Source organism: Pseudooceanicola aestuarii (assembly GCF_010614805.1).
Taxonomy (GTDB): domain Bacteria; phylum Pseudomonadota; class Alphaproteobacteria; order Rhodobacterales; family Rhodobacteraceae; genus Pseudooceanicola; species Pseudooceanicola aestuarii.
In genome coordinates this window covers 1-112,866 of the sequence record NZ_JAAFZC010000002.1, presented here as the reverse complement: position 1 = coordinate 112,866, position 112,866 = coordinate 1, and the positions used below count along the sequence as shown (strand labels likewise).

The following is a 112,866-nucleotide window of genomic DNA, read 5'->3' as shown; positions in this document are numbered from 1 at the left end:
TACCAGGACGACCGCGGCAACAAGGACCGTTCGATCACCAACCCCTCCGGCGCCGGCACCGCCTCCGCGACGGGGCCCGCCACCGGCTCCACCCGTCCGGTGCATTCCGGCAATGCCTTCCTGATCGGGGACACCATGTCGGGTGGCTATGGCAAGGGGCCGAACATCCTGCATGGTTGCACCATCGCCGTCGATCCCGGCGAAATCGCTGTGATCGTCGGCCCCAACGGCGCCGGTAAATCCACCGCGATGAAGGCCGTCTTTGGCATGCTGGACTTGCGCGGCGGATCCGTGCGCCTGGACGGAGAGGACATCTCCGCCCTGTCGCCGCAGGACCGGGTGCGCAAGGGGATGGGGTTCGTGCCGCAGGTGAACAACATCTTCCCCTCGATGAGTGTTGAGGAAAACCTGGAGATGGGGGCCTTCATCCGCCGCGACGAGTTCCGCGCCACGATGGAACAGGTCTACGACCTGTTTCCCATCCTGCGCGACAAGCGGCGCCAGGCGGCGGGCGAATTGTCCGGCGGGCAGCGCCAGCAGGTCGCCGTGGGCCGCGCGCTGATGACCCAACCCAAGGTGCTGATGCTGGACGAGCCGACCGCCGGGGTCAGCCCCATCGTCATGGACGAACTCTTTGACCGCATCATCGAGGTGGCGCGCACCGGCATCCCGATCCTGATGGTCGAGCAGAACGCCCGTCAGGCGCTGGAGATCGCCGACAAGGGCTATGTGCTGGTTCAGGGCGCCAACGCCCATACCGGCAGCGGCAAGGATCTGCTGGCCGACCCCGAGGTCCGCCGCAGTTTTCTGGGGGGCTGAGGTCATGGCCCGCCCTGCCCGTCCGGCCCTTGCCAAGCGCCTCCGCATGGCCAGCCCCCTCCGCTTCGTCAGGCCTCTCCGCTTGGTCAGACTGATGTGCCCTGCGCGGCATGGCCGCCACTCGGATCTTGTCCGCCGCCTGGCCGGGATTGCCGCATGCCCCGCCACTTTCCTGCCACGCGCACCGATGCAGGTGGCGCTGCTGATGACCTTGATGCCCGCGACCCTGGCCATGGTCCGGCCCGCCGCAGCCGAGGGCGCGCGCCTGCTGGCCGAATGCCGCATCACCACCACCTGCGCCGAGACCGGCGCCTGCCGGCCCGGGTTCGGCGCGCCGGTCTTCGAGATCGCACCGCAGGATACGGACGCCACCGGCGCGGGCCGCTATACCCTGCAACTGGATGACGGGGCGAAGGTCACGGCACAGGGGCTGTCCCTGACCGGCCCGTTCGTCTGGTCGCCCGACACCGGCCACCGCGACAGCCTGTCCCTGACCGGCGAGGGCACGGCCCTGTGGCTGCGGCAGACCCTGCCCGGCCCCGATGATGTCGAGACCAATGCCGACATCCACTTCCTGACCTGCCAGATCACGGGATAGCCCATGGATTTTCTCAACGCCGTCGTGGCGCTTTCCAATTTCGTCATCATTCCCGCGCTGGCCTATGGCAGCCAATTGGCCCTCGGCGCGCTTGGGGTCACGCTGATCTACGGCATCCTGCGGTTCTCCAACTTCGCGCATGGCGACACCATGGCCTTTGGCACCGCGATCGTGGTGCTGGCGACCTGGTGGTTGCAATCCCTGGGCGTGTCCCTTGGCCCCTTTCCCACCGCGCTGTTGGCGTTGCCCATCGGAATCGCGGGCTGCGCGGCTCTGGTGCTGGGCACCGACCGGGTCGTCTACCGGTTCTACCGCACGCAAAAGGCCAAACCGGTGATTCTGGTCATCGTTTCCATGGGGGTGATGTTCGTGATGAACGGGCTGGTGCGGTTCATCATCGGCCCGGATGACCAGCGCTTTGCCGATGGCGAACGGTTCATCATCTCCGCCCGGGAGTTCAAGGCCTGGTCCGGCCTGGACGAGGGGCTGGCGCTGAAATCCACCCAGGCGCTGACGCTGGTCACGGCGGTGGTCGTGGTGGCGGCGCTGTTCTGGTTCCTGAACCGCACCCGCACCGGCAAGTCCATGCGCGCCTATTCCGACAACGAGGATCTGGCCCTGCTGTCGGGCATCAATCCCGAACGCGTCGTGACCGTCACCTGGATCATCGTCGCCGCACTGGCGACCATCGCCGGGACGCTTTACGGGCTGGACAAAAGCTTCAAGCCGTTCACCTATTTCCAACTGCTGCTGCCCATCTTCGCGGCCGCCATCGTCGGCGGCCTGGGCTCGCCTCTCGGGGCGATCGCGGGCGGGTTCGTCATCTCCTTCTCCGAGGTGACCATCACCTATGCCTGGAAGAAAGTGCTGGGCTACCTGGCGCCCGAGGGGCTGGAACCCTCGGGCCTGGTGCAGCTGCTGTCGACGGATTACAAGTTCGCCGTCAGTTTCATGATCCTTCTCGTGGTGCTGCTGTTCCGGCCCACGGGACTATTCCGGGGGAAATCGGTATGAACGACAGCCTGCGCGCCACCCTTCTGTTCGCGCTGGTCGCGATGCTGATCCTCGGCACCGGTCTGATGCAAAGCTGGAACTCCGCCCTGCTGATCCTGAACATGGGCCTTGTCTCCGCCGTGATGGCCCTGGGGGTGAACCTGCAATGGGGCTTTGCCGGGCTGTTCAACGTCGGCGTCATGGGCTTTGTCGCCCTTGGCGGGCTGGCCACCGTTCTGGTCGCACAGCCGCCCGTGGCGGAGGCCTGGGCCACAGGCGGGCTGCGCGTGATCGCCGGGCTGATCGCAGGCGCCGCCACCGTGGCGCTGGCCATCGTCGCCTGGGGCCGCATGGCGCGCGGACGGGCGCGGGGCCTGGTCACGACGGCGATCCTTGTCGTGGGCTTCTTTGTCTTCCGCTGGATCTTCGACGGCGGGGTCGCGGGTGTCGAGGCGGTGAACCCGGCCTCCACCGGCTATCTTGGCGGGCTGGGCCTGCCGGTGCTGCTCGCCTGGCCGGTGGGCGGCGTGATGGCCGCCGGCGCTGCCTGGTTGATCGGCAAGACCGCCCTGGGCCTGCGGTCGGATTACCTGGCCATCGCCACGCTGGGCATCGCGGAGATCATCATCGCCGTGCTCAAGAACGAGGACTGGCTGTCGCGCGGCGTGAAGAACGTGATCGGCCTGCCGCGCCCTGTCCCCTTCGAGATCGAGTTGCAGCAGACCCCCGCCTTTGTCGAACGGGCGCAGGGGCTGGGTCTGGATCCGGTCACCGCCTCCACCCTGTGGGTGAAGGGGCTATATGCCGTGCTGTTCGCCATCGTGCTGGTAGTGCTGCTGTGGCTGGCGCAACGGGCGTTGAAATCGCCCTGGGGCCGCATGATGCGCGCCATCCGCGACAACGAGACGGCCGCCGAGGCCATGGGCAAGGACGTCACCGGGCGCCATCTTCAGGTGTTCATCCTCGGCTCGGCCATCTGCGGGATCGCCGGCGCCATGATGACCACGCTGGACGGTCAGTTGACGCCCGGCACCTACCAGCCGTTGCGCTTTACCTTCCTGGTCTGGGTGATGGTGATCGTGGGCGGGTCGGGCAACAACCTGGGCGCCGTTCTGGGCGGGTTCCTCATCTGGTTCCTCTGGGTGCAGGTCGAACCGCTGGGCCGGGGCCTGGTGGACCTGATCACCGCCGGCATGGATGCCGATAGCCCCATCCGCGCCCACCTGGTGGAAAGCGCCGCGCATATGCGCCTGCTGACCATGGGGGTGCTGATGCTGGTCACCTTGAGATTCGCGCCACGCGGGCTGCTTCCCGAACGTTGAGGGCAGGCATTCGGCCCCAGCCGCAGATGCCGTGCGACGCGGACGCCGGCGCGGGCCAGGCCCACGGGGGCGGGCGCAGGCCGCCGACGCAACAACCGGGATCGCGAATTCGCCTCCCGGGTGGCCCCGGCCAGGCCGCAACGCCATGGGGTTTCACGAAAATTCGGTGGAACATCCCTGCCGCGGGGCAGCTTAACTGCCGCGTCCCGCGATTGTCCTGCGTGTGCCCTGCGATACGCCCCCGCTTCGGGGCTTACGCCAGTTGTAGGACAAAATAACCCGACGATGGTGCAAAGGCGCAATGCCCCCGCGCCATCGTCGGGCTGTTTTGAAATATGGATGGTAACTGAAAACGTAGTGTTCTTAAGTCTTCCTGCAAACAAGGATAGTGTTGTCGGTTCGTGACTTGTATACAAACAGCTCTTCGTGAATTTGGAGTTATGTTCGTGAAATATGACGCTAAAGGGCCTCACGATGCGTGAAATCATTTGGCGACCGCCGGGCGACAAGAAGGTCTATGTCTTCTTTGCTGCGTTGCTTTTGCTGACCATTCTGGGCCCGTTCGGGACCTGGAGCCGGATGTCGCTGATTGAACGGCTGGTGTTCTGGAGCGTGTCGCTAACTGGCGTCGGTCTGTTCATGCATTTCGCCATCTCCTTTTGTCTGCGCGCCCGCTACATGGAGCGTCTGCCCCGCACGCTATGCGTCTGCGTCGGAGCTGCGTTGGCGGCGGCACCGGGAGCGGCGGTCGTGGTGTTCACCCATGGGGTCATGGCGCCGCCGATTCTGGAGGAACGCTATTTCCTGCTGATCTACGGACAGGTGGCGCTGTTGGGATGCGTCATCGGCGGGGTGCAGTTCCTTGAATGGCGCAAAACGACGCCTGCCGATCGCGCAACCCCGGACCGGACCTCCCTTCCCCCCGACGACGCGGCGCCCCTGACCGATGGCGTCCCGGCGCCAGACGCCGATCCGAACCGCCCTGCGCAGCCCCTGATCACCGCGTTGCACCGTCGCCTGCCGCCAGAGTTGGGGCAGGATCTGGTCTCCATCTCCATGCAGGATCACTATGCTGAGCTGACGACCACGCGCGGCGCCCATCTGGTGCTGCTGCGCCTGTCGGATGCGCTGGCGGAGGCGGCGGGCCTGCCCGGTCAGCGGCTCCACCGATCCCATTGGGCGGTGACCGCGCATCTGGTGATGCTGCGCCGGAACCAGGGGCGCTATTGGGTGGATCTGTCGGACGGGCGTAGCCTGCCGGTCAGCCAGACTTATCTGGAACAGGTCCGCGCCTGCGTGCCCGAAGAATAGGCATGTCCCGGCACACCGGAACCGACGATGCCCTTGGCCCCGGACCACGCGCGACGCCATGCCCCACCCGGCCCCTTACCGCGCCTTGAACAACCCGCCCAGAATGCCACGCACGATGCGGCGGCCGGTGGTGCCTTTCAGTTCCTTGATCACGGCGGTCTGGATGGCCGAGCCGAAGGTATCCGTGCTGCGCCGCGCCCGCGAGGTGGAGCGCCCGACCCGCGTACCGCTGTAGCGACGCCCGGCGTTGTATTCGCGATCGGCGGGGCGCATGTCGTCTTCCTGCTCCTCGGCGGCCTCGGCGGCGCGGGCGGCGTCCTCGGCGCGCTGGCGCAGGATCTCGTAGGCGCTTTCGCGATCGATGCGCCGGTCGTACTTGCCCTTGATCGCAGAGGCCTCGATAACCGCGCTCCGGGCCTGCGCCTCCAGCGGGCCCAATTGCGAGGATGGCGGGCGGATCAGGGTGCGCTCCACCACGCCGGGGATGCCCTTCTTCTCAAGAAAAGACGTGACCGCCTCCCCCACGCCGACCTCTCGGATCGCCTCCTCGGTGGAGAAGCGGGGATTGTCGCGATAGGTCTCCGCCGCCATGCGCAATTCCTTGCGGTCGCGCGCGGTGAAGGCGCGCAGCGCATGCTGCACCCGGTTGCCCAGCTGGCCCAGAATATCCTCCGGCACGTCGCCGGGCGACTGGGTGCAGAAATAGACGCCAACGCCCTTGGACCGGATCAGCCGGGCGACCTGCTCGACCTTGTCCACCAGGGCCTTGGGCGCGTCATCGAACAGCAGGTGGGCCTCGTCGAAGAAAAACACCAGCTTGGGCTTGTCCGGGTCTCCGACCTCCGGCAGGCTTTCGAACAGCTCCGACAGAAGCCACAACAGGAAGGTCGCGTAAAGGCGCGGAGCCGCCATCAGCCGGTCGGCGGCCAGGATGGAGATCACGCCCCGTCCATCCGCATCGCGGCGCATCAGATCCGACAATTCCAGCGCGGGTTCGCCAAAGATCTCCGCTGCGCCCTGGTTCTCCAGCACCAGCAACCGCCGCTGGATCGCGCCGATCGACTGGACCGAGATATTGCCGTAACGCAGCGACAGTTCGCCCCGGTTTTCGCCGACCCAGACCAGCAGCGCCTGCAAGTCCTTCAGGTCCAGCAACGGCAGCCCCTGTTCATCGGCCAGCCGGAAGGCGATGTTCAGGATGCCCTCCTGCGCCTCCGTCAGCTCCATCAGACGCGACAGCAGCAGCGGCCCCATCTCGGCGACGGTGGTGCGGATCGGGTGGCCGGCCTTGCCGAACAGATCCCAGAACAGCACCGGAAAGGCGTCATAGGTATAATCCTCGAACCCGATGGTGGCGGCGCGGGATTGGAACGCTTCGTGCAGCTTGGCTTCCGCGCGGCCGGCGGCGGCCAGGCCGGACAGGTCGCCCTTGATGTCCGACACGAAAACCGGCACCCCGGCGGCAGAGAACCCCTCGGCCAGGATCTGGAGGGTGACGGTCTTGCCAGTGCCGGTCGCGCCGGCGATCAGGCCGTGGCGGTTGGCATAACCCAGTCGAAGCGTCTGGCGGGTGGCGTAATCCTTGCCCCCACCGCCGATGAAAACCTTGCCGACCAGATCCACGCCGCGCTCCCCGAAACTTTTGCCTCCTCCCGCAATACTAAGTTAACCCTTTCATGTCACACCTATTCCGACCGGTGCTGAAATGTCCTCTGTGTGCCGGTCTTTACCTCCCTGTCAGACTGGCCGCGTCTTCGGACGCGGTCCTTTTTCCTTCCCACTTCGCGGCAACGGGCAGGATCAAATGCATGTATCCAGCATCTATTTCTGAATGATTTCAGGAGGAAACCGGCCGCATCCTCACAAAATCGTGGTTGACGTCGTTAATCAAACGACATAGCGTCCAGTCAACGACAAGTCGGCCAGTCCGACAGGGAGAGAAATGGAAAAGAGGCCCCGAGTGGCCTCTTTTTCTTTTGTCCGGGCCGCGCCGCATTGAACCGGCGCCTGCCGCAATTGGCGGCAGCTCGCCGCGGGCTCCGGAAATCGGGCCTGACATCGTTTTCCGGGCGTGATACTTCCAACTCAAACACTCAGATAATCATGGGACCGTCATGACCATTTCCAACACCATCGGCGCCGCGCTGGCCGCTCTCCTCCTGACGACGGCAGCCGTCTCCGCGCAAGACGCCGCCGCCACCGAAACCGCCCCCCAGGCCGACAGCGGCGCCGCCGCGGGCACCGGCCCGGCCCTGACCATGGGCGAAGATCCCGATGCCGATCCCACATTGGGCCAGCCCTATGTCAAGGAAGAGATCGGCGATTGGCAATTGCAATGCATCCGCACAGAAGAGGGTGAAGACCCGTGCCAGCTGTACCAGTTGCTTCAGGACGAAGACGGCAATTCCGTCGCCGAATTCAGTCTGTTCCGCGTGCCCGAAGGCAGTCAGGCAACCGCCGGCGCCACCGTCATCGTGCCGCTTGAAACACTTCTGACCGCCGACCTGTCGCTGGGCGTGGATGGCTCCAAGGGCAAGAAATACCGCTTTGCCTTCTGCAACCAGATCGGCTGCTTTGCCCGCATCGGCCTGACGGCGGATGACATTGCCTCCTTCCGCAATGGCAAGGAAGCGAACCTGACAATCGTGCCCGTCGCCGCCCCCGACGTGAAGGTGCGTCTGAACCTGTCGCTGATCGGGTTCACCGCCGGGTTCGAGAAAGTGTCCGTCGTCGCGCAATAAGCCGCATCACCGATACGTGCTGTTTCACGCCGCTCCCCATCCGGGGGCGGCGTTTTTCATGGGCAGCTGCGCCAGACGCATCGGGAATGCTGCAAAGGTGCCGCGCGGAACTTCTATTTTTCATGGGATATCAAAATATTGAGCGCCGAACCGCAGGTCCGGCGCGTCATGTTTTGCCCGGCTCAGACCCCGCGCAGGGCCAGCACCGCATTCAGCCCGCCAAAGGAGAATGCATTGGAAATCGCCACGTCGATCCTGGCCTCGCGGGCCTCGTTCGGGACCACGTCCAGCGCGCATTCCGGGTCGGGCTCCTCGTAGCCGATGGTCGGCGCAATCACGCCATCCCGCACCGCCATGATGCAGGCCAGCAGCTCAACCGCGCCGGTACCGCCGATCAGGTGGCCATGCATCGACTTGGTGGAGGAGATCATCAGATCGTCCGCATGTTTGCCAAACACATCCGCCACGGCGGCGCATTCCGTCTTGTCATTGGCGGCGGTGCCGGTGCCATGCGCATTGATATAGCCGACCTGTTCGGGATTGATGCCAGCGTCGTTCATCGCCCCCTTCATCGCGCGGGCGGCCCCCTGTTTGGAGGGCATGACAATATCCGACGCATCGGAGGTCATGGCGAAGCCGACGATTTCGGCAAGGATGTCGGCGCCACGTGCGCGGGCATGGTCCATCTCCTCGAAGACGAAGACCCCGGCCCCCTCCCCCTGCACCATGCCGTTGCGGTTGGCGCTGAACGGGCGGCAGGCGTCCTTGGACATCACCCGCAGCCCTTCCCAGGCCTTCACCCCACCAAAGCACAGCATGGATTCGGACCCGCCCGACACCATTGCAGGCGTCATGCCCGACCGCACCATCTGGAAGGCCTGGGCCATGGCGTGATTGGATGACGCGCAAGCGGAGGCCACGGTAAAGCTGGGCCCCTTCAGGTTGAATTCCATCGACACATGCGAGGCAGCGGCATTGTTCATCAGCTTGGGCACCACGAAGGGATGCACGCGATTCTTGCCGTCCTCGTAGACATGGCGGTAATTCTCGTCCAGCGTGGTCATCCCGCCGCCGGAATTGCCCAGAACGACGCCGGCCTTGGCGGCCAGTTCCCCTTCGAAGACCAGGCCGGATTGGGCAATGGCCTCGCGCGCGGCCACCAGGGTGAACTGGGTGAACCGGTCGTAGAGCGCCATTTGCTGGCGGTTGAACAGCCCCTCCGAGGAGAAGCCGCGCACCTGTCCACCGATACGGATCGCCAGACGTTCGACATCGCGCACGTCCAGCTCTCCGATGCCGCAACGCCCCTCGCGAAACGCCGCCAGCGTTTCCGCAACATCATGGCCAAGCGCGTTGATCGTTCCCGCGCCGGTAATGACAACCCGTTTCACGCGCGTTGTTCCGCCACCAGCTTTTCGACGCCTGCGATGATGGCGCGAACGTTGGAGATATCAAAATCGCTTTGCTCAGGCTCGTTCGCGTTGAACGGCACCTGGATGTCAAAGGCTTCCTCGATCGCGAAGATCGATTCGACCAGCCCGAGGCTGTCGATGCCCAGATCCTCCAACGTGCTGTCCATGGTCACGTCCGACGGCTCCAGCACGGCCTGTTCGGCGATGATGTCGATGACCTTGTCCTTGACCTCTGCCATGGGCACCCCTTCCGATACTCGGGCGGTATTTAGTCTTTCTCACCCGACTTGAAAACCGCTTTCTGCAACTCTGCCACCTGCGCGAAAAGACGCGGCAACCGGCGCAGCGCCTTGTAGCCGTCCAGATGGGTTTCCATCTTCGTCGCCGGGTACCCAAGGATCACCCGGCCCGCCGGCACCTTGGACAGAATGACCGAGGCCCCGCCCGCGACGACGCCGTCGCCCACGGTGGTGTTGTCGGTCACGCCGACCTGGCCGCCAAACACGACATTGTTGCCGATGGTGGTCGACCCGGCGATGCCGACCATGGCGGCGAACAGGCAATCATTGCCAACGATGCAATTGTGCGCGACATGGCACAGGTTGTCGATCTTGGTGCCATTGCCGATCCGCGTGGGCCGGATCGTGCCGGCATCGACACAGGAATTGCACCCGATCTCGACGTCGTCACCGATCACCACGGCGCCCAGCGAATGGATGCGGACCCAGGCCTGGGCCTTGCTGTCGCCGGCATGGCCCAACGTGGCGCGGGCCTGCTCCACCGCGTTTTCCTCGGGGGTGACAAAGGAAAACCCATCCTGCCCGATGGCCGCGCCGGCATGGGCGGCAAAGCGGTCGCCGATCCGCACACGCGGGCCGATGCGCACCCCCGCATGCAGCGTGGCCCCCGCGCCGATCACCGCGTCCGGTCCGATATAGCATTGCGGTCCGATGACCGATCCGGCGCCGATCCGCGCCCCGGCCGCGATGATGGTGAAGGGGCCGACATGCACATCGGCGCCCAGATCCGCACCGGGATCGACGATGGCCTGGGGGTGGATCCCCGTTCCATAGCCCGGCCCGGCATCCATCATCCGTGTGATCCCCGCCATGGCCATGCGCGGACGCGGCACCAGGATGGCGGCCTCCAGCCCCAGGTCCTGCCAATCGGCATCCTGCCAGACCATCGCGGCACGGGCGGCACCCTGCCCCAGCCTTTCGGCGAATTCCGGCTTCATCGCCAGCGCCAGCTGGGTGGCGGCGGCGTCGGCCGGCTCGGCCACGCTGTCCATGGCCAGAGACACATCGCCCCGGGCTTCGCAGCCCAGGGCATCGGCAATCTGTTGAACGCTATAGGTCATGTGGTCCCCGCTGAAACGTGCGGGCAGGCTTATCCGCGAATGGCGTGCAGCGAAACCCCCGCTGCGTCCAGCGCCTCCCAGATCTGAGCGTCACGGCCATAGATGTCGGCGCGGAAATTGGTGCGGCCCTGCGCATCGGTAAAGGCGGTGCGATAGATCAGGTGCACCTGGATCGGCGTGTCCAGGTCGACCTTGGTTTCGCGGCCGGTGTTCAGGATCGACTGGAACAGCCCCTTGGGATCGTCCTCCTGCACGGCCAGCAGCGCATAGGCGAAATCGAACGGATCGGCCAGGCGGATGCACCCGTGGGAGAAGGCGCGGACCTCACGCTGGAACAGGCTCTTGGCCGGGGTGTCGTGCAGGTAGATGTTGTTCGAATTGGGGAACATGAACTTCACCAGCCCCAGGGCATTGGTGTTCGAAGGCGGCTGTTTCAGGTCAAAGGGGAAGTTGCGGGCGTTATAGCCGGCGAAGTTGACCGCGCCGCGCGGCACCGTCCGGCCGCGACTGTCGACGACGCGCAGGTGGCTGACCGCATGGGGGTTCTGGCGCAGCAGCGGCAGGTATTCCTTGACGGTGATGGAACGCGGAACATTCCACGTCGGGTTGATGATCATATGCTCCATCACGTCGGAGAATTCCGGCGTGCGACGGCCCGATTGCTTGGACCCGATGACGGCGCGGGTCTGGAAGGTCACACGGTCGAAATCGACGATCCGGGCGGAGAAATCGGTGAGGTTCACCAGCACGTGGCGATCACCGCGCGTACGGTTCAGCCAGCGTTCCCGCTCCATCGCGACGGTGATGGACTTCAGGCGCTGTTCCAGCGGGGTGTTGATTTCCCGCATCGTGGCACCGCCCGCCACACCGTCATCGGCAAGGCCATGGTCGATCTGGAACGCCTGCACCGCCTTTTGCAGCGCGCCGTCATATTCGGCAGAGGCGCTGCGCCCCATGTAGCCCATCGTGTGCAGCCGGTCGCGCAGGGCGACAACGGCGCGGCCCCGGTCGCCGGGTTCCAGCGCCTTGGCGGGCACCGCCGGGCCATAGCCGCCCATGTCCAGTGCGCGCTGCATCTCCATCCGGGTTTTCACCAGCCGCACGTATTCGGCGTTCGCCGGCGGAAGGGCACGGACGAACCCCACCGGATCGGCAGAGGTGATTCCGTGCAGATACTGGCTTTTGTCGCGCAACGGCACCTTGCGCACGATCTCGGAATTCACCTTGGACGGGGTCAGGATGCCGGTTTGCACATCCACCGCGAAATCCAGGTAAAGCCGCGTCAGCTCGACATCCAGAAAGCCCATTTCCCGTGGATTGGCCGCGCCGGATTTCAGCAAGGCCATCAGGCGGTTGGCATTGTATTGGCCCGCGGGAAGCGCATGGGCGGGGGCCATTTCCATGGCCGCCAACAGGGCGCGGCGGCGGGCCAGCCCCTCTTCGCCCTCGGCGGTGAAGATCGGGGCGAAATCCCGTTCCCGGTAGAAAGCCGCCAACTGCCGGTCGCGCGACGCGGCTTCGGCAACCGCCTGTTTCAGGGCCGTGACCTGAGCCTGCGCCGGGCTGGCCGTGCCCAGCGTGACCGCGACGGCCCCCGCCTGACAGAGAAGCGTCATCGCCCTGGCGGAAAACAGCTTGGAAATCATGCGTGGCGTCCTCTTGATCGCGAATTTGTGACCCCCAATGTGATGGTACCCGCATCCCTCTGTCCAGACACAAAAAGGTCAGGATGGTGGATGCCGCCGCTGCGGTGCAGGGCCGCGACAAGGCCTCTGCAAGGCCCCGCAAGCGCCATGAACAAACCGCGATCGCAGTGGAGATTGGCGAAAAACATCCTGCATCTAAGCGGGTTTCTGCCGAAAATCACAGGTTCGTTACAATACGAACCAATCGCGTCTTGGAGGAGCGGGCCGTGCGTGCAATAAAAACCGGGCATCTGGGGATAGATAGCAAAAGCTGCGTAACATCGCGGCAACACAGGTAAGCGACGGGACAGCGCTCTCAATGACTGACTCAAGAACAGCGAACTATTCGCGCCGCGCCCTGTTGGGCGCTTTCGCAGCAACCGCCGTGACGGCGGCGCCGACTTTCTCAAAGGCGGCAGGCTTCTTGCGCAACTCCGGCGATATTCGCCGCCTGCGCATGTATTCGGCCCGCACCGGTGAACGGCTCGACATGATCTACTGGATCGAGGGCGAGTATATTGCCGACGCGGTCAAGGAAGTGACCCACTTCATGCGCGACTGGCGCACGGACGAACTGATCAATATCGACATGCGAACGATGGACATCATGGCCGCCTCCCACAATCTGCTGAATGTGACGGAACCGTTCATGCTTTTGTCGGGCTACCGCAGCCCGAAGACCAACGCGATGCTTCGCGCCCGGTCCAGCGGCGTGGCCAAGAACTCGCTCCACATGAAAGGACAGGCGGCCGACCTGCGCCTGTCCTCCCGATCCGTCGGACAAGTGGCCAAGGCCGCATCGGCCTGTGCGGCGGGTGGCGTCGGGCGCTACTCCCGGTCGAACTTCGTGCACATGGATTGCGGACCCGTCCGCACCTGGGGCGCCTGAGCGCTTCGGCCTCCGGCCCCTGCCGCCAGGCAGGTCCGGTGCCGGATCACAGGTCCGTTTGAAAAGGCCGTAGCCGGGAGGCTGCGGCTTTTTCCGTTGGGGGATATGGCGGTCGTGCATCGTCATCGCCGGACCAACCCGCCACTCCCCGCGAAGTTCCCGAAATCCCGTGACTTTTTCTCAAATCCCTGCCCTGGCGCGCTCCCGCGCCACCGCGCCGGATAATTCCGATCAAAACACTCGGCCTTAAATCCCTGACAATAACACTCAACCATTTGATTTTGTACAATTTTTTCTTGACCTCGGCTGGAGGTGCCGCTATCCAGATCTCAGATAGCAAGCCAGCCACCGCCAGCCAGCCATCCAAACCTCTCCGGTATCTGCATAATGCGTCGACGTGCCCCCACCGGGGCCTCCGCTTCGTGCTGCCCCCCCCCCCGACCGTTGCGTCCCGCGCCCTTGCTCAGGGCCGGAACCTAGATGGGCCGGGGTTGTTGATCCTTTGAAGAACAGAGGATCGCACATGAACATCGAACTCACCGTGAATGGCGACACGCATCAGCTGGACCTGGATCCGCGTGTGACGCTTCTGGACGCGCTGCGTGACCACCTGCGACTGACCGGCTCGAAGAAAGGCTGTGACCACGGCCAATGCGGCGCCTGCACGGTGATCGCCGGTGGACGCCGGATCAATGCCTGCCTCAGCCTGGCCGTCACCCATGACGGGGGCGCCGTCACGACTGTCGAGGGTCTGGGGCAGGATGAACTGTCGCCGCTGCAACGGGCCTTTGTCGAACATGACGGGATGCAATGCGGCTATTGCACCCCCGGACAATTGTGTTCCGCCACCGCCATGCTCACCGAGCTTGACCAGGGCTGGCCCAGCCATGTCAGCGCGGAGCTGGACGGCCCCTATGACCTGACAGAGGCAGAGCTGGCCGAACGGATGAGCGGCAATCTGTGCCGCTGCTCATGTTATCCCGGCATCAACGCGGCAATCCGCCAGGCGCGGGAGACGGCGGAATGAGGCCCTTTGACTATCACCGCCCCGATGCTCCCGACGCCGCCTGCCACGCCGCCGCCGAAGCCGGGGCAAAATTCCTCGCGGGCGGCACCAATCTTGTCGACCTGATGAAGCTGGAGGTGATGGCCCCCACCGCATTGGTCGATCTGTCGCGCCTTGGCCTTGACCGGATCGAGGAAGACGGCGAGGGTCTTCGCCTGGGTGCCACCGTCACCAATTCCGACCTGGCCGCCGATCCGCGCATCCGCAGCCAATGGCCGGTGTTGTCGCGCGCCCTGCTGGCCGGCGCTTCCGGCCAGCTGCGCAACAAGGCGACGACCGGCGGCAATCTGCTGCAACGCACCCGCTGCCCCTATTTTTACGACACCTCCGCCGACTGCAACAAGCGCGATCCCGGTGCGGGATGCGCGGCCCTCGGCGGGGTGCAGCGGAACCATGCGATCCTGGGCACCTCGGATCATTGCGTGGCGCTGCATCCCAGCGATATGGCCGTCGCCTTGCGGGCCCTGGATGCGCGCGTTGCCCTGCGGGACGGCGATGGCCTGACGCGGGTGATCGCGATGGATGACCTCTACCGTCTGCCCGGCGACCGGCCTGACCTGGAAACGACACTGGCCCCGGCGGAGCTGATCACCGCCGTTCACCTGCCTGCGCCCCACGGCGACCGGCAGGTTTACCGCAAGGTGCGTGACCGCGCCTCCTATGCGTTTGCGCTGGTGTCGATGGGCGCGGTGCTGGCGATGGACGCGGGGCGGATCACCCATGCGGCGCTGGCCTATGGCGGGCTGGCGCCCCGGCCCTGGCGCGACACCGAAGCCGAAAGCCTGCTGATCGGCGAGCGCCCGTCCGAGGCGCTGTTCGCTGCGGTGGCGGACCGGCTCTTGCGGGATGCTCACCCGCATGAGGGCACGGAATTCAAGGTACCGCTGGCCCGGCGCGTCGTCGCCGCAGTGCTGAGGGAGGCAACGCAATGACCCTGGATCTGAAACTGGACGACCCCCATCCCGCGCACCGCGCCGACGACATGGCGCAGGGTGTTCTGGGTCGGGAGCAGGACCGCCCCGATGGTTGGGTCAAGGTCACAGGCACCGCTCCCTATGCGGCCGAACCGCAGCCTGCCGGGATGCTCCACGGGATGCTGGTCCGGGCGCCGGGGCTGGGCCGGGTGCGGCTGACCAATGCCGAGGCGGTGCGCGCCATGGCGGGTGTGCAACTGGTCCTTCAGGACGCGCGCCTGATCCGCAACGCCGCTCAGGGCACGGCGAACGAAGCCCCGATCCAAGGGGTGGAGGAGGCCGAGTACATCGGCCAGCCCATCGCCCTGGTCGTCGCGGAAACCTTCGAACAGGCGCGCCATGCCGCGCAGGCCGTGCAGGTCGATTGCGCCGGGGCCGACCACCCCGTACGGCCCCGGGACACCACCCCCGAGACGCCGGAGGACAAGCAATTTGCCCGGGGCGATCTGGACCAAGCGATGCGGGAGGCCGCCTTCCGGGTGGAGGCGACCTATACCACCCCCTCGATGATCTCCGCCGCGATGGAGCCGCATGCCGCGCTGGCCGAATGGGACGGCGCGGTGCTGACCCTGCGCGGCGCGTTGCAGATGCTGCGCTTCAACCGGAACGAACTGGCCGATTCCGTCGGCCTGCCTGCCGCTCAGGTGCGCGTCCTGGCGCCCTATGTCGGCGGCGGCTTCGGGTCCAAGCTGGGGATTTCGCCCGATTGTGTCGCCGCCGCACTGGCCGCGATGGAGCTGGGTCGCCCGGTCCGCGTGGTGCAGCACCGCCGCCAGGTGTTCGAGGTCAACACCCGCCGTTCTGAAACACGGCAGCGCATTCGCCTGGCCGCCGATGCGCAGGGTCGCCTGATCGGGCTTGGCCACGAGGCGCTGGTGTCGAACCTGCGTGGCGAGGCCTTCGCCGAACCGGTGTTGCAGGCCAGCCATTTCGCCTATGGCGCCGAAAACCGCGCCCTGCGAATGCAGATCGCGCGGATCAACCGCCCCGCTGCCGGCTCGGTGCGCGCCCCGGGGGAAGCCGTTGGCGTCACCGCCTTCGAAGTGGCGATGGACGAGCTGGCCTGCGCGGCCGGGCTGGACCCGGTGGAGCTGCGCCGCCGCAACATCCCGTCCCGGGATCCTGAACGGGACGTGCCGTTTTCCTCGCACCGGCTGGCTGCGGTGCTGGACGATGGCGCGCGCCGCTTTGGTTGGTCCGATCGCCCGCCGGCCCCGCGTCAGCGGCAGGACGGGGAATGGTGGATCGGCAGCGGCATGGCGGCAGCGTTCCGCGTCAATGCCGTTATGGAGGCCGAAGCCGCGATCACCCTGACCACCGAGGGTGCGCAGGTTCGCAGCGACATGACCGATATCGGCACCGGCAGCTACGCGATCTTTCAGCAGATCGCGGCCGAAGTGCTGGGCCTGCCCCTGGGCCAGGTGGAGGTACTGCTGGGCGATACCGATCTGCCGCCCGGCTCCGGCTCCGGCGGGTCGGTCGGGGCGGCGTCCACCGGGACGGCCGTCTGGCTGGCCGCGATGGAGATCCGCCGCCAGATTGCCAACCGCCTGGAATGCGAGGAGGCGACGTTGACCCTGAAGGATGGCGCGGTGGTGCAGGGCAACACCCGTCGTGCGCTGGCGGAGATTCTGCAAGGCGACCGGCTGGAAGGCCACGGCCACCTGACCCCTGGCGCTGCGGCGAAAAAGGTGCGGCAGGCGACTTTTGGCGCGCATTTCGCCGAAGTCGCGGTCAGCGATGTTACCGGTGAGGTCCGCGTGCGGCGCATGTTGGGCAGCTTTGCCGCCGGGCGCATCCTGAACCTGCGCACCGCCCGATCGCAATGCCATGGCGGCATGACCTGGGGCATCGGCATGGCCCTGACCGAAGCGCTGGAACATGATCCGCGCGACGGTCAGGTGGTCAATCGCGATTTCGCCGCCTACCACGTGCCCACCAATGCCGATGTACCGCCGCTGGAGGTTCATTTCATCAAGGAGCGCGACGATTGGGCCGGCCCCTTGCAGGCCAAGGGCATCGGAGAACTGGGGATCTGCGGCGCCGGTGCCGCGATCCTGAACGCGGTGCACCATGCCTGCGGGGTGCGCCTTCGCGATTTCCCCGCCACGCCGGACCGCGTGCTGGCCGGGCTGGGATAAGATGTCGGGCCTGGTCCGGGTCGAAAGCTCGGGCCGGGTCGTCCTTGCGGCCGGTCATTCCTGGGACGGGGCCGACCTGCGGGCCGCCAACCTTGCTGGCCGGCGTTTCAAAGGGCCCGTTTCCGTCCGGCAAGACTGCTTTGAAAAGAACCACAAAGGGGGGGGCGCCGGATTTGGCGCCCCCCTTCGGGATTCAATTGATGGCCGGGGGGTGCACACGCTGGCCTGAGGTTCGCCAGGGCCGCGCACAAACGGTCGGTCAGTCGTTTACCGGCTGATCGAGCCCGCCAGGCGGTACGCTCAGTTACGGGTGGTGAACTCCCCGCAGGCAATCCGATCGCCCGCGTCACCGGCCGGTTGGCTTTGGTAATCGTCGCTGCCGGAATGCATGACGAAGGCGGCGCCGTCCTCGTCGAGAAGATGGGCTTCAACGGAAAAATCGGGCAGGAAGACCTGCGCCTCGCCGATACCATCGGATTTCACGGTCAGGTTGGGCATGTCGCCCGGATGCGGGCCGTTGGCCGACAAGACCCCGTGATCGGCATCACCTGCGATATGGCCGCCGGCGGATGTGAAATCGTCCGCCGAACAATCGCCGGTCTCGTGCAGGTGGATGCCGTGCAGCCCATCCGGCAGATTGGTCAGGGTCAGCGTCACCAGGGCCGTGCCGCTTTCGGTATCGGCGACGGTCACTCCGCCAAGGGATGTGCCCTCGCGGTCCTGAACCTGGGCTGCGACTTCGGCGGCGTGAACGGCGCCCGAGGCCCCAAGCGCAAGCAGCGTGGCGGCGGTTGCGGTGGCGAATAGGCGGGTCATGCGGATCTCCCTCTTCAGCGGTCTGGGTGCTTTGGTAGCGGTCCGGCCACCCGCGCGGCGACCGGGTCTGACAAACCAACGAAGGGTCCGCCCCCCTGTTCCATCGCGTCCCGGCGCCTAGTCGGTTTCCGCCGGTTCCGGGGTCGTTTGCGGCGCCGGGCGGGCGGCGTAATGGGCGGCAAGGGCCTCGATCTGGGCAGGGGCCAGATCGCGGGCGGCGGCGGACATCAGCGGATCGTGGTCCAGCGCCCCCGACGCCCAGAGCCGCAATTGCGCCGCCAGGTATTGCCTGCCCTGCCCGGCCAGCACCGGTCCACGGTCGCCGCCTCGGGCCGCGCCGCTTTGCGGCCGCGCGGCATCGGCACCGTGGCAGGCGTCGCAGGCAGGCACATCGCGGGTGCCGGAGGCAGCCAGTGTCGCGCCGCGCGCCGCCAGTTCGGAATCCGCCAGCGGATCGCCGGGCGCAGGGCCGCGCAGGGCGGGATCGACAGCCCTGCGGGACAGGTGGCGCGCCAGTTCCGGGATCTCTCTGGCCGGGATCACGCTCATCGCCTGGGCCATGATGCCGGAAGGACGCCGCCCTGAAAGATAGGCACGCATCTGTTCCTCAAGATAGGGCGCGTTCTGGATGTCCAGCCGGGGCACCGGATCGCCCGCCTCGAGGTGGCAGCTCGCGCAGTAGCCCGCCGCGGGCGGGTGCGGCAACTGCGCGGATCGGTCGGGTTGGGATGCCTCTCCTGCGGGGAAGCCGGGGGCCGTGCCGGATTTCACCGCCTCCAGATAGGCCACTACGGACCAGATTTCGTCGCCGCGTCCGGCCACGGGCCAGGCGGGCATGCCGGACATCTTGATCCCGTTCTCGATGATCCAGTGCAGTTCCTGCGGCTGCCAATCGGTGATTGCCTCCGTGATCGGCGGCGGCGCCGGAACCATGGCGCGCATCGTGGCACTGCGCGGCGCGTCGGGTCGGGCGTGGCAGGTCGCGCAGGCACTGGCGTAATGGTGTGCGCCCAGGGCGATCAGGTCGGGATCCTCCAGCGGTGGAACCGCGCTTTTGTCCGGGGCGCGCAAGGCGACGGAATTGCGGAACGTGGTGTGCAGCACCCAGGACACGCCTGGCAGATGCCCCGCCTGGGCGGACACGTTGTAAAGGCCCATGCCCACCACCGCCGCGCCTCCGGCGGCGCCCAACCCGGCCAATACGGCGAGTGTGAGTGCGATCGTCCTCATGCCATCCCCCTGTCTTGCAGCGCCTGGCCGGTCAGCATCAGCCCGGCCACCAGGTAGACCGGCGTGCCGATTGCCAGCATCAGCATCCCGCCCACCTGTTGCCCGGCCAGGTCCGGCGCGGTGCCGCAGATCGCGGCATAAAGATCGCGCGGCGCCAGCACGATCAGCGCGCCCAGCAACGTCATGTGCATCGAGGTCAGCAACAGGCCCCCCGCCCCGGCCAGCGGCCGGTCGGGGCGCAGGCAGCCAGCCCAGACCAGCAGCCCCACCGCCAGGAACGACGCCTGTTCCGCCGCGAACCCCGACGCCTCGGTGCGGCCCAGCCCATGCGCCTGCGGCAGGTGCCAGCCCCAGACCACGACGAATTCCACCGCCGCCGCCAGCAAGGGCGGTACCGGCACATGGCGCAGCAGCGCGGGCCAGCCCAGCACGATCAACGGCGCGGCCAGCGCCACCAGCGTCATGTGGCGCAGCATATGGGCGGCGAACAGCGGCATCAGGCTGTTCAGCGGGACCAGCCAGATCGCCGCCAGCAGGGCCAGACCGGGCAGGAGGAACAGCGCCTTCATTGGCAGCCCTCGATCAGGATCAGCGGCAGGGAGACGAAGACCACCCCGATGAACGAGATCACCGCCAGCAGAAACGCGGCATGTCCCAGAAAATGATGCCGGTCCTCGGCCCGGCCGCGCCGGTTGACGAAATCGCCGGTGCGCCGGACGTCCCATTGCCGCAGCGCGCGCCAGCCGATCCAGGCGATCAGCAGCAGCACGGCGGCGCTGAACAGGCCCAGGCCCTGGCGCACCTCGGTGATTGGCCAGCCCTTGGCGCAGGACATGGCGACCAGCCCGTAGCAGATGACGAAATGCGCGGCCCAGGCCACCGGCGCAAGGGTGATCCGCCACAGGCTGGCGGATTCCTCGGCGAATTCGGCTTCCTCTTCGTCCGGGCGGGGCTGGTGCTCTTCGGTCATGCGACCCCCGGCACCAGGATCATGACCGCCCCGGCGACAGCCACCGACAGCGCGTGGAAATGCCAGAACAGAGAGATGTTCCACAGATCCGCGTCATAGCGCGGCGTCAGTTTGCCGAAGATGGATCCGGCCAGGCAATAGAGCTGCATGATCGTGCCCAGCCCGGCATGGACGATGATCCAGACCGCCAGCGCGCACAGGATGGCGGGATAGACATGGGTGGTCGGCTCCAACGCCGTGACCGCACCCAGCATCGCGGCGATGCCCAGGCTGCCGAGCACCGCACCGGTGCCCAGACAGATCCGGGCGCCGGTCACGGCTCCGCGCCGGTTGGACCGACGGGCGAACAGCGTCAAGGCCCAGGACAGCAGCAGCGCGCCACAGGACAGCGCCACCAGAACCGCATCGGCATGAAGCGCACCCTCGGGCGGGAAATCGGGCCGCGCGGTCCAATAGAAGAACACCCCGAAGATGACAGAGGCAAAGGCCGTCGCATCCCCCAGCATGGTGATCCACATCGCCCACCACCCCGTCGAGGCCGGGCCAGAGGCATAGGTGGGGAGGTTGAGGCCCAGCCCCACATCCTTGCGCGTGTCTTCCGGCGCGGGCGGGCGCGCTGTCGCCGTCCAGAGCCACCAGATGATCGTGCAGACCGCCAGCGCGCCGCTGATGATCGCGGGGGTATAGAGGCTGAAGGTCGGCAGGATGAAGGCTCCTCCGGTAAAGGCCGCCGCCAGATGCGTGATCCAGGTCGGACCGGTGACGCGCTGCACCTGGATCGGTTCGGCATCGATGACGGAGGTGATCAGCGTCTCGCGGCGTCCCTCCTGCGCATCAGGCAGGTAATAGCGGCCCTGATCCATGCGCGCGACCATCTCCGGCTGATCCCAAAGCGGGTAGCGCGTGGTGACATGCGGGATCGACCGCACGCCCCAGGCCTGTTCGGGCACGTCGTGGGTCCATTCCAGGGTGCCCGCCTGCCAGGGGTTGCGCGCGATACGGGGCTGGCCACCCTTGGGCCGGAACAGATCCCAGACAAAGACGGCGAAACCCGCCGCGATCACCACCGACCCGGCCGAGGACACCAGGTTCAGCGTGCTCCACCCCAGGTCGTCGGGATAGGTATAGACGCGGCGCGGCATCCCGCGCAGCCCGGTCAGGTGCATCGGCAGGAATGTCAGGTTGAACCCGATGAAGATCAGCCAGAAGGCCCAGCGGCCCAGGACCTCGGACAGCATCCGTTTGCGGATGAACGGGAAGAAGTAATAGACCCCCGCCATAACCGGAAAGACCATGCCACCGAACAGCGTGTAATGCAGGTGCGCGACCACGAAATAGGTGTCATGCGCCTGGAAATCGAATGGCGCCAGCGCCAGCATCACGCCGGTCAGCCCCCCCATGATGAAGATCGCCAGCGCCCCCGCGATCCACAGCATCGGCAGGTTCAGGCGCACCCGCCCGGCCATCAGCGTGGCAAGGAATGCAAACAATTGGATGCCCGTCGGGATCACCACCGCCTCCGACGCGGCAGAGAAGAAGCCCAGCGATATCGACGGCAGCCCGGTGGTGAACATGTGATGCACCCACAGCCCGAAGGACAGGAACCCGGTGCCCACCGCTGACAGAACGATCCAGGAATAGCCCACGATCGGCCGCCGCGCGACGGTGGGGATCACCATGGCGGCGATGGCGACGGAAGGCAGGAAGATGATGTAGACCTCGGGATGGCCGAAGATCCAGAACAGGTGCTGCCACAACATCGGATCGCCACCGCGCGTCGGATCGAAGAACGGCCAGTCGAAGGAGCGTTCCAGCTCGAACAGGAAATCGCCCGCGATCAGTGGCGGAAAGGCGAACAGGATCATCCCGCCAACCACCAGCACATACCAGGCATAAAGCGGCATCAGGTTCACCCGCATCCCCGGCGGGCGGCATTTCAGCGTCCCCACGATCAGCTCCACCGCCGCCGCGATGGAGGCGATCTCGATGAAGCTGAGGCCGAGCAGCCAGATATCGCTGCCCGGTCCGGGATCCTGCGTGGCCAACGGCGGATACATGAACCATCCCGCCCGCGGCGCGCTGTCAAAGGCCAACGAACCGATGACAAAGATGCCGCCGATCAGGAAACACCAGTAGCCAAAGGCCGACAGGCGCGGAAACGGCATGTCCCGCGCACCCAGCATCCCCGGCAGGATCAGGATGGAGATCGCCTCGAACATGGGGACGGCGAACAGGAACATCATGGCAGAGCCATGCATGGTGAACAGCTGGTTGAACCGGTCGGCGGAGATCAGGTCATTCTCCGGCACCGCCAGCTGCGCCCGGATCAGCAGCGCCATGACCCCGGCCATCAGCATGAAGATCAGCGCCGTGGTGGAATACCATTTGCCGACTTCCGTATTGTTCACCGCCGTGGGATAGCGCCAGCCGCGTGGCGTCGCCCAGGCCCGGCGCAGACGCTCCGCCTGGGCGCGCTGCGTCTCCTCGGAGACCGGTGTTTCCAATGACTCGCAGGTCGGCGGATAGGGCCCGGTGGCCACCGGCAACGGGTCGGGACGCGGATCGCTGTCGGTCATTTCAGCCCTTTCAGATAGCGCGCCAGATCATCAAGTTGGGCGTCGGACAGATGGGAATAGGCGGGCATCCGGACTTCAGGCTTCAGGGCGCCGGTATGTTCGACCCACATACGGTAATCGTCCAGCGTCGCACCCAGCCGCCCGGCGCCCAGCGACAGCCGGCTGCCGACATGGGTCAGGTCCGGTCCCACCTGCCCCACGGCGGCTGTGCCGCGCACGGTGTGGCAGGCGCCGCAGCCCTCCGACCGGAACAGCGCGGCGCCTCGCCGCGCGGCGGCGCTTTCGGCCGGCACGGCCGGTCGCGCCTCGGCGCGCAGCCAGTCGTCAAAGGCCTCGGGCGGCATCACGACGGCCTCGAACGCCATCCAGGCATGGCTTGCACCGCAGAATTCCGCACATTGACCACGATAGGTGCCGGGCTTTTCCGGGCGCAACGACAGGAATGTCTCCCGCCCCGGAAACATGTCCATCTTGCCGCCCAGGGCAGGGATCCAGAAGGAATGGATGACGCGATCACTATCGAGCAGGAACTCCGTTCGTTCGCCGGCGGGGAGGCGAATCTCGTTGGCGGAGACGATCGGCTGGTCTGCCCCCTCGGGCCAGTATTCGACGCGCCACCACCATTGTTCGCCTGTGACGCGGACCCGCAAGCCGTCGCCGGGCTGGCGCTGATCGGGCAGCAGGCCCAGCCCCCAGACCAGCAATCCGGCCAGCAGAGCGGTGGGAAAGACGATGCCGCCGCCGATCAGCAGCGGTCGGGTCCAGGCTTCGGGAAACCGGCCCTTGGCGATCCGCGACAGGTAGAAGAAGGCTCCGTTCATCGCCAGCCACAACACGACGGCGCCGATCAGCAACACCCACCACAGCTGCGCGATGGCAGCGGCGTCCTCGCCCGCGGCGTTCAGTGCGGATTGACGCCCCGCGCAGCCCGCCAACACCAGCGGCAGCAGAAATGCCCCGACCCGCCGGGCACCAAGCCCGGCCCCCGATCCAGACAAACTGACGCGCGACCTCACCACCATGTGATGGTAACGCCGCCGGAGGTCGGGCGTTCCCTGACCGTGCGGATATTTTCTGCGCTGCGTCACGGCCCCTGTCGGCCGGGCACTATGCCGGCACCGGGGCGCGCCCGATCGCTCAGTCAGGACGCGGGGAAAACGGGCTGACGGTGTCACCTTGTTGGCGCGAATTGCGCGCGGACGATCGGCAATCGGGACAGATCGCGTAGCTTCTGGCGAAATACCGTTCATCCGGTCGGGCAAAAGTATCCACCCAGTTTTCCCCGATCAGGAAGGCGCAGCAGATGGAGCAGCGGCTGTGGTCATAATGATCTGCGAAGGCCGCAACGGCCCCGCTGAGGAATTTCTGCCGGGTCAGGACCACCCTGTGATCCAGCCGCAGTGCGCCGTCCAGCTCGGGCGTGATGGTCAGACGGAACAGGCGTTTGACCGTTGGTGCGTCGCATCGGTACAGCATCTGGAACGGCTGCATGTCCATGCGACAGGCGAAGAAGATGTCACTAAGGAAAAGCTGCGTCTGGTACTCCGTCACGAAGGCCCAGAGACGTTGCCCCAACACCAGTTCGGACCGTGCGCCCGGCGCGTTGTTCTTCGTCGCGAAAGCGTCCCAATGCGGCCCGACGGACAGGATGATATCCTCTCCGCTCAGCCTGTAGGAATTATCCGCATCCATAGCCGCGCCAATACATCCACCAAACCCGCAACAGCGACCTTGCGCAAATAATAGGATCGAAAGGGCCGAATGGGCAAGGCCTATGATCACTCAATTGCCCCGTTGGCCAGCTCACAAGGCCACGCCGCACCATTCACCGGCCACGGTCAGATTTCTACGGTTTCAACGGGAAGTGGCGCACCCGAAAGGATTCGAACCTTTGGCCTCTGCCTTCGGAGGGCAGCGCTCTATACTTTATGCTATTGTTTTTATTAACAAACCTACAGCCATCACTCGGATATTTGCCGTTGTTTTCGTGCGTTTCTGGGCATTTCTGTGCGCCCAGTTGCTTCACGACACTCGCTCGAGTTTACAAACCAACCAACCCAAACAAACAGGCGATTTACAACCGCTCTTTCGTCGAACCTTAAGAAGGCCAGATCAACGCTCCCGCTTGACACCAAAGCCTCTGTCGCTCAACTCTAGGCCGAAGAAACTTTAAGGCTTTCAATGTTGGATTCGTTACAAAAAAATTGGAAAGAAGCTCTTACAGAAGTTCTCGCCTCACTCATTGGGACGCTTGGGATAGTTTTTGTAATCGCTTTCATTCTCTCCAGACAAATCGAAGAAGGCAAAGTAACTACTTCGTTTAGCAGGTACTTCAACGAAGGCCAAATCGGCCTATCTGTGCTTTCCATATCTGGTGTGATGTTTCTAGCACTGCGGAAGCACGGGAAACTAAATGAGATTGTCTCTATCGTCCTTTACCTGTGTTTCATCATTCCGCTTGTGGCAACCGCGTTCATAATCGGGATAAATCCTGGTTTTGAGAAAGAGGTTTTAACCTCTACAAACGTATCCTTGCTTTGGCAGTTCTACTTCGGGCTTCACTTGGTCTGGTTTTTGATACTGGCACTGAAACCAACAATCCCCAGCAGCGAAGAGGCGGGCGCAGCGGAAAACAATCGGATTACCGATATGCCAAGGAAGGCGGCACAAATTGGAAAATGAACTAGAGCCCGTCAAAATCGTAGTTTCAAAGGTTTCCCAGCCTATCGGAGAATTTTACGTTGGGAGCATCGAGTCGAGGCAGCTACGCGCTATTTCCTATGTTGAAATCCGCGCCTTCCTTGAAGGAACTCAAAAGAAAATCGCAGGCATTCAGCGTGAGCGCAACGAAGGTCGCATTAACGAAATTAAACGATATGTGAACCTTGAGTACGCAACTTTTCCAACATCTGTAATTATCTCAGTACCCCCAGAGTGTGTCGATTTTGAGCCGTACTGCGAAAATGCCGATGAAGGGTCAGCGATACAGAAAATGACCTTGAAGCCCTTTGGCAACGAAGGCGACGAGGACTACACGCCGCTTGACCGTATCGCTTTCATTATCGACGGCCAACACAGGGTCGCCGGCCTGGAAGGGCTGAAAGATGGCAAGTTGTTCGACGTTAATGTTTCCATTTTTATAGGCGCGTCAGAGGCCGACAAGGCTGAGATTTTCGCTCGTGTCAACCAAGCTCAAACTAAGGTGAATCCCAGCCTGGTTGTGGACCTTGCTTCGTTTTACGAAGAACGCGGCCCCATGAAGTTTGCGCACGAAATCATTTTGGCAATGAACCACGACGAAGAAGGGCCGTTCCACGATAAGATAAAACGACTGGGAAAGGCGGAAGCTGGTAAGGGGCATATTCAAACACTTGCGCAGGCAACTGTTGTCAAACCGCTTCTTGATTACATCACTCCAGATCCCGAAGGTGACCGCAATAAGCGCTACAAAGGCATTTTCTCGTCTAAGAGGCCAGTAAACGCTTGGACGCGCCATATATTCCAGCCGTTCTATGACGATGACAACGATGCGGCAGTTTTCCTTTGTCTTACCAACTACTTTAACGCTGTTAAGGCGAGATGGCCAAAGCTCTGGGATGATGCGCCAGCAGGTACGGTTCTTAACCGAACCACTGGGTACGGGGCCCTGATGAAATTTTTGCGCCCTGTCTATTTGTCCAAGTGTGACAAAGGCGAAATACTCACCCGTGACGCTTGTGACGAAGTCTTTAGAGGTATCAGCATTCCCGATGAAGAGTTGACGCGAGAGCACTTTTTGCCAGGTAGTTCAGGTGTCTCCACACTCTACAATCGCTTGCTGGACGAGTCTGGTTTGTCTGACAAGCAGTCAAAACAGCAAACGCTCTTCTAGATTTTGAATTTCTATCGAAGTCTTCGTTCAACCGACTTTCTTGCCGAGGGATAGCATTCGAGTAACAGCCCTCTTTTGGTGTTCGGGGCTGTGATGCCAATAGTTTGATTGTATGGTTTCAATGCTGGTGCTGAAATAGTCGGCAGCGTCTTCGGCTGACATTCCGCTCTGGATCGCAAGGGTAATCGCTGTGTGCTTTAGAGTATGGGGGGTTATACGTTTTACACCTGCCCGCTTTGCTGCACCTTCAAGAGCCTTGCCAATGTCTAAAACGGGCTTGCCCGGATGTCTTGGGTGCTCAACGATGAAGCGCCCATCGTGAAGCCGTTTCCAACGCTCGAGATGAGCCAACAACCGGCCTGGTATGGCGTGGGGTCGCCGTGCTTTGACCGTTTGCGCTTCGTCCTCCCCTGCACGCCACCAAATGCCCCGTGCCAGGTCTACCCAAGGTCCGTCGGTGCGCCGCTCCCAAGTTGACTTAGCAACAGTCCTCGGACGGCTCCCTGTATAAAACTGACAAAGCGCGAGGCGAGCAGCGTGCCGGCTTCGCTTATTTCGCCACAACGCCCAAAGAAGCCGGGCGAACTCGTCGCGCGTCAGCCATTCAGTCCTGGGCTTGCCTGTTGGTGGCAACCAAACGGCGGGAGCCCCCACAAGCAGACGGTCCCGATGAGCTTTATTTAGCGCCGCGCGTAACACCGAAAGTTCACGGCGAGCCGTGCTGGCCGTTTGCCGTGTTCTAACATATGCTTGGCAGGTCTTTTCGCTGACCTGGCCGCAGCTTTTACCCGACCAAAACAACACCAATTGCTTCACAGCGTAGGCTTGCCGTTCAGGCGCGGCCATATCCGCTCTTAAGTCTTCAATATACCGCGCAAGAACAACCGACACACTTACATCATCCGGAGCCATCGGAGTACTTGGCACGTCAATGCGTTGTGCTAGATAGCGTGCGAGCGCATTTTCAGCAGCTTCACGGCCGCCTGTGCCGCGATGTCCTGTTCTTGTATCTTTGCCACCGTCACGGATGACCCACTCGCCCGTATCGGGACGACAGTAGAGTCTCGCTGGCTTTCTTGGTCTGGGCATAACAAATATTTATCAAGGGCTTGATGGTGAATACGGTAAGACTTGCCTACGCGTCTGGCAACCAACTGGCCCGAGCGAATTTCAGCGCACACCGTTCCGTATGGAACGTTAAGAAGTTCTGCGACTTCTTGGGGACTGTATGCGAGCTTGGCTTTCATGGAGACTATTTAGCGGATCTGGTGGGTTTTCAAGAGGCAGGGACAAAAAACAGAAAGAAGCCCTTTCTCAAACCGCATTTCGAACAGGAAACCAATCACCATCTCCCCAGAGCTCACCTCGGCCTATAGATGAGATATACAATCATTTATTAATGTTAAATTACAATATCTTAGCGAATTCTATAGGGACACCTACGATGTCCCATTATCGGGACAGAGCTGGTGTCCCTAACTGTCCCGCAATCGGACAAATCTGTCATTTATTTGGGAAACCTATGTCTCTTACCTAACTCCCGGTTAGACAATCAAGAGGAAGAAAATGATACTCAATTTAGACCAGATTAAGAAAATTGAAAAAGTCGTAGGGCAAGACATTGCCAACGAGTTTTTGAAGCAGCAGAAAACTGAAAAGGACAAAGAGAAAGAGCAAAAGAAACGCAGGCTCAACAAAGACTTTACTCAGGTTTATCCTGCCGGTTGGTATCGCATTCAAAGCCTTTTGAACATCAGCCCATCCGCTGCGCGTGTGTATGTTTTTCTGGCTGAAAACATTGGTCCAGATGGAGCAGTATGCGCGAGCCGTAGGACACTTGCCGAAGCCTTGAAATACTCAGAAAAGACCATTTCCAGACACACAAAGACGCTCGAAAAAGAAGGCGCAATCGTCATTCTTAAACTGGGCACAGCCAATGTGTATTGTTTGAACCCAGGAGAAGTTTGGAAGAGCTTCAGCGAAGCCAAAAGCCACGCGGCATTCAACACAAAAACACTTGTCTCCAAGTCTGAGAACCCGTTTGTCAAAAAGCGGCTGGCGACCCTCGTAGGAAAGGAAGAAGGCACCGTCAAAGAGGAAGATTTCGAACTTTATGAAGACGTTGAAAAGATGCTTCAGGTCGCAGACGATGAGCATGAAAAAGACCCGACCGAGCAGACCTGAGCCAATGACAACACAAACTTTTTTTGGGGTACGCGTCTTCTTTCCCCATCTCCTTCGTAAACACGAAGGAGACGCAAATGGACAACGCCGAAAAGAAGAGAGAACAACGCCGCCGCTGGAAGGCCGCGGGGTGGCGTGAAATACGGGTGCGTGTAGCCGCCGAGCACGCCAACGAAGTAAAGGCTTTTGCCGCTTCTCTTCCTGCCCCAAGGTCGAAGTCAAATCCCAATCAACAGATACTACCGATAGAGGGTTTGTGATGCTGCGGGACTTGAAAATGTGGAATGACGACGAGTTAAAGCGTGGCGTTTGTTTTCTTGCCCAGACAACAGACGCGCCAGAACTTGGAGATTTGGCTGACTGCCCCGACTGGGTCCGCACTTGTGCTTTGAAATATTTAGAATTCCTGCTTGAGGGTGGCCCTGAGACACCGATAGAGGCAAACGTGTTTCAAGCCCAAACGAACTACGAGAAGAGGATGAGGGCTAAGCTGATAGCAGCGCGGGACGAGTTGTTTCATCGTTTGGATTGGTTGAGCGGAAATAGTGAGTACCGCGAACGCTTTGGGCGGTTGGACGCAGTGCCAGATTGGGTCGCAGAGGCTGCGGCAAGAAATTTAAAGCAACAGATTTTCAATATATCGACGGGGCAAAGAAAGAACCCGGCTACAGCTAAGGGATGGAAAATATGAAGGCTACAGAAGCACCGTCGGAGGCGCTCAACACATTCAGAAGGTTGTTCGTGTCTGGCAAAAAAAAAGACACGGTCCAGCAGACTCAACCGGGACTGACGGCGAAGCGCCAAAGCTGGCACGAGCGGATGGAAGCAAGAGACGCTGAATTCAAAAAGCGCGAAGAAGAAGCCAACAATAATAAGAAGAAAAATGAGAAGGAAAAGAAGAAGAAGGAGCGCGGCAGAAAGACCGATGCCGCTCTACAAAAGGGCGTCACAGCCGCCCAGAAAATGCTAAGAGTTGGCGACGACCTAACCCGTTAGGTTTTGACAAACTGAAACAAACTGACCCGCCCTTGTGGCGGGTTTTTTGATGTGTGTGATTTTTTCCTATTTGCCTACCAGGCCCCGCCGATTGAGGGCGCACTTGGAAGCTTAAGCCCCTGCGGGTCTTAAGCGTGCGCCCTCCGGGGGCCGCGCTGCGGAGCGATTTCATCGAGACGCTTCCAGCGGGGAACGCGGCTCAGGGCCGCATTGGAGAAATCACATATGGCGGCTTCATACGCGGCGAGCATCAACATCAAACATATCAGCACCAGTCCAAAAGCTCGCAAAGTCCTTTCCTTGACTGAAGCCATAGCCACCGCCAAGGCTCGCTTTCGCTACCAGACGCGAGACGCCGCCTGTGGCGATGAAGATGTAATATGCCACACTGAAGGCCAATCTCTCACGGGCGACAAACAAGCAGTCAAAAGCAAGGCCTATGCCGCCCTCGCCGCTCGCGCCAAGAAACACACCGAGAAAAACGGTATTCGACTTTGCGACACCGGCCATATCTCACTTCCGAATGACGCATCGACGGAAGAGCAACGAGAGATTGCCGAAACCTTAGTGGCGGACATGGCAGGCGATAGCCAAGCCCTTGTGGTTGCGTCTATCCATCACGACAAGAAGGGGAACAAACACCTTCATTGGTGGGCAGTTGATGGCCTTGAAACCAGGGAGGCAGCGATAGCCAGAAACCCAGAAGCCAAGCGAGTTCGACAACGTGACCAACTCAGATTGAACGAAGGCGGGAGCCGCCAAGACTGGCGTGAGCGGATGGCGGGAGTTGTAAACCAAGTCGCCGAGAAGCACGGACGGAAAAAGGCAGAGCACCGCAGCCTAAAAGACCAAGGAATTGATAGAGCGCCTCAGCTTCACGAGGGCGTCGAAGTTCAAGATAAGCTTGAACGTGGGCATGAGTTCAGCGTGGCCGCTAACGAGCGGATCGAGTCAAACAGCGAAATAATCGCCCAGAACATCCGCGACCAGGGCGGCAGCAAGGCGAAGCAAATTCGCGCCATTCCGAAGCGTTGGAGGCTCCCCAAGTTTTTAGACTCTTGGCGGTCAAAACTTGGCTTCCTCAATCGTTCGGAAGTAAAAGAAGAAGCAAACAAGACGCCCGCAAACACCGACAAATTCGGAAGCCAGATGCGGACCTTCCCCCGAATTCCTCGCTTCAACAAAGACGGTCAGACTTCAGGGCTGGCCGCTTCTCGTCTTCCTTCGCAACACATAGAGGACACTACGCGAAATGCCGCCAGTAACGGCGGCAGATAAAAACCCCCGACCTGAAAGGCCGAGGGTTGCTTCTCTCGCACCCCACAGGAGTCAGAGCGGTCGAGAACAAGTAAAGGCGTAAATTGCTTGGACGCTCTCCCCAGGGCCATTCCACGGCGTGTATGAAGCGGAAGCAACCGCATCAACGGTATTGTATCCATCTGTCGTGTTAAGGCCTGTTTCATCGGACGTTCTGTCCAGGACAACAAACTCTTCCACCTGGATTTGGTCCTCATCAGTCAGGGAAGGCGAAACGCCCGGGAAGAATGTTTCATTCGGGTCCATAACAGTCCCCAGGTTCATTGACGCCTCAGCGCAAAGTGCTGAGGGAAGTGACGCCGAAGAGATTGGCTCCGCGATGAAACCAGAAGGGGCGGAAGTGACAACTTCACCAGGATTGTAGCCCTCTGCGAAAGCCCAAGTGTGCCAATAGCGCCCACCACCGCCAAGGACACGGACAACAACAAATTCCTCATAGAAACGGCCTGGGTCGCGGCTTGAAGTAACCGGCGCGTATGGGGTGAGAGCGAGTGCCTCGATAGGCTCCAGGCCCTGAGTTGCCATTGGTATCGTATCGGCCTCCGTTCCGACAGTACCTGCGGCTTGAGTTGCGAGGACTGCTTCCGCCCCATCAAATGCCGCAGCCGCTTCCCCACCGAACTCGACAACGGCTGTTATCGTGATAATGCCGACCAGCCCGAGCAAAGCAACATACTCAACAAAGGCAGCCGCCCGCGTAGATGATTTAAGTTTTGAAATCGTGAACATTTGAAATCCTCCTGTTTGTTCTGACCAGGAGATAGAGAACTTTGGGACGCGTCCCAAAATTCTCTATCTGACTACTGTCAAAGAAAAGCAGGAGGTTACAATGACACTCAAACACATACACATCATTCAAATATTGCTGATAGGGATAGTTCTTTTTGTTGCTGGTCCCGCATTCGCAGATGAGAATGAAATCTTTAAAAAATCTTGCTCCAAACTTAACGCAATCCAAGAGTTTGTTTTTGGTGCTGCTTACGTAATTGGGGCCATCGGCCTTGTGGTTATCGCAGTTTCTGCGTTCTTGGGTCGTTTCAAGTTCGCCCATCTGATTGCTTTGGGGGGTGGCCTTTTCATTGTTGCGATGGCTGACCTTCTCCTAAGTTTCATAACCGGCGACAAAGGGGGATTGGACTCGTGCGCAAGTTCCTAATAGCCACAGCAGTAGGGGCGACGCTTGCGTCGCCCGCTTCTGCGTTGTGCTCCTGGGTTCGCGTAGCGCCGGACCCGACGGGGTGCCAAGGAACAATCCCAAAACACAATCCAGAGGACCGGACGGAGTTCGGTCAATTGTGTATTAGGTTCGATACGCACGGGGTTTATTATTACCCGCCGTTGGCGCCGGAAGGCGGGCGGCTTGTTTATGAAGATATGAGATACCTGGGGTATTTCAAAACTCACAAAAAAGTATGCTCATAGCTTTGAGAACAGGCCAACCCGACCTATCTTTTTCTGGTCTAACCTTGTGTGAAAGTTGGGCGGCACAGAAGACCCTACCGAGGCAAATCGGTAGGGTCTTTTTCATCTGTACATCCAAGAGAAAATAACTAGCTCGCGTCGCTTTGGACTGCCTCTTGTTCCGAACTCTTTCGCCTTTGCATTGCCCGCAGCCCGTTGCAGACTGCTTTCCAAGAGGGAATCGACGCCACGCACACAGCTTGCGCTTGAACATTCCCTGGTACTGACAAAGTTGGGGGCAGGAGTGTTCGAAAGCTTAACCGATAAAGGATTTGATATTGCTATCCGCAACCACGCCGGAGCGATTTTGTCCGTCGATTTCCCTGAAATATCGGGCGAACTTGAAAAAGCGCTTCTGGAAGTAGAGATCCCAGCCGAAGAGCTCATCGGCTCGGGGGGCGGTGAGGCACCTTCTACGCAGCGTCTACGGCGTCGGCTCTACGAAGTGGAATGGCCCAAACATAATTTCGATTTTCGCCTGATAGTCGATGGCAAAGAAACCGTCTCTAACAGCCACGAGATTGACCATGTCAGATGGTCGGAAACAGGAAACATTGCCCTTGAAATCGAATGGAACAACAAAGACCCATTCTTTGACAGAGACCTGGAAAACTTTCAAAGGCTCCACGCTCAATCAGCAATATCGGTGGGTGTCTTGATTACGCGAGGAGCGAGTCTTCAAGAAGGTATGCTTGGCATTGTACAGCGTTGTATTGAAAAGCACGGTTTCATAGATGAGAGCGAGATGGTTGAAGCCTTCGGGATGAAGGACAGAACCAAGCGTCAAAGAGAAGCTGTTCAGAAGCTACTCGACAGACAAACGCCCTTCTCTGAGGCGTTTGCCAAGCAATTTGTGAACGATAAATTTGGTCAAGCAACAACGCACTGGAGCAAGCTCAAGGACCGAATAGATAGGGGTGTAGGCAACCCGTGCCCGCTTTTGCTAATCGGCCTACCGGCGTCCGTTGTTAAGGAATGACTACTCGGCGGCAGGAGCCGAAGAATTATATGCGTAGGTTTTCCAAGTTGGCTTGTAATCATCTTCGGCTTGATTTCCCCAAACCGTCCAGCCTTTACGCTTGCCACGACCAAACAACTCCAAGTACGGCCCCCAAGAGCACGACTCGATAATGTCGTATTGTTCATCGGGCTTACGGCTGTGCTCTCGTTTACGAGTTTTCAATAGGTCACTGTCCGGCTCTTCAGCTTCAATGAAATTGACCTGACTCCGGCCAGGTTGAAGTGTGCGCACATCTTTCCCCCGCGTTCCAAAGAGGAGGATTTCCGTAACATTGCGGAAATAGAAGCCCACGCCACGGCCATCAGGGCCGCCATCTTTGCGGATCTTCTCCCAAACGATATTAGATTTATATTGAAAGCCCCAGGCATCCAGAACCTTAAGACCTTCCGGCAACAAGGCATTGGGAACCCAGAGATAGCAATGCGCTCTGTCTTCCAAGTGTTCGGAAACAGGAAGCTCACAGATTTCTTCCAAGGTCATCGTAGGGTACCGTGCGAGCCGCTTGTGTTCGGGAGCAATCTTACCGGTGCGGTTCTGGAAACGCCAAGGCGGGTCTGCCATAACAGTCGCGAACCGGTCGCCTTTCAGAAATGAGCGCAGGTCGTCAGACGCAGTCATAGAGCCCCCCTTGTTTTCTTTGTTTTGGTTTCTTTCACTTGTAGAACAATATCTGGTAACCGGCAATTCACGATAGCCGAAATATGTCAAAAATCGGCTAAACAAGGCTCAAAAACCCAGAACGCCGCGATGTTCACCGGTTACGAAAGCGCTGAGCGAGATTTTAGACTTGGAACAAGCGCCGTTCCCACGACGCTAAGAAGCTATACCCTAACTGGTCGCGGTGCGGAGTGGTGTCAGCCAAGACCGCGAGCTTAGGATCCTTCTTCAACGCATCTCTGAACTTGAAAAATGCTTCTTCATTATCGAACGAAACTGCGAACCCTTTGTGGTAAGCACGGCCTTCATATAGGCCAAGCCAATCCACAAATTCCGACTTCTCAGAGAAGTTTTTGAAGTATCTGTGCGAAAGACGCATTCTCGCTCACTCCTACCACCCCCTACGCCCCGCACCACTGAACGAGCAAACGAGGGTATACCGGCAGAAAGAAGATGGCGCACCCAGTAGGATTCGAACCTACGACCTTCGCCTTCGGAGGGCGACACTCTATCCAGCTGAGCTATGGGTGCCCTGATTCCCGCAGTATCTGTGCGGAAAACTGTGCGACTTCTTCTATCGTGCCTCTTTTTATCTTTTCCTTCAAGCGCTTTGCTGAAACGACTTCCGCCTTCGGAGGGCAGCGCTCTATCCAGCTGAGCTACGGGTGCGTGCGAGGGTCTATAGGCGATCCGGTGCCGGGCTGCAATGCATTCCGAACGACCGATCGCGGGAAATTCACGAGGCCCTTGCGTCAGGCCGGCGCGCGCGCGCCGGGAACGGCGGCGTGGCGGCCTGACGGGTCATCCCAGCAGGTCGTGCGCCAGTTCCAGCGCGTCGATCAGCGCGTCGACCTCGGCCCGGGTGTTGTACATGCCAAAAGAGGCCCGGCAGCTTGCGGTAATGCCGTAATGGGCCATCAACGGCCCCGCGCAATGATGGCCGGCGCGCACCGCCACGCCCTTCTTGTCGAGGATGGTGGAGATGTCATGCGCATGCCCCGCCCCGGCCATGGTAAAGGAGAAGATCGCCCCCTTCCCCGCGGCATTGCCCTGCAAGGTCAGCCAGTTGCATCCTGACAGCCGCGCCTGGGCATAGGCGGCCAGATCGGCCTCATGCGCGGCGATATCGGCCATGCCCACGGACATCATGTAGTCCAGCGCCACGCCCAACCCGATGGTCTGGACGATACCGGGGGTACCGGCTTCGAACTTCATCGGCGGATCGGCATAGGTCACGGCGTCCTTCGTGACCTCCCGGATCATGTCGCCGCCGCCCATGAACGGGCGCATCTCGGCCTGCCGCTCCGCGCGGATATAGATCGCACCCGAGCCGCTGGGCCCATACAGCTTGTGCCCGGTGATCGGGTAGAAATCGCAGCCCAGATCGGCCACGTCCACCGGGCCATGCACCGCGGCCTGAGAGCCGTCCAGCAGACTGGCGATCCCGCGCGCGCGTGCGGCGTGGCAGATGCTGCGTGCATCGGTGACGCTGCCCAGAACGTTGGACATGTGGGTCACGGCGACCAGCCGGGTGCGCGGCCCCATGGCGGCGATGACCTTCTCCGGGTCCAGGGCGCCATCGGCCTCCACATCCACCCAGACCAGCTTGATCCCCATGCGTTCGCGCAGGAAATGCCAGGGCACGATATTGGCGTGGTGCTCGGCCACCGACAGGACGATCTCGTCACCGGCCTGCATATGTTCCATCGCCCAGCCATAGGCGACCAGGTTGATCCCCTCCGTCGTGCCGGAGGTCAGCACGATCTCCTCCTCCGAAGGGGCGTTCAGGAACCGGGCGACGGTACCGCGCACGGCTTCGTATTTTTCGGTCGCGAGGTTGGAGAGGTAGTGCAACCCGCGGTGGACATTGGAATATTCATGCGAATAGGCCAGCGTCACCGCGTCGATCACGGCCTGCGGTTTCTGGGCAGAGGCCCCGTTGTCGAGATAGACCAGCGGCTTGCCGTTGACCTCCCGCGAGAGGATCGGAAAATCGCTTCGAATGGCATCGACATCGTACATCAGATCGTTCCCTGGGGCGTCACCCCGACAAGCGTGAGCAGCACCGCCAGAAACATCACGGCGGCGATGAAGGACAGGCCGATCACGGCCAGCCCGCGCAACAGGCTGGAGAAGCCATGCGCCTCCGTCACCAGGCAGGTGACGATATAGAGCCCCCAGACCCCCACGGCAAAGGAGGCCAGCGCGGCCAGCGGCGGCAGGGCGAGGCTCAGCAGCGAGACCCCGATCTGTGCCACCAGGCGCAGCACCTGTAGCCAGATGGTGACCCGCAGCAGGGTGTCGAAATCACCCTGCCCGCCCAGCATCCGCCCGGCCAGCGTCAGCGTGGCCGACGACAGCAGCAGCGCCACCCCCACCACCAGCGTCAGGGCGACGGGCCCGTCCAGCGGCGCGGTCAGGAATTCTGCCGGCAACAACGCCCAGTAGAGAATGCCGTTCAGGATTGCCAGCAGGGCCAGAAGGCTCCAGCCCGCGTCACGCGGCAGGTGCATCCGCACCAATTGCGCCCCGGCGGCACGGGGATCCAGTATCGTCTGCTTGCCGAATTCGACCCAGTTCACGCCTGGCCCTCCGATTGCCGGCCGAATTCGGCCACCCGCATTCCCATGCTCCAGAACCACAGGAACAGGGCCAGGAAAACCAGCCCTGTCAGATCCTTGGCCGCACCAGGCCCGACGAATCCCGCCGTCAGCCCCCACAGCAGATAGGCCGGCATCGCGGCCACCAGCGCCCAGGACAGAACTGCGCGGGCGGCGGCGAAACTGCCCTGCCCGCCCAGCGGTTTGGCCACAAGATGCGCCAGCGCCGCCAGCCCGTAAAGCGCCAGCGGCAGCAGAAACAGCAAACCGAACAGCGTGTTGGTCATCAGCATATCCAGCTCCTGGCCGGTCTCGAAAGCCTGGCGCGACAATTGCGGCCATTGCGCGACGAAGATGGTGGCACAGCTCCCCATCATCATCACCAGCGTCCGGTCCTCACGCGGGGCCGGATCCAGAAGGCGGCGCGCCACCTGGCCCGGCCCGCGATAGGTCGCGGCGATATTGCGAAGCAGCGACACCCCGGATCAGCCCGCGCGGCGCCGTTCCAGCCAGGACCAGAGCCGCGCGCTCAGCAGTTCTGCCAGGTCGTCATCATCGATCTCCTGCAACGCCTCGGCCAGGAAGGCCAGGGTCATCAGGTCCTGCGCCTCGGCCAGCGGTACGCCGCGCGCGCGCAGGTAGAACAGGCCTTCCTCGTCGATCGCCCCCGAGGTGGAGCCATGCGAACAGGCCACGTCATCGGCATAGATTTCCAACTCCGGCTTGGCGTAGAACTCGCTGTCGCCATCCAGCAGCAGCGATTGGCTGATCTGGTAGCCGTCGGTCTTCTGCGCGCCTTCCTTGACCAGAATCTTGCCCTGGAATACCCCAACGGCGCCGTTGCGCAGAACCTTCTTGAACACCTGCCGGCTTTCGCAATTCAGGGCGTCATGGGTAATGAACACGGTGTCGTCATGGTGAAAATCGCCATCGCCCAGACAGGTGCCGGCGACATGGGCCACAGCATCGTCACCCGTCATCTCGATCACGCAATCATTGCGGGTCAGCGCGCCGTTCATCGTCATGGTGAACGACTTGAAGGTGCTTTCCCGACCCAGCCGGGTGAAGATATGCGTGGCGGCCCGGCGGGCATGGTCCCGGCCCTGCGCGCGCACGTGGTGGAAAGTCGCATCATCCGCGACCTCGACCTCAAGAACATGGTTCAGCCGGGCGGCGGCCGGGCCGCTTTCCAGCAATGTCAGTTCCGCGTCCTGTTCCAGCTTCACCACGTGGTGCAGCATCGCGTCGGAGGTCGTCGCCTCGTGGCGATAGACAACCGAGATCGGGCGCGGCGCGGTACCGGTGACGCGGATCAGCAGGCCATCGGTGGCATAGGCGGTGTTCAGCGCGGCCAGCGGCCGGCTGACTGGGTCTTGCCCGCGCGCCTCCAGCGTGCCGTAATGGGCTTGCGCCCAATGGATGTCGGCATCGCTCTGCGCCAGCCGCTCGATGCTGACACCCTCCAGTTCCAGCGGGTCAGAGGCCTGAGCGTCGAACACCCCGTCCACGAAGACGAGGGTCAGGGCGTCGACCCCGTCGAAAGTAGGGACATCGCCCGCCTCCGCTTCGACCGGCGCGGCCTCGGGGGCGTCGGGCTGCACCAGGCTTTGCGGCCTGGTGTATTTCCAATATTCATCGCGCGCGCCGGGCAGGCCCGCGGCCTGCACCCGCGCCAGCGCCTCGGCTCGCGCGGCGGCGGACCAGCCCCCCGCCGGCACGGGGCCAAGCGCGGCCAGCCGCGCGTCGGTGGCGTCCTGTTTGACCTTGGGCAGCGTCATGTTCACGCCTCCTCCGCCAGGATATCGGCATAGCCGTTCTTCTCGACTTCCAGGGCCAGTTCCGGCCCGCCGGTCTTCACGATGCGGCCATCGGCCATGATATGCACCACGTCGGGTTTGATGTGGTCCAGCAGGCGCTGGTAATGGGTGATCACCAGAAACCCGCGCCCGGCGTCCCGCAGAGCGTTCACCCCGTCGGACACCAGTTTCATCGCATCGACATCCAGCCCGGAATCCGTCTCGTCCAGGATGCACATCCGTGGCTCAAGCAGGGCCATCTGAAGGATCTCGTTCCGTTTCTTCTCACCACCGGAGAAGCCGACGTTGACAGGACGTTTCAGCATGTCCGCGTCGATCTTCAGCTCCTTGGCCTTCTCCCGGATCAGCTTGAGGAAATCGGCGGCGCTCATCTCCTCCTGACCGCGGGCCTTGCGCTGCGCGTTCAGCGCCGTCCGCATGAAGGTCATGTTGCCGACGCCCGGGATCTCCACCGGGTATTGGAATGCCAGGAACAGACCGGCGGCGGCGCGTTCCTCGGGCTCCATGTCCAGCAGGTCATCGCCATCCAGCGTGGCGGCGCCGCCGGTCACCTCGTAGCCGTCGCGGCCCGACAGCACGTAGGACAGCGTCGATTTCCCCGAACCGTTGGGCCCCATGATCGCATGGACCTTCCCCGCCTGGACCTCAAGGTTCACACCTTTGAGGATCTGCTTGTCTTCTTCTTCAAGTTTGACGTGCAAGTCACTGATATTCAGCATATTTAATTCCTTCTTCACGCAACGCATCAAGCGCGCTTTCACGCAACGCCTAGGCGCGCGTCATCATTCGAATGACATCCCCGAGACGGTCCGCGGGGATGGGCATGGGGGTGACGTCGAAAACCGCCAGACGCCCGATGAGGATCGGTGCGCCCAGGAAATCTTCGACCTCGTGATATTGGTCACGGTGCCGATAATCGTCGATCAGCAACGTGACGGGACGGGTGATCCGAAACGCGGTGGCCAGCGCGCAGCCGGCCCGGAACCGGCCATCGACCAGCACCACATCGGGGTGGGTGAAATCGTCGCGATCCCAGATCCCCAGCGGATAGCTGGCAAAGCGTCGCCACCCGGCTTCGGACTTGGGGTGGCCCCATTCCCTGGTCGGGCCGATATCGGCGTGGTGCAGCACCACCTGGGCGCGCGGTGGATTGTCGTCGAACCAGGCGGCGATCCCGTGCAGGAAATCGGCGTCGCTTTCGACCGAAAAGACCTGTTTGCCCGGCAATTCCGCCGCCAGAACGGTAGAGCCGCCAGCACCATATTCCAGGATGACCTCCGCCTCCTGATAGGCCGTGCGCAATGCCGCGCCTTCCCGTTCGGGGAAGGTAAAGGCCGGGCGCGTGGCCGAAGAGGATGCGGCGGCCGGTGTCACTGGTCGATCACCACGGCGGTGCCGGAGATCGACACCATCAGCATCGAGTCGCCGACAACCTCGTAATCCAGGTCCACCCCCACCACCGCATTGGCGCCAAGCGCCCGGGCGCGGGCCTCGATCTCGCGCATGGCGACGTCGCGGGCATCCTGCAACTTGGCCTCGTAAGCGCCGGAGCGACCGCCGATGATATCGGTGATCCCGGCAAAGAAATCGCGGACGACATTGGCGCCCATGATGGCCTCGCCCACCACCAGGCCGCGATAATCGCGGACCGGGTGACCTTCGATCGTGCTGGTGGTCGTGATGATCATGCGCTGTCCTCCTGCGCCAGGGTCCGGGTCAGTTCCGCTGCCCGGTCGGACGGGCAGACAAGAAAGTTTCGGTTCGCCTTGTAGCGGCTGTCCTCGTGCAGGACGGTGTATTCCTGCGCCGCGAGCCATCCGGCAAAGGCGGCGTCGTTATCGGTATCCACCTCAATCTGCATCACAGGACGGGCGCGGCGTATCGTATCCTCAAGACCGGAAAGCACAGCGATTTCCATGCCTTCCACGTCGATCTTGATGAAGTGCGGCAAGACATCCGCCAGCATGGCGTCGCCGGTCCGCATTTCGAGATCGCCCGCGCCTTCCAGCATCCGGGCAGAGCCGAGGTTGCGCGCCTTCTCCGCCATGCCGAAGCCATCGGAGGGACGATCGGACAGGCCGAAGCCGAGATGGTCCAGCGTCACCACATCGGCCAGCCGGTTGACCAGCACGTTCTGGATCAGCAGGTCGTAGGCCAGCACATTCGGCTCGAACGGGATCACCCGACCGGCGCCCAGGTGCAGCGCGGCGAAGAGACTGTGATTGCCCACATTCGCCCCGATATCCACGAAACACCCGCCCGCCGGCATCAGTCCGATCAGCCGCCGCAATTCGTCCTGTTCGTAAAAACGCCCCTTGCGGTGGTTGCGCTGGATCGGATCGTTTTCCATGCGGGTGCAGAAGATCACGGGCCGATCCAGCGGCCGGGCATGGACCAGTTGCAGCGGATCGCTGACATCCGGCCGGCCCAGGGCCAGGCGTTTCGACAAACGGGCGACGCGGTCGATCATCAGCCGACGGAACCTTCCAGCGAGATCGCGACAAGCTGTTGGGCTTCCATGGCAAATTCCATCGGCAGGGCTTGCAGCACCTCCTTGCAGAAGCCGTTGACCACCAGGGCCACCGCTTCTTCCTCGTCCATGCCGCGCTGACGGCAGTAGAACAACTGCTCGTCATCCACCTTGGAGGTCGTCGCCTCGTGCTCCACCCGGCTGGAATTATTCTTCACCTCGATATAGGGCACGGTATGCGCCCCGCAATCGGATCCGATCAGCAGGCTGTCACACTGGGTGTAATTGCGCGAATTCTTCGCCTTGGGATGCATCGACACCAGCCCGCGATAGGTGTTCTGCGCCTTGCCCGCGCTGATCCCCTTGGACACGATGCGCGAACGCGTGTCGCGGCCCAGGTGCACCATCTTGGTACCGGTATCGGCCTGCTGCATGTTGTTGGTGATGGCGATGGAGTAGAATTCGCCCTGGCTTTCGTTGCCGCGCAGGATGCAGGAGGGGTATTTCCACGTCACGGCGGACCCGGTTTCGACCTGCGTCCACATCACCTTGGCCCGGTCGCCCCGGCAATCGGCGCGTTTGGTCACGAAGTTGTAGATGCCGCCCTTGCCCTCTTCGTCACCGGGGAACCAGTTCTGAACGGTGGAATATTTCACCTCCGCGTCTTCCTCGATGATGATTTCCACCACGGCGGCGTGCAGTTGGGCCACGTCGCGCTGCGGCGCGGTGCAACCTTCCAGGTAGGAGACATAAGACCCCTTGTCCGCGATGATCAGCGTGCGTTCGAACTGGCCGGTGTTCTCCGCGTTGATGCGGAAATAGGTGGACAGCTCCATCGGGCAGCGCACTCCGGGCGGCACGTAGACGAACGACCCGTCGGAGAACACGGCCGAATTCAGCGTGGCGTAGAAATTGTCCGACACCGGCACAACGGAGCCCAGATATTTCCGCACCAGTTCGGGGTGTTCGCGGATCGCCTCGGAGATGGAGCAGAAGATCACACCGGCCTTCTTCAGCTCCGCCTGGAAGGTGGTGCCGACGGACACGGAATCGAACACCGCGTCCACGGCGACCTTGCGTTCCGGCGCGCCGTCGCGGGCCTCCGCCGGGGCGGCCTCTGCGCCCTCGACACCTGCCAGGATCATCTGCTCCCGCAGGGGGATGCCCAGTTTCTCGTAGGTTTCCAACAGCTTGGGGTCCACTTCTTCAAGCGACTTGGGCTTGGACTCCATGCTCTTGGGGCGGGCATAGTAATATTGGTTCTGGAAGTCGATCCGGGGGTAATCGACCATCGCCCAATCCGGCTCTTTCTTCTCCAGCCAGCGGCGATAGGCGGCCAGGCGCCAATCGGTCATCCAGTCCGGTTCATCGTTCTTTTCCGAGATCAGGCGGACGATATCTTCGGACAGGCCCAGCGGGGCATATTCCATCTCGATTTCGGTGTTCCAGCCGTGCTTGTAAGTGCCGACGGCGGCAACGGCATCCACCGTTTCCTGATCGACGCCTTCCTTGACTTCGGGCGTATCCATCTTGCTCATGACCAATCCTTTCGGTCTGCGATCACGCCGCACGGGCGCGGTGTTTCTTTCGCTGGGCCAACCAGGCATGGGCGAAACGATCCACGTCGTCGCTCCGCGTCTCCGGCCCCAGGCTGACGCGGATCGCACTGGCCGCGTCGGTTTCGTCGAATCCCATGGCGCCCAGCACCCGGCTGGCGCGCACCTTGCCGCTGGAACAGGCCGATCCGGCGCTGATCGCGAATCCGGCCAGGTCCATCTGCATCACCTGCGTTTCCCCCTTCCAGCCCCGGGAGACAAGGCAAGACGTATTGGGAAGTCGCGGAACTCCGGCGCCGGGGATCGTCAGGTCCGGGGCGGCCTCGTGTAGCCGGGCCTCCAACCGGTCGCGCAGGGCGCCGACCTCGTCCCAGCGGCCCTGATCCAGATCGCGGGCGGCGGCGGCGGCGGCGGCGCCGAACCCGGCGATGCCGATGATGTTTTCCGTTCCGGCCCGGCGCCCCATCTCCTGGCCGCCACCTTTCAGCTGCGCGGCCAGATCGGCGCCCCGTTTCAGAACCACAGCGCCGATCCCCTTGGGCCCGCCCAGCTTGTGCGCGGAGATCAGCGCCATCTCGCAGCCCAGCCAGTTGAAGGCCATGGGGATTTTCCCGAACGCCTGGGTCAGATCCGACACGGCCAGCCCCTGCGGCAGGGACTGGATGATTCCGGTTTCGCTATTTGCGACCTGCACGGAGGCGACATTCGCATCGGGAATCTGCACGGTTCCCTGGGGGGTGACTTGCAGATCCTCGACAATCCAGGCGGAAACGGCATCATGTTCGACCGCCGCGCCATGCAACCCCCGCCCGGCATGGGCAAGGGCCGCCGCCTCGGTCGCGCCGGAGGTGAAGACCACGTCGGCGCCATCGGCGCCAAGCGCGCTGGCGACCTGGGCGCGGGCCTTCTCCACCAGCGATTTGGCCAGCCGTCCCTCCGCATGAACAGAAGAGGGATTGCCCACCAGATCCATCGCATCGACCATCGCCTGCCGCGCCTCGGGGCGCAGCGGCATGGTGGCGTTATGGTCCAGGTAGACGCGGTTCACGTCTCGTCCACCACTTCGAGTTCCAGCAGGCTGGGCACCGCGCGGCACGGTGCCAGGCCGTTGTTGATCACGTCCTTCAGGGTCGCGGCGTGCAGAAAGACATAGACATGCGCCGACAGGCTTTCCCACAATCGATTGGTCACCGACTGCGCGCGGCTGCCCGATTGGCCACCGCTGGCGCCGGCGCCCTTGTGCAGCGCATTCACCGTCTCGTCCACGGCGGCCAGGACATCGGCGACGCGAATCTCCTCTGCCGGACGCGCAAGACGATAGCCACCCCCCGGTCCGCGAACACTTTCGACCAGCCCCGCGCGCCGAAGCTTCACGAACAGCTGTTCGAGATAGGGCAAGGACACGGACTGGCGCTTGGAAATCTCCGCCAGGGTGACAAGGCCGGGCCCTGTCTGCAAGGCGATATCGGCCAATGCCACCATCGCGTAGCGGCCTTTGGTACTGAGTTTCACACAAACCCCCTTCGCCCACGGGTTGAATTCATTGACCTTGCCAGCGGCACGGCTTATCTCGCTTGAAGCCCGAGCGGGTATTCCGCCGGTTTAGAACATTTCTAAGGTGCTTGAGAAAATTCGTCAAGAATAGAGCGCCCGAGAGATCGCCAAGGAGACAAGCACCCCTATGCCCGAGGTCATCTTTCCCGGACCGGAAGGTCGCCTGGAAGGCCGCTATCACCCGCAGAAGGAAAAAGACGCGCCCATCGCCATCGTGCTGCATCCGCATCCGCAATTCGGCGGCACGATGAACAACAAGGTCGTCTACAATCTGCACTATGCCTTCTACAACATGGGCTTTACCGTGCTGCGGTTCAACTTCCGTGGTGTCGGCCGGTCGCAGGGCGAGTATGACCAGGGCGTGGGCGAGCTGTCGGATGCGGCCTCCGCACTGGATTACCTGCAATCCATGAACACGAATTCCAAGCATTGCTGGGTCGCGGGCTTCTCCTTCGGGGCCTGGATCGGAATGCAATTGCTGATGCGCCGGCCGGAGATCACCGGCTTCATCTCCGTGTCGCCCCCGGCGAACATGTACGATTTTTCCTTCCTTGCGCCCTGCCCGTCCTCGGGCCTGATCGTCAATGGCAGCGCCGACCGTGTCGCGCCGCCCGCCGACACCCAGACCCTGGTCGGCAAGTTGCAGGAACAGCGCGGCATCACCGTCACCCATGACCAGATCGACGGCGCCGGCCACTTCTTCGAAGAGCCGCATATGGACACGATGATCGACAGCGTCACCGGCTACGTCAAACGCCGCCTGACGGAGACGACGCGCTGACCCATGTCAACACTTGACGATCTGGCCCGCAAACTGGCCGATGACACGTTCAAGGCAATGGAGGCGCTCGACAACGACCGCCTCTACGTGGAGGTCGCCGAAATCATCGGCGCCTCCTCCCAGACCCTTGAAGAAGCCTACCTGACCGAGGTCCGCGTGCGCCTGGCCTACAAGAAAGCGCGCGGCTTCCTGGTCCGCAAGGTCAAGGCACATCAGGCCGGCAATGGCTGACACGCCCGATCCCCGCCTGACCGCCCAGCTGGATTTCCTGACCCAGGCCGACCGCCTGAAATCGGTGCTGCGGCAGACGACGCTTTGCGACGGCTCCCGGCGGGAGAATTCCGGAGAACATTCCTGGCACCTGGCGCTTTATGCCATGACCCTGGGCGAACATGCGCCGGAGGGTGTGCAGATCGACCGGGTGATCCGCATGCTGCTGCTGCATGACCTGGTGGAGATCGACGCCGGCGACGTGCCGATCTATACCCAGAGCGCCGAAAATGCCGACGCCATCGCCGCCGCGGAAGCCCGCGCCGCCGACCGGATCTTCGGCCTGCTGCCCGCCCCCCAGGCCCGTGAGTTCCGTGCCCTGTGGGACGAGTTCGAAGCCGCGCAAACCCCTGACGCCCAATTCGCCAAGGCGCTGGACAGATTCCAGCCGCCGATCCAGAACATCGCCTCCGCCGGGCAAAGCTGGCTGGACCAGGGCGTGACCTATGACATGGTGGACAGCCGCGTCGGCCGTGTGGTGCGCCGGTCCGTTCCGGCGCTGTGGGATCACATTTCCGGAACCGTAAAGGCGCTGCTGGCGCGATAATCCCGGAACAGGCGATCGGCCGCCGCCGCGATGCCGCGATCGGCATGACCGCGCAGCGCCTCCAGCAATTGATCCACCGGGGCCGCCAATTCAGGCCGGTCGGCACCATCCATCAGCAACGGCCCCAATGTGACCCGCACCATCGCCGCAGTGTCCAGCGCGGGCAGGAACAGGCGGTCATGCGGGGTCTCTTCGCCACCACCGGTCATCGCGGTATTGACCGACATCATCACCCGCCCCATGCGGCGCAGCATGTCCACCGCCGTACCGGGATCGTTCACCCCGGGAGACAGCGCGCGCACGCCGATCTCCGACAGGCACAGCAGGCCGAATTCCGGGTCCTGGTCGAAATTGCGCAGGCTGCCCAGCAGCAAATTGTCCCGCACCGCCTGTTTCAGCCTGTCGTCATTGCGATCCACGCGGGCCAGCACCTGCCCCTGGTAGACGAATTCCCCCACCGGAAGGGCCAGCCAGACATGGCCTTCCGCCGTTTCAGCGGCCTCCTGCAAGACGTCCTGGTAAACCTGCCGCAAATAGCCCGAGGTCTCTGCCCGCACCGTGATCGCCGCCGCCGGAACCCGGTCAGGGTCCAGCACCCGTGCGCCCAGGGTAGGAAACCGGCTGCGCAGGGTCAGCGCCTGCGCGGTCCGGTCCTCGATCCGCTGCGCCGTCTCGATCAGGCTGCCCAACATTTCCAAATGGGAAATCCAGCGAATGATCGCCGTCACGATCAACACCACCACCAGAACCGTCACAGCGAACAGGACGACCAGCTCCTCGGCGCGGAACACATCCATGTCACGCAGGATGATTGCCATCAGCGCATAGAGATATGCCCCGACAAAGGTCGCCAGAACGGTGTGGGTGGTCGTGTCCTCCAGCAGCATCTGGTGGGCGCGCGGCGTCCAGGCGTTGGACACCATACGGTGCGCCGCCGCCATCACGGTCAGGGAGAAGGTCGTGACCGTCAGCATCGAATTCGCGATGATGCTCAGGACGTTGTCGACCGCCTGGGCGGAGATCAGCCCGTCCAGCTCCGGCGGGAGGAAGGCGCCGACGATCTTGGCCAGCGCCACGGCCAACACCACAAGCGCCGCGATCAGCAGCACGCGCACCAACAGCCTGCGGGAGAAAGCATGCAGCTTCCGTAACGTGGAGGAGATCATTTCGCGGCGGGGCCTGTCCATCGGCGTCTTTCTGCTGCTTCTCCCCTTCGAACCTAGCCCGCGCCGCGCCGTGTCCAGCACCACAGGCAGATCAATTCGGTCGCCACATGCGCGCCTGCAACCGCCGTGATCCCCGCCGGATCAAACGGCGGAGAGACCTCGACCACGTCGCCGCCCTTCAGGTCGATCCCCGCCAAACCGCGCAGGATCGCCGCCGCCTGGGCGGAGGTCAGCCCGCCCCAGACCGGAGTGCCGGTGCCCGGAGCATAGGCCGGATCAAGGCAGTCGATATCGAAAGTCAGGTAGCTGGGCGCATCGCCGACGATGGCACGCACCTTCTCCGCCACGGCCCGAGGGCCGGTCTCGTGCACCTCGGGGGCGTCGATGATATTCATGCCCCAGCTGTCGGGATTGGTGGTTCGGATGCCCACGTGCACCGACCGTGCCGGATCAATCAATCCCAGCTGAATGGCCTTGTAGACAAAGGTGCCGTGGTCGATCCGCGACATGTCATCATCTTGCCAGGTGTCCGAGTGGGCATCGAACTGAATCAGCGCCAGCGGGCCATACTTCTCCGCATGGGCCCTGAGGATCGGGAGGGTGACGAAATGGTCGCCGCCAAGGGCAATACTGGCGGCCCCCTGCGATAGAATACCGGTGATATGGGCCTGCAACGCGTCGGGAAAATCCGCGACCTTGGCATAGTCGAACGCCAGATCGCCATAATCGGCGATGGCGAATTCCCCCAGCGGATCGAAATCCCAGCCATAAGGCGGGTCGTAGGGTTGCAACGTCGAGGCCTCGCGGATCGCGCGCGGCCCCAGCCGCGTGCCGGTCCGGTTGGTCACCGCCTGGTCAAAGGGAATACCCGTGATGGCGATATCGAACCCGTTGAGATCCTTTGTATATTTCCGCCGCAGAAAGGAAGTCGCCCCTGCAAAGGCATTCTCGTAACTCAGCCCGCGCGGATCGCGCCGGGTAAAGGCTCCGTCAATCTCGGTCTTTGCGTCTTCCAGCGCCATCCGGCCCTCCTGTCGCGCGCCACCTTGGGCGGGATTCCTGTTGTCCTTGCCGCAGCAGTCGCGACATTTCAAATCTTTCAGTGCCTTACAATCCATATCTGATGTAACGCATCCTCGGCCAAAGGCGATCCACCGCAAGCCCGGACCGCGCCGCAAACCGGTGCGCCGCAGCTTGGTCCGACCTCTCTTGGAACTGTTGCCGCGCCTCGCTAGATTGCCAGCAAACAGCAAACCGCCGGAGGCCGCAATGCCCGAGCCAAGCGCCGATCCCATCCATGACACCGCGCCGGGCCTGCCCCGCCTGCTGGAGGTGATGCGCCGCCTGCGCGATCCCGAAACCGGTTGCCCCTGGGACATCGAACAGGATTTCGCCAGCATCGCCCCCTACACGATCGAGGAGGCCTACGAAGTCGCCGATGCCATCGAACGCGGCAGCATGGCAGAGCTGGAAGGCGAGTTGGGCGATCTGCTGCTCCAGGTCGTATTCCATGCCCGCATGGCCGAGGAACGTGGGGATTTCTCTTTCGATTCAGTCGCCTCCGGGATCGCGGAGAAGATGATCGCCCGTCACCCGCATATCTTCGGCGATGAAAGCCGGGAGAAATCCGCCGAACAGCAGACGCGCGATTGGGAAACGGTCAAAGCCGCCGAACGCGCTGCCCGCGCCGAGACCGGCGTACTGGACGGGGTCGCCTTGGGACTACCCGCTCTGATGCGTGCGGCAAAATTGCAGAAACGCGCCGCCCGCGTCGGGTTCGACTGGCCCGACGTGGGAGAGGTTCTGGACAAGATCAGCGAAGAAGCCGCCGAATTGGTGGAGGCGCGCGACACCCTGACCCAGCGGGAGGTAGAGGAGGAAATGGGCGATCTTCTCTTCGTTATGGCCAATCTCGCCCGTCATCTGGATGTTGACCCGGAGGTCGCACTGCGCGGAGCGAATGCGAAATTCACTCGCCGTTTCAATGCAGTAGAAGCCGAACTTCGCGCAATGGGTAAAGAACCCTCCCAATCGGACCTAAGCGAAATGGACGCCTTGTGGGACGCGGCGAAGCGGCGCGAGAAAGCTGCCGCGCAATCCTGACTTAAACACTCATCATTGACCCGAGAAAAAAACTCGGATTTAACGTCGCCAACCTTCAACGAGCGACCAAAGGAGACGTCATGTCTGTTCTCGCCCGCATGATTCCCGCCCTCGGCCTTGCCGGCCTGACCGCCCTGCCCGCCATGGCGCAGGAGGTGAACCTCTATTCCTACCGTCAGCCGGAACTTCTGAAACCGCTGACCGACGCCTTCACCGAAGAGACGGGCATCGCCGTCAACGTCGCCTACCTGGACAAGGGCATGGTCGAACGTCTCAAGGCCGAGGGCAGCCGCTCTCCCGCCGATCTGGTCTTCACCGTCGACATCGCCCGCCTGCAAGCCGTGGTCGAATCCGGCGTCACCCAATCGGTGCACAGCGACACCCTGTCCGCCAACATACCCGCGACCTACCACGACCCTCAGGGGCATTGGTGGGGCCTGACCACCCGCGCCCGTGTCGTCTACGCCTCCAAGGAGCGTGTGGCGGATGGTGAGGTCACCAGCTACGAAGATCTCGCCGATCCGAAATGGGACGGCCGAATCTGTACCCGCTCCGGCACCCACCCCTATAACGTCGCCCTGGTCGCCGCATACCTGCACCACCACGGCGAAGAGGATACGCTGACCTGGTTGGAAGGTGTCAAATCCAACCTCGCCCGTAAGCCGCAGGGCAATGACCGCGCCCAGGTCAAGGCGATCTGGGCCGGCGAGTGCGACATCTCCATCGGCAACACCTATTACATGGGAAAAATGTTGCAGGATGATGAACAAAAGCAATGGGCCGACAGCGTTCGCATCGTTTTCCCGACCTTCGAGAACGGCGGCGCCCATGTGAACATCTCCGGCGTCGCGCTCACCGCCTCTGCTCCGAACAAGAAGAACGCCATCAAAATGATGGAATTCCTGTCCTCGCCCCAGGCCCAGGAAATCTACGCGGAGGCGAATTTCGAATATCCCATCGCCCCCGACGCAGAAGCCACCCCGCTGGTGCAAAGCTGGGGTGAGTTCGAGGCCGACGACGTCAACCTCATGGACCTGGCCCAATTGCGCCCGCAGGCGCTAAAACTGATCGAACAGGTTGATTTCGACGGCTAAATCCGCCATTCAGCCTACCTGAACGGCCCGGCCCCGCAGCCGGGCCGTTTTTGTAGTCCGCTCGCCGGCGCCAACCCCGGCGCCCCTATGGCGAGCCCCCCAATCATGGCCGGACCGTGGAAGAAATGGCCACGTTCTGCGCTGCCCCGACCCCGCGTCATAAACGCACCTCTTGCGCCTGGGCGTCTGGTCAAGCCATGCCAGCCGGTATAGCCCCGTGGGTGACCGACCTCTGACCCGGGCCCTCATGCGCAACCCCCATCTCTCCGGCATCGCGCTGCGTCTTCTTTCCGTCTTTCTGATGACGGCGATGTCTGCGGCGGTTCACGCACTCGGTCACCGGGCAGAGCTGGGGCAGATCATGACCTGGCGCTCGGCCGTCGCGTTGCTCCCCATCCTTGCCTACATGCGCCTGCGCGGCGAATTCCCCAACGGGTTGCGCAGCAAACGCCCGGTGTTGCATTTGACCCGCGGCCTGTTTGGCGCCCTGTCCATGGCCCTCTCCTTTGTTTCTCTCACCTATTTGCCCGTGGCCAATGCACAGGCGCTGGCCTATCTCGCGCCGGTCCTGACCCTCCCCCTCGCCGCGGGTCTGCTGGGCGAACGGATGAGCCGCAGGGTGCCCCTGGCCGTTGCCCTGGGATTTGCCGGAGTCATCCTGATGCTCTGGACCGCGTTGGAATTTCCCGGTGACGGCGCCCTGGTCGGATTGTTGGCGGGCCTTGGATACGCCCTCACCATGGCCTTCGTCCGGGTGCACATCAAAAGCATGACCGCCACGGAAAGCGTTGCCGCCATCGCGTTCTGGTTCGCGATCGTTTCCGCCGCGGTGGGGCTGGTTCTTTCGCCCGATCCGTTCGCGAATCTGGCGTCGGGCGACATGGTTATCCTGACGGCCGCCGGCCTTCTTGGCGGGGCTGGCCACATCGCGGCGACGGAGGCCGTCGCCCGCGCCCCGGTTTCGACAATCGCCCCCTTTGATTTCAGCGGGTTGATCTGGGCCGTGGTATTCGACCTGGTTCTTTTCGGCCTGCTGCCCGGAGGCATCGGGATTGTCGGAATGGGCGCGATCCTGGCTGCGGGCGCGATGGTGATGGCGCAACGCCCCGCAGTTTCAGCACGCTGAGTGCCCCCTTCTGGCGGAACGCGCATTTCCCCGTTCTCCCCAACGGAGGCGACATCTTCTGTCGCATTCAGACAGGCCACCCGGGGTTTCACGCCGCAGGCTGAGGATGGCGAGACCGGGAGAATGGCATGAAAACGACGACGCGTGTGGTGGTCATCGGGGGCGGCGTTGTCGGCTGCTCCGTCCTTTATCACCTGACGAAGCTGGGCTGGTCCGACGTGATGCTGCTGGAGCGGTCGGACCTCACCTCCGGCTCCACCTGGCATGCGGCGGGCGGGTTCCACACCATCAACGGCGATACCAATATGGCGGCGCTGCAAGGATATACCATCCGCCTTTATCAGGAGCTGGAGGAGATCACCGGCATGTCCTGCGGCCTGCACCACGTCGGGGGGATCACCCTTGCCGACAGCCGCGACCGGTTCGACATGCTGCTGGCCGAGCGGGCAAAGCATCGGCACATGGGATTGGACACGCGCATCGTCACCCCCGCCGAGATCGCGGAAATCGCGCCGATCACCAATCTCGACGGGATCATCGGGGCGCTCTACGATCCGCTGGACGGGCATCTGGATCCTTCGGGCACCACCCACGCCTATGCCAGGGCCGCACGGCTGGGCGGGGCCACGATCGAAACCCATTGCATGGTGCGCGAAACCAACCCCCGGCCGGACGGAAGCTGGGACATCGTGACCGACAAGGGCACGATTCATGCAGAGCATGTGGTGAATGCTGCCGGCCTTTGGGCGCGGGAGGTGGCAGCGATGGCGGGTGTCTATCTTCCCTTGCATCCTATGGAACATCATTACCTCGTCACAGACGAGATCGCAGAAATTCGTGAACGAAAGGTTGAGCATCCTCATGTGATGGATCCCGCGGGCGAAAGTTACCTTCGACAAGAAGGGCTTGGCCTGTGTATCGGATTTTACGAAAAGCGCCCGAAACCTTGGGCCATCGATGGAACACCGTGGAATTTCGGGCACGAACTGCTGCCCGATGACCTCGACAAGATCTCTGATTCGATCGAATTCGCCTATCGCCGCTTCCCCGTGTTGGCGGAGGCCGGGGTGAAACGTGTCATTCACGGGCCATTTACATTTGCCCCGGACGGCAATCCGCTGGTCGGGCCCGTGCCCGGCACCCGCAATTACTGGTCCGCAGCCGCGGTCATGGCAGGGTTTTCCCAGGGCGGCGGCGTCGGTCTGATGCTGGCCCAATGGATGGTCGAGGGGGAGTGCGAACGCGACGTCTCAGCGCTGGATGTTGCGCGGTTCGGCAAGTGGATCGGGCCAGGATACACCCGCCCCAAGGTGATCGAAAACTACCGGAATCGGTTCTCCGTCGCCTATCCGAACGAGGAATTGCCCGCCGCGCGTCCCTGCCGCACGACACCTATGTATGAGATTTTCGACAAGATGGGCGCAGTCTGGGGCCACCAATATGGGTTGGAGGTCCCGAACTACTTTGCCTCCGGCGACGAACCGCGGTTTGAGACGCCCAGCTTTCGACGGTCGAACGCATTTGCGGCGACCGCCCGCGAAGTTAAGGCGGTACGTGAGAAAGTCGGCATAAACGAAGTCCAGAACTTCGGAAAATATGAAGTCCAGGGACCGCAAGCCCGAAGCTGGCTGGACTACGTCATGGCAGGACGCGTTCCCCAGCCGGGGCGGATCAGCTTGTCGCCGATGCTGGGACACAGCGGTCGCTTGCTGGGCGATTTCACAATCTCTTGCCTGGGCCCGGAAAATTACCGCCTGACAGCCTCTTACAGCGCACAAGCCCAGCATATGCGTTGGTTCATGCAGAACATGAGAAGTGGCGTAGAAGTAACTAATATTTCTGATATTTCCACTGGATTTCAAATCGCCGGCCCCCATGCGGCCAATGTGTTGTCAGCCTGCGTTCGCGATAACCCTTCGGAAATGCGTTTTCTGGATATCAGGCGGATGAGCGTGGGCATGATCGATTGCCTGGTGCAGCGGATATCCTACACCGGGGATCTGGGGTTCGAGATCTATTGCGATCACATGGATCAGCGCGCGCTCTGGTCGGCCCTGTGGGATGCGGGGCGCCCATACGGGATGCAACCATTCGGAATGAGGGCGATGATGTCGCTGCGGCTCGATCGGCTGTTCGGCGCCTGGCTGCATGAATTTTCGCCGGATTACACCGCGGCCGAAACCGGGCTGGAGCGGTTCATCGCCTTCGGCAAGAATTCCGATTTCATCGGACGCGCGGCTGCCGAGGCCGAAAAGATCAACGGACCGCAACGCATTCTTAACGGTTTCATCGTAGAAGCCGAGGACGCGGATGTTCACGGCTTTGAACCGATCTGGCTGAACAACAAGGTCGTGGGCTTCTGCACATCGGGCGGCTATTCGCATCACCTGGGCCTGTCGATTGCCCAGGGGTTCCTGCCAACGGATGTGATGAAACCGGATCTGGAGGTGGAAATAGAAATCTTGGGCCAGCGCCGCCACGCCAGGCGGATTGATACACCCTTGTTCGATCCTGACGGAAGCCGAATGCGGGGGTGAAAACGCTGCAAGATGATGGCGATGCTATTCTTTGCGCAGGCAAAGGGAAAGGCGAATGCCCTCGGCGCTTCGCACTGTCAGATGCGCTACGGGAACCGGCGGTTCGCCGGCAGGAGAAACGCGAAACTGCCGCAGGATAAAGGAAAGGAGAAGCGGCCCTTCGACCATGGCAAAACCGGCCCCGGGACAAACGCGAGCCCCGGATGAAAACGGCATGTAGGCCCCTCGCATACAGGCCTTCCCCTCGGCCGTTGCGAACCTTCCAGGATCGAACTCGTCGGGACGGTCCCATATGCGTTCGTGCCGCTGTTGGTGCCAGGGGCTGAGCACGATTTGCGATCCCGCGGGGACGGCGCGGTCGCGGAACCGTTCAGGGCAACGCGCCTGACGGACCATCATCGGGACAGGCGGATAAAGACGCAGAGCTTCGCGAAACACATCCCGACTGAACCGCAACCGCGTGACGTCGGAAAACGTAGGAGACGTACCCAATTGCTGCCCCTCTTCCGCGACCCTGTCCTGCCAATCAGGATGCGTCGCCAGAAGGTACAGCGTCCATCCCAAGGCAGAGGCGGAAGTCTCATGTCCGGCCAGAAAGAAGATGGCGACCTGATCTACCATCTCTTCGGTGTCGAAAGTGTCGCCGGAAACGGGATCCTGCGTGGTCATGATCTTGGTCGCCAGATCGTCGGGGGCGGAGCCAGCGCGAATATCGCGCATCCGTGCCGCCGTCAGCCGGGTGATCAGACCACGGATGCGTTTCGCGGCGGCCCGCGTTCCCCGCCGATGCAATCGCGGCATCCAGCGCGGCAAGGGGACAAAGGCCGCGATGTTCAGGATCGGGGCGCTGCGTTGATAGGCCCGGAACTCGTGAAAGACCTCTGTCGCGATCTCATGTTCGATCGGGATGGAGAACAAGGTGCGGAAGATGACGTCGGCCGCCGCATGGCTGGCCTCTTCCTCCACCTCGATTACCTGACCTTCACGGGCTGCCAGGCGGGCGACACAGGCCTCCGCCGCAGCTACCATGGCGGGGAAGGTATCTTTCAAACGGCCTCCTTCGAAGGCCGGGTCAATGATGCGGCGTTGGCGTTTCCAGGTCTCACCATTGGTGAGGAAAACGGAATTGCCCAATAACGGGCGCAACCCCTCCGCGATTCGGGCAGACTTGGGGAAATCGTCGGGCCGCGACCTGAGGACCTCTGCCACCAGGTCGGGCTGATTGATCAGAAAGGAGCGAAAGAACGGCGTCCGGAATTCGGCCATCCATGCGCGGTACAATCGCTGCGGCTGGGCAGACAGGATGTCTTGCCGAAAGAGCATGGCATAACGCCAGAGCGATACCTTTCCCGACCGCGCCGCCGGTTTCGGCGGCAGAGTCTTCTCAGGCTTTCGGGGATCAACGCTCATGCGGATTGCGCGGTGAATCTGTTCACCGCCCGTTCGATCCGGGATTTCGAAGCTGCGCGCCCCGCGTATCTCGTAGCCAGGCGAAGCGGACCGGCCGTGATCCGGAAATAATCGTAGTCGCCAGGTCGGTCGAAGGCGCAGAGGTACTGAAAATGCAGTCGAAAGAACCGCCAGCGCAGTTCTTTCCACCGTCCAGGGCTGAGGGTCTGCGAAAAGGCGGCCGAGACGACCAGCGGCCAGCGCTTGCCTGCCGGGGCGACACCTGAGACCGCGACAGGGTCGCACAGGGCGAAGGCACAGCCATCGCCCGGCGCGGTCACATCCATCCAGGTTATTTCGCCACTCTGCGAAAGAAAGGCCAGATCGGCCCGCAACCGCCATGCCCGCGGCAGGAAGGACATCATCGGAACCACCTGCCCCAACGAGAGGAAGGCCAATGCCGGGCCGTCCGCGCGTACCCGGCCGGCCCGGATCAGATCCGACAGAACGGAGATCGCCAGATGCGCGCCGGACGAATGGCCGACGACCAGAACTTCATCGGCCTCTTCCGCCAGGGCGCCGGCGATGGCGGACCCGAATTCGGCCATCCGCGCCTCCAGCTCCGGCGGGTTGGCACCGCCCCAGCGGGCGGAGAACGCGTAATCATGCATCAGGTAATAGGCGAAAAACCGGTTGTCCCGACGCCGGAACCAGATCAGCACCGGGATCACCGCCGACGCGCCGATGGCCAACCCGATCCAGGGCGCAACGCCGCCCGCACCGGCGAGACGGAACGCGGTGGCGGTCAGGACACCGGTAGCCCACCCCACCAGCAGCGCCAGGACCAATTGCAACAACAGCATGCCCACGGGGTACAACGCAGCGATCACGGGACCCTTGCGCAGGCGCATCAGCCGGAACAGCGCGCCAGTGGCGACATAGGTCCAGACGGTTCGGGCCAACTGCGCATAGGTGGCAAGGATAGACGATGCCATGCTGTCGCGCACGATGTCGGACCAGACCAGCACGTCGACCTCGGTGGTTGTGCTGTGCCCCTCCATCCGGGACTCGACGTGCCAGCCGTAAGTCGCGGCGCCCTGACGGGGGCGCAGCGCGATATCGTAGCCGGAGATCGCGGCCTGTGCGGCAGCTTCCTTGCGGTACAATTCGCGGTAACGGCGGGGATGAATAGGATCGTAGCCGGGGATGTAGAACACCCGCCTGCGCGTCACCTCAGCCTGTGCATCCTGCCTGGTCATGCCTCACCTCTTCTCGGTGAGGATATCGGGAAAATCCGGCTGGAAAAAGGCCTTAGCCAAGCGTTGCGAGGGCAGGAAACATTTCCAGCAGCCAGTAGGAGAAGCGGGAAAACCCACCCGTCAGCATCATCAACCCGATGGTCCAGAGCAACAGGCCCATCACCCGTTCGATCTGCTCCATGTGACGTTTCATCCAGGACAAAGTGCCGGTCAGGCGCGGCAGGAAGGCCGCGACCAGGAGGAAGGGCACCCCCAGGCCAATCGCGTAGACCGCCAGCAGGGCCGTGCCACGCGCCACGTTGGCCTCGGACGCCGCAAGGGACAGGATCGCGCCGAGCTGGGGGCCGATGCAGGGCGTCCACCCGAAAGCAAAGGCCAGGCCCAGCAGGTAGGCCCCGAAGGCGGAGCCGCCCCGGTCCCCGGCATCCATCCGCGCCTCCCGATCCAGAAAGCCGATGCGATAGACGCCCACGAAATGCGCGCCAAAAACCATGACCATAAGGCCCGCGAAAGTGTTGAACCAGCTTTGCCAGGACAGGAACACCGCCCCCAGGGCCGAGGCGGCAAAGCCCAGAAGAAGGAAGACGGTAGACAGGCCCAGGACAAAGAACAGCGCCGGCAGCAGGGTTCGACCGCGTGCGCCCCGGTTGCCCATGTCATTGAGCGACACGCCCGACATATAGGCCAGGTAGGGCGGCACGATGGGCAGAACGCAGGGGCTGAGGAAGGAGACAAGTCCCGCCGCCAGCGCCACGATGATCGCGGGCAGCAGCCCCGCGTCGATGATATCAATCCCGAACATGGACCCTCTCTACCGCGCGGTACGGGTGTCGTCACCGGGCAGACTGTCACATCCCTGTGTGCGCCTGCGGGACCGCTTTCGGGGTGTGCTACGCGTTCTGCTGCCGACCCGCACAAGGCCAGCGAAACCATCCGAGTTGCGGTAAGGCGGCGATGGATTTCAGCAATGGGCCGCGCCCGCCGCATATCCCGCGCAACTGCACGCAGTTCATCACTTCTGGCAGGCGTCCGGCCTGGCGCGCGGGGCGAAGCGCTGGAATGCTGGACAGGTTGCGCCGGCTATCCTATGCGCAGCACATGAATGCTGAAACGCTTGATGCCCGTGGGATGCTCTGCCCCCTGCCCGTATTACGGGCGCGCAAACGGTTGATGTCCCTTGCCTGCGGCGCGGTACTGGAGGTCTGGACGGACGATCCGGCCGCGATCATCGACATGCCGCATTTCTGCGCCCAATCGGGGCACGCATTGCTGTCTTCCGAGGAAATCGCCACCGGTCACCGGTTCCGCATCCGCAAGGGCGCCACTGAGCGCTGATTTCCACCCTGCCCCTCCTTACGCAAAAGCCCCGAAGGATGAACCTTCGGGGCCTTGGTCTTGCTGTCGAGGCTGATCCGGCCAGCGGGGGGCCGGATCAGGCAGGATGCCGGGTCACGACCGGCCGAGAGACCACCAACCACGCCGCTTGGGCTTAGGGGATTCGTCCGCCTCCGGCTCGGGGGTGGCCTCTGCCAGCGCGGGCTCGGCCTCTTTCGGGGCAGCATCGCCGAGCGCCGCAGGTTCCGGCGCCGGCTCTGCCGCGCGTTGCGGCGCTTCGGTGGCCTGAGCTTCGGTGGCCAGAGCTTCGGTGGCCGGCGCTTCCGCAGGGGATTCTGCCGCTTCGGGCTCCTTTTTCTTGCGGGTGCGGGCCGCGGGTTTGCGCGTCCGTTTCGGCTTGGGCTTCTCCTCGGGGGCGTCGGCCGTGGCCTCCCCTTCGGGTTGAGCCGCGCCATCGGCCGGTGCTGCCTCTGCCGCCTCCGGTTCCGCCTTCTTGCGGCGGCTTCGGGTGGCGGGTTTGCGCGTCCGCTTGGGCTTTTCGGTCTCCGCTTCCGGCGCTGCCTCCGCTGCGGCCTCGGCGGACGGAACATCGCCCAGGGCTTCCGCTTCGCTCACCTGAGCGAGCTCCGCCGCGGGAGCGCTGGCCGGATCGACCTCGGGCGCTGCGGTCTCGGCGGTGGGCGCCTCGGTCACGGCATCGGCCTGCGCGGCTTCGGCTTCGGCTGCGGCCGGCTCCGCGCGGTTGGCGACAATGTCATCCCCTGAACCGTTGTCCTCTCCCGAACCGGGCTTGCGCCGACGCCGCCGACGCCGGCGCTTCTTGCGCGGCTGATCGTCATCGCCATTGGCGGCGGCAGCGGGACGGGCCTCCTGCTGCTCCTCGACTTCGGCGGCGGGGGCCTCGTCTTCCTCCACCTCCGGCTCGTTGTCGATCTTCTCCATCAGCGACATGTCGGCGGAGACGACATGCGTCGGCTCCGGCACGTTGCGGATCGCGGTCTTCAGCTTTTCCAGGGTGAAATCGGGGCTGACCAGATGGGGGTCGCCTTCGATCCGGACCGACAGGCCATACCGTGCCTCGATCAGGCCGACATGTTCACGCTTCTGGTTCATCAAGTAGTTGGCGATCCCGACCGGGCATTTCACCAGAACCTCGCGGGAGCGGCGGCGCACGCCCTCCTCCTCGATCTGGCGCAGGATCGACAGGGCCATGCTGTCATCCGACCGGATCAGACCGGTGCCGTGGCAGGCGGGACAGGGCTGGGTCGTCGCCTCGATCATGCCGGGGCGCAGACGCTGGCGGGACATTTCCATCAGGCCAAAGCCGGAGATCCGGCCGACCTGGATGCGTGCGCGGTCGGTCTTCAGCTTGTCCTTCAGCTTCTTCTCGACGGCGTTGTTGTTCTTGCGCTCGTCCATGTCGATGAAATCGATGACGATCAGCCCGGCCAAATCGCGCAGGCGCAGCTGGCGGGCGACCTCCTCGGCAGCCTCAAGGTTGGTCTTGGTCGCCGTTTCCTCGATCGAGCCTTCCTTGGTCGCCCGGCCGGAGTTGACATCGATCGCCACCAGCGCCTCGGTCACGCCGATCACGATGTAGCCGCCGGATTTCAACTGGACGGTCGGGTTGAACATGCCGCCCAGATAGCTTTCCACCTGGTAGCGCGCGAACAACGGCATGGATTCGGCGTAGTGGCGGACGTTCTTGGCGTGGGACGGCATGATCATCTTCATGAAGTCCTTGGCGATGCGGTAGCCGCGTTCGCCTTCGACCAGCACTTCGTCGATCTCGCGGTTGTACAGGTCGCGGATCGAGCGTTTGATCAGGTCGCCTTCCTCGTAGATCTTGGCGGGCGCAATGCTTTGCAGCGTCAGCTCTCGGATCTGCTCCCACATGCGCTGAAGATATTCGTAATCGCGCTTGATTTCGGATTTCGTGCGCTTGGCCCCGGCGGTGCGCACGATCAGCCCGGCGCCGGAGGGCACGTCGATCTCGGCCGCGATGGTCTTCAGCTTCTTGCGGTCGACGGCATTGGTGATCTTGCGGGAGATACCGCCACCGCGGGCGGTATTGGGCATCAGCACGCAGTAGCGCCCGGCAAGCGAGAGATAGGTGGTCAGCGCGGCGCCCTTGTTGCCGCGCTCTTCCTTGACGACCTGCACCAGAAGGATCTGGCGCACCTTGATGACTTCCTGAATCTTGTACCGCTTGGGCCGGGGTTTGCGCGGCGGTCGGATGTCTTCCTGATCGTCGTCATCGGCCACGGATTCGATGCTGGTGTCGCGGCTGGCGGCATCGCGGCCCCCGGTGCGCGGCTGGTCGTCCTCATCCTGGGTAATGTCGTCGCCGTCGGACTGGTCCCCGGCATCCTGACCGGTGGCCCCATCGTGCAGGTCCACGCCCTCGGCGTCACCGGTTTCGGTGTCGAAGGTTTCCATCCCCTCGATCTCGCGCGTTTCCACCGCATCATCGCTGTTGGCGGCTTCCGCCCGGGCGGGTTTGCGCGACCGGGTACGGCGGCGGGGTTTGGGCTTTTCGTCTTCCTCGTCGCGCGCCTTTTGCGCTTCGACAAAGGCGCGCTCTTCCTCCATCAGCGCCTCGCGGTCGGCGATGGGGATCTGGTAGTAATCGGGATGGATTTCCGAAAAGGCGAGGAACCCGTGGCGGTTGCCGCCGTAATCGACAAAGGCAGCCTGAAGCGACGGTTCGACCCGCGTTACCTTTGCCAGGTAGATGTTGCCGGCAAGCTGGCGCTTGTTCTCCGACTCGAAATCGAATTCCTCGACCTTGTTTCCGTCGACCACCACGACGCGGGTTTCCTCCGCGTGGGTGGCATCGATAAGCATTTTCTTGGGCATGTTTTCCATTTGCACAACGACAGCGCCCCGGGGCCAGGCGGCTCCTCGGGACGGTCGGCGTGTCTGTCAGGGGCGAGGTGGGCGGCGGCATGGCAACTGGCAAGACGGCCGCATCCGGCCCTGTCCTTGCCTGTCACGATTTCTGCGCGCCTCATCGCGTTTCTTCTCCGACGGCGGCCTCGTTCTCTGGGCACGCCGCCCATTCAGGACCCTCCCCCTGTCATACGGCCTGCAACAGGCGGGGTCGGGCGTATCGCAAACCCGTTTCCGGGTTCAATCGGTCCGGTGCGGCGAAGGAGGTTACTCCGTTCCGCCCGCATCCGGCGAAACTCATGGGTCCAGTCCGAGGACATGGGACCATTCGGAAATCATACGGCGGTCGAACGGGCAAACACAATGGCAAAAATGCCGTGCCCCGCGCGGCACGGCGCCTTGTGCCCGTGCGCGGGTCAAAACCGGAGCCACCCGCCAAGGCAGAGCACCACGCCGCACCACTCGCCCCTCAGGTGTCAGGCACCGACCGGTCCCTGTCGCCATTCCGCAAATCCGGGGGGACATTGACCCGCAGGACGACCCACAGCAGCAGCGCCCCTGCCCCCCGTCCCCCTCGGACCCGAGCGACGCATCGCCCTGTCCGGCCCCCATTGAAATCCCCCCGCCCGGGCGCTATATCTGCCTTGTCCGGCAACGGACTATGGACATAAACGCGCTCGTAATACGCGGATCGGACCCGGGGGCGGTACCCGGCGGCTCCACCAAACATCCTTTATTGGGGGATCATGGGGCCGAAACAGGATCGACGAACGTCTAAAGGGGTTTGCTTTGTCTCGGTGAGTTACCACCGTTATCGGTACGCTAAGCATAATTGCCAATAACAATCGTGCTCCGATGGCTCTGGCCGCGTAAGCGGTTCGAGTTATCGAATCTTAAGTCCTTGCGCTTAGCCGCGTAAGGCGGGGTTCGCAGGTACCTGGCAACAGAAACCTGCACTCCTCCCTTCTTTCCTGCACAATTTCGCGCCGCCCGGTTCGGCGGTTTTTCCCGTGCGCCGAGGCACCTCCGCATGTCCGGCCCGCACCCTTGCCCCGCAGGTGTTCAACGGCCCCGGCATGCCACCCGTACCAAGGCCCGGCGGGCGTCGTATGGTGCCCCTGGTGGTCGCGTGGGCTGGTCCTTCCCGGATTTTCCGGCTAGGCAATTGACCAAAGGGGGGGAGCGGCTTCCGTTTTGGATCGAATCCCCTATGCTCAATCGAAAGACCGACGGGGTTGACCCATGTCCCGATCCATTGACTACGGAAATCTGATGCACCGCGCCATGCGCGGGTTGATCCAGCAGGTGCTGGAAGGCGTGGCCGCAGACGGCCTGCCTGGCGCGCATCATTTCTTCATCACCTTCGACACCACCCACCCGGAGGCCGAACTGGCTGATTGGCTGCGTGATCGCTACCCGCTGGAAATGACCGTGGTCATGCAGCATTGGTACGACGACCTGCAAGTCACCGATGCCGGGTTCGGCGTGACGCTGAATTTCGGCGACAGCCCGGAGCGGCTGTTCGTGCCCTTCGACGCGCTGCGCACCTTTGTCGATCCCTCCGTCGAATTCGGCCTGCGGTTCGAGACCCAGGACAGCGGCGAGGACGAGGAGGACGATGCCGACATCACCGAGCTGCCCATCCCGCCGGACGCCGAAGCCCAGCCCGAAACCGCGCAGGACGAGACGGAAGATGCAACCGATCGGGCGGAGGGCAAGGACGCCGAAATCGTCTCCCTCGATTCCTTCCGGAAGTAATCCCGCCTGATCTTTGGTGCCTGGTCGGCACGCCCGCTCTTTCCCGAAGCGCGGCAAAGCCGCCCGCCCCCCGACAGGCCGGTCCCTGCCCATATCGGCGGCTGGGGCCGGGGCGGCCCTTCCCTTGGCCTGACCTCGCCCTATCATCGGTTGCGATGAAATTTTTGTAAAACGGGTCACAAGGGCCTTGTCCGTCTCACACGCTTGGCCTTTCTCTCCCCGTATTCGCGTGGACCAAGAGGGGGTATGACCATGGCAAGCGATTTTACGGTTTTTCTGGGCGAGATGATGCGCAACCCCAGGGAGGTGTCCGCAATCGCCCCCTCCTCCGCCGCCGTCGCCCGGAAGATGACCGAAGGGGTCGAGGACGTCGAAGGCCCGATCCTTGAAATCGGGCCGGGCACCGGGTCGTTCACCCGCGCCATTCTTGACCGGGGCGTCGCGCCCGAACGGCTGATCCTGATGGAGTTGAATCCCCGTTTCTGCGAGGAACTGCGCCGCAAGTTCCCCGGTGTCCGTGTGCTGAACCAGCCCGCGCAGGAGATCGAGGGCATCGGCGTCACCAACCTGGGCTGCGTGATCTCCGGCGTGCCGGTGCTGGCCCGGCCGCAGATCCAGCGCGAGGTCGTGGGCAACGCGTTCAAGGTGATGTCGCGCGATGGTGTCTTCGTGCAGATCACCTATTCCCCCAACGCCCCCATCCCCGAGGACGTGCAGGCCGACATGGGTCTGACCGCCCGCAAACGTGGCACCGTCTGGGCCAACCTGCCCCCCGCACGCGTCTTCGAATTTCGTCGCAAGGTGCAATAACCCGCCACCGGTGCCACCATCGGGGCCGCCGCCAGCGCGGCCCGCGCTTCCCCGGCCGCTCCGTATGACGCACGCTAACAGCCCGCCGCCCGATTGCGCGTGCCGGGCCAAGGGCCTATAGCCTGTGCGACGTCCTAAACCGGAGTGTGACACGATGACCAACACCCGCACCGAAAGCGACAGTTTCGGCCCGCTTGAAGTCCCCGCCGACAAGTATTGGGGCGCGCAGACCCAGCGTTCCATCATGAACTTCCCCATCGGCTGGGAGAAGCAGCCCGTCGCCATCGTGCGCGCCCTCGGCGTGGTCAAGAAGGCCTGCGCCCAGGCGAACAAGGCCAGCGGCGCGCTGGATGCCACGCTGGCCGATGCCGTCATTCAGGCGGCGGGCGAAGTCGTCGACGGCAAGTTCGACGACAACTTCCCGCTGGTCGTCTGGCAGACCGGGTCCGGCACCCAGTCGAACATGAACGCCAACGAGGTCATCGCCAACCGCGCGATCGAGATTCTGGGCGGCACCATCGGGTCCAAGGATCCGGTGCATCCCAACGATCACTGCAACATGGGTCAATCCTCCAACGATACCTTCCCCACCGCGATGCATATCGCCACCGCCATGTCGGTGCGCGACGTGCTGCTGCCGGGGCTTGAAAAGCTGCTCGCCGGGCTGGATGCCAAGGCGGCGGAATTTAAGGATATCATCAAGATCGGGCGCACCCATACGCAGGATGCCACCCCCCTGACATTGGGTCAGGAATTCTCGGGCTATGCGCATCAGATCCGGCAGGGCATCGCCCGGATCAAGGCCACGCTGCCCGGCATCTACGAGCTGGCGCAAGGCGGCACCGCCGTGGGCACCGGGCTGAACACCCGCGAAGGCTGGGGCGAGACGGTCGCGGCCAACATGGCCGAGATCACCGGCCTGCCCTTCGTGACCGCCCCCAACAAGTTCGAAAGCCTGGCGGCGCATGACGCCATGGTCTTTACCTCCGGCGCGCTGGCGACGGTTGCGGGGGCGATGTACAAGATCGCCAACGACATCCGGTTCCTGGGCTCCGGCCCCCGCTCTGGCCTGGGCGAGTTGATCCTGCCGGAGAACGAGCCGGGCAGCTCGATCATGCCGGGCAAGGTCAACCCGACGCAGGCCGAGGCGATGACCCAGGTCGCGGCCCATGTCATGGGCAATGACGCGGCAATGAAATTCGCCGGCAGCCAGGGCCATTTCGAGCTGAACGTCTACAACCCGATGATGAGCTACAACCTGCTGCAATCCATCCAGCTGCTGGGGGATGTGGCCGACAGCTTTACCACGCGGATGCTGAACGGCATTCAGGCCAACGAGGCCCGGATCGAGAAACTGATGACCGAATCCCTGATGCTGGTCACCGCGCTGGCGCCGACCATCGGCTACGACAACGCCACCACCGTGGCCAAGACGGCGCACAAGAACGGCACCACCCTGAAGGAAGAGGCGATCGCCCTGGGCTTTGTCGATGCCGAAACCTTTGAAAAGGTTGTCCGCCCCGAGCAGATGATCGGCCCCAAACCGGCCTGATCCCGCAGGGACGGATGGTGATGCAAAGGCCCGGTCCCACTGGACCGGGCCTTTTCGCGTGATAGGATGCCGTCATGAGCACGCCCGTGAACCTGAACCGTTTCCGCAAGGACAAGGCCCGCGCCGCCAAACGCGCGGCGGGCGATGCCAATGCGGTCAAGTTCGGCCGCACCCGCGCCGAACGCCGGCAGGACCGCGCCACGGCCGAGGCTGCGCAGCGCCATCTGGACGGCCATCGCCGTGATGAGGGTGCCGATACGGACGACAAGGGCAACGCCGCCCCGGACGACCGCGACTGACGTGGCCCGCCGCCCGGAGAAACATTCCCTGACCCTGCGCAGGCACCGCACCTCCGTCTCTCTTGAGCCGGAATTTTGGGCTGAGTTTCGGCGTATTGCCGCGGACAAATCCATTGCGATCAATGCATTGGCTGCCGAAATTGATGAAGCCCGCGGGGTGGAGATCGGCCTGGCCTCCGCCATCCGGCTTTACGTACTGGCCGAGCTTAAGGCCAGGGGATGAGCGTCGCGATTCTGCTGTTGGCCGCCGGGTCCGCATCGCGGATGCGCGGGGGGGACAAGCTGCTGGAGCATGTGGCAGGCGGCCCCCTGCTGGCGCGTATCATTGCCCAGGCGATGCAGGTCGCGCCGGTTTTCGTCACCCTGCCCTGTCCGCATCATCCCCGCGCCGCCTGTCTGCCCGCCGGTGCCACGCCGGTGATCGTACCCGACCCGGCCGAAGGGATGGGCGCGTCAATCCGCGCCGGTGTCGCCGCGCTGCCACCGGGCATCGCGCCGCTGCTGGTCTCTGCCTGCGACCTGCCAGAACTGACGGCGTCCCATTTCGCCGCCATCCGCGATGCCGCCCGTGCCGACCCGTTGAATATCCACCAGGCGCGCCATGGCGCGATTCCCGGCCACCCGGTGGCCTTTCCCGGCGATCTTCTGGCCGAGCTGCGCACCCTGAAGGGCGACAACGGCGCGCGCAGTGTGATCCGCGCCCATCGCGACCGGCTGCACCGGCACGAGCTGGGCCGCGCCGTGGTCACAGATCTGGACACCCCCGAGGATTGGAGCCGCTGGCGGCAGGAATAGGCCCCGCATCACCCCGCCACCCGCATTTCGAGCCGGGACCGCAGCCAGACATCGCCGCCGCCGACAGCCTACCCACCCCCAGAAACCGCAAGGGCCCGAACCGCGCTTGGCGATCCGGGCCCCTGCCTGTTCGGATTGGGGGGTCAGCGTGCCAGAAGGACCGCCTCGTGCTTCTTCAAGGTCCGGCGCGCAGCCTTGTAGGCCTCCTGCCCATGGCGTTCGGACAATTCGGGGAAAAGATCAAAGATCTCGTTCCGCTGGGCCTGCCCCATACCGTCAAGTGTCAGTTCGCCGGGCTGGAAACTTTCGGTCCAGGAGCCGTTGGACAAAACGCATTCGTGCTGATCGAACATGAAGTGGATGTAGCTGGCCGATGACGTCTCCACCCGGTCGACCCCCTTCAGCCCGGTCAGATGCTTGGCCGCGACCAGAACTTCGCGATCCTCGAAATAGAGCGCGGTCTTGTCATTGTTGATCAGCACCCGGTGGTTCGGGCTGACCAGCATGTCGCTCTCCGGCAGACCATGGCCCAGGCTGCCCTTCTGGATCAGCACCGGTTGCAGATGCTCCAACCGCAGCATGTCCTGACCGTGCAGATCCTTGCGCCCGATCCAGCGGATCTGTTGCAGGCCGTTGTCGCGGGTGATGATCCGGTCGCCTTCCTGCAGGGCTTCTACCGGAACCTCGCCACGCGGCGTGGCGATCAATGTTCCGGGGGTAAAGCAGGGGATGATCTTCTCGATATCCTCGAACCGGGCGGTGCCGGTTTCCAGCCCGTCACTGCCGAAGAAGCGCAGGGTGCCGTCTTCGGGGTCGGCGTCATACTCGATCTCGATCCGGCCACCGTCGGGGGCGCTGCCCGTCAGGTCGAGGATGTCGTAATCGTCGCCCGAGGAACCGCCATCGATGAATTCCCCGACATCGGCGCCAAAGATGCGGTCCTGCCCGCCGCCGCCATAGATGCTGTCGGTGCCTTCGCCGCCATACAGGGTATCCTCGTCGATCCCACCTTCCAGCGTGTCGTCACCGCTGCCGCCATACAGCATGTCGTCATCGTCGCCGGTGCGGATCAGATCATTGCCCGCGCCGCCATAGACGGTGTCCAGATCGTTGTCCTGCACCGGATCGCCGACGGGTTTGTCGCCATCGATGTCGGGCGCGTTGCTGTAATCGAACGTATCGTTGGATGCGTCGATCACGTCATCGCCGGAATTTCCGTGGATCTCGTCCGAGCCATGGCTGCCGATGATGACATCCGCCCCCTTGCCGCCTTCGACGTAGTCGTCATCGATCCCGGCATTGATGCTGTCCTCGCCGGAGCCGCCATAGATCGTGTCGGCATCGTCGCCGGTGATGATCGTGTCGTTGCCCTCGCCCCCCAGAACGGTATCCATGCCGTCCATCGTGTTGGGGTCGCTGTCAAAGCCGAACAGCGGGAATTTCGGATCATCGCCCACGTAATCGGAGAACGCGTCGATCCCCGCGACGATGCTGTCGTCGCCCGATCCGCCCTCGATGTAATCAGATCCCAGGGTGCCTGCGCCCGGCAGGCCGGGGATATCGGTGCTGAGACTGCCGTCGATCGTGTCGTTGCCGGCGCCGCCGTAGATCTCGTCCGCGTCCAGCCCGCCGTCGATATGGTCATCGCCGTCGCCGCCGTAGATCGTGTCGGCGTCGTCGCCGGTGATGATCGTGTCATTGCCGATCCCGCCCATGACGGAATCGCGGTCGTCATCCGGCGCGCCGTCCACCGGGATGGCCGGGAAGGTGACGTAATCGTTCAGCGGCACATTGCCGTCGCGGGTGTCAATCAGGTCATCGCCGCTTTGCCCCAGGACGGTATCGCTTCCGGCGCCGCCATAGACCGTGTCGTCGCCAGCCCCGGCGGTGATCTCGTCGTCGCCGCCATAGGCTTCGACCAGATCGTCATCGCCGCTGGTCGGGTCCAGCGCGTCGTTGGCGTCAATCCGGTCGCCCTCAGGATCGCCGGTATAGCCGATGTCGATCGTGTCGTCGCCATCCGTCCCTTCGACGATGCCGTCCAGCGCGGGCTTGTCCACCGTGATGCGCACCACGGCCGTATCCGTTCCGCCCGCGCCATCGCTGACCGTATAGGAGAAACTGTCGCTGCCGGAAAACCCGTCGGCGGGGGTAAAGCGCAGCCCGCCGCTGGCATCCAGCGCCACGGTGCCACCGTTGGCGGAGATGGCGTCAAAGCTGGCGACGGACAGGGTGTCGCCGTCCACATCGGTATCGTTGCCCAGCACGGGCACCACCACGGCGGTTTGATAGCCGGTGCTGGCGGTATCGTCATTGCCCACCGGATCATCGTTCACCGGCGTGACCGTGACCGTCACGCTGGCCGTATCGGTGCCGCCATTCCCGTCACTGACGGTGTAGGTGAAACTGTCCTCGCCGTTGAAATCATCGTCGGGCGTGTAGGTGACCGTACCGTCGGCATTGATCGCGACGGTGCCATTTGCGCCGTCTGTCACGCTCTCGACCTTCAGCACGTCACCGGGATTGCTGTCGCCGTCATTGTCCAGAACGTCGATGGTCACGGGGGTGTCTTCGTCGGTCGTGGCCGTGTCGGCCATGGCGTCCGGGTCGTCATTGTCGGTCAGCACGTTTTCGATGTTCTCGAACCGCATTGTGCCGGTCGGCTTGCCATCCGCGTCATAGAAGGTGACGGTGCCGTTCTCGTTGTTGTCGACGTCATAGGCCACGGTCAGCGGCCCGGCCCCGGTCAGGTCCAGCGTGTCGTTGTCGTCTCCACCTTCCGAGCCGTCGACATAATCGCCCACATTGCCGCCGCGGATCACGTCGGCATCATCGCCGCCGACGATGTGGTCTTCGCCCGACCCGCCGGTCAGCGTATCGTCGCCCCCGTCGCCGTAAAGCGCGTCATCGCCCGATCCGCCCTCCAGCACGTCATTGCCATCTTCGCCTGTGGCGACCGAGGGTTCGTTGAAGAACAGGTCGGTGATATTCGCCTCGGAGGTCGAATTGCCGTCCTGCTTGTGCAGGATTTCCAGCTTGGTCACCGGGCCGGGAATGTTGACCAGCACGGAATTGTAATCGTCATCGTCCGATCCGTAGCTGGCCCCGGCCTTGAACAGCACTTCGCCATCGCTGCCGTTCCCGTCCAGCGTGGTGATGTTGCGGCCGGTATCGATCTGGATGTCCACCGGCTCGCCATCAGCGCCCCAGGCCTTCACCCAGATCTTGGAATTGTGATCCACGTCGTTCACGCGGAACGCCAGGTCGGTCACCCCGGCGGAGAAGCCCCATTCGTAGGTGGCGCTTTCGTTCTTGGAATCCAGCCGCGACTCGAGGGAGGAACAATGCTCCGCCCCGGCATCCAGCCCCTCGACATTCTGGCGATCGGTGACGAACTTGGTCGAAGGTGTCTTGTTGGTATGGGTGATCGTGTAATCGACCTGCACATTGCCGGTATTCAGGGTGGCGGAGGTCAGAACCTCCTCCCCGTCCAGCGTGCCGGAACCGTTGGTATCCGGCAGATCGGTCCAGGAAAACACGACGCGATCGCCCGCCGCGCCGCCATCTTCACCGTCGTCGCCATGAATCACGTCGTCGCCAGCGCCGCCGGTCAGGCTGTCATCGCCCGCATTGCCGTAGATCGTGTCGTTGTCGGCACCGCCATGGACGGTATCTTCGCCCTGGTCGCCGAACAGGCGGTCATTGCCGGAACCGCCTTCGATCAGGTCGTCGTCATAGGCATTGGGCGGGTAGCTGTCGATGGCGGAGGTCACGGCGCTTGCGTTCCCGGAGGGCGCGGAGGAAGCAGGCCGGTCGCCATAGATCGCATCGTCGCCAGCGCCGCCATACAGATCGTCATAGCCGCTGCCGCCGTGGATCGTGTCATCGGCTGCCTGGCCCAGGACGGTGTCCTGACCGGCCCCCGCGATCACGAAATCCTCGTTCCCCGTGCTGGGAGACACGGCATCATTGGCGTCGATGCGGTCCCCCTGCGGATCGCCGGAATAAGTCCCGTCGATCCGGTCGTTGCCATCCGTCCCCTGGACGATCCCGTCGCGCGGATTGTGCGATTTGGTCATCTTTGTTCACCCTCTTTGCCCATCCGGACCATTCGGGCCCTTCCGGCGTTGCAGCGCGGTGCGCGCGCCGCACACCATCAACAGTCCCAACCATGTGTCGCGGTGGAGGATGCGTCCCGCCCGTCCCGGTCGGGACCAGGTCTTCGGGCAAAGGGGCACGGCCCGGCAAAAATTCTTGCCGGTGACCCGTCTTGCCACGGGTTGCGCATCCGTCCGGATACATGTCGTCGTGAAGGCCGCCCCACGGCCATCTGTTGCCCCCCAGTCGGGCAAGCCTGTCTTACCCTTCGGTCAGCCTGTCACAAAGTGGAAAGCGTCAACTTTGCGGCCACTTGCGGCCCAAGCCCACCCGTTTTTCGCCATATTTGCGCCACATTCCGCCGGTTCTTCGCGTCGATTGTTTCCGCCGCGTTCGCAAGGAAATTCGGCCTTCACCCTTTCTGCACATAAGGATTTACGGAAATTCCGGCCTGCATCCTGTGACGGGGATCATTTCCAAAACAGAAACAGCGCGACGCCGCAGCCGGGCCCCGAGGGCCGGACGCCACGATACGGCGCACGCGATCACCCGAAGCGGTTCTGTTCGGGATCAGGAACCAATTCCGCGCGTTTGCGACGATTGGTTCCGCGCGCCGCGGCCACCGAGCCCATTTCCGCCGAATCACTCAGCGGTCGCCTGCATATTCGGCCAAGTGCTGGCGACCCTGCATATCCCCTCGACGCATCCGCACAGGTGCCGCGCCCGAACCTATACGAAAGAGCGCCCGCATCCCCCTTGCCAAGGGTCACGGCCCAAACGCCCGCACTGTCGGTAGAAACCGCGCCAGAACGGCGGCGAACAGCGCCGGGCGCCGGGCCGGAAACCGGCGCGGCGCGTGTCAGCAGATTGTCGGAAAAGGTGGTACCCGAGGCCGGGCTCGAACCGGCACGCCCGTTAAGGCAACGGATTTTGAATCCGTCGTGTCTACCATTCCACCACTCGGGCCCGTCAGAATGCAGGGCGGTGTTACCTCCGCCGCGCCGCCCCGTCCAGAGGGAAACGCGGAGAACTTGACCCCTCGCGTCGGGCGTGGTCTTTGGACGGCACCGGAAAACGCCCCGCCCACCGGGGACCACACCAACGGGCGGAGCGGCCACATGATCAGGCGGATGTATGACTGGACCCTGCGCATGGCGGATCACCCCCATGCCCTTCTGGTCCTGGCGCTGGTCTCCTTTGCCGAAAGCTCCGTCTTTCCGATCCCGCCGGACCTGCTGATGATTCCGATGATCCTGGCCCGGCCCGACCGCGCCTTCGTGATCGCGGCGGTAGCCATGGCAGCGTCGGTCGTCGGCGGGCTGCTGGGCTATGCCATCGGCGCGCTGGCCTTCGAGGGGATCGGCCAGCCGATCCTGCAATCGCTGGGCAAGGCCGACGCCATGGCGGACTTCAACGGCCGGTTCAACGACGCCGGGTTCTGGGCGGTGCTGGGCGCGGGGATCACGCCCTTCCCCTACAAGGTGATTACCATCATGTCGGGCTGGACGGGGATGCCGCTTGCAACCTTCGTCGCCACCTCGGTGCTGGCGCGCGGACTGCGATTCTTCATCCTGGCCGGGCTGCTGTGGAAATTCGGCTCTCCCATTCGTGATTTCGTCGAACGGCGCCTGGCCCTTGTCTTCACCGTGTTCTTCGTGCTGTTGCTGGGCGGATTTTTGGCGATCAGGATGTTGTGATGAACCGAACGCTTGCCCTTCTTGCCACGCTCGGCTCTGTCGCAGTGCTGGGCGGCGCCCTGGCCTTTCAACATATCGGCGGGCTGGCACCCTGCGATCTGTGCATCGACCAGCGCTGGCCCCATGCGGCGGCGATCGCCATCGGGGTGATCCTGCTCGCCACCGGCCAACGCTGGCTGGCCGGGCTGGGCGCGCTGGCTGCGCTGGTGACCTCTGGCATCGGCGCCTATCATGCCGGTGTCGAACAAGGCTGGTGGGAAGGTCCAAGCACCTGCACCTCCTCCAACCCGGGAACTCTGACCGCCGATCAGCTGTTCGACCAGATCATGGCGGCACCGCTTGTGCGCTGTGATGACATCGCCTGGCAATTCCTCGGGCTGTCGATGGCGGGATGGAATGCGCTGCTGTCGCTGATCCTCGCCGTGCTCTGGATCGCGGCGGCCCGCCGGGGCTGACGCGCGACGCCCTGCCCCCTTCGGGCCGAAATACCGCCGCCGGAGGCAGGCACGACCCGCCCGACAGCGCTCCGCCGCAGCCCTGGGCGCGGGCCGTGCCAGCCGCCAGCGCTCTGGTCCACCCGCTCCCCCGGACAAAAAAGGGGGCCGCCCGAAGGCGACCCCGCATCACAGGTACAATGTCACTCGTTCCCTGGGATATCTGTTTGGCTGTTCAGCCCGCTCCGCTCACCCGGCCTGGCCGGAGGGCAACAGCACGCGGTCGATCACATGCACCACGCCGTTGGACTGATCCACATCGGCGGTGGTCACGGTGGCGATGCGACCGTTTTCGTCTTCCAGCTTGATTTCTCCGCCGTCCATATAGGCGCTCAGCGTGCAGCCGCCGACGGTCGGCACGGGGTGACGGCCGCCGTCATCCTCGATCATGCCGGCGATGTCGGTCGAGAATGCCTCGGCGGAGACAACGTGACAGCCCAGGATCTGTTGCAGCTGCGCGACGTTCTCTTCCATCATCAGCTGGTTCAGCGAGGATTCGGAGATCATTCCGAACGCATTGTTGGTCGGCGCGAAGACGGTGAAGGGGCCGGCGCCCATCAGCGTGTCGGCCATGCCGGCGGCCTTGACGGCGGCGACCAGCGTGGTCAGGTTCGGCGCCTGGGAGGCGTTTTCGGCAATCGTCATGTCAGCCATCATCGGCGCCCCGCCGACGGTGGGGTTATCCTGTGCGGCTGCCATCGACATGGACCCGATCAGTGCGGCGCTGGCCAGTGCGGTTGTCTTGAACATCTTGCTCTCCTTGCATCTTGCGGTGCCGGGCGATCTTGCCCGTCGCTATGCCCAGAGTTACGAAGCCGGGGCCGGGTCGGTTTCATAAAAACCCGGAATTCCGTCAAAAACCCGGCCAATGCACGGAGAAACGGGGAAAATTTGCGGCAATTGCGGGTCGGTCCAATTGCGCGTTCAGATTGGAAATTCGGGCCACCGACGCGCAAAAACACCGGCCCCGCCCTACCGGACCCATTGACTTCCCGCCTCTCCCCGAGCGAAGCGGTACACGCCCATCGGTCAGCGACAGCACCACTCAGACAATTCCCGATGCCCCCGCTCAGCCCGGCAGGGTAACGATCAAGGCGCCGCGATCGGTGGCCACCAGCGTGTGTTCATATTGCACGACCGGTGCCGGAGGGGTGCCATAAAGGGTCCAGCCGTCGTCACCCTCCGTCGCCTGCATGGCCCCGGTGGACAGGAACGGCTCAACCGTCAGGACCAGCCCCTTGTTGATGCGACGGGTGTCACCACGGGTGGGCCAGGTCGCAATCTCTCCGGGGGCTTCATGCAGGGACCGGCCAATGCCGTGGCTCGCCAGATTGCGGATAAGGGTATAGCCGCATTGCGAGGCAAAGCGTCCGATGGCCTGCCCGATCCCCGCCAGGGGCCGGTCCGCGCCGACCTGCGCGATGCCGATCCGCATGGCGCGTTTCCCGTCGCGGCACAAACGGTCCTGCGAAGGTTTCACCGGAGGCACCCGAAAACTGGCGCCGGTGTCGGCGAAATAGCCTGCCTTGGAGGCGGAGACGTCGATATTCACCAGATCCCCGGCTGCGATGATCCGGTCACCGGGAATGCCATGAGCAACTTGCTCGTTCACGCTGATGCAGGTGGCGCCGGGGAAATCATAGCACGACTGCGGGGCGGAGACGGCGCCCGCCCGGTCCAGCAGGTCGCGCCCGATCTCGTCCAGCTCTGCCGTGGTCATGCCCGGTTCCAGCGCCGTGGCCATGGCTTGCAAGGTATTCGCGACGATCCGACCAATCGCTTTCAGGCCGTTCAGTTCGTCTTCGTGCGTGATGGTCATCCAAGGCCCCTTTGCATCCGTTCCCCGACGTCTACCGCAGGTCGGGAGGATTGTCCCACCCGTTGGACCACCCGAATGGCTGGCCTTCTCACGAAGCCCCCATCACCGCATTTTCCTGCCCATGGAAAAAGGGGCCCCGGAGGGCCCCTTGAGTTTGAAAGACCGGGCTCCTTCTACGAACCGCCCGAGGTTGCTGCCTGTGTCCCGGTCTTCCCAAAGGGCGGCGCACCGCCCTCTTGTCCTGTCTGTCTCAGCTGCACCCGCTGGTGGAGCCGCAGGTGTTGCACTTCATGCAGGTGCCGTTGCGCACCAGGGTATAATTGCCGCATTCGCCGCAGGCCTCCCCTTCGTAACCCTGCATCCGCGCCTTCACGCGGGCATCGACGCCGGTGGCCGTCCCGCCGGACACTGTCCCGCCGGAAAGGGCCGTCTCACCACCTGTGGCCGGAGTGACGGTGCCGCGCTGCTGCACCGCCTCCGCCAGGCCCGCGCCGCCGTTCATCACGATCAGCTCCTGCGGCAGCCGCTTGCGCAGATAGCCGGTAGAGCTGATCTGTTTCAGCACTTCCAGCGACCGGTTCGCCGCGCCCTCACTGACTTCCCGGATGTTGGACACGCCTTCGTCCTCGCCGCGGCCCAGCTCATCAAAGGAGGCGCCTTCAGGCTTCACATGGGCCAGATCCGTCCGGTCCAGATAGCTGACGGCCAGTTCGCGGAAGATGTAATCCAGGATAGAGGTCGCGTTCTTGATGCTGTCGTTGCCCTGCACCATTCCCGCCGGTTCGAACTTGGTGAAGGTGAAGGCATCGACAAATTCCTCAAGCGGCACGCCATATTGCAGGCCTACGGACACGGCGATGGCGAAATTGTTCATCATCGCGCGGAAGCCGGCACCTTCCTTGTGCATGTCGATGAAGATCTCGCCAAGCGACCCGTCCTCGTATTCGCCGGTGCGCAGATAGACCTTGTGCCCGCCGACGCTGGCCTTCTGGGTGTAGCCCTTGCGCCGTTGCGGCATCTTTTCCCGGTGGGAGCGGATAATCTCCTTCACCACCACCTTTTCCACGATCTTTTCGGCCAGCACCTGCGCCTTTTCCTGCGGGGTGCCGGTTTCCAGGATCTCGGCGGCCTCGTCGTCATCCTCGATCAAGGCAGCGGCCAGCGGTTGGCTCAGCTTCGATCCGTCGCGATACAGGGCATTGGCCTTCACCCCCAGCGACCAGGACAATTCGTAGGCCCGTTTGCAATCCTCGATCGTGGCGTCGTTGGGCATGTTGATCGTCTTGGAGATCGCGCCCGAGATGAAGCTTTGCGCCGCCGCCATCATGCGAATGTGGCTGTCCGTGGACAGGAACCGCTTGCCGCGCTTGCCACAGGGGTTGGCGCAATCGAAGATGTTCAGATGGGCCTCGGCCAGGTGCGGCGCGCCCTCCAGGGTCATGGTGCCGCAGACATGGTCATTGGCCGCGTCGATTTCCGCTTTGGTAAAGCCCAGATGGCGCAGCAGGTCGAAAGTGGGATCGTTCAGCTTGTCCGCCGGAATGCCCAGGGTCTTGGTGCAGAATTCCTCTCCCAACGTCCATTGGTTGAAGACAAAGCGGATGTCGAAGGCCTGGCCCAGTGCGGCATCGACCTTCTCCAGCTCTCGTGTGCCGAACCCGTGGCCGATCAGCGCCGTGTGGTTCACGCCGGGCGCATTGCCGATGGTGCCGTGACCCACGGCATACCCGATGATCTCCTCGATCTGGGCGGAGCCATAGCCGAGTTTTTCCAGCGCCGCGGGCACCGATTGGTTGATGATCTTGAAATAACCACCCCCGGCCAGCTTCTTGAACTTCACCAGCGCGAAATCCGGTTCGATCCCGGTGGTGTCGCAATCCATGACCAGCCCGATGGTGCCGGTGGGCGCGATCACCGTGGCCTGCGCGTTGCGGTAGCCATGCTGCCGGCCCAGGCGCAGCGCCTCGTCCCAGCTGGCGCGCGCCACCTGGACCAGTCGCTGATCGGGACAATTGGTGTGGTCCAGCGGCACCGGTTTCACCGCCAGCCCGTCATATCCATCTTCACGGCCGTGCGCGGCGTTGCGGTGGTTGCCGATCACCCGCAGCATGTGCTGGGCGTTGCGCGCATAGCCGGAGAAGGCGCCCAGCTCGGCGGCCATCTCGGCGGAGGTGGCATAGGCCACGCCGGTCATGATCGCCGAGAGAACGCCACCCAGGGCCCGGCCCTCGTCACTGTCGTAGCCATAGCCCATGTTCATCAGCAGCCCGCCGATATTGGCATAGCCCAGACCGAGGGTGCGGAAATCATAGGACCGCTGGGCAATCTCCCTGGACGGGAATTGCGCCATGGTGACCGAGATTTCCAGCGTCATGGTCCACAGCCGCGTGGCGTGGATGTAATCTTCGACCTGGAATTCCCCGTCCTTGAGGAAAGTCAGCAGGTTCATCGACGCCAGATTGCAGGCGGTGTCGTCCAGGAACATGTATTCCGAACACGGGTTCGACCCACGAATGGCACCGTCTTCGGGGCAGGTGTGCCAGGCGTTGACCGTGTCGTGGTACTGGATGCCCGGATCGGCACAGGCCCAGGCGGCATGGCCGATCTGTTCCCAAAGCTCCCGTGCCTTGATCGTACGGGCGACGGTGCCATCGGTGCGGCGGATCAGCTCCCAATCGCCGTCAGTTTCGACTGCGCGCAGGAAGGCATCGGTGACGCGGACGGAATTGTTGGAATTCTGCCCCGAGACGCTGGCATAGGCCTCGCTGTCCCAATCGGTGTCATAGGTCGGAAACTCGATGCTGCCATAGCCCTGGCGCGCGTAATCCAGCACGCGTTTCACGTAGGTTTCCGGGATCGCCGTCTTCTTGGCGCTGCGAATCGCGGCTTTCAGGGCGGTGTTCCGCGCCGGATCGACGGCCGCGTCTTCGGCACCATCCCAGTTGCGGATCGCGGTGAAAATCTCGTTCAACCGCTGCTCGTGCATCTTGGAGCCGGCAACGATGGAGGCGACCTTCTGCTCCTCCTTCACCTTCCAGTTGATGTATTCCACGATATCGGGGTGATCGGCATCGACGATCACCATCTTGGCCGCGCGCCGCGTGGTGCCGCCCGACTTGATCGCGCCCGCCGCGCGGTCCCCGATCTTGAGAAACCCCATCAGCCCCGAGGATTTGCCCCCGCCCGACAGACGCTCCCCCTCCGCCCGCAGGGAGGAGAAGTTGGTGCCGGTGCCGGAGCCGTACTTGAACAGACGTGCCTCGCGCACCCACAGGTCCATGATGCCGCCTTCGCCCACCAGGTCGTCGCCGACGGACTGGATGAAACAGGCGTGGGGCTGCGGGTGTTCATAGGCGGATTTGGATTTCGTCAGCTTGCCGGTGCGGTAATCGACGTAGTAATGACCCTGGCCCGGGCCGTCGATGCCATAGGCCCAATGCAGGCCGGTGTTGAACCATTGCGGAGAGTTCGGCGCCGCGCGCTGCGTCGCCAGCATGAAGCGCATTTCGTCGTAATAGGCGCGGGCATCGGCCTCGGTGGTGAAATATCCGCCCTTCCAGCCCCAGTAGGTCCAGGCCCCGGCAAGCCGGTCGAACACCTGCTTGGCGGAGGTCTCGCCGACCCGCTCAACCTCGTCGGAAGCAGGAACAGAGCGCCACAGAAATTCCGGCACATCCTTTTCACGGACCGGTTTCACCTGCGCGGGCACGCCGGCCTTGCGGAAATACTTCTGCGCGATCACGTCGCTGGCCACCTGGCTCCAGCTGGCAGGAACCTCCGCGGCGTCCAGCCGGAATACGACGGTCCCGTCGGGATTGCGGATTTCGGATGCCGTGGTCACAAAGTCCAGCTGCGCATAGGCGTCCTGGCCGGCCGTGGTGAATCTGCGTTCAATCTTCATGGTCAACTTGCCCCGGTCTCTTGTTTTCAAGGGCCGGTGCGCGCCATGGCGGCCGCCCTGCCCGTTTTTGCTGTCCGCGCGGTTCCCGGTCGACATGTTCATCCCATCCCTGCCTGCGAAGCGGCATGGCGGCCGGTGAAGACCGACAAGATCGAACTGAACCCGTTTTCCCGAGGGAGCACTATATGTAGTGGACTTTCCCGCAGACCATCGCAATTTGCGGTAAAAATTCTCCAAACTCAATCTGAAAAATTTGCCAATTTTCGGTTGACCGAGTTGTTCACAGCCGCGCCGATTCCCCCACTGGCTGTGGATATTGAAAAACGCTTTTCTTTCATGGGATTTGCTCGCCATGCTCAGGCAAAACATCCACAGGGCGACCTGTTGCGCCGGGGACGCGCCCTGCGGATGTGAGGGAAGGCCATGCGCGATACGGCGCCGGTTTGCGTGCGAAATGACCACAAGATGTAGCGGCTTCCGGCGCGCATTCATCGCCACGACACAATCACGAGGGCGGGACATCTCCCGCCCCGGGCGGTGAGTCGCCGGCGTCAAATCTCGAACGATGTTGAAAATGGTCGGGGCGGCGAGATTCGAACTCACGACCCCCTGTACCCAAAACAGGTGCGCTACCAGACTGCGCTACGCCCCGAACCGATGCCGTCTTTAGTGCGGCTGGCGGGAATTGAAAAGGCCTATCGTTCAGCGCAGGGCCAAGCGGCCTGCGATTGGTCAATCTCCGGGTGGCGCAGCTGCGTGCCCTCGGTGATGCCCATGGCCCGCGCCAGCCCGCCATTGATCTCCAGCACGTATTGCGAACCCGCAGGGCCCGGCAGGCCGGTTTCATCCAGAGGCTGCGCCTCGTGAGCGATGCCCCGCACGGTGCCGGTCGCGTCGATGTAAAGGATATCCAGCGGGATCAAGGTGTTGCGCATCCAGAATGAAATGACGGGCTGCGGATCGGGATAGAGGAACAGCATCCCGGCGCTGCGCGGCATCTCCTCGCGGAACATCAGCCCCCGGGCGCGGGATTCGCCGTCATCGGCCAGTTCCACCCGGAATCGGGCGCTGCCGAAATCGCCGCGCAGCTCCACCCGGTCGACGCGGCAGGCGGCCGAAGCCGCGCCGGCGGACAGTGCCAGCCCGACCAGGCCCGCAATAACACCAAGATGTCGCATGGTCCGTTCTCCTCGCTTGGCCTGACCCTGCCGCCTGACATTTCGGCCCGATCCGCCCACAGGGACGCGAACCGCACCTAGCGCCCGGCGGCTTCCCAGGCGCAGATCTCCATTGCCATCTTGCCCCGGCGCCCGTCGATGACCCGCAGCGCGACCGCCTCTCCCGGCGCCAGATCGGCCAGCCCAGAGGCGCGCAGCACTTCGATATGCATGAAGATGTCGTCATCCTTGCCAAAGACATTGGCAAAGCCGAATCCCTTGACCTTGTCGAACCATTTCACGCGCGCAGGCAGCATCGGCACATCCTTCAGCACGGCGGGATCGAGGGCCTGAAAATCCTCCAGCATGATTCCACCGCCGCGCGGCGGCTCCACGTCTTCTACCGTGACGGCTTGCGTACCGCGATCGGTATCCTGCACGGAAATGCGTACCCGTGCGCCATCGGCTACCGAGGATTGCCCGAAATTTCGCAGCACGTTGGCATGCAGCAGAATATCCGGCCCCCCGCTATCGGCGACGACAAAGCCGAAGCCACGGACTGGGTCGAACCATTTCACGACGCCATCCACGATGCGGGCCGCCTGGTCTTGAGGCATTCTTGGTGCTTCCTTGTTCGAGGTCCGCCACCCCGCAATGGCGAATTGATGTTAACCACACGTAATAGACATCGCTTTGCCTTACAAATCAACCGGTTGCATTTCGCGATACGCGAATTTCATGCAGGTTCATGGGTTGAGTCGCGTGATTTGCCACGGCGCGCCGACGTCAAGTCGCGTCCATCGGAACCGATCGTGCAGCCGATAGGCGCCATCCGCCCAGAATTCTATCTCGCGCGGGATGATGCGAAATCCGCCCCAGAACGGCGGCCTGCCGGGATTCGCTCCCTGTTTCGCCGTGACCGCCGCGACCTTGGCCATCAGCGCGGCGCGCGAGGACAAAGGCTGCGACTGATCGGACGCCCAGGCCCCCAACCGCGACTTCAACGACCGCGAGGCATAATAATCGTCCGCCTGCGCCCCCTCCTCCCGCGTGACGTCGCCCCGTACCCGCACCTGGCGGCGCAGGGATTTCCAATGCATGACAAACGCCGCCTTGCCGGTGGCGGTGATCTCCCGCGCCTTCACGCTGCCGTAGTTGGTATAGAAGACAAAGGCCCCCGCCTCGATCTCCTTGAGCAGGACCATGCGCGCATTGGGCATCCCGTCGGCATCCACGGTGGACAGGGCGATGGCATTGGCGTCGTTGGGCTCGCTCTGTTGCGCATCGGCCAGCCAGGCGCGGGCAATGGCAAAAGGGTCGTCACCGGCAAAAATACCAGTCCTGTCCGTCATTTCGTCTCTCCCGTTGCGGCACGCGGGGTGCCAGACTTGAAGCGATCAGAGCGATCGCCTAAAGGAAACTAACAAGATGTTGATAGGCGGAGAACGCAGGATGTCAAACGCGCTGATGGCGGGAAAACGGGGCCTGATCATGGGTCTGGCCAACGACAAGTCCATCGCCTGGGGCATCGCCAGGGCGTTGTCCGACGCGGGGGCGGAGCTGGCCTTTACCTACATGGGGGACCAGTTCAAGAAGCGCGTGGTGCCGTTGGCCGACCAGCTGGGCGTGACGAAGCTGTATGATTGCAACGTCGGGGACGAAGCGTCGATCGACGCGGCCTTTTCCGCGATCGAAGCGGAATGGGGTCGGATCGACTTCATCGTGCATGCCATCGGCTTTTCCGACAAGTCGGAACTGCGCGGTCGCTACGTGGACACCAGCCGCGACAACTTCCGCAACACGATGGACATCTCCGTCTATTCCTTTACCGCCGTGGCGCAGCGCGCGGAAAAGATCATGGGCCCCGGCGGGTCGATGCTGACGCTGACCTATTACGGCGCCGAACAGGTGATGCCGCATTACAACGTGATGGGCGTGGCCAAGGCCGCACTGGAGGCATCGGTCAAGTACCTGGCCGAAGACCTGGGCAAGGACGGCATCCGGGTCAACGCCATCTCCGCCGGCCCGATCAAGACGCTGGCCGCATCGGGTATCGGCGATTTCCGCTATATCCTGAAGTGGAACGAGCTGAACTCCCCTCTGCGACGCAACGTGACGATCGACGATGTGGGCAAATCGGCACTTTACCTGCTGTCCGATCTCGCCTCGGGCGTGACGGGGGAGAACCTGCATGTCGACAGCGGCTATCACGTCGTCGGCATGAAGGCCGTCGACGCCCCCGATATCGACAAGAGCTGAGGCACCCGCGCGGCCTCGGTCGCGCGCGCCCTGTCCTGCGCCGATGACGTTTGCCGCCTATCTCTCCGTGGTGATGATCCACCTGCTGGCCGCCATGTCGCCTGGCCCGTCCTTCGTGGTCTGCGTCCGCGTCGCCGTGACGCGCGGCTTCGGAACGGCCGTGGGGCTGGCGCTTGGCTTCGGGCTGGGCGCAATGCTCTGGGCCGGGGCGGCGCTGGCCGGGCTGGCACTGCTGTTCGAACTGGTGCCGCAACTCTTTACCGCGATGAAGCTGCTGGGCGGGATATTCCTGATCTGGATCGGTTGGCAGATGTGGCGCCATGCGCCCGAACCGCTGGACATGGAAACCGGCGCCCTGGACCGGATGAGCTTTGGCCGGGCGATGCGCTTCGGCTTTCTGACCTTCGCCACCAACCCCAAACCGGCGGTCTTCTTCGGCGCGGTCTTCGTGGGGCTGGTGCCGGCGGGGACGTCCCTGCCGGTGCTGGTGGCGTTGATCGCCGCGATCTTCGCGAATGAAACACTGTGGTATATCGTGGTGGCACGGGTGTTTTCCTTGCCTCGCGCGCGCGCACTCTATATCCGGCTCAAATCCTGGATCGACCGCGCCTTCGGAACCCTGCTGGCCCTGTTCGGCCTCAAGATTGCCTTCGGATGAGAGAGAGACCATGACCGACAACCGTCTTCCCCACGAAAAGGGGTTCCACGTCAGCTGGGACCAGCTTCACCGTGACGCAAGGGCCCTGGCCTGGCGGCTGGACGGCAAGGGCCCGGACAACGGCGCCTGGCGCGCTGTGGTCGCGATCACCCGGGGTGGCATGGCGCCGGCGATGATCGTCGCGCGGGAGCTGGACATCCGCACCGTCGACACGATCAGCGTCAAGAGCTACGACCACCAGTCGCAGGATGCCGCCAAGGTGCTGAAATCCCCCGATCGGGAGATGATGGGCGACGGCACCGGCATTCTGGTGGTGGACGATCTGGTCGATACCGGGCGCACGCTGGAACTGGTGCGCGACCTCTACCCCCACGCCCATTTCGCCACGGTCTATGCCAAGCCCAAAGGCAACCCGATGGTGGACACCTTCATCACCGAAGTCAGCCAGGACACCTGGATCTTCTTCCCCTGGGACATGGCGCTGCAATACGTCGAACCCTACCGGGGCAAGGATTGATCCGGCGGCGCGGGCGGGTCAGCCGCCAGCGCGCCCCACGGGGATCAACAGCGGCCGCCCGCTGACCGGATCGGGCAGCACCTGCGCCTCCAGCCCGAAGACGACGCGCAGGTTGTCGGGGGTGATGACCTGTTCAGGCGTGCCCTCGACGATCACCTGCCCGCCAGCCATCGCCACGATCCGATCGGCATACCGCGCAGCCATGTTCAGATCATGCAGCACCAGCGCCATGGTGGTGCCTTCCCGGCGGTTAAGCTGCTGCAACAGGTCCAGCACATCCAGCTGATGCACGATGTCCAGGTAGGTCGTCGGCTCGTCCAGCAACAGGATCTCCGGCTCCTGCGCCAGGGCCATGGCGATCCAGCACCGCTGCCGCTGACCGCCTGACAGCTCATCCACCGCACGGTCAGCCAGATCGGCCAGGTCGCTGGCCTCCAGCGCGCGGGCGACGGCGGCATCGTCGGCGGCGCCCCAGCGGCCCATCATGCCGTGATGCGGCGTCCGGCCCCGACCCACCAGATCGGCCACGGTGATCCCTTCGGGCGCCAGCGGCGACTGCGGCAGCAGCCCCAAAACCTGCGCCAGCGCGCGGGTCGGCAGGCGGTGGATCGCCTTGCCGTCCAGCAGCACCTGGCCCCTGCGCGGTTTCAGCAGCCGGGCCAGCGATTTCAGGCAGGTGGATTTGCCGCAACCGTTGGGCCCGACGATTGCGGTGATCTGCCCCGGCGCCAGCGTCAGGTTCAGACCGGCAATCACCGAGGCCTCGGCATATCCGGCATCCAGCCCGGAGGTTTTCAGAAGATGCGCTTGGGTCATGCCCGGCCCTTTCCGCGATTGCTTCGGGTGATGAGGTAGATCAGGTAAGGCGCGCCCAGAACGCCGGTCACCACCCCCACCGGATAGCGGCTGGAAAAGGCGTTCTGGCCAATGAAATCCGCGCCCAGAACCAGCAGCGCGCCGGTCAGCGCGGCGGGGATCAGGATGCCTCCGCCCGGCCCTGTGATCCGCGCCGCGATCGGCCCGGCCAGAAAGGCCACGAAGGAAATCGGTCCGGTCGCCGCCGTGGCAAAGGACACCAGCCCCACCGCCGCCAGCACCACCACCAGCCGCGCCCACCCGGTGCGGATGCCCAGAGATACCGCCAGTTCCTCGCCCAGCCGCAGCGTGGCAAGGTTGCGCGATTGGCCCAGCAGCAACGGCATGCAGATCGCCGCCGCCGCCGCGACGGGCAGGATCTGCGACCAGGCCGCGCCGTTCAACGATCCGGTCAGCCAGCGGAACGCCTCCTGCAAGTCCCAGGCCAGCGCCCGGCTCAACAGGTAATTCGTGCCGCTTTGCAACATCGCGGAGATGCCGATGCCGATCAGGATCAGCCGCACCCCCGAAACGCCGTTTTTCCACGCCAACCCGTAGATCGCCAGCGCCACCAGCAGGCCGAAGCTGACAGCCAACAGCGACACGTCGGTGCCGCGCAGCCCCAGCACGATGATCCCGAAGACGGCGCCGGTGCTGGCGCCCGCGGTAATGCCCACGATATCGGGGCTGGCCAGCGGGTTGCGCAGCAGGGTCTGGAACGCTGCCCCGGCCATGCCGAAGGATGCGCCGGTCAGCACGGCCAGCGTGGCACGCGGCAGGCGCAGCGTCTCGACGATGAAGCCGGCGCCGGGCACGTCCTGACCGGCCAGGATGCGCAGCAGCGTGGCTGGCGGCACATAGCTTTGCCCGACCATCAGGCTTGACACGAAGGCGGCCAGCAGCAGCGCCGCCAGCAGCGCGCAGCGCCACAGGTGACCACGGCGGCGGCGGCGGCGCAGGGCGGCCAGGCGCGGTATCAGCGCGGGCCGGGGCATGGGGGATGTATCGGGCGCGTCGGTCACAGGTTACGCACCTTCTGGCGGCGCACCACCCAGATGAAAAACGGTGCCCCGACCAACGCGGTGACGATGCCCACCTGTGCCTCTGTCGGACGGGCGATGATCCGGCCCAGCACGTCCGACACCAGCAGGAAGGCCGCACCGGTGGCGGCCGACAGCGGCAGCAGGCGACGATGATCCACCCCACCCAGCAGGCGGCAGACATGCGGCACCACCAGCCCGACAAAGGCGATCGGCCCGCAGATCGCCGTGGTGGCCCCCGCCAGCGTCACCGCCACCAGCGCCGCGCCCGCCCGCGCCCAGGCGACGCGCTCGCCCAGCCCGGCGGCCAGTTCGTCCCCCAGGGCCAGCGCGTTCAGCCGCCCGCCCAGCAGCAGCGCCCCGGCGAACCCGGCCAGCAGATAGGGCGCGACCAGCCGCAGCGTGGGCCAGGTGGCGCCGCCGATGCCACCGATATGCCAGGCCTGCACCGCCTCCGCGATGTCCTGACGCGGCAGCACGATCGCCATGGTGACCGAAGACAGCGCAATCGCCGTCGCCGCGCCCGCCAGCGCCAGTTTCAGCGGGCTGGCCCCGCCCGGCCCCAGCGTGCCGACCGCATAGACAAAGACCGCCGCCAGCCCGGCGCCGCCGATGCCCAGCCAGATGAAGCTTTGCGCCGCCTCGACCGAAAACCAGGCGATGCCGATGACCACGGCCAGCGAGGCCCCCGCATTCACACCCAGGATGCCGGGGTCGGCCAGCGGATTGCGGGTGACCCCCTGCATCACCGCGCCCGACACGGCCAGCGCCGCCCCGGCCAGAATGCCCAGCACGGTCCGGGGCAGGCGCTGCGCCACCGCCGCCTGCGCGACGCTGTCGATCTGCCCGGACAGGCCGGCGGCGATATCGTCCCAGCCGACCACCCGCGCGCCATGGATCACCGACAGCGCACAGGCCGCCGCCAGCACGACAAGGGCCAGCCCCGCGACCCAGGGGCCGCGTCCGCGCCGGCGCCGCCTGCCCCGGCTCTCCGGCCCCGCCGCGGCGGAACCCCAGGCTGTGCCCGGCCTATTCGCCATTCAGCGTCCGCGACAGGAGATCGGCATATGCGTCGATCATCGACGGCAGGGACAACGGCGTCGGATTGGCCGCCACCCCCAGGTCCGATGCCTGCAACTTGGCAATCGCGCCATTGGCCACGGCGGGCACCTGCGCGGTCAGCGGGTTGGCCTGCAATGCCGCCTCCACGGCCGGGCCGCCATAGGTGATAAGCAGGGTCACGTCGGAGAACATGTCGATATTCTCGGCGCTGATGCTGCCGTAGAACTGGCCGTTGTCGCGCGTCGCCTCCACCGCCTGCGCCAGGTCCAGGCCAAGGCTTTGCAGGAATTCCAGCCGGGGATCGTTGGCGGAATAGAACCCGATGGTCGACAGATCCGCCGCCGAATGGGCCATCAGCATGACCTTTTCGCCGGCGAATTCGGGATGGGCGGCGGCGGTCTGCGCGATGCGCGCGTCCAGCTGCGCGATCAGCGCCTCGCCTTCCTCCGCCATCCCCATCCCCAGGGAATTCAGGCGGATCGTCTCCCGCCAGTCAGAGACCCAGGGCCCGTCGCGATAGACCACCACCGGCGCGATCTGGCTGAGCGTGTCGTAATCGCGCTGACCGATGCCCGAATAGGCGGCCAGGATCACATCCGGCGCCGAAGCGGCGACACCTTCGAAATCAATGCCATCCCCCTCGTCGTAGAGGCGCGGGGTCTCGGCGCCCAGCTCCTTCAGACGGGCTGCAACCCAGGGCATCAGCCCGTCGCCATCCGTATCCCCCCAGCCAGCGCGGGCAAAGCCCACAGGCACCACGCCCAAGGCCAGCGGCACCTCGTGATTGGCCCAGTTCACGGTCGCCACGCGCTGCGGCCTGGCCGGGATCACCGTTGTGCCGAAGGCATGGTCGATGCGGATCGGCCAATCGGTATCGGCCCGCGCCGGGGCGGCGCCTGTCACCAGGCCAAGGGGTGTAAGACCCGTCAGCGCCAGCGCGGCACCCGCGCGCAACATCATCGTCCGTCTGTGCATTCTCGCTCTCCTGCGGAAAAGATCGGTGGGATGGTCGGGCGTGTCTGGGTGGCCGGTGCGGCCCGTGGGCGGCACGACCCCTGGGCCGGTTCCTTGACCCGTCTCTTCGCGCGCGCGGGGGGCGGAGTTCAACCCCGCCGGGTGACATTCCCGCAGTCCGGAACAATTCACCGCAGGATTGTACAATACCCCGCCCCTGCGCGCCGTTAGCATGCCCGCGACGCGATTTGCAGTGTCTCCCCGCCGTCCACGCAGGGACGATGCGCGGGATCACGCACCCGGCTTCCCCGCGGCCCGGTGCGACCCACGCCTTGTTCCCGCCATCCGGTCCGCGCTGCACCCTTCCGCGCCAGTGCCGTTCAAGCGACCTGCCGGCCCCGTCTCGGGCGACCGGCAGCAGCCAGGGGGCCCCCATCATGCAAACCAGACGAAAGACAAAGATGTCCGAATTCTCCCCTGTTTTCACCGCCTCCCGTGCTCAGCGGTGGACCGCGCTTCTGCTGGGCGGCACCGCGCTGGTCGCGCTGACCCCGGCCGCCATCGCCCAGCAGGCCGCCGATCCGGTTGCCCTGTCGCCCATTACCGTGCAATCCGACGAGACACAGACCGCAGCCGACGGCTCCATCGTCGCGGAGCAGGCGTCCGGCGGCGGCAAGCTGACCGGCGACCTGCTGGATGTGGCGGCAAGCGTCTCGGTGATCACCGAGGCGGAGATCAAGCGGCGCAATGCCTCCAACATGGAGGAAGTGCTGCAATATACCTCCGGCGTGCAGACGAATTTCTACGGCTCCGACGACCGGTTCGACTATTTCAAGGTGCGTGGCTTCGATGCCTATGCCTATCGCGACGGCCTGTCCGTCGGCGCGACCTTCGGCGCCGCCCGCGAAGAGCCCCTGGCCTTCGAGCGGGTGGAAGTCGTCAAGGGCGCCAGCGCCGCCGCGCTTGGGGCCTCCGATCCGGGAGGGGCGGTCAACTACACCACCCGCCGCCCCAAGCTGGGCCGCCATGCGGAGGTCTACACCACGCTGGGCAACAACAACCACGCCGAAATCGGGTTCGACTTCGGTGACGATCTGAACGAAGACGCCAGCCTGTCCTATCGCCTGACCGGCAAGGTCCAGGACGCGGAAAAGGATTACGGCGCCTCCCGCGATGACGAGCTGTTCCTGCAAGGCGGCCTGACCTGGCGGCCCACCGCACAGACGGAACTGACTTTCGTCGCCGAGCATCTGAACCAGGACAACGTACCCGGATCCGGCGGCTACCCGGTCGGTGTGGACACCCCGCGCAGCGCCTTTTTCGGCGAACCCGACTATAATTATCGCGGCACCGAGCGGTCGACCTACACCGCGCTGCTGAGCCATGATTTCGGCACCGGCCTCAGCCTCAGCTCCACCCTGCGTTACAGCGAGGAACACGCCGATTTCGGCTATGTCTACGTTTCCGGTTCGGCCGGCGGCACGGATCTGACCCGCGCCCAGTTCACCAATGACGAAAGCGGCACCAAGCTGGCGGGGAACGTCGTGCTGGATTACCGCACCAACCTGGGCGCCGTTGGCAGCCACACCCGGTTCGGCCTGGAATACCTTGAAGAGGACAGCACCTCGGCGCTGTGGTGGGTCGGCGTGTCGAACATCGACTACGCCAACCCGGTCTATTCCGGCATCTCCACCAACCAGGCGACCAGCCCCTATAACGACACCGACACGTTCAACCGCACCACCGCCGTCTTCATCAACCAGGAGTTCGATTTCGGCGACCGCGTGATCGCCAATATCGGCCTGCGCCACGACCACCTTGAGCTGTCGCAGACCAACAACCTGACCAACACGACCACCTCCGGCACCTTTGACGAGCTGACGGGCAGCGCCGGCCTGACCTACAAGCTGACGCGGAATTCCGCGATCTTCGCCAGCTATGCCGAATCTGTCGTGCCCGCCGGGCTGACGGTAGAGCCGGAGCGGGGCGAACAATACGAGCTGGGCTTCAAGTACCGGCCCGCGAACGGACGGGCGCTGTTCTCCGCCTCCCTGTTCGACCTGTCGCGCACCAACCTGACGCGGACCAATCCCGCCACCGGGTTGCAGGACACGATCGGCAAGGTCCGGGTGCGCGGTCTGGACCTCGAAGCCAAGGCAGAGCTGAGCGAAGCCATCGCCCTGACCGCTGCCTACAGCTACCTGGATTCGGAGATCGTGGAGAACGGCACCTCCGGAAACGAGGGCAACAACCTGGCCTATGTGCCCGAACACATGGCCTCCGTCTGGGTGGACTACACGCTGAAGGGCACCGGCACGCGCGGCGACATGACCTTTGGCCTGGGCGCGCGCTTCACCGGATCGTATTTCTTCAACGATGCCAACACTGCCTCCACCGGCAGCAACATCGTCTACGATGCCGCGTTCAGCTATCACCCCTGGGACAATACCGAACTGGCGGTGAACGTGTCGAACCTGTTCGATGACAAGCATGTCGCCTACGGCGGTTTTGGCGCGGATTGGTACAGCCCCGGCCGCACCATCTCGGCCACGTTGCGCCACAGCTTCTGAACCACACCCCGCTGCCGCGCTGGCGGCGGCGGGGAACCAGACGGATCAGGCCGGCCGCGCGGCCTGCGCACCGGCCGATTCCCGCCTGCGGGCCGCCGGTGTTCGCGGGTTTTCGCGCATCCGCCACGCGACCCTTGCCCAGCCCCCCCGTTCTGGCGCCAATCGCGCGCATGAGATGCACGGGACAAGGATCAACCAGCATGACGATGACGGCGCGACGCGTGGTCCTGGCCCTGGCGGCCAGCCTGGCGATGGCGGCCTGTGCGGCCCCGGAACCCGAGGTCGAGGTAACCCGCCGCCTGCCGCTTTTCCCCGGCGAGACGCAGGATCTGCGAGTGCTGGTGAACCGCTACGCCGACGAATACGAGGTACCCCGCACCCTGGTCCACCGTGTCATCCAACGTGAAAGCGACTACCGCCCCCAGGCCCGCAACGGCCCCTATTACGGGTTGATGCAGATCCTGCCCGCCACCGCGCGCGGCATGGGGTTTCAGGGGCAGGCCGGGGATCTGCTGGATGCGGAGACCAATCTGAAATGGGCCGTGAAATATCTGCGTGGCGCCTGGCTCCTGTCCGATGGAGACGAGACCACAGCCGTGAAATGGTATGCGCGCGGCTATTATTACGAGGCCCGCGACCGCTGCATGCTGGTGGAGACCAACCTTCTGCACCGGGAAATCAACCGCAATTGCGACTGACCCCCCGGCCCTGACCGGTCCCAAACGAGCCTGACACGCCCCCGCCCCCAAACCAGCCCGATCCGGCCCCCGCCCCCAAACGGGCCTGATCCGGCCCCGCCCTCTTGCCCCCCGGTCCCAGGCATGGCCCCCGCCCCTCGGCACGGCCGAGCTGACCCGACCGGCTGGGTGCGCCGCGCAGCGGCGTGGGACCGGTCCCGGGCTGCGTCCGGTCAGCGTGGGCCGGTGGCGGGTCCGCCTCGGGGCGACCTTGGGACGCGGCGGGCCATGGGCGCGGATCGGCCGGTCTAGCGACCCGCCCACCGCGCGCGCGGCCCCGGGGGGACACAGTTGCGTCAGGTAACCCTTTTCCTCCGCGCTCCGCCGCATGAACAGCCGGTGGTGCCCGACGGCATCGTCCCGCACCCCCCGCCCATCCCGGGTGGCAGGGGGAGTCAGGTCTCCGCATCGGGGATATGCAGGCGCAGGCTGCCCAGCACCAGCGCCGCCCCCACGGCCCAGAACGCCCCCGCCAGCCCCGCCACCGCGACGATCCCGCCAAAGCCCAGCGGCGTGACAAATTGGGTCAGACGGTTGCAGGTCAGGCGAAAGCCCAGGACCTCGCCGCTTTTGCCGTCAGGGGACAGGTTGATGGTGGTGGAGATCGACAGCGGCTGCCCCAGGCCCAGCCCCATGCCCATCACGATGGATACCGCGGTCAGGGTCCAGACCACCGACAGGAAAGGCACCAGCAGCAGGCAGATCCCGCTGAACAGGATCGAGGTGATGACCACCGCGCTTTTGCCGAAGGTACCGACCAGGCGCAGCTGGAACACCCGCATGATCACGCCGCCGCCGTTGTGCAGGCCGATGATCACCCCGATCAGCGCCACCGACATGCCGTTTTCCAGGGCCAGCAGCGGGAAATAGGCCATGTAGAAATCCTTGGCCAGCAGCACGAAGGACGAGATCAGAAACGCCCGTCCCATGTACCGGTGATAGCCCAGCACCCGCCACGGCCTGCGGTCGCGCCCGGCGTCGGCGGGCGCCTCGGCGGGCTGCGCGGGTGGAGCCACAAGCGCGGCGTCGGCCCGGCCGGCGGTCTGGCGCGCCGGGATCAGCGGCAGGATCACCAGCGATACCAGCCCCAGCAACGCAGCCAGCGCCAGCGCCTCCTCAAGCCCCGCAAGATCGCCCAGGAACCCGGTGAAGAACGGCCCGGCAAAGGCGCCCAGGGCCACCGCCAGGCTGAAGACCGCGATCGCTTTCTCCCGCCCCTGTGGGCCATCGCCGGCCGCCCCGGCCGTCTTCTGCGCGCCCAGGATGTAGATGGTAAATCCGCAGCCCGTCACCAGCTGCGAGGCATAAAGCCCCAAAGCGCCGTGCAACAGCCAGGGCAGCGCCAGCCCGAGCGAGGTCAGAAGCACCGCGCAGGGCAGTGCGCGGGCGGTGCCGTTGCGATCCATCCAGCCCCCCGCCGGAATGGTCCCGATCAAGGGCACCAGGGCAAAGACCGCCACAAGAATCCCGACCTCGGTCGCGGACAGGCCCAGCTCCACCGCGCGCAGCGGAATGGTGGGGCGGGTCCCCATGGTGCCGGCGACGACGAAAAAGGTGGCAAGAGGCAGCGGCGGCAGGCGCAGGCGCCCGCGTGCGGGATGGTCGGTCATGGGATCCTTTGGTGGCGGCGCCACGGCTGGTTCGGCGCGACACGGGTCAGCGCCCCGGCTTCCTGCGCCCGCGCCGGACAGGATGCCCCGCGCGATACGGGCCTGGTCTCGGCATGGGCTCCGGTGCTGGCACCGGCATCGATTGCGGTACTGGCCCGGTTTGGGGCTGGCCCGGCTTGGGGCTGGCCCCGGCACTGACGTCTCGTCGCCCGATGTCCTTAGACCACCCGGCAGCCGATCACCAGCGCAAGGCAGGCGTTGCAGAACTGCCATGCCCCGCCGCGCCATACGACACCCCCGCCCCGAGCAAGCTCCGCGAGACACGCAGGAATGCTATCGGCTAGGTCAACCAACCGCCGGCGTCCAACTGCGCGGACCGCGGCCTGACGCGAAGGTGTGACCCGCCGGCCAACCCTTTCTCCTGACCTGGTCAGCCGGGGCGGCAGGATCGGCAAAGGTAGACAGCAAGGCGCAGCTGCCCGCGACGGACCGGCGCGACAAATGTCGCAAAGGGGGCCAACCGGCGTTCCTCACCACGGCGACACGCCGCAAGTGGCAGCCAGACCAGACGACCCTGCCGCTGCCGCCGCTGCGCCGGGCTGCGGGACGGCCGATCAGGAGATCGGCATCTCCGCCGGTCCTGTGCTGCCGCTGCTGCCGAGGTTGGCCAGCAATTCGCGCAATGCCAGCGAAGGATGCCGGTCGGGGTGGCGCAGGGCGGTGAAGTGGCGCAGGGCCAGGCGGAACCGGACCTCGCGCAGGCGCCCGCCTGCGAGATGGGCCAGCGCAGCGCGACGTGACAGTACCGTGGCGCCCTGCCCGGCCTCAACCGCCGCCAGACAGGCCTCGTTCGATGGCAATTCCATCGTCACCGACAGCGCGGACGGCGACAAGCCCAGGCTTTCCAGCTCCTCGGTGAAGGCGGCGCGGGTGCCGGAACCGGCCTCCCGCATGATCCAGGAGGTCTGCGCCAGGTCGCGAAGATGCACATTGCGGCCATCGGACCAGGGGTGATCCGGCCCGACGATCAGCACCAGCCGGTCGCGCGCCACCACATCCTTGAGCAGCTTGTCCGGCTGTGGCCGCCCTTCGACAAAACCGATATCGGCACGGCCCTCGCGCACGTCCTCGGTCACCGTTGCGGTGTTGCCCGCGCTCAACTGCAAATCTACCTTGGGAAACCGCGCGCCATAGCGAACCAGGATCGCGGGCAGCCAGTAGCTGGCCACCGTCTGACTGGCCGAAATGCGCAAACGGCCCGAGGGCACACCCGACAGATCGGCCAGCGCCCCTTCGGCCCGGCGGGCGACATCCAGCACGCGGCGGGCCTCCTCAACGAACAGCGCCCCGGCGGCGTTCAGAGCGATGCGCCGCCCGACGCGGTCGAACAGGGCGACGCCATGCCGGTCCTCCAGGGTGGAGATCGCGGCGCTGACCGCCGATTGCGTCATGTTCAGCCGCTGCGCCGCGCGGGTGACGTGCTGCATCTCGGCAACGGCGAGAAAGATGCGCAATTGGTCCAATGTCACCGGGGGGCCTTTCGGTTCGGGTTGTTCGTTCGCCTATAACGAACATATTGAACAGATATATTCGTTTGATTTAATGAGCAGCGCAAGGCACCTCCTGCGGGACACATCACCAAAGGCCCGCCATGACCGACCAGACCACCCGCCACCCGCTTCTTCGATTGCCGTTGCTGCCCGGCCTGACCCTGACGCTGGGATTGGCGGTGCTGGCCCTGGCGGTACAGAGGTTCAGCGGCCTGGCGGTTCTCAGCCCGCTGATCGTCGCGGTCTGTGCCGGGCTGGCCCTGGGCAACCTGACCGGCGTACCGGCCGCCGCCGCCGCCGGTGTCGCCTTCAGCCAGAAAACCCTGCTGCGGCTGGGGATCGTGCTGCTGGGCTTGCGGCTGACGCTGGCCGACGTGCAGGGGCTGGGGCTGGCGACGCTGGCGCTGGTGGTGCTGGTGCTGGGCAGTACCTTCGTGGTGATCCGCCTGCTGGGCCGGGTGCTGGGCGTCGATGCCGGGCTGACCACGTTGATCGCGGCGGGAACCTCGGTCTGCGGTGCCTCTGCGGTGATCGCGGCCAATGCGGTGGCCCGTGCCCGCGAGGAAGACGTGACCTATGCCATCGCCACCGTGACCGTCCTGGGCACCGTGGCGCTGTTCCTCTTTCCCATGGTCGCCACCTGGACCGGGGTCGAGGGCACGGCCTTTGGCATCTGGTCGGGCGCGGCGGTGCACGAGGTCGCACAGGTCGCTGCCGTCGCCTTCCAGCATTCCGATCAGGCGGGCGAAGTCGGCACGGTGACCAAGCTGTTCCGCGTCATGCTGCTGGCACCGCTGATCATGGTGCTGTCGCTGCGCGGCCAGGCCGAGGCCGGACCCCGCCCGCCCTTCCCGTGGTTCGTGGCCGGATTCGCCGCGCTGGTCTGCGTGAATTCACTGATCGACCTGCCGCAGGCTCTGCTGGCACCGGCCAGCGCTGCCACCGATCTGCTGCTGACCATGGCGCTGGCGGCGATGGGCCTGAACACGCGAATCGCCCAGTTGCGGGCGCGCGGGCTGCGTCCGGCGCTGCTGGCGACGCTGGGCAGTCTCTATATCGCCGCAGCGTCGTTGAGCCTGATCCTTCTCTTCGGGCTCTGATCCCCTTGCGGCCCGCGCCTGTTCCGGGCTTAACACCCCAAGGAGCGAGGAACAGGCCGACGTGATGACCCCGGATCCCCAGGGATGTGAAGTGCAGGATCTGCGCGTGACGCGCGGCGGGCGCGTGGTGCTGGACGGGATCACCCTGTCCCTGACCCAACGTCGAATCGGCATCATCGGGCGCAATGGCTCGGGCAAATCGACGCTGGCGCGCACCCTGGCCGGGCTGCAACGACCCGATACCGGGCAGGTGCGAATCGCCGGTATCGACCCGGTGCGCGACCGGCGCGGGATGCTGGACCGGCTGGGCATCCTGTTCCAGAACCCCGATCATCAGATCTTCATGCCCAGTGTGGCCGAAGAACTCGCCTTTGGTCTGATCCAGCAGGGACACGGCCGCGCCGCCGCGCGTGACAGGGTTCACACGCTCCTGGCGGAGCATCACCGTGCCGACTGGGCCGACCGTCCCGTTACCGCGCTCTCCGAAGGGCAGCGGCGCTACCTGTGCCTGATGTCGGTACTGGCGATGGAGCCGCGCACCATCCTGCTGGACGAACCCTTTGCCGGCCTGGACCTGCCGACCAGCTGGCATCTGGACCGGGTGCTGGCCGGGCTGGCGCAACAGCTGGTCCTGATCACCCATGACCCCCGCAACCTGGAGGGCTGGGACCGCGTGATCTGGCTGGATGGCGGGCGCATCGCGGGCGACGGCCCGGCCAGCGAGATCACCGCGCAATACCTGGACGCGATGCGCCGGGAGGCCGACGCCCGATGCTGAGCCTGACCCTGCCGCGCCCGACCTGGGCGCACCGCCTGCCTGCCGGGGCCAAGCTGGCGGGGCTGCTGGGCGCCACGCTGGTGATCTTTCCGCTGACCGATGCGCGCGTGCTGGCGGGGCTTCTTGCAGGCATGGCGGCGCTGGCGGTCAGCCTCGGGGGCGGCGCGGCGCGGCAATTGCTGCGCAGCCTTCGGCCGCTGGCGCTGTTGCTGCTGGTCGTGCTGGGATTTCACCTGTGGCAGGATCGGCTGGACCAGGGGCTGGTGGTGGCGCTGCGGGTGCTGGTGCTGGTCGCGCTGGCAACGCTGGTGACGATGACCACGCGGCTGGAAGACCTGATCGCCATCATCGAACGGCTGGCCGCCCCCCTGCACAGGCTGGGCCTGCCGCCCCGCGCCCTGGGGCTGGCGGTGGCAATGGTCATCCGGTTCATCCCCGTTTTCATCGACCGCCAGTCCCGCCTGACCGAGGCCTGGCGCGCCCGGTCTCCCCGGCGGCCGGGGGTGCGGCTGCTGGCGCCGCTGATGCTGTCCGTTCTGGACGACGCCGATCATGTTTCCGACGCGCTGACCGCCCGTGGCGGGCTGGCCGCGCCTTCTTCTTCCTCTCCCGAAAAGGATCCTGCCGATGGAACGTAACCTTGTGCTCGTGGCGCTGTTTGCCGCGCTGATCGCCGTGCTGGGCCTTGTGCCGCCCCTGACCCTGATTTCCGGCGTGCCGATTTCGGCGCAAAGCCTGGGCGTCATGCTGGCCGGCTGTGTGCTGGGATCGAAACGCGGCGCGCTGGCGGTGTTGCTGTTCCTGGCGCTGGTGGCCATCGGCCTGCCGGTGCTGTCGGGCGGACGCGGCGGGCTGGGGGTCTTTGCCTCGCCCACGGCCGGGTTCCTGGTGGCCTTCCCCATCGCGGCCTTTGTCACCGGCTGCGTCTGTGAATTGTGGACCCGCCCGCGCCCCGAGATCCCGGCCTTTGCCGGCTGCCTGCTGGGCGGGATCGTGGTCATGTACGCCATCGGCACCATCGGCATGATGCTGACGCTGGACCTGACTTTCCCCAAGGCCGCCGCGCTGAACCTGCCGTTCATCCCCGGTGATCTGGTCAAAGCCGCCATCGCCGCCTTCCTTACCGGGGCGATCTGGAAAGCCCGGCCGCACCTGCTGAGCTATCGCGACTGAACCTCCGGCCTGGCGGGGCCTCCCCCGCCCGGTCCCGGCTACCCGGTCTGCCAGTGCGGCATGGTCTTGACCGCGCCGCCGACATGGATCTGGCCGGGCAGCCGGTATTCGCCGGGAAAATCGCGCCCGTCGGGGAACCCGTAGCAACTGTCATGGGTCATCAGGTCGGGCTTGATCAGCGGCCAGACCATGTCCATCAGGAACGCCTGGTCGCCAAAGCGATCATCGTGGTAATCCTGCGTCTCCAGAAGCCAATCCTGCACGCTGGGCAATACCCCGGCGGTGCCGCCCCACATGCCTGCCAGGACCAGCTCCATGTGGTAGACGTGATCACGCATGACGTGGAAACGCTTCCCCGAGCGGACCCATTCATCCACCGCCAGGAATTCCTGCACGTTCAGCCGTGAATCCGCGTCCCGGCAGACAAAGAAATCCACGTCCGGGTCGTCCGCCACCAGGAACCGCCACATCGGCCGGATCCGGGCCAGCAGGGGATCGTCCAGCAGCACCACCTGCGCGCCCAGCCGCGCCAGCTCGGCCCGGGCATCGGCGGGCACGGAGGTGTCGCAATAGAACCGGGGCGTCCAGCCAACATAGATATATTGCGCGATCCGCGCATTGACGATGGCGCCCGTCACGTAGGCGGGATTGTCGCCCCAAAGCGAGAAGGCGATGATGTTCGCCCCCCGGCGGCCTGCATCGAACCGGACCTGCCGGTCGCCCAGCCCGCGTTCCGCGAACCGGGAGGCGGCGAAACGGTTATGCGCCTTGCGATCCTTCATTTGCAGGTTGGTGCGGCCCTCGCGCAGCGCCTCCTCTTCCCGGCCCAACTGCCAGAGCGAAGTCACAAGCGCATTGCGCGTCGGAATGTCATGCGGTCGGATCGCCAGCGCCCGACGAAAGGCGATCACGGCATCTTCGAAAAGCTGGGCGTCCTTCATCATCACTCCGAAACTGGTCCAGCCGTCGAAATGATCCGGCCGTGCTTTCAGAAAGGCCCGGTAGGCACGGGCGGCCATCTCGGTCTCGCCAGCCTTTTTCAGCTGGATCGCAAGGAACAGACCGGCATCGCCCCGGGGCTCGGACCTAACCGCCAACGCATAGGCGACGGCGGCGGATCGATGATTCTTCTGCGCCGCCAGCGCGCGGGCCCGTTCCTTGTAGGTCGCACTGCTGATGGTGTTTGGCTGAGGGGTCGTCGCCATGACCAATACTTTCCGATGAAATACATACTTTTGATATTTCAATCACAAAATTGAGGCCTTGGGAACGGGATTCTTGCCTGTGGCGGGGGGCGGACCGCTGGATCAGGTGGCGCCGGCGTTCAGTTGAACACCATGTAGCCCACCGGCTGCCCGGCCTTCCGCGCGGCGGCGATCCCGGCGTAATGGCGCAATCTCTCGTCGATTTCCGCACCACTCATCACGCCGGTCAGGATGGCACGGGCGTCGTTGTCGCGGCCCGCCAGCATGTAGGCCAGCGCCATGTTGCCGCGCACGTCGTCACCCTGTTCCGGGTCGCGCAACAGCTCTTCCATGATCTTCAGCCCGGCGTTGATCTGGCCGGACAGCGCCTGCGACAATGCGTAATTGTTCAACAGCACGAAATTCGTCGGGTAATGGTGCAGCCCGTCGCGATAAACCTGCTGCGCACGGGGATGCTCGGACAGGAAATCCAGCGCCACGCCCTTGCCGGTCAAAGCCGACAGATGGCGGCGGTCCCGGCGCAGCGCAGCATCGTAGAACGGCAGCGCACGGGCCGGATGTAGGCTGCGCAGATGCAGGTTGCCCAGCTCGTTCAGGATATCGGCATCGCGCGGCGCCAGGTCATTGGCACGGGTCAGGGCAAATTCCGCGCGGCTGTACTGGCCCAGGGCCAGGTAGCTGCGGCCCAGACCGAGATAGGCGTTGGACGAGTTGGGATCGCGTTCCGCTGCCCGTTCGAAAAGTCGCGCGGCCTCCTCGGCGGAGCCGGTGGAAAACGCCGCCTCGGCCACCTGCTCCGTCTCGGCGGCAGAGCCCTGAGGCATGACCTGTGGCCCGGCGGCACAGCCCGCCAGCGCCAGAATGGCCAATGCCGGGATCCCCAACGCCTGAACCGGAATGATCAACCCTTTGATCCGCATCGACATCTCCTTCAGAATCGGGCCGAAATCGACAGACCGAATTGCTGCAGATCATCGCCGGCCCGCTTGCGGATCGGCTGTGCCACATAGACCGACAGCGGGACATCCATGATATCCAGCGTCAACGACACCCCGACAGAAGCGCGCCAGTACAGGTCGTCGTCCACCGCGCCCGAGAGGCTGTTTGACAGGCCCCAGGCAGTGCCGGTGTCAAGGAATCCGCCCAGCCGCGCGGGCGTGCCCCAGATGTCGCCGATGTCCTTGAGCACCTCGACGGAGGCCAGCAGGTGGCTTTCGCCGCCCAGGGCCTCTGCCCCGTCACGCGGGCCGACGCCGCGCGGGGCAAAGCCGCGAAGCTGATCGCCGCCGACCAGGAAACGGTCGGAAATACGTGGCGCCCCGCCGGTCAGCGCCGCCACATGTCCGCCGCCCAGCCGCAGGTTCAGCGACAGCCCGTCGCCCGGCAGGGCGATCGCGCGATCATAGGACAGTGTCGTCCGGCTGACCACATCGTCGCTGCCCAGCCCGAAGACATGCTGTTGCAGCGACCAGCGCGCCGTCGCGGTCTGATGTGTATAGCCCAGCCGAAGATAGGGCGCCTGCCGGGTGCCGGCCTCGGCCCGGGTCAGGGCGCTGGCACCGGGATCGACGTCCAGGATACCGTCGCGGCGATAGCCCAGCCCGAACTCAAGCCGCCCCTCGGGACCGATATCGCGGGCCAGGTAGGGCTCGATCCGGACTTGACGGTGATCATGCGCCTGATCGCCGAAATCGGTCTCGAACGCGGCCAGGTCCAGCCCCATGTCCCAGCCCGGCGCAAGCCCGTCGGCCTTGAACAGATTGAGGTCCGCACCCTTGTATTCCTTGGAGAAATTCAATTCCAACGCGCCGAACACACCGGGGAACAGGTTGTACCGTTCCAGGTAGAACGTTCCCATGAAGGCTTGCTGGGAATCGTAGCGCAGGCCGAATTCCAACCGGCCGGGGCGGCTGTTCAGCTCCTCCACTTCGACGTTCATGGTGTCGCCCTCGGGCGCAAAGGCGACGTTGGCGAATTGCCCGGTGGACATCAGGCAGGCGCGGATCTCCGCCTGGGTGGCGGCGCTGAAATCGTCCTGGGGGGTGATCTCGCAGACGGCCAGGATGTCGTCGGAGGCGAGGAACTGATTGCCGCTGACCGCGACATTGGCATAGGGCTGGGCGCTGGACAGCACCGTCATGGACACCAGCCCGGCGCCGCCTGCCCCCGCGATGGCCCAGGCCCGCGCGCCGCGCAGATGGCCCCGTGTGACGCCGCGCGGCGCGCTGTTGCCGTGGCACGGGGTTTCGCCCGCGCCCTGTTTCGCCCGCTGAATTCGCGATGCAGCCATGGTGTCCCCCCGGACGTTGTGGCCAGGGCACCCGCCTGCGCGCGTCCCGGACCAATGATGATCCCGGCGCGCGCCAGGGGCACCGGCGCACAGGTCGCACCCCATGCCCCGGCGCCGGAAATGGCCCGGCCGGTTCTTGCAATCGTTCATGGTGTTGCACCGGTATTGCAGCCCCGGCGTCACACCCCCCAAATATCCTTGCCCGGCCCCGGCCAATTCCGGAACCGCCGCAATAGGACAGCGGAAATTTCCCTGCCTCTATCGCCACGCCATTCCGCGAAATTCCGGTTCGCCACAGAAATCCGGCCGACCCGGGCATATTGCCATCATTATTCCAGAATTCGGTTCTAGCACAAGTCTCCAACGGTTATGATACCGCCTAATGACACAACCCTTTTTGCACGCCCCCCTTACGAACGGTCATGAAATGAGCGCCCCGATCTCTCTCCCCTTTTCGCCCGCTCCCCACCCCGAAGGGGTCGCCTCCCTCCAGCGCTCCAAACCCGGCGATTCGCTCCGACGGATTCTCCGGCGCTACACGCATGAGGAGAGTGGCGCGATGACGATCCTGCTGCTGATCCTGATCCCCGCGATCATGCTGATCGGCGCCCTGGGCACCGACATCGCCCTGTTGAACGCGCAGAAGGCCCATGCCCAGGGCCAGGCCGACCTGGCCGCGCACAGCGCCGCGCGCCACCTCTCCGATCCCGGCCGGGCGCGCAGCGTCGCCCGTGCGGTGGCCGCTGCCAATGACCGCTACGGGGCCGACCCGCTGCGCGACGCGGATATCGTGCTGGGCAATTTTGCCGCCGATACCGGGTTCGTGGCGGCGCCGGACCAGGCCGCGCCGGGGGTGGTGAATGCCGTGCAGGTGGCGGTGCGCGCGCCGTGGCAGACGCTTCTGCTGGCGCCGCTGGTCACCGGTGACGACTACCGGATCGAACGGCAAGCTGTGGCCTCGGCCCGCCGCTCTGTCCTGTCGTTCACCCTGCGCAACACCTTGCTGAGCGTCGACACCCGCGACAGTGCGCTGCTGGGACCTGTGCTGGACGGGATCGCGGGGCCGGGCGGGCTGGGCCTGTCGTTGTCGGCCGTGGGCTACGAGGGGCTGGCGCGCAGTCACATCGGGCTGGAGGGGGTGTTGGGCAGCGGGGTCGATCTTGACGCGATGACGGTGGCGGATGCGCTGGCGCTGCGCCTGACCGCCGCAGATGTCGTCGCGGCAGAGGCCGGGGCGGGGCTGATCCCGGCGGCGGCGATCCCCGCCACATTGCCGGCGGCGCCGCTGCTGCTGGGCGATCTGGTGCAGGTGGCCCCCGACCTTCTGAACCTGAACGCGCAGGAGATCCTGGGCGACATCGACGTGAACGCGCTGGATCTGCTGGTGGCCTCGATCGGGTTGTCCGGCCTGGGCACCGGCGAGGCGATCAGCCTGAGCGCCGGGCTGAACCTGGCGCCGCTGGCGGATGTGGACCTGTCGCTGGGGCTGGTTCGCGATCCGGTCAGCTTTGTGGTTTCCCCGCAGCAGGAAGAGCCGCTGGAGGCCCGGATGTCGCAGGTCGGCGTTGATCTGACCGCCAACGCCCTGGGCCTGCTGGATGTCGGCCTTTCGCTCTCTGCCGCCGATGCTGTCGCGACGCTGGTCGATCTGAACTGCGCCGCAAGCGCTCCGGAGGACATCCTGGCGACCTTCGAGGTTCTGACTGCGCCCGCCTCTCTAGGGATCAATGTGGGGCTGGCCGATGCGATCGGCGACACCCAGGCCCTGCAACCACCCGCCGTGCTGCCGACCAGCGCCCTGACCCGCACCGTGGAGGTACGGTTGGACCAGCTGGGCCAGCCGGTCCCCCTGCCCTCGCTGATTTCGCTTTCCGGCGTCAGCGCGACACTGGCGGATCTGCTGCGCGGCGTCGAAAGCGACCTGGAGGCAGAGCAGGACGCGCAGGAGGCCGAACAGGCCGCGTTGCAGGCGCAACGCGACCAACGATGCCGCCAGACGCTTTTGGGACTTGGGTGTCTTCTGGATGTGGTGATCCGCACGCTGGACGGGCTGCTGAGCACGATCGGCGCCATCCTGGGAGAGCTGGCCGATGCGCTGGATATCGTCACCGGACTGCTGGCGGATCTTGTCGGGCTGGACATGGTGGCGGAGCAGTTGCTGACGCTGCTGGGGATCGACGTCGCCCGCGCCGAGCTGATCGTGACCGGGTTCGATTGCGGCACGCCTTCCAGCGTGACGCTGGTGAACTGAGGTTACATCCGGATGCTGGCGCTGCGGGTGATCTGAGTGAAGGAGAACCCGGCATTGCGGCCAAAGGCCTGAAGCGTGCTACCGGCCAGGTCGTAGGTCAGGCTGATCGTCACGCTGCCGTCCTCGGCCGGCTGGTCGGTGCAACTGGCGGCAAAGACGACGTTCTCCAGCTCCAGCAGCGGGCTCTGCTCGATCACGTCGGGCAGGATGTCGCTGGTCAGCGTGGCGCAGACGTCGGCATCCGCGTCACGGCTGAGCACCCCGATGGAAGACCGCGCCAGGGTCTGGGCGGCCTGCTGAACGTCGCTGGCGGTGCCCAGATAATAGCTGACCGCCAGGATGAAGAAGAGAAAGAACAGCAGGATCGGAAACATGATCAGGAACTCGATGGTCATCGAGCCGCGATCGTCGCGGGCGAACCGGCGCGCGGCACGGCCCAGGCCACGGGCCATCCGTTGCGCCAGACATGTTGACATGATCCGTCTCATGGCGCGCCCACCACGCCGGACCCGCGCAAGCCGCCGCCAGGCCGGGGCAGGAAGGAATCCGACGGCTCCGCCATCATCGCGGCGAGGTTGCGCGCGGAGGCACAGCCGCCCGTCGTTTCCCGCGCGTGGCAGGAGGTCCCCACCTCCAGAACCCGCACCACCCGTAGCATCCCGACGCTTTCGGAACGGCAGTCGTCGCGGAAATCGCGGTCGGCGACAAAGCGCAGCTGCGCAGGCGTTCCGGTCAGCAGCGCGGTCATGGTCCGGCGGCGCTGCACATCGCGGGTGGCGTTGCGCCCCTTTGGCAGGCTGACGACGATCACATCCTGCGGCGTCAGCCAAAGAGAGCCGAGAAAATGGCGAATCCGGGTCTGCTCCGCCTCGGGGATGGAACCGGAGCATTCGTTGAAACGGTAGCTGTGCACCGCCTCCGCCAGCTGCGGGCGCAGCCGGTCCACGGCGCCCTGCGGGGGCGGCGGGGCCGCGCAGGCGGCCAGGGCCAGTGGCAGGATCAGGGCAATCGCACGTATCTGTTTCATTGCAGCTTGAACCCTCCGCCGCCGTTGATGCGGACCCTTGACCGGGTTTCCTTGCCCGGTCGGACCAGCTGTCCGCTGCCCCATTGCTCCAGCCCGCCGCTGACCCGGTCGATATGATCCAGCGGGGTCGAAACCTCCGCCGGATCGACCGGCCGCACAAGGTAGGGGGTGACGATGATCACCAGTTCCGTCTCGCCACGCGAATAGCGGGAGGAGCGGAACAGCGCGCCGATCACCGGCAGGTTGACCAGGCCGGGCAGCCCGCTCAGCGCCTGGTCCGTCGTGCTCTGGAACATTCCGGCGATGGCGAAACTCTGGCCGCTGCCGACATCCACAGTGGTGGAGGCGCTGCGTTCGGTCAGTGCCGGCCCGATGGAAGAGGACGCCGCGGCCGAGCTGTCGATTTCCCGCACACGGGTATTTATGCGGATCTCGATCCGGCCGCGGTCACTGACCTCGGGGGTGAATTCCAGTTCCACACCATAGGGTTGCAACTCGATCCGGGTGTCGTCCTCGGTCTCGCCGACCCGGTAGGGCAATTGCCCGCCGGCCAGGAAATTCGCCGTCTCGCCCGACCGCGCTGTCAGGTTCGGCTCTGACAGGATGGTGGCCAGCCCGGTGCCCGCCAGCGCATCCAGCAACACGTTGATATTGCCGCCCCCCGTCGCCACGTTGACCGAATAGCCGCCATCGGTGAGGCTGCCGGGCGGGGTGATCGTGGTGGCACCCGACCGGCCCAGCCGCAGGCCCAGATCCTCGCTTACGGTGCGGGACACCTCGGCGATGCGGACTTGCAGGTTCACCTGCGCCGATTGCGTGACCTCCAGGCGATTGACCACCACCGCACCCGGCCCCGCCAGCCCGGCCAGCAGATCCTCCGCCGTTTGCAGATCCTCGGGGGTGCCGACCTGCCCGTTGAGGAAAATCGCGCCCTCCACCGCCGTGATGGCGATGTCGCCGCCGCTGATGGCACGGCGCACGGCGCGTTCCATCCGGTCCACGTCCAGCGACACGCTGATCGTGGTCTGCACGATCGGGGTCTCGTCCTCTCCCAGCACGAAAAGCGAGGTCTCACCGACGGATTTCGCGATGATGTAGATGTAGCGCGCGGTTTGCAGGTCGATTTCCGCCACGCCGGGATTTGACAGGAACAGCGCCGTCGCGGGGGCTGGCAGACGCAGGAACTGCGCTTCCGACAGGGTCAGATGGATCTCGCTGTCATCGACGGTGGTGATTTCCTGCGCGCGCGGCATGCCCGGCAGGACGAACAGCGTCAGCAGTGCGGCCAGCGCCAACCAGCCCGCGCAACGCGCCCGGTCTCCCACGGGCCACGCCAGCCTCGTCATTCCTTGCGGCGCGGGCGTCCGTATGTGCCGCTTTCGTCCTTCCGGACACTGTCTCTGGTCCATCGCATTCATCCCCGTCACCCCCCGGTTCTGTCCCAAGGCACCTGCCCCCCGGCGGCGCCGTCTAACGCAATTGCGCGCGCAGCAGCGGCCGCAGCAGATACCCCAGGACAGAGCGTTGCCCCGTCTCGATATCCACGTCGGCGATCATGCCCGGCCGGATCGGATATTGCTCCGCGCCGGCCTCAAGATAGTTTTTCTGCGTCGTCACCATGACGCGGTAATAGGCCTGCGTGCCGTTCGGCCCTTCCTCGTCCACCGTGTCCTCGGAAATCTGGGTCACGGTGCCGCGCAGATCCCCGTAGACCGAGAAATCATAGGCCGTGATCTTGACGCTCGCCGGCATCCCCGGCGTGACAAAGGCGACGTCGCGCGGCAGGACCTTCGTCTCGATCAGCAGTTGATCGTCGATCGGCGTCACTTCCATGATCGGCTCGCCCGGCTGGACCACGCCGCCGATGGTGTTGATGTTGACGTTGTTGACCCGCCCCGAGACACGGGCGCGGATATCCGTCCGCTCCAGCTGGTCCTTGCGCTGCACCAGCACCTGCTGAAGCGAGACCAGCCGCGCCTTCTTGTCCACCAGATCGTCATAGGCCTCCTGCACATAGGCATTGCGCAGCTCCGCGATCTTGCCGGACAGGTTGGCGGAGTTCTGGCGCAGCTTGTAAAGGTCCGTCTTGCTGATCGATCCGGCCTCCGCCAGTGGCGTGGTGACGGTGATCTGCTCTTGCAGGATGGCGCGTTCGTCCTCCAGCGCCTGCACGGCGTCCTCCAGCTTTTGCCGGCGGGCGCGGAACAGGGTCTGTTCGTTGCGCATGGTCGCATCGGTCTGATCGGAAGGGAAATCAATGTCGGGCTGTTCCAGCACCTCCGCCTCCAGCCGGGCGATTTCGGCGCGCAGCGTCTCGATCTCCACCTCCGTCTCCAGATAGGCCGAACGAAAGCGCGTGCTGTCGATCCGTACCAGCAGGTCGCCTTCGGAGACGATATCGCCCTCCCGCACCGTCAGTTCGGACAGGATCCCGCCTTCAAGGCTCTGGATCGTCTGCATCCGGCGCATCGGAATGACCGACCCGGCACCGCGCGTGATCTCGTTGATCTGCGCAACCGAGGCCCAGATGATCGCGGCAAGCAGGGTGAGGCAAACCAGCCAGATGGTCTGCCGCGCGGCGCGCAGGGTCTGGCGTCGGTAATTGCCGTCCAGATCGGCCAGCAGCCTGTCGGTGGCCTCCGTCATGGCACGGCCTTGATGTTGCTGGCGGTCGCGGCGGGCCGTTTCGCCATCGCCAGAATGTGGTTCAGGCTGTCGTCATGCAGCACTGCACCGTCCTTCAGCACCACGGCGCGTTCGGTCAACGCCAGCAGCTCCTTGCGGTGGGTGGAGATGATCGCGGTGCGCCCCTCCAGCCAGGTGGACAGGAAGGTGATCACCTTCTGCTCGTTCACATTGTCAAAGGCCGAGGTCGGTTCATCCATGATCACGATGCGCGGATCCTGAAGGATCAGCCGCGCCAGACCGATGGCCTGTTTCTGCCCGCCCGAGACATTGCCGCCACTTTCCAGCCGCAGGTCCAGTCCGCGCACATGTTTGCGCACATGCGGCCCCAGCCCGACGGCATCCAGTGCCGCGAACAGCGCCGCGTCGTCGTGCTGGCCATGATCCAGGCAGAGATTGTCTCGCAAGGTGCCCTGAAACAATGCGACCTGCTGCGGCAGGTAGCCGATCTGCCGCCGCCGGTCGATCGGATCGACCTGGTGCAGCGCCAGCCCGTCCAGGGTGATGGCGCCCGATTGCGGCTCAAGCATCCCCGACAACAGGCGCAGCAGCGTGGATTTGCCCGCGCCGTTGCCGCCGATCACGGCGACGTTCTGCCCGGCCGGGATCTGCAATCCGGCGATGGCGACGGCGTCACCCTGTTCAGGGTCGTGACTGTAGGTGACGTCTTGCAGCGCATAAGCGCCCTGCATCCGGTCGGCCCGCACGTAATGGCGGCTGTTGTCACGCTCCACCGGCATCTTCATGATGCTGTCCAGCGCCTCCATGGCCGAGCGGACATATTGCCATTTCGCCAGCAGCCCGCAGACCTGCGTGGCCGGCGACAGGGTGCGCCCGGTCAGGATCGAACAGGCGATCAGGCTGCCGACGGTCAGGTTGCCGGCGCCGATCTGGTAGACCCCGGTGATGATCACGCCGATATAGGTGATCTGCTGCACCGAGGACGCGCCCTGCGTCAGCATCGTCGTCACCTGCCGCGCCCGGATGGAGGAGGCGGCCATGGTTGCCGTCAGCTGGCCATAGGCGCGCTCCAACCGGCTTTCGGCGCGCGCGGCCTTGACCGTTTCCAGAGATCCGACAGCCTCCAGCAGCAGGCCGTTCAGCGCCGACCCCTCACGGGTGTTCTGCCGCGACATCCGGGCCAGGTACTTCTGCAACACAATCCCAGGTAGAATGATCATCACCGCACCCGTCAGCACGACCAGCGCGATCGGCCCGCCGATGAAAGCCATCACCGCGATGAAGATCACCACGAATGGCAGGTCCGAAATCGTCCCCGCCGTTTGCGAGGTGAAGAATTCCCGGACCGAGGAGAATTCCCGCACCTGGTTGGCAAACACACCCACCGATTTCGGCTGATGCGACAATTTCAGATTGACGACTTTGTGAAACAATTGCGCCGACAATCGCAAATCCAGATCCCGGCCGGAGATATCTATCAATCGCGCCCGCATGATGCGCAGCAGGAATTCCAGCACGATCGCCAATCCGACGCCGCTGGCAAGAATCCACAACGTATCCATTGCCTGGTTGGGCACCACACGGTCATAGACCTGCATGGCAAAGATTGCGGTCAGCACTGCCAACGCATTGGCCATGAACGCGGCGATGAACACGTCGCGATAGATCGCCCAATTGTCCAGCACCGGGCCCAGGATCCAGTGCCGGTCCTTGCCGCGCGCCATGTCGCCGACACGGGGCGTGACCACGTCCAGCGGCTTGGCCATCACAGCGCGGCCCAGATAGGTTTCCTCAAGCTCGGCGCGGGTCAGGGTGGTGCGGCCGCTTCCCGTTTCGGGCAGGATCACCGTGGCGCTGTCGCGCGTTAACTGTTCCAGGACCAGGCTGCCGCCATCGCGGGTCAACAGCAGGACCGGCAGCGCATAGGGCGACAGATCCGCCAGCGCCACATCCAACGCGCGGCCACCCATGTTCACCCGGCGCAGCGCCTGCGGCACCTGCGCCATGTCCAGCCGGCCCGCGCGCAGCGGCACCCCGTCGGTCAGCCGCGCGGCGGAGGCCTCGACATCATGCGCCTGGCACAATGCGACCAATCCCGTGACCAGCCTGTCCCCTGCCCTGTCCCGCGCCATGCCTGCCATCCCTGAAACTCGCGGCCGCAGCGCGGCCCCCAAATGCGTTATCTTTAGATATGTAACGAATACGTCTTTAGTATGGCAATCTAATTTCCCTGCGTACCAAGCAGCATCGTGCCCAGCATCCCCACCGAATGGGCAGCTTCGTATTCGGTGCGCAGCAATTCGTGGCGGGTGTCGATTTCCTCGATCTCGGCATCGTAGAGATCCCGCGCGGTCAACAGCAGATCGACCAGTTCGCGTTGGCCGACGACGAATTGCTGTTCGTAATCGTCCAGCACCTTCTGGGCGTCGCCCACCTGCCCGGCCAGCGATTGCGCCGACACGGTCAGCGCGCGCAGGTTCTGCCGGTAGAACCGCGCCTCGTTCTGAAGGTCACGCTCTACCCCGGTCAGGCGTTGCACCGCCGCGCGCAGGCTCTGTTCCGCCGCGATCACCGCCCGGCCCCGGAACCCGCTGGAGGTCAGGTCCACCCCAGCGGTAAGCCCGACAGAACCGGAGCGCCCGCGCCCGCCGGTCAGATCCTGCCGCCCCTGCGCCTGCAATTTCAGCGTCGGTTTGCGGCTGGCCTTGGCCGCGCGCACACCGGCCTCCGCGATCGAGACATCAGCCCGCGCGGCGATGTATTCGGGCGCATTCATCACCGCCTCGATCACGTTGCGGCTGGAGGCGAAGGCATCGATGAACGACAGGCGCGGCGGCGCGGGTTTGGCGCCGCTGGTCGGTCCCAGCCTGTATTCCAGCTCGGCCAGCGCATTTTGCCGGTCACTCTCCAATTGGAACATCAGCTGTTCCGCCCGCGCGATCTCCAGCCGCGCCCGCGACGTTTCGGCATTGCCCGCCACACCAGCGACCACGCGGTCGGCCGAATACTTGGCGATCCGCCGGGCAAAGGCCACGTAATCCACCGTCCGCCGCATCTTGCGCGAAATGGTGTCGAGGTCGAAATACAGCTCGGCGATTTCCAGCGTCAGGTCTTCGACCGCCGCTTTCAGGTTGGCCACCACCTTGACCCGGTTGGCGGTCGCGGCGTCGATCTGGCTTTGCGACAGCCCCCAGTCGAACAGCAATTGCGAGACGGTGACCGCGATCCCCAGATCGTAACCTTCGTCTTCGTCCACGTCGCCAGACAGGCTGAACTGCGGTCGGCGGGCGTCTTTCTCGATCTCGATATTCGACGTCTCGCGCGCCACGTCCTGCCGCAGCGCCGCCACTTCCGGGTCGCGGGACGCGCCGAGGAGAACGGCGCGTCCCAGACTCTGCCCCTGTCCGCCCTGCGGGAGAAGCGACAGGGCGGAGGTCAGGCAGACAAGCGTGAAAAGGGGCGCGCGCAGGACGATCCGCAGGTCACAGAACATCAGCCGTCCCAACCAGACCGTCGAGCATCCCCCCCGCGATCAGGTCGAACGACCCGGCGCCGGGATCATCCCCGCCGGGCTGGTCGGAAAGAATCGCCCCCGCATCGCCGGTCGAGTCGGAGCCGGTTGCGGAAGGGGCAAATTCCTGTGTTTCGGGCGCGCCGCTTTCGGTCAGCGCCGACAGGTCGGTGTCGTCCTCGGAGGCCTCTCCCAGCAGCACGGCGACCTCCGGGTCCATCGCAATGGCCGTGGTCGAGGCTGCCGAAGCGGTCTGCGATCCGCCGTCATCGTCATCCACCCACTCGTTGTACAACAGCCCGGTGACGCCAACGCCCGCCACCCCGAACAACAGCTGGTCGGAGCCCGCGCCAAAGAAACTCCCCCCCCCGGAGGCCGCTTCGACCGGCGGCAGATCCCCGGTCGCCTCGGGCGTGGAGGGGGTGTAGCCCACGTCGATCACATCGCCCTGCGCGACGGTGTCGGCGGGCGGCGTGGTGGGGAATTCTTCGTCTGCCGTGGCGGAATCTTCCGCCGTGGCGGGGGGCGTTTCCTCCACCACAATGGCCTCTGCCATCTCCGTCACCGGGCGCAGCGGTTCCGGCGCGACAAGGCCGCTGATCTCTTCCTGCCCTGCGGGCCCGTCCAACAGCCGGTTGTAGCTCCCGTCGGCGCCGATGACGAAGAAATCCGCGATCCGCACCTCGGTCCCGTCCAGCAAGGTGACGGTCAGGTCCGCGCCGGTCTTCTGATAAAAGGCGATACCAGGCGCTGCGGGGCTGAAATAGACGTCCGAGGGTCCGGGCAGGCTGACCTCCGTGCCCTCCTGCCTGGCGGGGGCGTCGCCGTCCTCCCGGCCGATCGTGAAAATTTCCACCATGTGCCAATACCTTCCCGAAAGCCCGGACCGAACGACCCGCGAAAAATCAAATTATGGTAGCGATACAGACTTACGATACCACATAGACATTAACCACGTCCTATCGCTGATTCCAAGTGCGCGCCTTACACACTTTAGGCGTATATGCCGACGCGGTTCAGCACAGGGCTGACACGATCCGCGTCAGCCCTGCCCGGCCCCCACCGAAAGTCTGCGCGGGCCGGGCGAACCGGCCCGCTCTGCGTCAGGCATCGACCTCCAGTCCGCCAATCAGTCCGCCCAGAAAGCCGTCGTCACCCAGCACACCGCCGAGCAGACCTTCGTCCCCAAGGACGCCGCCCAGAAGACCCTCCTCGCCGGTCACGATCTCCAGCTGAGAACCGTCGCCGAGAACACCGCCCAGCAGGCCGTCGTCACCCAGCACACCGCCGAGCAGACCTTCATCCCCAAGGACACCGCCCAGAAGACCTTCCTCGCCGGTCACGATCTCCAGCGGAGAACCGTCGCCGAGGACACCGCCCAGCAGGCCGTCGTCACCCAGCACGCCGCCGAGCAGACCTTCATCCCCAAGGACGCCGCCCAGAAGACCTTCCTCGCCGGTCACGATCTCCAGCTGAGAACCGTCGCCGAGAACACCGCCGAGCAAGCCGTCGTCACCCAGCACACCGCCGAGCAGACCTTCATCCCCAAGGACACCGCCCAGAAGACCTTCCTCGCCGGTCACGATCTCCAACGGAGAGCCGTCGCCGAGAACACCGCCCAGCAAGCCGTCGTCACCCAGCACACCGCCGAGGAGACCTTCGTCCCCAAGGACGCCGCCCAGCAGACCCTCCTCGCCGGTCACGATCTCCAGCGGAGAGCCGTCGCCGAGGACACCGCCGAGCAGGCCGTCGTCACCGAGAACACCGCCCAGCAAGCCGTCGTCACCCAGCACACCGCCCAGAAGGCCGTCGTCACCCAGCAGCGGGTCCAGCAGGCCGATGTCGGACAGCAGGCCGTCGGAGCCGTCCACAGTCGGGGTGCCAACGTTGACCAATCCTTGCAGCAGGCCATCGGTGATCTGTTCCAGCGCGCCGACCAGGTCGCCGTCGGACACTTCACCAAGCGCGCCGTCCACGCCGGCCAACACATCGCCCAGCAGGTCGTCGGCCCCGTTCAGCACGCCGTCCACGATCGCGCCATCGCCCAGCAGGGCATCGGTGGTGCCGCTCAGCAGCGTGTCGACGGCAGAGCCGATATCACCCTGGTCCAGCGCGGCCAGCCCGTCCTCCAGCCCTGCAGCCAGATCGGCACCGCCGGTGGCCAGGCCTGCGGTGACCTGTTCCGACAGGCCTTCGGGGGACTCGGGCACATCCGAAACCAACAGGTTTTCAACCACTTCGCCCAGCAAGTGGCCGGCCCCGGTCAGGACTTCGCCTTCGCCCAGCGAATCTGTCAACTGGGTCAGCCCGCTGTCCAACCCGTCAAGCAGCCGATCGACACCGTCTTCGACGCCACCGATCAGGCCGCCTTCGCCCAACAGGTCGCCCACCACATCCAGCGCACCGTCGACCACGCCCGCCAGATCGCCATCGCCGAGCGATTGAAGCATCTCGTCGAGTTCCGACTCGACATCGTTGGCGGTGTCGGTCAGTCCGCCGGTCACGTCGTCCACGACGCTGCCCTGGCCCGGCTCCTCCGGCTGCGTGGGCTGGGTCGGATTCGTCGGCTCCGTAGGGGTCGTCGGTTGCGTGGGCGTGGTCGGCGTTGTCGGGGTTGTCGGCGTGGTCGGGGTCGTCGGCGCGGTCGGGTCCGTCGGGTCGGTACTGTCGCCGCTGGAGGCCACAGCCCCGATCCCACCCAGGCCGATGCCCATGGCGGCCAGGACCTCTTCGTCTTCCATCATGTCAAAGAAGGTCGCGCCGGTGACGCGGCCGTCCGTCGTGCTGGCCCCGCTGACACCGCTGTTCACGTCATCCGCCAGCAGGAGAGAGCTGACTTCTCCGTCCGGACCTTGCAGGTAGAAGTCGGAAATCTGGACTTCGTCGCCGTTGATCGTCCGCACGACCAGATCATCGCCACGTTTCACGTATTGGCTGATCTCGCTCTGCGTGGCGTTGATGCGAAAGACCGAGGGGCTTTCCGCGGTGAATTGGGTGACGCTCATGTCTGACTTCCTTTGATCCGGTTCCCGCGGGCGGGCAAGATTGAACTGGCTCCTGGCGACGCATTGGGATCTCCACCCGATTCACCGCCTTTGGTGCGTTATACATACTTTTGATACTTTATACACGCCTATGGATATGGCAACGGAAAATCCCCGGACGGGCCGGGGAAGCTGCAAGAAAAGCAAAGACTTGCGTCGTGGATTCGCAGGGAATGGCGCTTCTCCCACGGATCGGTGACGGGGTGCGGATAATCCGTAGCTAGACAGGTGATTGTTGACAGGTGTTTGTCCCGACCCGCGTTTGGCACCGATGCTCCCAAACGGTTCGGGCCGGGGAGCGAACTCCCCGGCCCGTCAAGAGGCTTCCCTTTTCGGGCGCGTCGGATCAGCCCAGCAGGCCGCCATCCCCGCCCAACAGACCGCCCAGCAGTCCGTCCTCGCCACCGAGGACACCGCCCAGCAGACCGTCGTCACCGGTCAGGCCACCGAGAAGGCCGTCGTCGCCAGTCACGCCGCCCAGCAGGCCATCCTCGCCACCGAGGACACCGCCCAGCAGACCGTCGTCACCGGTCAGGCCACCGAGAAGGCCGTCGTCGCCAGTCACGCCGCCCAGCAGGCCATCCTCGCCCCCGAGGACACCGCCCAGCAGACCGTCGTCACCGGTCAGACCCCCGAGAAGGCCGTTGTCGCCAGTCACGCCGCCCAGCAGGCCATCCTCGCCCCCGAGGACGCCGCCCAGCAGCGCGTGGACACCAGTCAGCCCGCCGAGACGGCCGTCGCCC

The 112,866-nt window shown here is 64.3% G+C and carries 104 protein-coding genes, 3 tRNA genes and 1 other RNA gene (1 of these 108 only partly in view); 47 read left to right on the top strand and 61 right to left on the bottom strand.

Going from position 1 to position 112,866, the window contains the following annotated elements:
* From G5A46_RS13600 to G5A46_RS13580, 5 genes are all read left to right on the top strand, one after another.
* Positions 1 to 819, top strand: partial view of an ABC transporter ATP-binding protein gene (locus tag G5A46_RS13600; RefSeq protein WP_163850163.1) — the 3' portion only. Its footprint begins 15 nt before the window's first position; only the last 819 of its 834 coding nucleotides appear in the window; its start codon lies beyond the left edge, outside the window; its stop codon occupies positions 817 to 819.
* 205 nt (positions 820 to 1,024) lie between these two features.
* Positions 1,025 to 1,417, top strand: coding sequence for a hypothetical protein (locus tag G5A46_RS13595; RefSeq protein ID WP_163850161.1), 393 nt, complete (start codon positions 1,025 to 1,027; stop codon positions 1,415 to 1,417).
* Positions 1,418 to 1,420: 3 nt separating this feature from the next.
* A complete protein-coding gene (locus G5A46_RS13590; protein ID WP_163850160.1) occupies positions 1,421 to 2,431 on the top strand; it encodes a branched-chain amino acid ABC transporter permease in 1,011 nt (336 codons plus the stop codon).
* Positions 2,428 to 3,732, top strand: a complete 1,305-nt coding sequence (locus tag G5A46_RS13585) for a branched-chain amino acid ABC transporter permease (RefSeq protein ID WP_163850158.1) — start codon at positions 2,428 to 2,430, stop codon at positions 3,730 to 3,732. Before G5A46_RS13590 ends, G5A46_RS13585 begins: the two co-directional genes overlap by 4 nt.
* A 474-nt stretch (positions 3,733 to 4,206) precedes the next feature.
* Positions 4,207 to 5,043 carry a LytTR family DNA-binding domain-containing protein gene (locus G5A46_RS13580; protein WP_163850156.1) on the top strand — a complete coding sequence of 279 codons (837 nt, stop codon included), beginning with the start codon at positions 4,207 to 4,209 and terminating at the stop codon, positions 5,041 to 5,043.
* A 75-nt stretch (positions 5,044 to 5,118) separates the two neighbouring features.
* Here the strand turns inward: G5A46_RS13580 and G5A46_RS13575 are convergent, their stop codons facing one another.
* On the bottom strand, positions 5,119 to 6,660 hold the full coding sequence (locus tag G5A46_RS13575; RefSeq protein ID WP_163851134.1) for a helicase HerA-like domain-containing protein: 1,542 nt from the start codon (positions 6,658 to 6,660) through the stop codon (positions 5,119 to 5,121).
* A 497-nt stretch (positions 6,661 to 7,157) separates the two neighbouring features.
* Here G5A46_RS13575 and G5A46_RS13570 point away from each other — a divergent pair, with 497 nt between their 5' ends.
* On the top strand, positions 7,158 to 7,784 hold the full coding sequence (locus G5A46_RS13570; protein ID WP_163850154.1) for an invasion associated locus B family protein: 627 nt from the start codon (positions 7,158 to 7,160) through the stop codon (positions 7,782 to 7,784).
* A 182-nt stretch (positions 7,785 to 7,966) separates the two neighbouring features.
* On the opposite strand, the gene G5A46_RS13565 is transcribed toward G5A46_RS13570, so the two are convergent.
* From G5A46_RS13565 to G5A46_RS13550, 4 genes are read right to left on the bottom strand one after another with little or no spacing between them, the layout of a single operon-like run.
* A complete protein-coding gene (locus tag G5A46_RS13565; protein ID WP_163850152.1) occupies positions 7,967 to 9,175 on the bottom strand; it encodes a beta-ketoacyl-[acyl-carrier-protein] synthase family protein in 1,209 nt (402 codons plus the stop codon).
* On the bottom strand, positions 9,172 to 9,435 hold the full coding sequence (locus G5A46_RS13560; protein ID WP_163850150.1) for an acyl carrier protein: 264 nt from the start codon (positions 9,433 to 9,435) through the stop codon (positions 9,172 to 9,174). The genes G5A46_RS13565 and G5A46_RS13560 overlap by 4 nt, the downstream gene beginning before the upstream one ends.
* Positions 9,436 to 9,464: 29 nt before the next feature.
* On the bottom strand, positions 9,465 to 10,556 hold the full coding sequence (gene lpxD, locus G5A46_RS13555) for a UDP-3-O-(3-hydroxymyristoyl)glucosamine N-acyltransferase (RefSeq protein WP_163850148.1): 1,092 nt from the start codon (positions 10,554 to 10,556) through the stop codon (positions 9,465 to 9,467).
* Positions 10,557 to 10,585: 29 nt separating this feature from the next.
* Positions 10,586 to 12,202: a L,D-transpeptidase family protein gene (locus G5A46_RS13550; RefSeq protein WP_163850146.1), complete on the bottom strand. Its 1,617-nt coding sequence runs from the start codon at positions 12,200 to 12,202 to the stop codon at positions 10,586 to 10,588.
* Positions 12,203 to 12,560: 358 nt separating this feature from the next.
* Here G5A46_RS13550 and mepK point away from each other — a divergent pair, with 358 nt between their 5' ends.
* The 4 genes from mepK (at position 12,561) to G5A46_RS13530 (ending at position 17,311) form a co-directional block, all read left to right on the top strand.
* On the top strand, positions 12,561 to 13,130 hold the full coding sequence (gene mepK, locus G5A46_RS13545; RefSeq protein WP_163850144.1) for a peptidoglycan L,D-endopeptidase MepK: 570 nt from the start codon (positions 12,561 to 12,563) through the stop codon (positions 13,128 to 13,130).
* Between the two features lie 523 nt (positions 13,131 to 13,653).
* Positions 13,654 to 14,157 (top strand): 2Fe-2S iron-sulfur cluster-binding protein, encoded by a 504-nt coding sequence (locus tag G5A46_RS13540; protein ID WP_163850142.1) that lies wholly within the window; start codon positions 13,654 to 13,656, stop codon positions 14,155 to 14,157.
* Positions 14,154 to 15,128: an FAD binding domain-containing protein gene (locus tag G5A46_RS13535; RefSeq protein ID WP_163850141.1), complete on the top strand. Its 975-nt coding sequence runs from the start codon at positions 14,154 to 14,156 to the stop codon at positions 15,126 to 15,128. Before G5A46_RS13540 ends, G5A46_RS13535 begins: the two co-directional genes overlap by 4 nt.
* Positions 15,125 to 17,311 (top strand): xanthine dehydrogenase family protein molybdopterin-binding subunit, encoded by a 2,187-nt coding sequence (locus tag G5A46_RS13530; RefSeq protein ID WP_163850139.1) that lies wholly within the window; start codon positions 15,125 to 15,127, stop codon positions 17,309 to 17,311. The genes G5A46_RS13535 and G5A46_RS13530 overlap by 4 nt, the downstream gene beginning before the upstream one ends.
* Before the next feature lie 300 nt (positions 17,312 to 17,611).
* On the opposite strand, the gene G5A46_RS13525 is transcribed toward G5A46_RS13530, so the two are convergent.
* The 7 genes from G5A46_RS13525 to G5A46_RS13495 form a co-directional block, all read right to left on the bottom strand.
* On the bottom strand, positions 17,612 to 18,127 hold the full coding sequence (locus G5A46_RS13525) for a superoxide dismutase family protein (RefSeq protein WP_163850137.1): 516 nt from the start codon (positions 18,125 to 18,127) through the stop codon (positions 17,612 to 17,614).
* Positions 18,128 to 18,244: 117 nt separating this feature from the next.
* Positions 18,245 to 19,357 carry a c-type cytochrome gene (locus G5A46_RS13520; protein WP_163850135.1) on the bottom strand — a complete coding sequence of 371 codons (1,113 nt, stop codon included), beginning with the start codon at positions 19,355 to 19,357 and terminating at the stop codon, positions 18,245 to 18,247.
* Positions 19,354 to 19,926, bottom strand: coding sequence for a cytochrome c oxidase assembly protein (locus G5A46_RS13515; protein WP_204318758.1), 573 nt, complete (start codon positions 19,924 to 19,926; stop codon positions 19,354 to 19,356). Before G5A46_RS13515 ends, G5A46_RS13520 begins: the two co-directional genes overlap by 4 nt.
* Positions 19,923 to 20,327 carry a hypothetical protein gene (locus tag G5A46_RS13510; protein WP_163850133.1) on the bottom strand — a complete coding sequence of 135 codons (405 nt, stop codon included), beginning with the start codon at positions 20,325 to 20,327 and terminating at the stop codon, positions 19,923 to 19,925. The genes G5A46_RS13515 and G5A46_RS13510 overlap by 4 nt, the downstream gene beginning before the upstream one ends.
* Positions 20,324 to 22,903 (bottom strand): cytochrome c oxidase subunit I, encoded by a 2,580-nt coding sequence (gene ctaD / locus G5A46_RS13505; RefSeq protein WP_163850131.1) that lies wholly within the window; start codon positions 22,901 to 22,903, stop codon positions 20,324 to 20,326. Before ctaD ends, G5A46_RS13510 begins: the two co-directional genes overlap by 4 nt.
* Positions 22,900 to 23,901 carry a cytochrome c oxidase subunit II gene (locus G5A46_RS13500; RefSeq protein WP_239520907.1) on the bottom strand — a complete coding sequence of 334 codons (1,002 nt, stop codon included), beginning with the start codon at positions 23,899 to 23,901 and terminating at the stop codon, positions 22,900 to 22,902. Before G5A46_RS13500 ends, ctaD begins: the two co-directional genes overlap by 4 nt.
* A gap of 139 nt (positions 23,902 to 24,040) precedes the next feature.
* Positions 24,041 to 24,595, bottom strand: a complete 555-nt coding sequence (locus tag G5A46_RS13495; RefSeq protein WP_163850127.1) for a hypothetical protein — start codon at positions 24,593 to 24,595, stop codon at positions 24,041 to 24,043.
* Positions 24,596 to 25,084: 489 nt separating this feature from the next.
* On the opposite strand from G5A46_RS13495, the gene G5A46_RS13490 reads away from it, so the two are divergent.
* Positions 25,085 to 25,585, top strand: a complete 501-nt coding sequence (locus G5A46_RS13490; protein WP_163850125.1) for a hypothetical protein — start codon at positions 25,085 to 25,087, stop codon at positions 25,583 to 25,585.
* On the top strand, positions 25,575 to 26,774 hold the full coding sequence (locus G5A46_RS13485; protein ID WP_163850124.1) for a DGQHR domain-containing protein: 1,200 nt from the start codon (positions 25,575 to 25,577) through the stop codon (positions 26,772 to 26,774). Before G5A46_RS13490 ends, G5A46_RS13485 begins: the two co-directional genes overlap by 11 nt.
* A gap of 27 nt (positions 26,775 to 26,801) precedes the next feature.
* Here G5A46_RS13485 and G5A46_RS13480 read toward each other — a convergent pair whose 3' ends face one another.
* Positions 26,802 to 27,686, bottom strand: coding sequence for a tyrosine-type recombinase/integrase (locus G5A46_RS13480; RefSeq protein ID WP_163850122.1), 885 nt, complete (start codon positions 27,684 to 27,686; stop codon positions 26,802 to 26,804).
* Positions 27,687 to 27,715: 29 nt separating this feature from the next.
* On the bottom strand, positions 27,716 to 28,021 hold the full coding sequence (locus G5A46_RS19935) for an excisionase family DNA-binding protein (RefSeq protein WP_163850120.1): 306 nt from the start codon (positions 28,019 to 28,021) through the stop codon (positions 27,716 to 27,718).
* A 319-nt stretch (positions 28,022 to 28,340) separates the two neighbouring features.
* On the opposite strand from G5A46_RS19935, the gene G5A46_RS13470 reads away from it, so the two are divergent.
* The 5 genes from G5A46_RS13470 to G5A46_RS13450 all read left to right on the top strand — a co-directional run bounded on the left by G5A46_RS13470 (position 28,341) and on the right by G5A46_RS13450 (position 31,232).
* Positions 28,341 to 28,958: a helix-turn-helix domain-containing protein gene (locus tag G5A46_RS13470; protein ID WP_163850118.1), complete on the top strand. Its 618-nt coding sequence runs from the start codon at positions 28,341 to 28,343 to the stop codon at positions 28,956 to 28,958.
* 77 nt (positions 28,959 to 29,035) lie between these two features.
* Positions 29,036 to 29,218 carry a hypothetical protein gene (locus tag G5A46_RS13465; RefSeq protein ID WP_163850116.1) on the top strand — a complete coding sequence of 61 codons (183 nt, stop codon included), beginning with the start codon at positions 29,036 to 29,038 and terminating at the stop codon, positions 29,216 to 29,218.
* A complete protein-coding gene (locus G5A46_RS13460) occupies positions 29,218 to 29,649 on the top strand; it encodes a hypothetical protein (RefSeq protein ID WP_163850114.1) in 432 nt (143 codons plus the stop codon). Before G5A46_RS13465 ends, G5A46_RS13460 begins: the two co-directional genes overlap by 1 nt.
* On the top strand, positions 29,646 to 29,954 hold the full coding sequence (locus G5A46_RS13455; protein ID WP_163850112.1) for a hypothetical protein: 309 nt from the start codon (positions 29,646 to 29,648) through the stop codon (positions 29,952 to 29,954). The genes G5A46_RS13460 and G5A46_RS13455 overlap by 4 nt, the downstream gene beginning before the upstream one ends.
* Positions 29,955 to 30,179: 225 nt before the next feature.
* Positions 30,180 to 31,232 carry a MobA/MobL family protein gene (locus G5A46_RS13450; protein WP_163850110.1) on the top strand — a complete coding sequence of 351 codons (1,053 nt, stop codon included), beginning with the start codon at positions 30,180 to 30,182 and terminating at the stop codon, positions 31,230 to 31,232.
* A gap of 51 nt (positions 31,233 to 31,283) precedes the next feature.
* On the opposite strand, the gene G5A46_RS13445 is transcribed toward G5A46_RS13450, so the two are convergent.
* Positions 31,284 to 32,000, bottom strand: coding sequence for a hypothetical protein (locus tag G5A46_RS13445; protein ID WP_163850108.1), 717 nt, complete (start codon positions 31,998 to 32,000; stop codon positions 31,284 to 31,286).
* Positions 32,001 to 32,100: 100 nt separating this feature from the next.
* Between G5A46_RS13445 and G5A46_RS13440 the strand changes: the two genes are divergently transcribed.
* Together G5A46_RS13440 and G5A46_RS13435 are read left to right on the top strand one after the other, a co-directional pair.
* Complete coding sequence (locus tag G5A46_RS13440) at positions 32,101 to 32,427, top strand: TrbC/VirB2 family protein (RefSeq protein WP_163850106.1); 327 nt, start codon at positions 32,101 to 32,103, stop codon at positions 32,425 to 32,427.
* A 549-nt stretch (positions 32,428 to 32,976) separates the two neighbouring features.
* Positions 32,977 to 33,711 carry a BglII/BstYI family type II restriction endonuclease gene (locus tag G5A46_RS13435; protein ID WP_163850104.1) on the top strand — a complete coding sequence of 245 codons (735 nt, stop codon included), beginning with the start codon at positions 32,977 to 32,979 and terminating at the stop codon, positions 33,709 to 33,711.
* On the opposite strand, the gene G5A46_RS13430 is transcribed toward G5A46_RS13435, so the two are convergent.
* The 13 genes from G5A46_RS13430 to iscR all read right to left on the bottom strand — a co-directional run bounded on the left by G5A46_RS13430 (position 33,712) and on the right by iscR (position 44,365).
* Positions 33,712 to 34,371 carry an MT-A70 family methyltransferase gene (locus tag G5A46_RS13430; RefSeq protein ID WP_163850102.1) on the bottom strand — a complete coding sequence of 220 codons (660 nt, stop codon included), beginning with the start codon at positions 34,369 to 34,371 and terminating at the stop codon, positions 33,712 to 33,714.
* Positions 34,372 to 34,864: 493 nt separating this feature from the next.
* Positions 34,865 to 34,941, bottom strand: a tRNA-Arg gene (locus G5A46_RS13425).
* A gap of 270 nt (positions 34,942 to 35,211) precedes the next feature.
* Positions 35,212 to 36,432, bottom strand: coding sequence for a cysteine desulfurase (locus G5A46_RS13420; RefSeq protein WP_163850100.1), 1,221 nt, complete (start codon positions 36,430 to 36,432; stop codon positions 35,212 to 35,214).
* The gene (locus G5A46_RS13415) at positions 36,432 to 36,992 is read right to left on the bottom strand and encodes a YIP1 family protein (protein WP_163850098.1); all 561 of its coding nucleotides are present in this window, start codon (positions 36,990 to 36,992) and stop codon (positions 36,432 to 36,434) included. Before G5A46_RS13415 ends, G5A46_RS13420 begins: the two co-directional genes overlap by 1 nt.
* Positions 36,989 to 37,489 (bottom strand): YIP1 family protein, encoded by a 501-nt coding sequence (locus G5A46_RS13410; RefSeq protein WP_163850096.1) that lies wholly within the window; start codon positions 37,487 to 37,489, stop codon positions 36,989 to 36,991. The genes G5A46_RS13415 and G5A46_RS13410 overlap by 4 nt, the downstream gene beginning before the upstream one ends.
* Before the next feature lie 6 nt (positions 37,490 to 37,495).
* Positions 37,496 to 38,788: a SufB/SufD family protein gene (locus G5A46_RS13405; protein ID WP_163850094.1), complete on the bottom strand. Its 1,293-nt coding sequence runs from the start codon at positions 38,786 to 38,788 to the stop codon at positions 37,496 to 37,498.
* A 2-nt stretch (positions 38,789 to 38,790) separates the two neighbouring features.
* On the bottom strand, positions 38,791 to 39,546 hold the full coding sequence (gene sufC / locus G5A46_RS13400) for a Fe-S cluster assembly ATPase SufC (protein ID WP_163850092.1): 756 nt from the start codon (positions 39,544 to 39,546) through the stop codon (positions 38,791 to 38,793).
* A 49-nt stretch (positions 39,547 to 39,595) separates the two neighbouring features.
* On the bottom strand, positions 39,596 to 40,201 hold the full coding sequence (locus G5A46_RS13395; RefSeq protein ID WP_163850090.1) for a hypothetical protein: 606 nt from the start codon (positions 40,199 to 40,201) through the stop codon (positions 39,596 to 39,598).
* Positions 40,198 to 40,515, bottom strand: coding sequence for a heavy metal-binding domain-containing protein (locus G5A46_RS13390; RefSeq protein ID WP_163850088.1), 318 nt, complete (start codon positions 40,513 to 40,515; stop codon positions 40,198 to 40,200). The genes G5A46_RS13395 and G5A46_RS13390 overlap by 4 nt, the downstream gene beginning before the upstream one ends.
* The gene (locus G5A46_RS13385) at positions 40,512 to 41,297 is read right to left on the bottom strand and encodes an FkbM family methyltransferase (protein ID WP_163850086.1); all 786 of its coding nucleotides are present in this window, start codon (positions 41,295 to 41,297) and stop codon (positions 40,512 to 40,514) included. The genes G5A46_RS13390 and G5A46_RS13385 overlap by 4 nt, the downstream gene beginning before the upstream one ends.
* Positions 41,297 to 42,835, bottom strand: coding sequence for a Fe-S cluster assembly protein SufB (gene sufB / locus G5A46_RS13380; protein ID WP_163850084.1), 1,539 nt, complete (start codon positions 42,833 to 42,835; stop codon positions 41,297 to 41,299). Before sufB ends, G5A46_RS13385 begins: the two co-directional genes overlap by 1 nt.
* Before the next feature lie 22 nt (positions 42,836 to 42,857).
* On the bottom strand, positions 42,858 to 43,901 hold the full coding sequence (locus G5A46_RS13375) for a cysteine desulfurase family protein (protein WP_163850082.1): 1,044 nt from the start codon (positions 43,899 to 43,901) through the stop codon (positions 42,858 to 42,860).
* Positions 43,898 to 44,365 (bottom strand): Fe-S cluster assembly transcriptional regulator IscR, encoded by a 468-nt coding sequence (iscR, locus tag G5A46_RS13370; RefSeq protein ID WP_163850080.1) that lies wholly within the window; start codon positions 44,363 to 44,365, stop codon positions 43,898 to 43,900. The genes G5A46_RS13375 and iscR overlap by 4 nt, the downstream gene beginning before the upstream one ends.
* A gap of 169 nt (positions 44,366 to 44,534) precedes the next feature.
* Between iscR and G5A46_RS13365 the strand changes: the two genes are divergently transcribed.
* Genes G5A46_RS13365 through G5A46_RS13355 form a run of 3 tightly spaced genes read left to right on the top strand, consistent with a single transcriptional unit; the run spans position 44,535 to position 46,005 of the window.
* On the top strand, positions 44,535 to 45,188 hold the full coding sequence (locus G5A46_RS13365; RefSeq protein WP_163850077.1) for an alpha/beta hydrolase: 654 nt from the start codon (positions 44,535 to 44,537) through the stop codon (positions 45,186 to 45,188).
* Between the two features lie 3 nt (positions 45,189 to 45,191).
* Positions 45,192 to 45,419 carry a hypothetical protein gene (locus G5A46_RS13360; protein ID WP_163850075.1) on the top strand — a complete coding sequence of 76 codons (228 nt, stop codon included), beginning with the start codon at positions 45,192 to 45,194 and terminating at the stop codon, positions 45,417 to 45,419.
* Complete coding sequence (locus tag G5A46_RS13355) at positions 45,412 to 46,005, top strand: HD domain-containing protein (protein WP_163850073.1); 594 nt, start codon at positions 45,412 to 45,414, stop codon at positions 46,003 to 46,005. Before G5A46_RS13360 ends, G5A46_RS13355 begins: the two co-directional genes overlap by 8 nt.
* Here the strand turns inward: G5A46_RS13355 and G5A46_RS13350 are convergent.
* Together G5A46_RS13350 and speB are read right to left on the bottom strand one after the other, a co-directional pair.
* The gene (locus G5A46_RS13350; RefSeq protein ID WP_239520906.1) at positions 45,966 to 47,192 is read right to left on the bottom strand and encodes a DUF2254 domain-containing protein; all 1,227 of its coding nucleotides are present in this window, start codon (positions 47,190 to 47,192) and stop codon (positions 45,966 to 45,968) included. The two genes, G5A46_RS13355 and G5A46_RS13350, sit on opposite strands and share 40 nt — an antisense overlap.
* Positions 47,193 to 47,224: 32 nt before the next feature.
* Positions 47,225 to 48,193, bottom strand: a complete 969-nt coding sequence (gene speB / locus G5A46_RS13345; protein WP_163850071.1) for an agmatinase — start codon at positions 48,191 to 48,193, stop codon at positions 47,225 to 47,227.
* Positions 48,194 to 48,440: 247 nt separating this feature from the next.
* On the opposite strand from speB, the gene mazG reads away from it, so the two are divergent.
* From mazG to G5A46_RS13325, 4 genes are all read left to right on the top strand, one after another.
* Entirely contained in the window at positions 48,441 to 49,274 is an 834-nt protein-coding gene (mazG, locus tag G5A46_RS13340; RefSeq protein ID WP_163850069.1) for a nucleoside triphosphate pyrophosphohydrolase, read from the top strand.
* Positions 49,275 to 49,354: 80 nt separating this feature from the next.
* On the top strand, positions 49,355 to 50,368 hold the full coding sequence (locus G5A46_RS13335) for a Fe(3+) ABC transporter substrate-binding protein (RefSeq protein WP_239520903.1): 1,014 nt from the start codon (positions 49,355 to 49,357) through the stop codon (positions 50,366 to 50,368).
* Positions 50,369 to 50,615: 247 nt separating this feature from the next.
* Positions 50,616 to 51,494 carry a DMT family transporter gene (locus G5A46_RS13330; protein ID WP_163850067.1) on the top strand — a complete coding sequence of 293 codons (879 nt, stop codon included), beginning with the start codon at positions 50,616 to 50,618 and terminating at the stop codon, positions 51,492 to 51,494.
* A 128-nt stretch (positions 51,495 to 51,622) separates the two neighbouring features.
* The gene (locus G5A46_RS13325) at positions 51,623 to 54,031 is read left to right on the top strand and encodes a GcvT family protein (protein ID WP_163850065.1); all 2,409 of its coding nucleotides are present in this window, start codon (positions 51,623 to 51,625) and stop codon (positions 54,029 to 54,031) included.
* A gap of 24 nt (positions 54,032 to 54,055) precedes the next feature.
* Here the strand turns inward: G5A46_RS13325 and G5A46_RS13320 are convergent, their stop codons facing one another.
* The 3 genes from G5A46_RS13320 to G5A46_RS13310 all read right to left on the bottom strand — a co-directional run bounded on the left by G5A46_RS13320 (position 54,056) and on the right by G5A46_RS13310 (position 57,481).
* Positions 54,056 to 55,354, bottom strand: coding sequence for a cytochrome P450 (locus G5A46_RS13320; protein ID WP_239520901.1), 1,299 nt, complete (start codon positions 55,352 to 55,354; stop codon positions 54,056 to 54,058).
* An 83-nt stretch (positions 55,355 to 55,437) separates the two neighbouring features.
* Entirely contained in the window at positions 55,438 to 56,679 is a 1,242-nt protein-coding gene (locus tag G5A46_RS13315; protein WP_163850061.1) for a hypothetical protein, read from the bottom strand.
* Between the two features lie 52 nt (positions 56,680 to 56,731).
* Positions 56,732 to 57,481, bottom strand: coding sequence for a cytochrome c biogenesis CcdA family protein (locus G5A46_RS13310; protein ID WP_163850059.1), 750 nt, complete (start codon positions 57,479 to 57,481; stop codon positions 56,732 to 56,734).
* A 257-nt stretch (positions 57,482 to 57,738) separates the two neighbouring features.
* On the opposite strand from G5A46_RS13310, the gene G5A46_RS13305 reads away from it, so the two are divergent.
* Positions 57,739 to 58,014, top strand: coding sequence for a sulfurtransferase TusA family protein (locus tag G5A46_RS13305; RefSeq protein WP_239520899.1), 276 nt, complete (start codon positions 57,739 to 57,741; stop codon positions 58,012 to 58,014).
* Positions 58,015 to 58,128: 114 nt separating this feature from the next.
* Here the strand turns inward: G5A46_RS13305 and G5A46_RS13300 are convergent, their stop codons facing one another.
* Positions 58,129 to 60,873 (bottom strand): Rne/Rng family ribonuclease, encoded by a 2,745-nt coding sequence (locus G5A46_RS13300; protein WP_163850057.1) that lies wholly within the window; start codon positions 60,871 to 60,873, stop codon positions 58,129 to 58,131.
* A 640-nt stretch (positions 60,874 to 61,513) separates the two neighbouring features.
* On the opposite strand from G5A46_RS13300, the gene ssrA reads away from it, so the two are divergent.
* From ssrA to G5A46_RS13265, 7 genes are all read left to right on the top strand, one after another.
* Positions 61,514 to 61,864: a transfer-messenger RNA gene (ssrA, locus tag G5A46_RS13295) on the top strand.
* A gap of 284 nt (positions 61,865 to 62,148) precedes the next feature.
* Positions 62,149 to 62,664: an SspB family protein gene (locus tag G5A46_RS13290; RefSeq protein WP_163850055.1), complete on the top strand. Its 516-nt coding sequence runs from the start codon at positions 62,149 to 62,151 to the stop codon at positions 62,662 to 62,664.
* 252 nt (positions 62,665 to 62,916) lie between these two features.
* Entirely contained in the window at positions 62,917 to 63,474 is a 558-nt protein-coding gene (locus G5A46_RS13285; protein ID WP_163850053.1) for a class I SAM-dependent methyltransferase, read from the top strand.
* 154 nt (positions 63,475 to 63,628) lie between these two features.
* Positions 63,629 to 65,026: a class II fumarate hydratase gene (fumC, locus tag G5A46_RS13280; protein WP_163850051.1), complete on the top strand. Its 1,398-nt coding sequence runs from the start codon at positions 63,629 to 63,631 to the stop codon at positions 65,024 to 65,026.
* Positions 65,027 to 65,100: 74 nt separating this feature from the next.
* Positions 65,101 to 65,325, top strand: a complete 225-nt coding sequence (locus G5A46_RS13275) for a DUF4169 family protein (RefSeq protein ID WP_163850049.1) — start codon at positions 65,101 to 65,103, stop codon at positions 65,323 to 65,325.
* A 1-nt stretch (position 65,326) separates the two neighbouring features.
* Positions 65,327 to 65,548 (top strand): ribbon-helix-helix domain-containing protein, encoded by a 222-nt coding sequence (locus tag G5A46_RS13270; protein WP_204318757.1) that lies wholly within the window; start codon positions 65,327 to 65,329, stop codon positions 65,546 to 65,548.
* The gene (locus G5A46_RS13265) at positions 65,545 to 66,120 is read left to right on the top strand and encodes a nucleotidyltransferase family protein (RefSeq protein WP_163850047.1); all 576 of its coding nucleotides are present in this window, start codon (positions 65,545 to 65,547) and stop codon (positions 66,118 to 66,120) included. Before G5A46_RS13270 ends, G5A46_RS13265 begins: the two co-directional genes overlap by 4 nt.
* Before the next feature lie 143 nt (positions 66,121 to 66,263).
* Here the strand turns inward: G5A46_RS13265 and G5A46_RS13260 are convergent, their stop codons facing one another.
* Both G5A46_RS13260 and G5A46_RS13255 read right to left on the bottom strand, forming a co-directional pair.
* Positions 66,264 to 70,199 (bottom strand): Hint domain-containing protein, encoded by a 3,936-nt coding sequence (locus tag G5A46_RS13260; RefSeq protein ID WP_163850046.1) that lies wholly within the window; start codon positions 70,197 to 70,199, stop codon positions 66,264 to 66,266.
* Positions 70,200 to 71,098: 899 nt separating this feature from the next.
* A tRNA-Leu gene (locus G5A46_RS13255) sits at positions 71,099 to 71,184 on the bottom strand.
* A 152-nt stretch (positions 71,185 to 71,336) separates the two neighbouring features.
* Between G5A46_RS13255 and G5A46_RS13250 the strand changes: the two genes are divergently transcribed.
* Complete coding sequence (locus tag G5A46_RS13250; protein WP_163850045.1) at positions 71,337 to 71,915, top strand: YqaA family protein; 579 nt, start codon at positions 71,337 to 71,339, stop codon at positions 71,913 to 71,915.
* A complete protein-coding gene (locus G5A46_RS13245; RefSeq protein WP_163850044.1) occupies positions 71,915 to 72,370 on the top strand; it encodes a disulfide bond formation protein B in 456 nt (151 codons plus the stop codon). Before G5A46_RS13250 ends, G5A46_RS13245 begins: the two co-directional genes overlap by 1 nt.
* 228 nt (positions 72,371 to 72,598) lie before the next feature.
* On the opposite strand, the gene G5A46_RS13240 is transcribed toward G5A46_RS13245, so the two are convergent.
* The 3 genes from G5A46_RS13240 to G5A46_RS13230 form a co-directional block, all read right to left on the bottom strand.
* Complete coding sequence (locus G5A46_RS13240; RefSeq protein ID WP_163850043.1) at positions 72,599 to 73,159, bottom strand: fasciclin domain-containing protein; 561 nt, start codon at positions 73,157 to 73,159, stop codon at positions 72,599 to 72,601.
* Positions 73,160 to 73,478: 319 nt separating this feature from the next.
* Complete coding sequence (gene map / locus G5A46_RS13235) at positions 73,479 to 74,228, bottom strand: type I methionyl aminopeptidase (protein WP_163850042.1); 750 nt, start codon at positions 74,226 to 74,228, stop codon at positions 73,479 to 73,481.
* 250 nt (positions 74,229 to 74,478) lie between these two features.
* Positions 74,479 to 78,129, bottom strand: coding sequence for a vitamin B12-dependent ribonucleotide reductase (locus G5A46_RS13230; protein WP_163850041.1), 3,651 nt, complete (start codon positions 78,127 to 78,129; stop codon positions 74,479 to 74,481).
* A gap of 45 nt (positions 78,130 to 78,174) precedes the next feature.
* Between G5A46_RS13230 and G5A46_RS13225 the strand changes: the two genes are divergently transcribed.
* Positions 78,175 to 78,543: a hypothetical protein gene (locus G5A46_RS13225; protein WP_163850040.1), complete on the top strand. Its 369-nt coding sequence runs from the start codon at positions 78,175 to 78,177 to the stop codon at positions 78,541 to 78,543.
* A gap of 161 nt (positions 78,544 to 78,704) precedes the next feature.
* Here the strand turns inward: G5A46_RS13225 and G5A46_RS13220 are convergent.
* The 4 genes from G5A46_RS13220 to pdxH form a co-directional block, all read right to left on the bottom strand.
* Positions 78,705 to 78,781 (bottom strand) — tRNA-Pro (locus G5A46_RS13220).
* 43 nt (positions 78,782 to 78,824) lie between these two features.
* Entirely contained in the window at positions 78,825 to 79,307 is a 483-nt protein-coding gene (locus G5A46_RS13215; RefSeq protein WP_163850039.1) for a DUF192 domain-containing protein, read from the bottom strand.
* A gap of 77 nt (positions 79,308 to 79,384) precedes the next feature.
* Positions 79,385 to 79,903 carry a cold-shock protein gene (locus G5A46_RS13210; protein ID WP_163850038.1) on the bottom strand — a complete coding sequence of 173 codons (519 nt, stop codon included), beginning with the start codon at positions 79,901 to 79,903 and terminating at the stop codon, positions 79,385 to 79,387.
* A 129-nt stretch (positions 79,904 to 80,032) separates the two neighbouring features.
* Complete coding sequence (gene pdxH, locus G5A46_RS13205) at positions 80,033 to 80,638, bottom strand: pyridoxamine 5'-phosphate oxidase (protein WP_163850037.1); 606 nt, start codon at positions 80,636 to 80,638, stop codon at positions 80,033 to 80,035.
* Positions 80,639 to 80,738: 100 nt separating this feature from the next.
* On the opposite strand from pdxH, the gene fabI reads away from it, so the two are divergent.
* Genes fabI through gpt form a run of 3 tightly spaced genes read left to right on the top strand, consistent with a single transcriptional unit; the run spans position 80,739 to position 82,720 of the window.
* A complete protein-coding gene (gene fabI / locus G5A46_RS13200) occupies positions 80,739 to 81,545 on the top strand; it encodes an enoyl-ACP reductase FabI (protein WP_163850036.1) in 807 nt (268 codons plus the stop codon).
* A gap of 43 nt (positions 81,546 to 81,588) precedes the next feature.
* A complete protein-coding gene (locus G5A46_RS13195) occupies positions 81,589 to 82,203 on the top strand; it encodes a LysE family translocator (protein WP_163850035.1) in 615 nt (204 codons plus the stop codon).
* Positions 82,204 to 82,213: 10 nt separating this feature from the next.
* Positions 82,214 to 82,720 carry a xanthine phosphoribosyltransferase gene (gpt, locus tag G5A46_RS13190; RefSeq protein WP_163850034.1) on the top strand — a complete coding sequence of 169 codons (507 nt, stop codon included), beginning with the start codon at positions 82,214 to 82,216 and terminating at the stop codon, positions 82,718 to 82,720.
* Between the two features lie 18 nt (positions 82,721 to 82,738).
* Here gpt and G5A46_RS13185 read toward each other — a convergent pair whose 3' ends face one another.
* The 4 genes from G5A46_RS13185 to G5A46_RS13170 are packed head-to-tail and all read right to left on the bottom strand — an operon-like array spanning position 82,739 to position 86,652.
* Positions 82,739 to 83,536 (bottom strand): ABC transporter ATP-binding protein, encoded by a 798-nt coding sequence (locus tag G5A46_RS13185; protein ID WP_163850033.1) that lies wholly within the window; start codon positions 83,534 to 83,536, stop codon positions 82,739 to 82,741.
* Entirely contained in the window at positions 83,533 to 84,570 is a 1,038-nt protein-coding gene (locus G5A46_RS13180) for a FecCD family ABC transporter permease (RefSeq protein ID WP_163851124.1), read from the bottom strand. The genes G5A46_RS13185 and G5A46_RS13180 overlap by 4 nt, the downstream gene beginning before the upstream one ends.
* 23 nt (positions 84,571 to 84,593) lie before the next feature.
* Complete coding sequence (locus tag G5A46_RS13175) at positions 84,594 to 85,655, bottom strand: FecCD family ABC transporter permease (RefSeq protein WP_163850032.1); 1,062 nt, start codon at positions 85,653 to 85,655, stop codon at positions 84,594 to 84,596.
* Complete coding sequence (locus G5A46_RS13170; RefSeq protein ID WP_163850031.1) at positions 85,645 to 86,652, bottom strand: iron-siderophore ABC transporter substrate-binding protein; 1,008 nt, start codon at positions 86,650 to 86,652, stop codon at positions 85,645 to 85,647. Before G5A46_RS13170 ends, G5A46_RS13175 begins: the two co-directional genes overlap by 11 nt.
* Before the next feature lie 416 nt (positions 86,653 to 87,068).
* Between G5A46_RS13170 and G5A46_RS13165 the strand changes: the two genes are divergently transcribed.
* Positions 87,069 to 89,201 carry a TonB-dependent siderophore receptor gene (locus G5A46_RS13165; protein ID WP_239520898.1) on the top strand — a complete coding sequence of 711 codons (2,133 nt, stop codon included), beginning with the start codon at positions 87,069 to 87,071 and terminating at the stop codon, positions 89,199 to 89,201.
* Between the two features lie 200 nt (positions 89,202 to 89,401).
* Positions 89,402 to 89,899 (top strand): lytic transglycosylase domain-containing protein, encoded by a 498-nt coding sequence (locus G5A46_RS13160; protein ID WP_163850030.1) that lies wholly within the window; start codon positions 89,402 to 89,404, stop codon positions 89,897 to 89,899.
* Between the two features lie 434 nt (positions 89,900 to 90,333).
* On the opposite strand, the gene G5A46_RS13155 is transcribed toward G5A46_RS13160, so the two are convergent.
* Entirely contained in the window at positions 90,334 to 91,548 is a 1,215-nt protein-coding gene (locus tag G5A46_RS13155; protein WP_163850029.1) for an MFS transporter, read from the bottom strand.
* A 614-nt stretch (positions 91,549 to 92,162) separates the two neighbouring features.
* A complete protein-coding gene (locus G5A46_RS13150; RefSeq protein WP_163850028.1) occupies positions 92,163 to 93,077 on the bottom strand; it encodes a LysR family transcriptional regulator in 915 nt (304 codons plus the stop codon).
* A gap of 122 nt (positions 93,078 to 93,199) precedes the next feature.
* Here G5A46_RS13150 and G5A46_RS13145 point away from each other — a divergent pair, with 122 nt between their 5' ends.
* The 4 genes from G5A46_RS13145 (at position 93,200) to G5A46_RS13130 (ending at position 96,149) form a co-directional block, all read left to right on the top strand.
* Positions 93,200 to 94,198 carry a YeiH family protein gene (locus G5A46_RS13145; RefSeq protein ID WP_163850027.1) on the top strand — a complete coding sequence of 333 codons (999 nt, stop codon included), beginning with the start codon at positions 93,200 to 93,202 and terminating at the stop codon, positions 94,196 to 94,198.
* 64 nt (positions 94,199 to 94,262) lie between these two features.
* Entirely contained in the window at positions 94,263 to 94,976 is a 714-nt protein-coding gene (locus tag G5A46_RS13140; RefSeq protein ID WP_163850026.1) for an energy-coupling factor ABC transporter ATP-binding protein, read from the top strand.
* Positions 94,970 to 95,614 (top strand): energy-coupling factor transporter transmembrane component T family protein, encoded by a 645-nt coding sequence (locus tag G5A46_RS13135; protein ID WP_163850025.1) that lies wholly within the window; start codon positions 94,970 to 94,972, stop codon positions 95,612 to 95,614. The genes G5A46_RS13140 and G5A46_RS13135 overlap by 7 nt, the downstream gene beginning before the upstream one ends.
* Positions 95,604 to 96,149 (top strand): biotin transporter BioY, encoded by a 546-nt coding sequence (locus tag G5A46_RS13130; RefSeq protein ID WP_163850024.1) that lies wholly within the window; start codon positions 95,604 to 95,606, stop codon positions 96,147 to 96,149. The genes G5A46_RS13135 and G5A46_RS13130 overlap by 11 nt, the downstream gene beginning before the upstream one ends.
* Positions 96,150 to 96,187: 38 nt before the next feature.
* Here the strand turns inward: G5A46_RS13130 and G5A46_RS13125 are convergent, their stop codons facing one another.
* The 3 genes from G5A46_RS13125 to G5A46_RS13115 form a co-directional block, all read right to left on the bottom strand.
* On the bottom strand, positions 96,188 to 97,354 hold the full coding sequence (locus G5A46_RS13125) for a UDP-N-acetylglucosamine-peptide N-acetylglucosaminyltransferase (RefSeq protein ID WP_163850023.1): 1,167 nt from the start codon (positions 97,352 to 97,354) through the stop codon (positions 96,188 to 96,190).
* A 119-nt stretch (positions 97,355 to 97,473) separates the two neighbouring features.
* Positions 97,474 to 98,274, bottom strand: coding sequence for a tetratricopeptide repeat protein (locus G5A46_RS13120; protein ID WP_163850022.1), 801 nt, complete (start codon positions 98,272 to 98,274; stop codon positions 97,474 to 97,476).
* 11 nt (positions 98,275 to 98,285) lie between these two features.
* A complete protein-coding gene (locus tag G5A46_RS13115; protein WP_163850021.1) occupies positions 98,286 to 99,644 on the bottom strand; it encodes a BamA/TamA family outer membrane protein in 1,359 nt (452 codons plus the stop codon).
* Between the two features lie 559 nt (positions 99,645 to 100,203).
* Between G5A46_RS13115 and G5A46_RS13110 the strand changes: the two genes are divergently transcribed.
* On the top strand, positions 100,204 to 101,895 hold the full coding sequence (locus G5A46_RS13110) for a pilus assembly protein TadG-related protein (RefSeq protein ID WP_163850020.1): 1,692 nt from the start codon (positions 100,204 to 100,206) through the stop codon (positions 101,893 to 101,895).
* 2 nt (positions 101,896 to 101,897) lie between these two features.
* Here G5A46_RS13110 and G5A46_RS13105 read toward each other — a convergent pair whose 3' ends face one another.
* The 9 genes from G5A46_RS13105 to G5A46_RS13065 all read right to left on the bottom strand — a co-directional run.
* A complete protein-coding gene (locus tag G5A46_RS13105; RefSeq protein ID WP_163850019.1) occupies positions 101,898 to 102,371 on the bottom strand; it encodes a TadE/TadG family type IV pilus assembly protein in 474 nt (157 codons plus the stop codon).
* A gap of 8 nt (positions 102,372 to 102,379) precedes the next feature.
* Positions 102,380 to 102,922 (bottom strand): CpaD family pilus assembly lipoprotein, encoded by a 543-nt coding sequence (locus G5A46_RS13100; RefSeq protein WP_163850018.1) that lies wholly within the window; start codon positions 102,920 to 102,922, stop codon positions 102,380 to 102,382.
* Positions 102,919 to 104,268, bottom strand: coding sequence for a type II and III secretion system protein family protein (locus G5A46_RS13095; RefSeq protein ID WP_163850017.1), 1,350 nt, complete (start codon positions 104,266 to 104,268; stop codon positions 102,919 to 102,921). The genes G5A46_RS13100 and G5A46_RS13095 overlap by 4 nt, the downstream gene beginning before the upstream one ends.
* A 124-nt stretch (positions 104,269 to 104,392) precedes the next feature.
* Positions 104,393 to 105,568, bottom strand: coding sequence for a beta-barrel domain-containing protein (locus tag G5A46_RS13090; protein WP_163850016.1), 1,176 nt, complete (start codon positions 105,566 to 105,568; stop codon positions 104,393 to 104,395).
* The gene (locus tag G5A46_RS13085) at positions 105,565 to 107,700 is read right to left on the bottom strand and encodes a type I secretion system permease/ATPase (protein ID WP_163850015.1); all 2,136 of its coding nucleotides are present in this window, start codon (positions 107,698 to 107,700) and stop codon (positions 105,565 to 105,567) included. The genes G5A46_RS13090 and G5A46_RS13085 overlap by 4 nt, the downstream gene beginning before the upstream one ends.
* 89 nt (positions 107,701 to 107,789) lie before the next feature.
* Positions 107,790 to 109,061: a TolC family protein gene (locus G5A46_RS13080; protein ID WP_163850014.1), complete on the bottom strand. Its 1,272-nt coding sequence runs from the start codon at positions 109,059 to 109,061 to the stop codon at positions 107,790 to 107,792.
* Positions 109,051 to 109,938 carry a BapA/Bap/LapF family prefix-like domain-containing protein gene (locus tag G5A46_RS13075; RefSeq protein WP_163850013.1) on the bottom strand — a complete coding sequence of 296 codons (888 nt, stop codon included), beginning with the start codon at positions 109,936 to 109,938 and terminating at the stop codon, positions 109,051 to 109,053. Before G5A46_RS13075 ends, G5A46_RS13080 begins: the two co-directional genes overlap by 11 nt.
* Before the next feature lie 244 nt (positions 109,939 to 110,182).
* Positions 110,183 to 112,084, bottom strand: a complete 1,902-nt coding sequence (locus G5A46_RS13070; protein ID WP_163850012.1) for a BapA/Bap/LapF family prefix-like domain-containing protein — start codon at positions 112,082 to 112,084, stop codon at positions 110,183 to 110,185.
* Positions 112,085 to 112,469: 385 nt separating this feature from the next.
* A partial coding sequence (locus G5A46_RS13065; RefSeq protein WP_204318756.1) for a hypothetical protein occupies positions 112,470 to 112,866 on the bottom strand: 397 nt, incomplete at its 5' end.

Excerpts from the sequence above, each read along its gene's own strand:
- G5A46_RS13595 (WP_163850161.1), top strand. The coding sequence starts at position 1,025 with ATGACCTTGATGCCCGCGACCCTGGCCATGGTCCGGCCCGCCGCAGCC.
- G5A46_RS13590 (WP_163850160.1), top strand. The coding sequence starts at position 1,421 with ATGGATTTTCTCAACGCCGTCGTGGCGCTTTCCAATTTCGTCATCATT.
- G5A46_RS13585 (WP_163850158.1), top strand. The coding sequence starts at position 2,428 with ATGAACGACAGCCTGCGCGCCACCCTTCTGTTCGCGCTGGTCGCGATG.
- G5A46_RS13580 (WP_163850156.1), top strand. The coding sequence starts at position 4,207 with ATGCGTGAAATCATTTGGCGACCGCCGGGCGACAAGAAGGTCTATGTC.
- G5A46_RS13570 (WP_163850154.1), top strand. The coding sequence starts at position 7,158 with ATGACCATTTCCAACACCATCGGCGCCGCGCTGGCCGCTCTCCTCCTG.
- G5A46_RS13560 (WP_163850150.1), bottom strand. The coding sequence starts at position 9,435 with ATGGCAGAGGTCAAGGACAAGGTCATCGACATCATCGCCGAACAGGCC.
- lpxD (WP_163850148.1), bottom strand. The coding sequence starts at position 10,556 with ATGACCTATAGCGTTCAACAGATTGCCGATGCCCTGGGCTGCGAAGCC.
- G5A46_RS13550 (WP_163850146.1), bottom strand. The coding sequence starts at position 12,202 with ATGATTTCCAAGCTGTTTTCCGCCAGGGCGATGACGCTTCTCTGTCAG.
- mepK (WP_163850144.1), top strand. The coding sequence starts at position 12,561 with ATGACTGACTCAAGAACAGCGAACTATTCGCGCCGCGCCCTGTTGGGC.
- G5A46_RS13540 (WP_163850142.1), top strand. The coding sequence starts at position 13,654 with ATGAACATCGAACTCACCGTGAATGGCGACACGCATCAGCTGGACCTG.
- G5A46_RS13535 (WP_163850141.1), top strand. The coding sequence starts at position 14,154 with ATGAGGCCCTTTGACTATCACCGCCCCGATGCTCCCGACGCCGCCTGC.
- G5A46_RS13530 (WP_163850139.1), top strand. The coding sequence starts at position 15,125 with ATGACCCTGGATCTGAAACTGGACGACCCCCATCCCGCGCACCGCGCC.
- G5A46_RS13525 (WP_163850137.1), bottom strand. The coding sequence starts at position 18,127 with ATGACCCGCCTATTCGCCACCGCAACCGCCGCCACGCTGCTTGCGCTT.
- G5A46_RS13520 (WP_163850135.1), bottom strand. The coding sequence starts at position 19,357 with ATGAGGACGATCGCACTCACACTCGCCGTATTGGCCGGGTTGGGCGCC.
- G5A46_RS13515 (WP_204318758.1), bottom strand. The coding sequence starts at position 19,926 with ATGAAGGCGCTGTTCCTCCTGCCCGGTCTGGCCCTGCTGGCGGCGATC.
- G5A46_RS13510 (WP_163850133.1), bottom strand. The coding sequence starts at position 20,327 with ATGACCGAAGAGCACCAGCCCCGCCCGGACGAAGAGGAAGCCGAATTC.
- ctaD (WP_163850131.1), bottom strand. The coding sequence starts at position 22,903 with ATGACCGACAGCGATCCGCGTCCCGACCCGTTGCCGGTGGCCACCGGG.
- G5A46_RS13495 (WP_163850127.1), bottom strand. The coding sequence starts at position 24,595 with ATGGATGCGGATAATTCCTACAGGCTGAGCGGAGAGGATATCATCCTG.
- G5A46_RS13490 (WP_163850125.1), top strand. The coding sequence starts at position 25,085 with ATGTTGGATTCGTTACAAAAAAATTGGAAAGAAGCTCTTACAGAAGTT.
- G5A46_RS13480 (WP_163850122.1), bottom strand. The coding sequence starts at position 27,686 with ATGGCTCCGGATGATGTAAGTGTGTCGGTTGTTCTTGCGCGGTATATT.
- G5A46_RS19935 (WP_163850120.1), bottom strand. The coding sequence starts at position 28,021 with ATGAAAGCCAAGCTCGCATACAGTCCCCAAGAAGTCGCAGAACTTCTT.
- G5A46_RS13470 (WP_163850118.1), top strand. The coding sequence starts at position 28,341 with ATGATACTCAATTTAGACCAGATTAAGAAAATTGAAAAAGTCGTAGGG.
- G5A46_RS13465 (WP_163850116.1), top strand. The coding sequence starts at position 29,036 with ATGGACAACGCCGAAAAGAAGAGAGAACAACGCCGCCGCTGGAAGGCC.
- G5A46_RS13460 (WP_163850114.1), top strand. The coding sequence starts at position 29,218 with ATGCTGCGGGACTTGAAAATGTGGAATGACGACGAGTTAAAGCGTGGC.
- G5A46_RS13455 (WP_163850112.1), top strand. The coding sequence starts at position 29,646 with ATGAAGGCTACAGAAGCACCGTCGGAGGCGCTCAACACATTCAGAAGG.
- G5A46_RS13450 (WP_163850110.1), top strand. The coding sequence starts at position 30,180 with ATGGCGGCTTCATACGCGGCGAGCATCAACATCAAACATATCAGCACC.
- G5A46_RS13445 (WP_163850108.1), bottom strand. The coding sequence starts at position 32,000 with ATGTTCACGATTTCAAAACTTAAATCATCTACGCGGGCGGCTGCCTTT.
- G5A46_RS13440 (WP_163850106.1), top strand. The coding sequence starts at position 32,101 with ATGACACTCAAACACATACACATCATTCAAATATTGCTGATAGGGATA.
- G5A46_RS13430 (WP_163850102.1), bottom strand. The coding sequence starts at position 34,371 with ATGACTGCGTCTGACGACCTGCGCTCATTTCTGAAAGGCGACCGGTTC.
- G5A46_RS13420 (WP_163850100.1), bottom strand. The coding sequence starts at position 36,432 with ATGTACGATGTCGATGCCATTCGAAGCGATTTTCCGATCCTCTCGCGG.
- G5A46_RS13405 (WP_163850094.1), bottom strand. The coding sequence starts at position 38,788 with ATGACGCTGCCCAAGGTCAAACAGGACGCCACCGACGCGCGGCTGGCC.
- sufC (WP_163850092.1), bottom strand. The coding sequence starts at position 39,546 with ATGCTGAATATCAGTGACTTGCACGTCAAACTTGAAGAAGAAGACAAG.
- G5A46_RS13390 (WP_163850088.1), bottom strand. The coding sequence starts at position 40,515 with ATGATCATCACGACCACCAGCACGATCGAAGGTCACCCGGTCCGCGAT.
- G5A46_RS13385 (WP_163850086.1), bottom strand. The coding sequence starts at position 41,297 with ATGATCGACCGCGTCGCCCGTTTGTCGAAACGCCTGGCCCTGGGCCGG.
- sufB (WP_163850084.1), bottom strand. The coding sequence starts at position 42,835 with ATGAGCAAGATGGATACGCCCGAAGTCAAGGAAGGCGTCGATCAGGAA.
- G5A46_RS13365 (WP_163850077.1), top strand. The coding sequence starts at position 44,535 with ATGCCCGAGGTCATCTTTCCCGGACCGGAAGGTCGCCTGGAAGGCCGC.
- G5A46_RS13360 (WP_163850075.1), top strand. The coding sequence starts at position 45,192 with ATGTCAACACTTGACGATCTGGCCCGCAAACTGGCCGATGACACGTTC.
- G5A46_RS13355 (WP_163850073.1), top strand. The coding sequence starts at position 45,412 with ATGGCTGACACGCCCGATCCCCGCCTGACCGCCCAGCTGGATTTCCTG.
- G5A46_RS13350 (WP_239520906.1), bottom strand. The coding sequence starts at position 47,192 with ATGGACAGGCCCCGCCGCGAAATGATCTCCTCCACGTTACGGAAGCTG.
- speB (WP_163850071.1), bottom strand. The coding sequence starts at position 48,193 with ATGGCGCTGGAAGACGCAAAGACCGAGATTGACGGAGCCTTTACCCGG.
- mazG (WP_163850069.1), top strand. The coding sequence starts at position 48,441 with ATGCCCGAGCCAAGCGCCGATCCCATCCATGACACCGCGCCGGGCCTG.
- G5A46_RS13335 (WP_239520903.1), top strand. The coding sequence starts at position 49,355 with ATGTCTGTTCTCGCCCGCATGATTCCCGCCCTCGGCCTTGCCGGCCTG.
- G5A46_RS13330 (WP_163850067.1), top strand. The coding sequence starts at position 50,616 with ATGCGCAACCCCCATCTCTCCGGCATCGCGCTGCGTCTTCTTTCCGTC.
- G5A46_RS13325 (WP_163850065.1), top strand. The coding sequence starts at position 51,623 with ATGAAAACGACGACGCGTGTGGTGGTCATCGGGGGCGGCGTTGTCGGC.
- G5A46_RS13320 (WP_239520901.1), bottom strand. The coding sequence starts at position 55,354 with ATGCTCTTTCGGCAAGACATCCTGTCTGCCCAGCCGCAGCGATTGTAC.
- G5A46_RS13315 (WP_163850061.1), bottom strand. The coding sequence starts at position 56,679 with ATGACCAGGCAGGATGCACAGGCTGAGGTGACGCGCAGGCGGGTGTTC.
- G5A46_RS13310 (WP_163850059.1), bottom strand. The coding sequence starts at position 57,481 with ATGTTCGGGATTGATATCATCGACGCGGGGCTGCTGCCCGCGATCATC.
- G5A46_RS13305 (WP_239520899.1), top strand. The coding sequence starts at position 57,739 with ATGCTGGACAGGTTGCGCCGGCTATCCTATGCGCAGCACATGAATGCT.
- G5A46_RS13300 (WP_163850057.1), bottom strand. The coding sequence starts at position 60,873 with ATGCCCAAGAAAATGCTTATCGATGCCACCCACGCGGAGGAAACCCGC.
- G5A46_RS13290 (WP_163850055.1), top strand. The coding sequence starts at position 62,149 with ATGTCCCGATCCATTGACTACGGAAATCTGATGCACCGCGCCATGCGC.
- G5A46_RS13285 (WP_163850053.1), top strand. The coding sequence starts at position 62,917 with ATGGCAAGCGATTTTACGGTTTTTCTGGGCGAGATGATGCGCAACCCC.
- fumC (WP_163850051.1), top strand. The coding sequence starts at position 63,629 with ATGACCAACACCCGCACCGAAAGCGACAGTTTCGGCCCGCTTGAAGTC.
- G5A46_RS13275 (WP_163850049.1), top strand. The coding sequence starts at position 65,101 with ATGAGCACGCCCGTGAACCTGAACCGTTTCCGCAAGGACAAGGCCCGC.
- G5A46_RS13265 (WP_163850047.1), top strand. The coding sequence starts at position 65,545 with ATGAGCGTCGCGATTCTGCTGTTGGCCGCCGGGTCCGCATCGCGGATG.
- G5A46_RS13260 (WP_163850046.1), bottom strand. The coding sequence starts at position 70,199 with ATGACCAAATCGCACAATCCGCGCGACGGGATCGTCCAGGGGACGGAT.
- G5A46_RS13250 (WP_163850045.1), top strand. The coding sequence starts at position 71,337 with ATGATCAGGCGGATGTATGACTGGACCCTGCGCATGGCGGATCACCCC.
- G5A46_RS13245 (WP_163850044.1), top strand. The coding sequence starts at position 71,915 with ATGAACCGAACGCTTGCCCTTCTTGCCACGCTCGGCTCTGTCGCAGTG.
- G5A46_RS13240 (WP_163850043.1), bottom strand. The coding sequence starts at position 73,159 with ATGTTCAAGACAACCGCACTGGCCAGCGCCGCACTGATCGGGTCCATG.
- map (WP_163850042.1), bottom strand. The coding sequence starts at position 74,228 with ATGACCATCACGCACGAAGACGAACTGAACGGCCTGAAAGCGATTGGT.
- G5A46_RS13230 (WP_163850041.1), bottom strand. The coding sequence starts at position 78,129 with ATGAAGATTGAACGCAGATTCACCACGGCCGGCCAGGACGCCTATGCG.
- G5A46_RS13225 (WP_163850040.1), top strand. The coding sequence starts at position 78,175 with ATGGCGGCCGCCCTGCCCGTTTTTGCTGTCCGCGCGGTTCCCGGTCGA.
- G5A46_RS13215 (WP_163850039.1), bottom strand. The coding sequence starts at position 79,307 with ATGCGACATCTTGGTGTTATTGCGGGCCTGGTCGGGCTGGCACTGTCC.
- G5A46_RS13210 (WP_163850038.1), bottom strand. The coding sequence starts at position 79,903 with ATGCCTCAAGACCAGGCGGCCCGCATCGTGGATGGCGTCGTGAAATGG.
- pdxH (WP_163850037.1), bottom strand. The coding sequence starts at position 80,638 with ATGACGGACAGGACTGGTATTTTTGCCGGTGACGACCCTTTTGCCATT.
- fabI (WP_163850036.1), top strand. The coding sequence starts at position 80,739 with ATGTCAAACGCGCTGATGGCGGGAAAACGGGGCCTGATCATGGGTCTG.
- G5A46_RS13195 (WP_163850035.1), top strand. The coding sequence starts at position 81,589 with ATGACGTTTGCCGCCTATCTCTCCGTGGTGATGATCCACCTGCTGGCC.
- gpt (WP_163850034.1), top strand. The coding sequence starts at position 82,214 with ATGACCGACAACCGTCTTCCCCACGAAAAGGGGTTCCACGTCAGCTGG.
- G5A46_RS13185 (WP_163850033.1), bottom strand. The coding sequence starts at position 83,536 with ATGACCCAAGCGCATCTTCTGAAAACCTCCGGGCTGGATGCCGGATAT.
- G5A46_RS13180 (WP_163851124.1), bottom strand. The coding sequence starts at position 84,570 with ATGCCCCGGCCCGCGCTGATACCGCGCCTGGCCGCCCTGCGCCGCCGC.
- G5A46_RS13175 (WP_163850032.1), bottom strand. The coding sequence starts at position 85,655 with ATGGCGAATAGGCCGGGCACAGCCTGGGGTTCCGCCGCGGCGGGGCCG.
- G5A46_RS13170 (WP_163850031.1), bottom strand. The coding sequence starts at position 86,652 with ATGCACAGACGGACGATGATGTTGCGCGCGGGTGCCGCGCTGGCGCTG.
- G5A46_RS13165 (WP_239520898.1), top strand. The coding sequence starts at position 87,069 with ATGCAAACCAGACGAAAGACAAAGATGTCCGAATTCTCCCCTGTTTTC.
- G5A46_RS13160 (WP_163850030.1), top strand. The coding sequence starts at position 89,402 with ATGACGATGACGGCGCGACGCGTGGTCCTGGCCCTGGCGGCCAGCCTG.
- G5A46_RS13155 (WP_163850029.1), bottom strand. The coding sequence starts at position 91,548 with ATGACCGACCATCCCGCACGCGGGCGCCTGCGCCTGCCGCCGCTGCCT.
- G5A46_RS13145 (WP_163850027.1), top strand. The coding sequence starts at position 93,200 with ATGACCGACCAGACCACCCGCCACCCGCTTCTTCGATTGCCGTTGCTG.
- G5A46_RS13140 (WP_163850026.1), top strand. The coding sequence starts at position 94,263 with ATGACCCCGGATCCCCAGGGATGTGAAGTGCAGGATCTGCGCGTGACG.
- G5A46_RS13135 (WP_163850025.1), top strand. The coding sequence starts at position 94,970 with ATGCTGAGCCTGACCCTGCCGCGCCCGACCTGGGCGCACCGCCTGCCT.
- G5A46_RS13130 (WP_163850024.1), top strand. The coding sequence starts at position 95,604 with ATGGAACGTAACCTTGTGCTCGTGGCGCTGTTTGCCGCGCTGATCGCC.
- G5A46_RS13125 (WP_163850023.1), bottom strand. The coding sequence starts at position 97,354 with ATGGCGACGACCCCTCAGCCAAACACCATCAGCAGTGCGACCTACAAG.
- G5A46_RS13120 (WP_163850022.1), bottom strand. The coding sequence starts at position 98,274 with ATGCGGATCAAAGGGTTGATCATTCCGGTTCAGGCGTTGGGGATCCCG.
- G5A46_RS13115 (WP_163850021.1), bottom strand. The coding sequence starts at position 99,644 with ATGGCTGCATCGCGAATTCAGCGGGCGAAACAGGGCGCGGGCGAAACC.
- G5A46_RS13110 (WP_163850020.1), top strand. The coding sequence starts at position 100,204 with ATGACGATCCTGCTGCTGATCCTGATCCCCGCGATCATGCTGATCGGC.
- G5A46_RS13105 (WP_163850019.1), bottom strand. The coding sequence starts at position 102,371 with ATGTCAACATGTCTGGCGCAACGGATGGCCCGTGGCCTGGGCCGTGCC.
- G5A46_RS13100 (WP_163850018.1), bottom strand. The coding sequence starts at position 102,922 with ATGAAACAGATACGTGCGATTGCCCTGATCCTGCCACTGGCCCTGGCC.
- G5A46_RS13095 (WP_163850017.1), bottom strand. The coding sequence starts at position 104,268 with ATGACGAGGCTGGCGTGGCCCGTGGGAGACCGGGCGCGTTGCGCGGGC.
- G5A46_RS13090 (WP_163850016.1), bottom strand. The coding sequence starts at position 105,568 with ATGACGGAGGCCACCGACAGGCTGCTGGCCGATCTGGACGGCAATTAC.
- G5A46_RS13085 (WP_163850015.1), bottom strand. The coding sequence starts at position 107,700 with ATGGCGCGGGACAGGGCAGGGGACAGGCTGGTCACGGGATTGGTCGCA.
- G5A46_RS13080 (WP_163850014.1), bottom strand. The coding sequence starts at position 109,061 with ATGTTCTGTGACCTGCGGATCGTCCTGCGCGCGCCCCTTTTCACGCTT.
- G5A46_RS13075 (WP_163850013.1), bottom strand. The coding sequence starts at position 109,938 with ATGGTGGAAATTTTCACGATCGGCCGGGAGGACGGCGACGCCCCCGCC.
- G5A46_RS13070 (WP_163850012.1), bottom strand. The coding sequence starts at position 112,084 with ATGAGCGTCACCCAATTCACCGCGGAAAGCCCCTCGGTCTTTCGCATC.